This window comes from Lysinibacillus sp. NPDC095746, from assembly GCF_044763535.1.
In the GTDB taxonomy this organism is placed as follows: Bacteria; Bacillota; Bacilli; order Bacillales_A; family Planococcaceae; genus Lysinibacillus.
In genome coordinates this window covers 57,672-147,493 of record NZ_JBIWGL010000009.1, presented here as the reverse complement: position 1 = coordinate 147,493, position 89,822 = coordinate 57,672, and the positions used below count along the sequence as shown (strand labels likewise).

The 89,822-nt window shown below is 36.6% G+C and carries 67 protein-coding genes, 1 other RNA gene, 3 pseudogenes and 1 riboswitch (1 of these 72 only partly in view); of the genes and pseudogenes, 28 read left to right on the top strand and 43 right to left on the bottom strand.

Annotation, left to right across the window (positions count from 1 at the left end; translation table 11 throughout):
• Positions 1 to 595: 595 nt before the first annotated feature.
• The 3 genes from ACIQ7N_RS09205 to ACIQ7N_RS09195 all read right to left on the bottom strand — a co-directional run bounded on the left by ACIQ7N_RS09205 (position 596) and on the right by ACIQ7N_RS09195 (position 5,455).
• Entirely contained in the window at positions 596 to 1,465 is an 870-nt protein-coding gene (locus tag ACIQ7N_RS09205; RefSeq protein WP_402931509.1) for a GNAT family N-acetyltransferase, read from the bottom strand.
• A gap of 436 nt (positions 1,466 to 1,901) precedes the next feature.
• Complete coding sequence (locus ACIQ7N_RS09200; protein ID WP_402931508.1) at positions 1,902 to 3,734, bottom strand: ABC transporter ATP-binding protein; 1,833 nt, start codon at positions 3,732 to 3,734, stop codon at positions 1,902 to 1,904.
• A complete protein-coding gene (locus tag ACIQ7N_RS09195; protein ID WP_402931507.1) occupies positions 3,734 to 5,455 on the bottom strand; it encodes an ABC transporter ATP-binding protein in 1,722 nt (573 codons plus the stop codon). The genes ACIQ7N_RS09200 and ACIQ7N_RS09195 overlap by 1 nt, the downstream gene beginning before the upstream one ends.
• A gap of 982 nt (positions 5,456 to 6,437) precedes the next feature.
• On the opposite strand from ACIQ7N_RS09195, the gene ACIQ7N_RS09190 reads away from it, so the two are divergent.
• Positions 6,438 to 8,459, top strand: a complete 2,022-nt coding sequence (locus tag ACIQ7N_RS09190; RefSeq protein ID WP_402931505.1) for an EAL domain-containing protein — start codon at positions 6,438 to 6,440, stop codon at positions 8,457 to 8,459.
• An 89-nt stretch (positions 8,460 to 8,548) separates the two neighbouring features.
• Here ACIQ7N_RS09190 and ACIQ7N_RS09185 read toward each other — a convergent pair whose 3' ends face one another.
• Both ACIQ7N_RS09185 and ACIQ7N_RS09180 read right to left on the bottom strand, forming a co-directional pair.
• The gene (locus ACIQ7N_RS09185) at positions 8,549 to 9,016 is read right to left on the bottom strand and encodes a threonine/serine exporter family protein (RefSeq protein ID WP_248717701.1); all 468 of its coding nucleotides are present in this window, start codon (positions 9,014 to 9,016) and stop codon (positions 8,549 to 8,551) included.
• A gap of 12 nt (positions 9,017 to 9,028) precedes the next feature.
• Complete coding sequence (locus ACIQ7N_RS09180) at positions 9,029 to 9,781, bottom strand: threonine/serine exporter family protein (RefSeq protein ID WP_132364716.1); 753 nt, start codon at positions 9,779 to 9,781, stop codon at positions 9,029 to 9,031.
• A gap of 271 nt (positions 9,782 to 10,052) precedes the next feature.
• Here ACIQ7N_RS09180 and ACIQ7N_RS09175 point away from each other — a divergent pair, with 271 nt between their 5' ends.
• Complete coding sequence (locus ACIQ7N_RS09175; protein WP_402931502.1) at positions 10,053 to 11,459, top strand: polysaccharide deacetylase family protein; 1,407 nt, start codon at positions 10,053 to 10,055, stop codon at positions 11,457 to 11,459.
• Between the two features lie 51 nt (positions 11,460 to 11,510).
• On the opposite strand, the gene ACIQ7N_RS09170 is transcribed toward ACIQ7N_RS09175, so the two are convergent.
• The 5 genes from ACIQ7N_RS09170 to ACIQ7N_RS09150 all read right to left on the bottom strand — a co-directional run bounded on the left by ACIQ7N_RS09170 (position 11,511) and on the right by ACIQ7N_RS09150 (position 21,330).
• On the bottom strand, positions 11,511 to 13,607 hold the full coding sequence (locus ACIQ7N_RS09170) for a beta-propeller domain-containing protein (RefSeq protein ID WP_402931501.1): 2,097 nt from the start codon (positions 13,605 to 13,607) through the stop codon (positions 11,511 to 11,513).
• Between the two features lie 253 nt (positions 13,608 to 13,860).
• Positions 13,861 to 17,094, bottom strand: coding sequence for a collagenase (locus tag ACIQ7N_RS09165; protein ID WP_402931499.1), 3,234 nt, complete (start codon positions 17,092 to 17,094; stop codon positions 13,861 to 13,863).
• 354 nt (positions 17,095 to 17,448) lie between these two features.
• Positions 17,449 to 18,642 carry an acyl-CoA dehydrogenase family protein gene (locus ACIQ7N_RS09160; protein ID WP_402931498.1) on the bottom strand — a complete coding sequence of 398 codons (1,194 nt, stop codon included), beginning with the start codon at positions 18,640 to 18,642 and terminating at the stop codon, positions 17,449 to 17,451.
• Positions 18,643 to 18,652: 10 nt separating this feature from the next.
• Positions 18,653 to 19,825: a saccharopine dehydrogenase family protein gene (locus tag ACIQ7N_RS09155; RefSeq protein ID WP_402931496.1), complete on the bottom strand. Its 1,173-nt coding sequence runs from the start codon at positions 19,823 to 19,825 to the stop codon at positions 18,653 to 18,655.
• A gap of 26 nt (positions 19,826 to 19,851) precedes the next feature.
• Positions 19,852 to 21,330, bottom strand: a complete 1,479-nt coding sequence (locus ACIQ7N_RS09150; protein ID WP_402931495.1) for an aldehyde dehydrogenase family protein — start codon at positions 21,328 to 21,330, stop codon at positions 19,852 to 19,854.
• 495 nt (positions 21,331 to 21,825) lie between these two features.
• On the opposite strand from ACIQ7N_RS09150, the gene ACIQ7N_RS09145 reads away from it, so the two are divergent.
• Positions 21,826 to 22,626, top strand: coding sequence for a TIGR00266 family protein (locus tag ACIQ7N_RS09145; RefSeq protein WP_402931494.1), 801 nt, complete (start codon positions 21,826 to 21,828; stop codon positions 22,624 to 22,626).
• Between the two features lie 116 nt (positions 22,627 to 22,742).
• On the opposite strand, the pseudogene ACIQ7N_RS09140 reads toward ACIQ7N_RS09145, so the two are convergent.
• The 3 genes and pseudogenes from ACIQ7N_RS09140 to ACIQ7N_RS09130 form a co-directional block, all read right to left on the bottom strand.
• Positions 22,743 to 24,313: pseudogene (locus tag ACIQ7N_RS09140) on the bottom strand (IS1182 family transposase).
• A gap of 326 nt (positions 24,314 to 24,639) precedes the next feature.
• Positions 24,640 to 25,371 (bottom strand): ABC transporter ATP-binding protein, encoded by a 732-nt coding sequence (locus ACIQ7N_RS09135; RefSeq protein WP_402931493.1) that lies wholly within the window; start codon positions 25,369 to 25,371, stop codon positions 24,640 to 24,642.
• 11 nt (positions 25,372 to 25,382) lie between these two features.
• Positions 25,383 to 26,828 carry an ABC transporter permease gene (locus tag ACIQ7N_RS09130; RefSeq protein ID WP_402931492.1) on the bottom strand — a complete coding sequence of 482 codons (1,446 nt, stop codon included), beginning with the start codon at positions 26,826 to 26,828 and terminating at the stop codon, positions 25,383 to 25,385.
• Positions 26,829 to 27,220: 392 nt separating this feature from the next.
• Here ACIQ7N_RS09130 and ACIQ7N_RS09125 point away from each other — a divergent pair, with 392 nt between their 5' ends.
• The 3 genes and pseudogenes from ACIQ7N_RS09125 to ACIQ7N_RS09115 form a co-directional block, all read left to right on the top strand.
• Complete coding sequence (locus tag ACIQ7N_RS09125) at positions 27,221 to 27,883, top strand: response regulator transcription factor (RefSeq protein WP_402931491.1); 663 nt, start codon at positions 27,221 to 27,223, stop codon at positions 27,881 to 27,883.
• Positions 27,884 to 27,896: 13 nt separating this feature from the next.
• Entirely contained in the window at positions 27,897 to 29,369 is a 1,473-nt protein-coding gene (locus tag ACIQ7N_RS09120) for a sensor histidine kinase (protein WP_402931513.1), read from the top strand.
• 370 nt (positions 29,370 to 29,739) lie between these two features.
• Positions 29,740 to 29,952 (top strand): annotated as a pseudogene (locus ACIQ7N_RS09115) (transposase domain-containing protein); the annotation flags it as partial.
• A 415-nt stretch (positions 29,953 to 30,367) separates the two neighbouring features.
• Here ACIQ7N_RS09115 and ACIQ7N_RS09110 read toward each other — a convergent pair.
• The 4 genes from ACIQ7N_RS09110 to ACIQ7N_RS09095 form a co-directional block, all read right to left on the bottom strand.
• Complete coding sequence (locus ACIQ7N_RS09110) at positions 30,368 to 31,330, bottom strand: 2-hydroxyacid dehydrogenase (RefSeq protein ID WP_402931487.1); 963 nt, start codon at positions 31,328 to 31,330, stop codon at positions 30,368 to 30,370.
• A 577-nt stretch (positions 31,331 to 31,907) separates the two neighbouring features.
• Positions 31,908 to 33,209 carry a protoglobin domain-containing protein gene (locus tag ACIQ7N_RS09105; RefSeq protein WP_402931486.1) on the bottom strand — a complete coding sequence of 434 codons (1,302 nt, stop codon included), beginning with the start codon at positions 33,207 to 33,209 and terminating at the stop codon, positions 31,908 to 31,910.
• Positions 33,210 to 33,625: 416 nt separating this feature from the next.
• Positions 33,626 to 34,459 (bottom strand): undecaprenyl-diphosphate phosphatase, encoded by an 834-nt coding sequence (locus tag ACIQ7N_RS09100; RefSeq protein ID WP_132364696.1) that lies wholly within the window; start codon positions 34,457 to 34,459, stop codon positions 33,626 to 33,628.
• A 280-nt stretch (positions 34,460 to 34,739) separates the two neighbouring features.
• Positions 34,740 to 35,819, bottom strand: a complete 1,080-nt coding sequence (locus ACIQ7N_RS09095; protein WP_402931484.1) for a metallophosphoesterase — start codon at positions 35,817 to 35,819, stop codon at positions 34,740 to 34,742.
• A gap of 326 nt (positions 35,820 to 36,145) precedes the next feature.
• Between ACIQ7N_RS09095 and ACIQ7N_RS09090 the strand changes: the two genes are divergently transcribed.
• On the top strand, positions 36,146 to 37,294 hold the full coding sequence (locus ACIQ7N_RS09090; RefSeq protein WP_402931483.1) for an acyl-CoA dehydrogenase family protein: 1,149 nt from the start codon (positions 36,146 to 36,148) through the stop codon (positions 37,292 to 37,294).
• Between the two features lie 206 nt (positions 37,295 to 37,500).
• On the opposite strand, the gene ACIQ7N_RS09085 is transcribed toward ACIQ7N_RS09090, so the two are convergent.
• From ACIQ7N_RS09085 to ACIQ7N_RS09075, 3 genes are read right to left on the bottom strand one after another with little or no spacing between them, the layout of a single operon-like run.
• Positions 37,501 to 39,687, bottom strand: coding sequence for a histidine kinase dimerization/phospho-acceptor domain-containing protein (locus ACIQ7N_RS09085; protein WP_402931482.1), 2,187 nt, complete (start codon positions 39,685 to 39,687; stop codon positions 37,501 to 37,503).
• A gap of 15 nt (positions 39,688 to 39,702) precedes the next feature.
• Positions 39,703 to 39,858: a hypothetical protein gene (locus ACIQ7N_RS09080; protein ID WP_274068280.1), complete on the bottom strand. Its 156-nt coding sequence runs from the start codon at positions 39,856 to 39,858 to the stop codon at positions 39,703 to 39,705.
• On the bottom strand, positions 39,836 to 40,528 hold the full coding sequence (locus tag ACIQ7N_RS09075) for a response regulator transcription factor (RefSeq protein ID WP_132363670.1): 693 nt from the start codon (positions 40,526 to 40,528) through the stop codon (positions 39,836 to 39,838). Before ACIQ7N_RS09075 ends, ACIQ7N_RS09080 begins: the two co-directional genes overlap by 23 nt.
• Positions 40,529 to 41,172: 644 nt before the next feature.
• Here ACIQ7N_RS09075 and ACIQ7N_RS09070 point away from each other — a divergent pair.
• Entirely contained in the window at positions 41,173 to 41,403 is a 231-nt protein-coding gene (locus ACIQ7N_RS09070) for a MerR family transcriptional regulator (protein WP_053594071.1), read from the top strand.
• Between the two features lie 51 nt (positions 41,404 to 41,454).
• Here ACIQ7N_RS09070 and ACIQ7N_RS09065 read toward each other — a convergent pair whose 3' ends face one another.
• From ACIQ7N_RS09065 to ACIQ7N_RS09055, 3 genes are all read right to left on the bottom strand, one after another.
• Positions 41,455 to 42,441 (bottom strand): homoserine dehydrogenase, encoded by a 987-nt coding sequence (locus ACIQ7N_RS09065; protein ID WP_132363672.1) that lies wholly within the window; start codon positions 42,439 to 42,441, stop codon positions 41,455 to 41,457.
• An 886-nt stretch (positions 42,442 to 43,327) separates the two neighbouring features.
• Complete coding sequence (locus ACIQ7N_RS09060; RefSeq protein WP_402931481.1) at positions 43,328 to 43,714, bottom strand: hypothetical protein; 387 nt, start codon at positions 43,712 to 43,714, stop codon at positions 43,328 to 43,330.
• A gap of 346 nt (positions 43,715 to 44,060) precedes the next feature.
• Positions 44,061 to 45,362 (bottom strand): O-acetylhomoserine aminocarboxypropyltransferase/cysteine synthase family protein, encoded by a 1,302-nt coding sequence (locus tag ACIQ7N_RS09055; RefSeq protein WP_402931480.1) that lies wholly within the window; start codon positions 45,360 to 45,362, stop codon positions 44,061 to 44,063.
• 116 nt (positions 45,363 to 45,478) lie between these two features.
• Positions 45,479 to 45,591: riboswitch (SAM riboswitch) on the bottom strand.
• Positions 45,592 to 45,886: 295 nt separating this feature from the next.
• On the opposite strand from ACIQ7N_RS09055, the gene ACIQ7N_RS09050 reads away from it, so the two are divergent.
• Both ACIQ7N_RS09050 and ACIQ7N_RS09045 read left to right on the top strand, forming a co-directional pair.
• The gene (locus tag ACIQ7N_RS09050) at positions 45,887 to 46,519 is read left to right on the top strand and encodes a glycerol-3-phosphate acyltransferase (RefSeq protein ID WP_248718719.1); all 633 of its coding nucleotides are present in this window, start codon (positions 45,887 to 45,889) and stop codon (positions 46,517 to 46,519) included.
• A 187-nt stretch (positions 46,520 to 46,706) separates the two neighbouring features.
• Positions 46,707 to 48,188 carry a DASS family sodium-coupled anion symporter gene (locus ACIQ7N_RS09045; protein ID WP_402931478.1) on the top strand — a complete coding sequence of 494 codons (1,482 nt, stop codon included), beginning with the start codon at positions 46,707 to 46,709 and terminating at the stop codon, positions 48,186 to 48,188.
• A gap of 134 nt (positions 48,189 to 48,322) precedes the next feature.
• On the opposite strand, the gene scpC is transcribed toward ACIQ7N_RS09045, so the two are convergent.
• Positions 48,323 to 49,843, bottom strand: a complete 1,521-nt coding sequence (gene scpC, locus ACIQ7N_RS09040) for a succinyl-CoA:acetate CoA-transferase ScpC (RefSeq protein WP_402931476.1) — start codon at positions 49,841 to 49,843, stop codon at positions 48,323 to 48,325.
• Between the two features lie 354 nt (positions 49,844 to 50,197).
• Between scpC and chrR the strand changes: the two genes are divergently transcribed.
• Positions 50,198 to 50,929, top strand: a complete 732-nt coding sequence (chrR, locus tag ACIQ7N_RS09035; RefSeq protein WP_248718717.1) for a class II chromate reductase ChrR — start codon at positions 50,198 to 50,200, stop codon at positions 50,927 to 50,929.
• Positions 50,930 to 51,233: 304 nt separating this feature from the next.
• On the top strand, positions 51,234 to 51,659 hold the full coding sequence (locus ACIQ7N_RS09030; RefSeq protein WP_402931475.1) for a hypothetical protein: 426 nt from the start codon (positions 51,234 to 51,236) through the stop codon (positions 51,657 to 51,659).
• Between the two features lie 65 nt (positions 51,660 to 51,724).
• Here the strand turns inward: ACIQ7N_RS09030 and ACIQ7N_RS09025 are convergent, their stop codons facing one another.
• Positions 51,725 to 53,404 (bottom strand): hypothetical protein, encoded by a 1,680-nt coding sequence (locus ACIQ7N_RS09025; RefSeq protein ID WP_402931473.1) that lies wholly within the window; start codon positions 53,402 to 53,404, stop codon positions 51,725 to 51,727.
• A gap of 164 nt (positions 53,405 to 53,568) precedes the next feature.
• Here ACIQ7N_RS09025 and ACIQ7N_RS09020 point away from each other — a divergent pair, with 164 nt between their 5' ends.
• The 3 genes from ACIQ7N_RS09020 (at position 53,569) to ACIQ7N_RS09010 (ending at position 56,716) form a co-directional block, all read left to right on the top strand.
• Positions 53,569 to 54,219 (top strand): lysoplasmalogenase, encoded by a 651-nt coding sequence (locus ACIQ7N_RS09020; RefSeq protein ID WP_402931472.1) that lies wholly within the window; start codon positions 53,569 to 53,571, stop codon positions 54,217 to 54,219.
• Positions 54,220 to 54,430: 211 nt separating this feature from the next.
• On the top strand, positions 54,431 to 55,660 hold the full coding sequence (gene pepT / locus ACIQ7N_RS09015) for a peptidase T (RefSeq protein WP_402931471.1): 1,230 nt from the start codon (positions 54,431 to 54,433) through the stop codon (positions 55,658 to 55,660).
• A 90-nt stretch (positions 55,661 to 55,750) separates the two neighbouring features.
• Entirely contained in the window at positions 55,751 to 56,716 is a 966-nt protein-coding gene (locus ACIQ7N_RS09010) for a DMT family transporter (protein ID WP_402931470.1), read from the top strand.
• A gap of 62 nt (positions 56,717 to 56,778) precedes the next feature.
• Here ACIQ7N_RS09010 and ACIQ7N_RS09005 read toward each other — a convergent pair whose 3' ends face one another.
• The 3 genes and pseudogenes from ACIQ7N_RS09005 to ACIQ7N_RS08995 all read right to left on the bottom strand — a co-directional run.
• Positions 56,779 to 57,096: a GNAT family N-acetyltransferase gene (locus ACIQ7N_RS09005; RefSeq protein ID WP_402931469.1), complete on the bottom strand. Its 318-nt coding sequence runs from the start codon at positions 57,094 to 57,096 to the stop codon at positions 56,779 to 56,781.
• A 693-nt stretch (positions 57,097 to 57,789) separates the two neighbouring features.
• Positions 57,790 to 57,987 (bottom strand): DUF4395 family protein, encoded by a 198-nt coding sequence (locus ACIQ7N_RS09000; RefSeq protein WP_402931468.1) that lies wholly within the window; start codon positions 57,985 to 57,987, stop codon positions 57,790 to 57,792.
• A 186-nt stretch (positions 57,988 to 58,173) separates the two neighbouring features.
• Positions 58,174 to 58,410, bottom strand: a pseudogene (locus ACIQ7N_RS08995) (DUF4395 family protein); the annotation flags it as partial.
• 119 nt (positions 58,411 to 58,529) lie between these two features.
• On the opposite strand from ACIQ7N_RS08995, the gene ACIQ7N_RS08990 reads away from it, so the two are divergent.
• Positions 58,530 to 59,237, top strand: a complete 708-nt coding sequence (locus ACIQ7N_RS08990) for a Fe-S oxidoreductase (protein WP_402931512.1) — start codon at positions 58,530 to 58,532, stop codon at positions 59,235 to 59,237.
• A 61-nt stretch (positions 59,238 to 59,298) separates the two neighbouring features.
• Here ACIQ7N_RS08990 and ACIQ7N_RS08985 read toward each other — a convergent pair whose 3' ends face one another.
• Together ACIQ7N_RS08985 and ACIQ7N_RS08980 are read right to left on the bottom strand one after the other, a co-directional pair.
• Entirely contained in the window at positions 59,299 to 59,979 is a 681-nt protein-coding gene (locus tag ACIQ7N_RS08985) for a GNAT family N-acetyltransferase (protein ID WP_402931467.1), read from the bottom strand.
• A gap of 12 nt (positions 59,980 to 59,991) precedes the next feature.
• On the bottom strand, positions 59,992 to 61,104 hold the full coding sequence (locus tag ACIQ7N_RS08980) for a mandelate racemase/muconate lactonizing enzyme family protein (RefSeq protein ID WP_402931466.1): 1,113 nt from the start codon (positions 61,102 to 61,104) through the stop codon (positions 59,992 to 59,994).
• Positions 61,105 to 61,319: 215 nt separating this feature from the next.
• Between ACIQ7N_RS08980 and ACIQ7N_RS08975 the strand changes: the two genes are divergently transcribed.
• A complete protein-coding gene (locus ACIQ7N_RS08975) occupies positions 61,320 to 62,561 on the top strand; it encodes a hypothetical protein (protein WP_402931464.1) in 1,242 nt (413 codons plus the stop codon).
• A gap of 106 nt (positions 62,562 to 62,667) precedes the next feature.
• Here the strand turns inward: ACIQ7N_RS08975 and nhaC are convergent, their stop codons facing one another.
• From nhaC to ACIQ7N_RS08935, 8 genes are all read right to left on the bottom strand, one after another.
• Positions 62,668 to 64,113 (bottom strand): Na+/H+ antiporter NhaC, encoded by a 1,446-nt coding sequence (gene nhaC / locus ACIQ7N_RS08970; protein WP_402931463.1) that lies wholly within the window; start codon positions 64,111 to 64,113, stop codon positions 62,668 to 62,670.
• 275 nt (positions 64,114 to 64,388) lie between these two features.
• Positions 64,389 to 65,504: an amidohydrolase gene (locus tag ACIQ7N_RS08965; protein ID WP_402931461.1), complete on the bottom strand. Its 1,116-nt coding sequence runs from the start codon at positions 65,502 to 65,504 to the stop codon at positions 64,389 to 64,391.
• A gap of 339 nt (positions 65,505 to 65,843) precedes the next feature.
• Positions 65,844 to 65,987, bottom strand: a complete 144-nt coding sequence (locus ACIQ7N_RS08960) for a hypothetical protein (RefSeq protein WP_185903508.1) — start codon at positions 65,985 to 65,987, stop codon at positions 65,844 to 65,846.
• A gap of 294 nt (positions 65,988 to 66,281) precedes the next feature.
• Positions 66,282 to 68,321 carry a TRAP transporter permease gene (locus ACIQ7N_RS08955; RefSeq protein WP_402931460.1) on the bottom strand — a complete coding sequence of 680 codons (2,040 nt, stop codon included), beginning with the start codon at positions 68,319 to 68,321 and terminating at the stop codon, positions 66,282 to 66,284.
• Positions 68,318 to 68,833, bottom strand: coding sequence for a DUF1850 domain-containing protein (locus tag ACIQ7N_RS08950; protein ID WP_402931459.1), 516 nt, complete (start codon positions 68,831 to 68,833; stop codon positions 68,318 to 68,320). The genes ACIQ7N_RS08955 and ACIQ7N_RS08950 overlap by 4 nt, the downstream gene beginning before the upstream one ends.
• A gap of 408 nt (positions 68,834 to 69,241) precedes the next feature.
• Entirely contained in the window at positions 69,242 to 70,234 is a 993-nt protein-coding gene (locus tag ACIQ7N_RS08945; RefSeq protein ID WP_402931458.1) for a TAXI family TRAP transporter solute-binding subunit, read from the bottom strand.
• A gap of 427 nt (positions 70,235 to 70,661) precedes the next feature.
• Complete coding sequence (locus tag ACIQ7N_RS08940; RefSeq protein ID WP_132363714.1) at positions 70,662 to 71,213, bottom strand: superoxide dismutase family protein; 552 nt, start codon at positions 71,211 to 71,213, stop codon at positions 70,662 to 70,664.
• A gap of 185 nt (positions 71,214 to 71,398) precedes the next feature.
• A complete protein-coding gene (locus tag ACIQ7N_RS08935) occupies positions 71,399 to 72,181 on the bottom strand; it encodes a 3D domain-containing protein (protein WP_402931457.1) in 783 nt (260 codons plus the stop codon).
• A gap of 550 nt (positions 72,182 to 72,731) precedes the next feature.
• Here ACIQ7N_RS08935 and ACIQ7N_RS08930 point away from each other — a divergent pair.
• The gene (locus ACIQ7N_RS08930; protein ID WP_402931511.1) at positions 72,732 to 73,856 is read left to right on the top strand and encodes a response regulator; all 1,125 of its coding nucleotides are present in this window, start codon (positions 72,732 to 72,734) and stop codon (positions 73,854 to 73,856) included.
• 246 nt (positions 73,857 to 74,102) lie between these two features.
• Here ACIQ7N_RS08930 and ACIQ7N_RS08925 read toward each other — a convergent pair whose 3' ends face one another.
• Positions 74,103 to 75,125, bottom strand: coding sequence for a GGDEF domain-containing protein (locus ACIQ7N_RS08925; RefSeq protein ID WP_132363720.1), 1,023 nt, complete (start codon positions 75,123 to 75,125; stop codon positions 74,103 to 74,105).
• Between the two features lie 908 nt (positions 75,126 to 76,033).
• Here ACIQ7N_RS08925 and ACIQ7N_RS08920 point away from each other — a divergent pair.
• From ACIQ7N_RS08920 to ACIQ7N_RS08905, 4 genes are all read left to right on the top strand, one after another.
• On the top strand, positions 76,034 to 76,723 hold the full coding sequence (locus ACIQ7N_RS08920) for a response regulator transcription factor (protein WP_402931455.1): 690 nt from the start codon (positions 76,034 to 76,036) through the stop codon (positions 76,721 to 76,723).
• Entirely contained in the window at positions 76,720 to 77,700 is a 981-nt protein-coding gene (locus ACIQ7N_RS08915; protein WP_402931454.1) for a sensor histidine kinase, read from the top strand. The genes ACIQ7N_RS08920 and ACIQ7N_RS08915 overlap by 4 nt, the downstream gene beginning before the upstream one ends.
• A 116-nt stretch (positions 77,701 to 77,816) precedes the next feature.
• The gene (locus ACIQ7N_RS08910) at positions 77,817 to 78,578 is read left to right on the top strand and encodes an ABC transporter ATP-binding protein (protein WP_402931453.1); all 762 of its coding nucleotides are present in this window, start codon (positions 77,817 to 77,819) and stop codon (positions 78,576 to 78,578) included.
• On the top strand, positions 78,568 to 80,403 hold the full coding sequence (locus tag ACIQ7N_RS08905) for an FtsX-like permease family protein (RefSeq protein ID WP_402931451.1): 1,836 nt from the start codon (positions 78,568 to 78,570) through the stop codon (positions 80,401 to 80,403). Before ACIQ7N_RS08910 ends, ACIQ7N_RS08905 begins: the two co-directional genes overlap by 11 nt.
• Positions 80,404 to 80,628: 225 nt before the next feature.
• Here the strand turns inward: ACIQ7N_RS08905 and ACIQ7N_RS08900 are convergent, their stop codons facing one another.
• Entirely contained in the window at positions 80,629 to 81,069 is a 441-nt protein-coding gene (locus ACIQ7N_RS08900; protein ID WP_402931450.1) for a DUF2269 family protein, read from the bottom strand.
• Positions 81,070 to 81,384: 315 nt separating this feature from the next.
• On the opposite strand from ACIQ7N_RS08900, the gene ACIQ7N_RS08895 reads away from it, so the two are divergent.
• Positions 81,385 to 82,023 carry a YfbR-like 5'-deoxynucleotidase gene (locus ACIQ7N_RS08895; RefSeq protein WP_132363732.1) on the top strand — a complete coding sequence of 213 codons (639 nt, stop codon included), beginning with the start codon at positions 81,385 to 81,387 and terminating at the stop codon, positions 82,021 to 82,023.
• Positions 82,024 to 82,125: 102 nt separating this feature from the next.
• A complete protein-coding gene (locus ACIQ7N_RS08890; protein WP_402931448.1) occupies positions 82,126 to 82,638 on the top strand; it encodes a zf-HC2 domain-containing protein in 513 nt (170 codons plus the stop codon).
• A gap of 285 nt (positions 82,639 to 82,923) precedes the next feature.
• Here the strand turns inward: ACIQ7N_RS08890 and ACIQ7N_RS08885 are convergent, their stop codons facing one another.
• A complete protein-coding gene (locus ACIQ7N_RS08885; protein WP_132363736.1) occupies positions 82,924 to 83,262 on the bottom strand; it encodes a zinc ribbon domain-containing protein YjdM in 339 nt (112 codons plus the stop codon).
• Between the two features lie 246 nt (positions 83,263 to 83,508).
• Between ACIQ7N_RS08885 and ssrS the strand changes: the two genes are divergently transcribed.
• A non-coding RNA gene (gene ssrS, locus ACIQ7N_RS08880) (6S RNA) lies at positions 83,509 to 83,701 on the top strand.
• A 237-nt stretch (positions 83,702 to 83,938) separates the two neighbouring features.
• On the opposite strand, the gene ACIQ7N_RS08875 is transcribed toward ssrS, so the two are convergent.
• Complete coding sequence (locus ACIQ7N_RS08875; RefSeq protein ID WP_402931446.1) at positions 83,939 to 84,190, bottom strand: hypothetical protein; 252 nt, start codon at positions 84,188 to 84,190, stop codon at positions 83,939 to 83,941.
• A 435-nt stretch (positions 84,191 to 84,625) separates the two neighbouring features.
• Positions 84,626 to 86,188, bottom strand: a complete 1,563-nt coding sequence (locus ACIQ7N_RS08870; protein WP_402931445.1) for a glycoside hydrolase family 10-like protein — start codon at positions 86,186 to 86,188, stop codon at positions 84,626 to 84,628.
• A 654-nt stretch (positions 86,189 to 86,842) separates the two neighbouring features.
• On the opposite strand from ACIQ7N_RS08870, the gene ACIQ7N_RS08865 reads away from it, so the two are divergent.
• The 3 genes from ACIQ7N_RS08865 to ACIQ7N_RS08855 form a co-directional block, all read left to right on the top strand.
• Complete coding sequence (locus tag ACIQ7N_RS08865) at positions 86,843 to 87,031, top strand: DUF4177 domain-containing protein (RefSeq protein WP_132363740.1); 189 nt, start codon at positions 86,843 to 86,845, stop codon at positions 87,029 to 87,031.
• A gap of 310 nt (positions 87,032 to 87,341) precedes the next feature.
• Entirely contained in the window at positions 87,342 to 88,463 is a 1,122-nt protein-coding gene (locus tag ACIQ7N_RS08860) for a tyrosine-type recombinase/integrase (RefSeq protein ID WP_402931443.1), read from the top strand.
• Positions 88,464 to 88,477: 14 nt separating this feature from the next.
• Positions 88,478 to 89,822: the 5' portion of a tyrosine-type recombinase/integrase gene (locus ACIQ7N_RS08855; protein WP_402931442.1), read on the top strand. The gene runs 767 nt beyond the window's last position; only the first 1,345 of its 2,112 coding nucleotides appear in the window; its start codon is at positions 88,478 to 88,480; its stop codon lies beyond the right edge, outside the window.

Genomic DNA, 89,822 nt, shown 5'->3' with positions numbered 1-89,822 from the left:
TCAAACTCTCCATAAAAAGAAATTTGATTAGCTCAAATTGTTTTGCTGGCATCATGTTTGATGTCCAAAATTTTGTTTCGTTCACTAACTCAAGGTTAGCTACTAAAAACTTTATTGATTACGTTTTGCTTGTTCAGTTTTCAAGGTTCATTTCGTTGCTGTTTTCTCAACAGCGACTTTCATATAATATCATGTCGTAAACTCTATGTCAACAACTAATTTAGCTGTTTTTCAGTAGCTGTCTTGACGACTTGTATAATATTACACGCCTAATTTAAAAACGTCAATACTTTTCCCTAAAAAAGTTTATAGTTTTTTACTTCGTCGAGAAATTTCCTATTAAAATGATTTTAAAAATAATATAATATTAAACTCATAATATGACATTAGTTTAATGTTTTACAGTTATCTAAATTAAGATATCATTATAAAATCTATTACGGATTCGAATGATGTTCCTCGGAAAAAAAGCAAGGTCTTCCACATCCATTTACGTAGTTCGTTTATCTCTACCTGAAAATTCACTTCCTTTTTTCCGGTGTCCGGACTTTATTGCTGAACACAAAAAGTGAGGAGCACACTCCTCACCCTTCACTTATTGTTTTACATAATAGTCTATTTGTTGAGCTTTCATAAAGCCTGCCTTCTCATAAACAGAAAGCGCCTTTCTATTGTCAATTTCTACATCGAGCATGACGAATTTAGCTTCCGTTTTGCTCGCATAATCTTTGGAAAATGACAGCATTGCAGTACCAATTCCTTGCCCCTCAAAGTTTGGATGCACTGCCAATGCCGTTACCCATTGTATTTCATTTTCCTGGGCTGTCGTCACTGTTCCAACAATTTCTCCATCTTTACGGGCTACCCATAGCTTTCTTCCAGTAGTTGATGTATTAAAAGCGATTAGCTCTTTAGACTCTTCAGGTAGATCTCCAAACGCCGCACTATAGATGGTAATCAACTCTGCCTGCTCATCTGTATAAGGAATAATTTCGATATTATTCTTTAATTCTACTGACTCTGCTCTTGTTTCTAAAGTGGCCTCTGAAAAGCTATATGCGAAGCCTTTCTTTTCTATAAAAGTGTGTCCAAAAGGCGATCCATCAATCACTACCGCCAATTGACCTTCTGCCCCACGCTCTTCGAGGCCGGCCTGTAAAGCCTCCACTAAAGCAGTTCCAATTCCCTTTTGACGGTACGTAGGTGTTACAACTAAAGACCATTCATATGTATGCAGTCCCATTAAATCTATTGCACTAGCTGCACCCACTAATACATCTTTGTCATCTTCATATGCAAGTACCATAAATCCCTTCGTTTCAAAGGAACCCGCCATAGGCAAACCCATAGCAGTCTCATATACACGATAATCATGTGTGGTCGCTTCTTCACACAATAATTTTAATTCATTTAATGTTTCTCCATCTATCGGGAAAGACACTGTCATCACTGAAATATTCATCATTTACTCCGTTCTTGTATCAGACTATTGCCCTATTGTAGCAAGAAAGAAAATAAGCTGGCAACAAAATATACTAACCACTTCTAATCATTTCTATTTATTAACAATTTTACTCCAAATATAGTGAAATTAAAAGGTTTTATATGATTTTCAACGGTTATAAACTGAAAATTACTAGAATAAGGCATGCATTTTTATACACCCCATTCATTTGCTGGCCCTATTTCCGCTGCCAGGGAGCATCTAGTTGCTCCCTCACCTAAAAGAACTAATCCCTCTTAGCTATCTATACTTAATTATACTATTTATCCCAATAAATTACATTTAAATTATAGAATAAAAATCATACTTCAACTAAAAAAGAGCAATTCCAAAAGTTGGAAATCACTCTTTTTTATACTGGATGAATGAGATTGATATTTACATCGTTATTTTCACACTACTCTTCGAGATGATGAGATGAAGATTGTAACATCTGCGCATAAATGCCACCCGATTCCATTAATTTTTGTTGAGGGCCCGCTTCAACTAACTCACCTTTGCGCATAACAAGCACAATATCGGCATTGTGTACTGTATTTAAACGGTGAGCAATAACAAAGCTTGTGCGTCCCTGCATTAACACATCAAGAGCCTCTTGAATCGCAAGCTCGGTAACAGTATCAATACTACTTGTCGCCTCATCCAACAACAAAATTTTCGGATCAGCAATCAAAGCTCGTGCTATTGATAATAACTGCTTTTGGCCTTGCGAAATTCCACTGCCATCTGCAGCAAGTACAGTGTCATAGCCATCCTTTAGCAACATGATAAAGTCATGTGCATTTGCACGCTTCGCCGCTTCCTCTATCTCTTCGTCGCTAGCATCTAATCGACCATAACGAATATTTTCACGTACAGACGCTTCGAACAGAAACGGATCCTGTAACACAAAGGCCATTTGCGAGCGCAATGCTTGTCGTTCTATTTGCTGAACGTTTACACCATCAAATAAAACCTCACCCTTTGATACTTCATAAAATCTTGCAATAAGCTGCAGGATCGTTGTTTTTCCTGCACCGGTTGCCCCAACCAGAGCAACCGTTTGTCCGGGCTCCACGTTAAAATTAATGTCCTTCAAAGTGTAAGCTTCCGCTGCTTGCTCATATTTAAAGTACACATGTCGAAAGCTCACTTGCCCTAATAGCTTATGCTCCCGTGCTGAAGCAGCTTCCTCCTCGGGCTGTTCATCCAGTAACGCAAATACACGCTCAGCACCAGCAATCGCTGACAGCACGGTATTAAATTGATTGGCCAAATCATTTAAAGGTCGTGTAAATTGTCTCGCGTATTCTGTAAAAATAACAATTACTCCAATTGATACATGCCCATAAAAAGCAAGTACTCCGCCAATACCAGCTACAATTGTAAAACTCATATTGTTTAAAAAGTTCATAACCTTTGGTATATACCCGGAATATGTTTGCGCCCAAAAGCCAGTACTTTTTAAGCGTAAACTTTTTTCGCGAAACTCAGCTTTCATGCGTTCCTCTTGTGAGAAAGCTTTGACAATTCGTTGGCCCGAAATCGTTTCTTCAATCATGCCATTCAAAGCTCCTATGGCCGCTTGCTGCTCCTTAAATAATGGTGCGGTTCTTCGTGTGATCCAACGCATCGCCCAAAACATAATCGGTATAATGGTCATCGTTAATACCGTCAGTAAGGGGCTTAAACTTAGCATGATAATCACTGTTCCTGTAAGCGTTACTACACTAGAAAACACTTGAATAAAGGAGCTATTTAATGTTGAGCTAACGGCTTCAATATCGTTCGTCATCCGACTCATTAATTCTCCATGCTGACGACGATCAAAAAAGGTAATCGGCAGTCTTTGGAAATGAGCAAAGACACTCGTTCGTAATCTATATATGGTTTGTTGGGCAACACCAATCATCCAATAGTTTTGCAAAAATAATGATATTGCTAATAGAGCATAAATGCCGATTAACAGCATAATCCCTTTTTCAAGTCCTGTGAGCTCTCCATGCGTTACGTACATGTCAATCATTTTACCAATTAAATACGGTCCAAGAAGAGACAAGATGGAACTCGCCAAGACAAGTAACAGCACAATAATTAGTAGTACACGTTGTTCATCGACTATTTTCCATAAACGTAGTAGTGTGCTTTTCCAATCTGTTGCACGAGGTCCCTTCTTTTTCTTAACAACTTGCCTCACATCATCTTTCGTCAAAATCGGCTCATAGCCAAAAGGCTTTTGGAAAAATCTCATTATTCCTCCACCTCCTGTTGAGAGATTGCGATTTTTTTATAAAGCACTGACGTTTGTAAAAGCTCTTCATGCGTCCCATATGCAACCACTTTTCCTGCATCAATGAGTAAGATGCGACTTGCACCTTTAGCTGTCCGAATTTTTTGAGTGACTACTAGCATTGTTGCTTGTTCTTCACTCAAAGCTTCCCATAATGCCTGCTCCGTTTTAACATCAAGTGCACTTGTACTATCATCAAGCATTAAAATATGCCCTTTTCTTAATAACGCTCTTGCAATCGATAATCTTTGTTTTTGACCGCCTGAAAGATTAACACCCTTCTGACCGACTTTTGTCTCGTAACCATTCGGGAAATCCTCCACAGAAGCATGAATTTGTGCTTGCATTGCAGCCTGCAGCACTGCATCCATTTCAGCCTCTGCATCGCCCCAACGAACATTATCCGCAATGCTTCCTGTAAATAATAACGATTGTTGGGGAACATAGCCGATGATTTCACGCAGCTCTTGTAAATCCCATTGCTGTACATCTTTCCCCTCTACTACTATTTTACCTTCAGTCACTTCGTAAAAACGTGGAATAAGCTGCAACAACGTAGATTTCCCTGCACCCGTTGCCCCCATAATGGCAAGCTTTTCACCAGATTTCACTTGGAAGCTTACATCAGATAATACAGGTGAGTCTTCCCCAGGATAAGTAAAACTAACATGTTCAAAAGCTAACTCTCCAAAATTCAAGCCTTTAGACGTTTTCTCTGAAGATGATGGTAGCTCTATCTCATTCTTAGTTGAAAGAACTTCTGCCATACGCTCTGCGGAGGCTTTTGCACGCGCATAAAAAATAATAATAAAAGCAAACATCGAAAACGAGCCTGTCATACGCATTGCATAATTGACAATAGCAACTACATCTCCGAGCGGTGTTGTACCTGAAGCTATTTGTTTTGTCCCAAACCACAGTACTGCAAGCAGACTCATATTCATGATGAATAACAGCACAGGCATAATATACTCCATTGTGCGTAAAGCCTTTACAGTATCTATTTTTAAGCGTGAGGCAACTTCATCAAAACGAGAGGCCTCATACGCACCACGTAAATAAGCCTTCACTAATCGTATAGCCTGTAAATTTTCCTGTAGTACACGATTCAAACGATCTATTCTTTTTTGCACAAGTCCAAAATAAGACACACCTTTTGTCACCATAAAAATAAGAAAAATCAAAATAATCGGTGCGCCAATAACTAAAAACAACGCTAATTTAGCATTTACTACAAAGGCCATAACGATACTGCCAACAACGGCAAGTGGTGCACGAAGCATAATACGCAAACTCATAAACAGCACCGTCTGAACTTGCGTTACATCATTCGTTAACCTTGTAATAAGAGAAGCTGTTGAGAATTTTTGATAAGTGGTTAATGTAAAGGATTGTATTTTTTCAAACAATGCATTTCGTAAATCATAGGAGAAACTCTGAGCTGTATGCGATGAAAAATACGAATTAACGACACCGGCTATAAAGGCTACGAATGATAAGCCAAGTAAAACAATTCCCCATTGCCAAATCATCCCTTGATTTTGAGCTCGTACTCCATCATCTATGATTTTAGCCATGATAAGTGGCTGAGCGAGCTCCACAAACAATTCCAACAACATTAAGCATAACGCGATAAATGCAGACCATTTATAAGGCTTCACATAGGAAAAAATTTCTTTCATATTCTTCCCCCTTATTATTAGAAAGAAGTTCCACAAATTTCAAATATAGTGAATAACTCCTATATAGATAGTATTTTTACGCTTTTTCTCCACCTACAGAAAGCCATGTTAAATAAACAAGCATAATAAAGACATCCACTAATTGCCCAAACCTAGCGATGTATCAAACACGATACTGAATAACCATTGCTGTAGCGGTTTAATACTAGAAATCATCTTGTTTCTACTTAAAATAGCACAAAAACAATAGATTTGACTCCAAATGCAACAATTAATCTCTCATACAAATCCTCCTATAAGCATTCCCCGTACAGCAACAAGTAGTACACTTCATTCTTTTATCAAACTTGCAGGGTACAATGTGTAGACGGCAAACGTAAGACCAATCGCTACTCCCCACAATAAGGCTTTACTACTAACTAATAAATCATCCAATGAAGCGTTCATTAGTAGGAGAGAAAGACCTAAAAGTGTACCAATAATCCCTATCACTTGATATTTCGATGGCCATTTCCTTAAACTAAGAGAGACATAGGCAACAACAAATATCGGTGCTAGAATTGAAAATACATAGAGAAGCCCAGTTTAAGATAGCCACGTCCCGTAGCAATCTATCAGTAGGTGTTAGGACACCCACTGAATGAAGATAAATATGTAGGTAATGAAATACCTGCACCCAATAACGAATTGTTAGATATGGAATGGTGTATTGTGAGTAACAACTCCATTTAAGGTCCGGGTTCTCCCCGTATTATCGCACAGGAGACGATTAAAACTATTTTTTTAATCTTTCCACATAATTCTAGATCCCTATATTCATACTAAAAAATGTTATTTTTCTTCAATATTTTCCTTATTCCCAACTAAAAAAGTCCCGAAATTTTTTATTATCAAATATTTACAATCATATTCATAATGACTAATTCCCGATAATTAACTATAATAATAGTATATATAGATTACTCAAGGAGATCGAATAATCATGAGTCATATGCATAAATCATTTACGATCGATGAACATTATTTAAATTCACTTCCTTTTCCTGCTATTGTCTTGAATCAAGATGGACAAGTTATAAATTTGGGAAAGCTTGCTGAACAGCTATTTGATTTTTCAGATACTACTATTAAAGAACATACCACTTTATTCATTCATGAAAATTTACTACGTCAGCTTTCATTAGAAACCTTTCAAGCTATTATGCAAAATAATGACAGCACGTATATCAATCAAATTCAATTAAAAACGTATACAAATGAAGAAATTACAACAGCGCTACTAGCTAAACCATTTACTGAACAAGGAAAGCATTTCGTTCTTATGATGTTCATGCTCCCAGAGTTAATGATTAATTCTGTCTCAAGTAGCAGCACTCTCGTAGACTTAAAAAAGGGATTAGACTCGACATTTATGACAGTTACTCTTGATCATGATGGATTTATTTTAGAATGTAATAATGAATTTCTAAAAACGAGTCAATGGACACCAAAACGCGTGATTGGTAAAACGTTTTGGCAATTGTTCCCTGAAAATAAAGAAAGCGAAAAGATCACAAATACCATCTGGCGGAATTTAAACATTGGCCAAACGTGGCAAGGTGAAGTCGAAAAAGTTACAAAAGCAGGTCAATCTTATTGGGTACTACTAACAGCTATCCCTACATTTAATATCGAAACAAATGAGCAACAATTTTTATTAATTGAAAAGGATATCACCAAGTCCAAGTCAATTCAACATCAGCTGGAAAAAATCGCTTATATTGATACAGAAACTGGTCTGATGAATGCACATCGACTTGAAAAAGTGATTTCCAATATGATTGAGGATGAAAGAAACTTTTCTTTTGTCTATTTAAGTATTGATAAATTTTATACATTAAAAGAGTTACATGATCAGCAAATCGGTCAAAGTCTTATTGTAGAGTTTACAAATCGTATAAAAATGTACTTCCAAGATAGCACAATGGCACGTATTAACGAAAATGATTTTGTCGTGATTACACCATTAAGTGAATGGTTTATTCAAGGCTTCTTGTCTTACTTACAACAACATCCAATTTATAACAGTAATGTTGCTGTCCCTATTTCTATTAGTGGCGGAATTACACGTTATCCAGAGGATCAAACTACATTCTCCCAACTAATGAAGGCATCCATTGCTACTATCACAACTGTCCGTGAAGCAGGTGGCGATAAAATCGTCTCACTATCCAAAGCAACACATAAAGCATTAAATCGTAAAGCTTTAATTGAAAAACGTTTACTTCAAGCTCTTGACCAAAAAAATCTAAAAGTCCTCTATCAGCCACAAATTGATGTTTATACAGGAAAAATTACAGCTGTAGAAGCACTAGTCCGTTGGGAAGATGAAGTAATTGGCGTTGTTTCACCAGATGAGCTTATTCCAATCGCTGAGGAAACTGGTCTTATTAATAATATCGGTTCCTTTATGCTGGAAAAAGCATGTGAACAGGCGCTAATCTGGCAAAAAGCTGGTCTTAATTTAAAAGTATCCATTAACTCTTCTGTACGCGAATTCCGTGATAAAAACATGGCAAAGTCAATCCTTGGAACTTTGGCAAAAACCGGCTGTCCTGCAAGCCTTATTCAAATCGAAATCACTGAGAAATTTGCGCTAGAAGCAGAAGCTGCTACCTTTATCACACAGCAAATGCGTAAGCTTGAAAATGAAGGTATTGCCTTTATACTAGATGATTTCGGTACCGGGTATGGTTCATTTAGATATATGCAAATTCTACCAATAGATACATTGAAAATCGATAAAACATTTACAAGTTCTTTATTAAAGTCCGAAAAAACGCAAAAGCTAATGCACGGTATGGTGCAACTCGGAAAATCTATGGAACTTAAAGTTGTAGCAGAAGGTGTTGAAACTGCTGAACAAGCAGATCTTTTGATTTCTTATGGCTGTGATGCTATTCAAGGTTACTATATTAGTAAACCAATTCACGCAGAGGAAATTGAAGCATTACTAGTTAAATAGTAATTTGAAAAAGGAGGTTACGTTTATAAGACGCAACCTCCTTTTTTATATTTGTTTTATCCGCTGTGCTCATTCATTTGATGAGTGTCTTATTTCTTGTAGACCTTTTGGAATGTCGCTTTACCAGTACGTACAGAACGGAAAATAAGCTGTATTAGTACCTCTGCAAACACAAGTCCTATAACGATGGCACCTGTAATTAAAAAGGCCTTTAATCCATACTGTAGCCCTTGTATATAGTCATCCTCTACAATATTTCTCATTGCGTTATAAGCCATACCTCCCGGAACTAACGGGATAATACCGCCGACAATAAAAATAATCATTGGCATTTTGAAGCGCCGAGCATACAAATGGGAAACGATAGCAATTATAAAAGAACTAAAGAATGAGGCATATACTATATCCATGCCATGTTCTGTTAGAATGAAGTAAATCATCCAGCCTACTACCCCAACAAAACCACAATAAATTAGATTTCTTCTAGGTACATTAAAAATAATTGCGATACCTATCGTCGCAAAAAAACTAAGAATCAACTGTACGATATAGTCCATGTCGTCTGCCTCCTAAAACGATAGAGTGACAGCAATAGCTGCACCGATTGCAAAAGCTGTTAAAAAGGCCTCTACACCCTTCGCCATCCCCGACATAAAATGACCTGCTATTAAATCCCGAACGGCATTCGTGATCAAAATACCTGGTACTAGTGGCATAACGGAGCTAATAACAATTTTATCTATTTCTGTACCATGGCCATATTTCACTGAAAAGACAGCTATAGACCCTACTACTAAAGAAGCTGTAAATTCTGCGAAAAATTTCACTTTCGTTAAATCATTTATCAATAAAAGCACTAGGAAACCTAATCCCCCTGCTAAACATGCAAAAAGGAAATCAGACCATCCTCCCTTAAACATTATAAGGAAACAACCACTCGCAAGAGCCGCTGATATGACTTGAATATAAATTGGTAAAAAATAATTTGTTTTTTGTATCGACTTTAGCTCGTCATAAGCTTCTTCTAATGTTATCATGTGAGATGTGAGTCTCCGAGATACTGAATTTACCAAGGCTATTTTTTGCAAATCTGTTACCCTATTGGAAATTGATGTAATTCTCGTCGGCTGTGTCTTGCCTAACGAAAAAATGATCCCTGTAGGTGTAGCATAACATTGCGCATCTAGCATATTTTGAGAATGTGCCATGCGTAGCATTGTATCCTCCACACGGTATGTTTCTGCACCACTTTCAATCATAATTCGACCTGCAAGCAATAAGCAGTCAATCGTAAATTCATTGTCCACTTCATGTAAAACCATTACAGTTATCTGCCTCCTTTAAAGGGTTCCTTGCCAATAGTATCGAACTGCAAATAAAAACTCAACAAAAAATTTTTTAAACTTTTAACCAAAGTACTTTGGCTTTCATATACTAAAAATGGTAGCTACTGAGTAATTTTTTCATGGAGATGGGTTTCCCATAAATTGATAGCAAAACTTCATAGATTCGTATAACTTTTTCAATGACTAACACGTCTGATTTTATAAGCAGTCTAAAAAACTAAATAAGGAAAGGAGCGTATCCACAAAAATGCCGGAACGCAGAAAAAAACGCGGCCCAATGATTGATTTCCTATTAATTGGCCTCATCATTACATTAACAACTATTATTTTAGTCATCATCCTATCAAAGGATGACTTTAAGTTTCAAAAAATTAGTGCCTCTAAAGAGACAACTTCAGATTCAATAAAGAGTAAACTATCCACAGATAGCTCTGCGTTTCCAGGTATACGTATTGTAACAGATGTCTCTAATGATAAGCGAACACCTTTTGCTATTCACTATCCAGAAACAGATAATAAAGCTTTTAACGATGCTGTATTACAGTACATAACGGATTCAAAAGAAAACTATCTGTCATCTATGAAAGAAAATAAAGATAAAGAGGTAATGGGTGAGCTTAATATTAGTTTGGAAACTTTCCCATATCAAAAGAAATACTATTCCTTTGTGCTAACAAAAATGTTGTATACAGGCGGCGCCAACCCCGAGGTTTCAACAAAAACATTCTTCATCAATCAGGAAACAGGTGAACTAATTTCCATTAAAACATTGTTGAACAACGATAAAAACAATTTATCAGTGTTAGCTACTCATGTACGTAACGACTTACAACAAAACCTTAAGTTAAAGGATGAGCTTTTCAAGGAAGATTTAATAAAGTCAACTGAACCGAAGTGGTCTAACTTTAATCGCTTTGCTATCGTTGATGATTCGATACAATTCTATTTTGATGAGTATGAGATTGCTAGCGGAGCAGCAGGTCCACCAATTGTGAAGCTCCCACTATCACTTATCAATCCGTTGTTAGCCTCTGATTTCCAGATTGCTATGGAAAAGCCGGTAAAGCCAACTAATACAGGTGATCCAAACAAAAAGCGTATTGCCTTAACTTTTGATGATGGTCCACACCCAAAGGTTACAGAACAGATATTAGATACTCTTGATAAATATCACGCAAAAGCTACCTTCTTTATGCTTGGTAGTCGTGTACAATATTATCCTGATATCGCAAGAGATGTTCTTGCACGAGGACATGAAATAGGTAATCATTCATGGAACCATCCTGTATTAACAAAACTGTCACTAGAGTCGGCAGTAAATCAATACACATCTACAGTTGCGGAGATAGAAAAGGCCCTTAACCAAAAGCCAACTGTATTTAGACCTCCGTATGGAGCAACAAATGATACTATCAACAGTCAAATTTCAGTTCCTGTTGTTTTATGGTCGATCGATACATTAGATTGGAAGTATCGCAATGCGCAACAGTTACTGCCTAATGTCAAAAATAATTTACACAATAACGCCATTGTCTTAATGCATGATATTCATCAATCGACTGCCGATGGTCTTGATTCCGTGCTTGCTTATTTACAAGGGCAAGGCTATGAATTCGTGACAGTATCGGAAATTCTTCCATATCGTCAAAAATAACCACAAGAAAAGTCCAATAACCTCAAGATCGAGGTTATTGGACTTTCCTTTTTATTTTACAGTTAATGTATCAAGTGGTTTGAAGTCTTTTAGCTGATAGCTCTTCACTTCATTGTTCGCTACTGTGTAAAGAGCGTCACCTATATAGACTACTCGCTGTACACGCTGCTCCCAATTTTCATACTGATCGCCAGTGCTTTTATTAACAATATTTCCTTTTAGGACGATTCCTTTATCTGCAGTGATTTCATAGATTTGCGCGCCTTGACCTTTGTAGACGATTTCATCACCCTTCCCTGCATCATACAGGACAACCGGGAAACCGAAGTAATTGTATTCCTTGTTGCGGAATAGTGCTTTCGGATTGTATTGAACTTCAGAGTACGAGCCTTCTCCGCCTATTTTTACTGTCGATTGTTCCGTTGGATTTTTGAAATCTGAAACATCAAACAATGACATTTTCATATTAGTTGTGACCGTAAAATTCCGCTTCGAATATGCATCATAACGTTGCTCGGTATCATAGCCAATACCGATTAAATGTGTATCGTCTAATGGATGCAAATAGTTACTAAAGCCTGGAATCTTTAGCTCACCAAGCACGGTTGGCTTTTTCGGATTTGCGACATCAATAACAAACAATGGATCCACTTCCTTAAATGTTACTACATATGCTTTTTCGCCCATAAAGCGTGCAGAATACACTTTTTCACCTGGAGCTAAATCTTTTACTGCACCGAGCTCTTGTAAATTTTCATTTAAAATAAATAGGTGGTTTCGAGATATTTTTTGTTCATCCCACGCATTTCCTTCGGTTGTAACGATGCGGAAATTGCCTTTATACTCATCCATTGAATATTGATTTAACACGGTTCCTTTTACTTCCGTAGTACCTACAAAATTCATGGCAGTTCCATCAATATTCCATTTAAAAACTTGTGTATTAGTTGTTCTCGGTATCCAGATCATATCCATCATGCGACCTGAAGCAGGCACCCGATTTCCATCATAAACTGGTGTTGTTAAATAAAGTGCATTGTCCGACATATAAAGTCCACTACTACCACCTAAGTACCCCTTAGTGTTCGCAGTTGTCTTTGCACCATTTTTTAAATCCACTGCTGTAATTAAGCTATATGTTCCATCCATTGTATTCGGTAAAATAGAAATTTTCTCTAGAGGTAAACTTTTGTACTCATTTCCTTCTACACTATCAAATGTTTTCGGTTTTAAATCCGGCGTTTTTTGCTCTCTAAGCATCCAATAATTCGGAAACATATTCCCGATTAAATATAATGTATCATCTGTAATTCGAATATCGTTTAAATACCCCTCTTGCCCCACTTCACGTATAAGCTTCGGATTGTTAGGGTTTGAAATATCATACAAAGAGGCTGTCGACATGCTTGTGCCTGCTTTTTCTAAATATTCATCCCCAATCACTATTAATAAATTATCATATAAGGCTAGCTTCGAAATATATCGTGACTCCTTCAGCTTGATTGTAGTTGCTAACTGTAATTTTTTCGGATCTTTAGCATTTACTACAGTAATGCCTTGATCTTTTACAGCATAAATAAAGCCATCTTTGACAACTACAATATCCCCTTCTTCCACTCCTTCGACCTGATTATTCGTTGTAGAGGATTTGTCTGCACTCGCTTTGTCTTCACTCTTTGCCAGTTCTACGGTTGCCTCATTCAGTTCTTTTTGTGAGTTAGCTAAAAGTGTTTCGAAATATTGTTGTAGTTCTTTTTCTGATTTTACAGTTTCAAGCTTTTCAATGATGGTAAATGCTATTACTTGCGATGTTGTTTTAGGTCCATCTAGTACAAACGCTTCTTTCTTCACATGTAATTTATAGCTTCCAGGTGCTAAATCACTTACGATCATTGTCTGTTTATCTTCCCCGAATGTTACTGTTGCTGTTACCTTTTTATTTTTGCTATTTGTTACGTAAACATTGTTCTCCGCTACTGCGCTTTCTTTTAGTGCCTCAGTAAAGGATACTTGCCAGCTATAGGTAGTCGTAGTCGTACTCGTACTCTTAGTTTGCGCCTCGACTTTTGGGGTCGAGTCCAGCATAATAATCCCTGGCAAAATAGCTAGTACTGCGATGAGTAAAATTACTAACCAATTCTTTTGCATTATTATTCCTCCATTTCATAAACTTGTTTATTAATTAGACTACCAAAGAATAGGAAAGTTACATTATTCCGAATTTTTTATCATTAAAAAAACGAGAGGAAGTGAATCCCTCTCGTCTTAATTACGAGCAACAGCTAATGTATTCTACGTTAGCTGCTGTTCTTTTTTAAGTAGACACTTGATATATGGATACATTATAGAGATCAGATCAGCCTCTACTATTGAAACTAAAACTTATTTCTTAAACATATAATTATTGTACATTTACTGTATATGCCCCGTTTTCATTATCAAATTTATAAATGTATAAATAATATTTGCCTGGTTTCGCATTATATTTACCTTTTATAGTATTGCCATCTTCCTGTCCATATGCTACGTAATTTCGCATATCAGACTCATGACAAAGCACCCATGTCATGCCAATTTGATTTTCATTCAGGACAGAAATATCGATTTCTTTTGGAGACGTAACATCGAATGTGTATACATCCGTATGATCATCATCCATCAAGCTACCTTTTAAAGACTTATTAAATGGAATCATATTCGCTTCTTCTGGACGATTATTTGGTTCTAGCTCTGTTTTTTGTCCACTATTTTGTACATTTACTGTATATGTCCCGTTTTCATTATCAACTTTATAAATATATAGATGATACTTTCCTGGTTCCGCATGAAGTTTACCTTTTATACTATTTCCATCTTCCTGCCCATACGCTACATAATTTTGCTTATCAGACTCATGATAAAGCACCCATGTCATGCTAATTTTATTTTCATTTAAGACAGAAATATCGATATCTTCTGCAGCTGTAACATCGAATGTGTATACATCCGTATCGTCATCACCAACCAAATCACCTTTTAGAGGCGTATTAAATGGAATGATCTTCGCTTCTTCTGGATGAGGTTTCTCTGTTTGTACGCCTTTTCGTACAGATACAATTGTACGATCTTTACTTTCTATTCCCTTATCATTTTTCACCGTTAATGTCACATTATATGTGCCTTCTTTTTCGTATACATGAGTAGGGTTTGCCTCTTCACTTGTTTTTCCATCACCAAAATCCCAAAGATAAGAAACGATTTCTCCATCGTTATCTTTTGAACCATCACTCTTGAACTGGATTTTTTCATTTTCGACTCCAGCATATGGACCATTTATCTTTACAATAGGCGCTTGATGATCTCCTTCATCCGTCGCAATGCCGTGGAAAACAATATCATATTCAAATTGGTTTGCTGCATTCACACGGTAGTTTACAAAATACGCTGTCACTGTTTTATAGCCGCTCCACTCTTTTTGCGACAGTTGATCTAGTACTTGGTTCACTTGTTCACTCATCGTTTTCCAGTCTTTAGATTCACCCTTTGTTGCACTACCCACATACGTACCTTCGACTGTAAATGTATTAAAAAATTCAGACTTATGTTTTGTAATTTTCGCATCTTTTACGTTAGCAACATCTGCAATTTCTTGTGCTACTTCATTTAACGCTTTTGGGTCATGTTTCATTAAATAATCTTCTGATACTTGTGGCACCGCGTACTTTTCCTGATTATCAATCAATTGCTGCATATACGCTTGGTATTCCGCATTCAGTTGTGGATCTTTACTTAATACGTCACGATACTTATCATAATTTTTCACATCATTCGCACGAATTAAATCTTGAATCTTAACGAATGTGTCAAATTGATGATTATACATATAAGACTGCAGTGCAAATGAATAATTATAAAAATCCCATGATCCATATTTTGCAAACATTGTTTGTTCAGCAGTGTAGCGTTGTGATGGTTCATATGATAAGCCACTAATAATACTATTACGTGGAACTATATCATTTGTACGTGTTGATCCTGCAAAGAATTCCGCATTTCCTTCCTGGAACCATGTTAGTCGTTCATTTTGATACATATCTCCTGTTCCGAATAAACCAGGAACCTCGTATCTTCCTTGTAAATAGTGTGTGAATTCATGGCGGAACAACTCTTCTAAACTATAAATACTTTGCTCCGGCGTACGTTCATATGTAAAGAACGTTCCCTTCTCTTCAATATAAATACCACCATTATTTGTTTCATAGCCATACAATTGACGATTTAATCGATATTGATCTGGAGAGTCATAAATGACAACTGTTAATACATCGTCAGCATTACCTGGCTCTAATGCTTTATCATTGCCAATTACACGGTGATATTGTGCTTTTACTTCTTTTGCAGCCCAGTATAATCTTTGAATTTTGTCTTCTGTTACGTTAGCTCCCGTTTTAAAGACAATCGAGCCATTATCAAATGTATATGTTTTCGGTAAATACTGCTTCTTGCCCTCTTCACGCATTTTCTCTAAATCTACTGCATTACCACTATAGTCTTTTCCATCATAATTTGTAGTAAGTTGTTCTACTGCTACAAAATAAGCTTCACTTAAATATGGATACATTTGCATTGCTTGTGTAACAACTTCTAAACCTATATTTGGATTACTATGGAATCCTCCTAAACGCCCTGCATAATAAATGCCATTATTGATTAACCAACTATTGTTATTTGTTACATTATGTATAAGAGCAATGTTATTCACTTCGTTGATGAAACTATCAATCTTTCCATACCACATCGTCGTATTCGCTTCTTTACCTGTCTGTTGCAAGTACGACTGCAAGTCATAATCAATGCCATGTATTAAATCATAGATCGCTTGCCCATTTAAAGAATCGCTTTCGTATGTAGAGAGATTTTCGTTATACTGTTTTAAAATCTTTGCAGCATACTGAACTGTTTCTGCATCACTTGAAGCATTGCCGATTAATTTCCCATAGGCAGATACCACTTTATCTTGCTCATCTGTACCGAGTTTAAAGTTCGGATTTTTAGCCATTTCCTTTAATGCTGGTAAACATAGATCTTGGAAACTTCTCTCGTTTAAATAACCTAGTTCCTTATTATAAAATCCTAAATAGAAAGCAGAACGCAATAGCTCAACAAATGTTTCAATACCCTTTGAATCATCTTTCGTAAAAGAACTTCCTCTTTTCCCTAATTCATCAATAATAACTTGCATACGTTCTTTATTTTGATAAAAAGCTTTTGTTTCATTATTGAATTGGAATAGGTCTGTAATTTGATACCAACGAATATTTCCTAGCGTATCAATTAGCTCACTATCGCTCATTCTATTAAGCTCTTCCATCGAATACTTATCCTGCAATTGCTTCGTTTCAGCAAGCTTTATAGTTGGAGCTGGTTGTTCCGAAAAATCTCCCATTTCCAAACGTTTTTCAAATGATAATGTTTCATCAGCCGTTGTAGAATGTGCGATTTCATCTTTCGCCGTATATATGCCCACAGGCTTCATTTGTAATACATTATAAGGCATTTTTTCTGCTGCCGATGCTTCTGCTTGTAATGCTCCGAACGACAGTGCCATTGTACTTACTCCAATTAACACTTGATTGAGTTTTAATTTCTTCTTCATAACAAATCCTCCTATAGTACTACATTCAAAAATTGATAATACGTTGATTATTTGGAACTATATTACCCATCTAAAAATAACATATTATGTGAATAAGGCAATATAAAATGTTATTTTTAGTAATATTTTCTTGTATAATTTGAACACTAAGACACAATTAGACCATAAATCCATTTTTTAACAAAAATAGAATCCGAAATTCGGATCCCTAACTAATCATTTTCTCTTTACGATCACTAAAAAAAGCCGATTATCCCTTAGGAAATCGGCTTTTTCTTTATGAAATTTCACTTAGAATATTCTAAGAAATCTAATTAACTTTAGTTCAATCCATAAAAAGTCATCATAAAACGACTATTCTTCAAATGGCCATTTTGGTAGTATTTTTGCCAATGACTTATCTTGACGTTTTCCTAATACATAGTCAGCCTGCATAATCGTATGAATCTCCCGCGTACCTTCATAAATAACTGGTGCTTTCGAGTTACGTAAATAACGAGCGACTGGATATTCATCCGAATAACCATATGCTCCATGAATTTGGACGGCATCATCTGCAGCTTTATTCGCAAAATCACAAGCCTGCCATTTTGCTAATGATGTCTCCCGCGTATTACGTAAACCTTTGTTTTTCAACTCTCCAACACGATATACAAGTAAGCGGCTCATTTGATAGCCCGCTTCCATTTTGGCAATCATTTGCCCTACTAGCTGGTGCTCGCCAATAGGCTTGCCAAATGTTTCGCGTTCATGACAGTATTTTACACTGGCCTCAAGACACGCTTGAATAAGACCGACAGCACCTGCAGCTACTGTAAAACGACCATTATCTAGCGCAGACATGGCAATTTTAAAGCCTTCTCCCTCTTCTCCAAGGCGATTCTTTACAGGGATACGTAGATTTTCAAAAAAGAGCTCGCCCGTATTACCAGCACGAATACCGTATTTACCTTTAATGGCCTTCGATGTAAAGCCCGCCATCGAACGCTCTACGATAAATGCGCTAATGCCATGATGCTTTTTCGATTTATCAGTGTAGGCAAAAACGATAAAATGGTCAGCTAGATCACATAAGGAAATCCATGTTTTCTGTCCATTTAACACGTAAAAATCTCCATCCCTTACTGCGGTGGTAGACATTGCAGCTACATCTGACCCTGCTCCAGGCTCTGTTAAACCAAATGCCCCAATCCGAACTCCCTTTGCCTGCGGAACAAGATATTGTTGTTTTTGAGCCTCTGTTCCCCATTGCATTAACGTCATGCTATTTAAACCTGTATGAACTGAAACAGCTGTACGAAACGCTGTATCGCCACGTTCAAGCTCTTCACAAACGATGGCGAGTGCATTGTAATCCATCCCACTACCACCGTATTGTTCTGGTACACAAACACCCATTAAACCTAGCTCAGCAAGTCTTGACCAAATTTTCGGATCGAAGCCACCCTCAGCATCCCACTGCGCAATATGTGGCATAATCTCAGCATCCACAAACTGCCGCACTGTTTTACGTAGCATTTTTTGCTCAGTGGTAAATTCGAAATTCATGACCAAGCACCTACCATTTCACAATCATTGCTGATATATGAGACGTCTCCTTAATGACGACACCACGTTTTGCCATCTCTTTAATATAAATGTCGCCCGGTACAATTGATTCAGGTGCAAATACACCGCGCTCTGTAATTTTATTTTCCCCAATCATTTGAGCAACGACAGAAATTGTATTTGCTGTTGCACGAGCCATAGCCGTTTCATTAATGGTCATATCTTTACGCACAACCATTTCGAACTCATAAGTCACTTGTTGTTGCGCTTTTTCACCTGCTACAATTACGCGTAGTAGCACTGCATCAGGTTTTGTACCAAGTTCGAGTTTCTTTTTAAGTGCCTCACGAACAACTGGACGCACAGAAACCTCTTGATCTTCTACCTCTACCTTATTACTAGCATCGAGGAATCCTAAATCTGCTAATAACTTAAACTTCTCTGCATGTCCTTTATAACGAATTGTTTTGTATTCTAGTGTTTGGACATTCGGGAATGTCTTATACAATGTCGATATACCGCCAGATGTATAAAAAGCCTCAAGCACACCAAAATCTTTGAAATAAATAGGCTCAACACCTGATAACGATGGAACTTCTTGAAGTTTACCTTTTTGAATCATTTTTGACGGCTCTGTGTAATGATCAAAGACACCATCTAGAGAAAATACTCGCGTATAGTGAAGAGGTGGCTTCGGCTCTGTTGGAATACCGCCTACAAATAGTTTAATAGATTCTACCTCATCTAATTTCGAAGCACCGTAGCCGGCTAAAATGTTGACCATACCTGGGGCAACACCTAAGTCCGGAATAATGGTTACACCTTTTGCTTTTGCCTCTTCGTCTAGACCTAATATTTTTTCTGTTACACCGCCAATATGACCACCTAAATCCACGGAATGGACACCAGCCGCAATTGCCGCTCTTGCTACACGCTCATTAAAGGAATAGAATAATGCATTAACAACTACATTGCCTTTTGAGATAACCTCCATTAACGAGTCGTCGCGTTCAGCATGAAGCTCTACAACCTCAATCTTATCTGTATTTAGCGAGTCCACAAAATTCTGCGCTAATTTCACGTCAATATCCCCTAAAAATACACGCTCCACATTGCTATTTTTTATTAAATCACGAGCTACCTCTTTCCCCATTAAACCCGCACCTAATACAACAACTTTCATCAAGAACATCCCCTTTCATTGATCTGTTATTCTGTATCGATTTGTGCTCTTTGTAATTTACCGCTATAGTCTACATAAATACTTTTCCATTCTGTATAGACATCTAAGGCAGCTACACCCGAGTCGCGGTGACCGTTCCCCGTGCCTTTTGTGCCGCCAAATGGTAAATGGATTTCAGCACCTGTTGTGCCAGCATTCACATAAACAATACCTGTATCTAAATCTCGTTGTGCGCGGAAAATCGTATTTACATCTTGTGAGAAAATTGAACTGGATAAGCCAAATTTCACGCCATTGTTTACTTCAATTGCTTCATCCAAACTTGCTACTTCAATTAAAGAAACGACCGGACCAAAGATTTCTTCCTGTGCAATAATCATGTCAGGCTTTACGTTGGTAAATAGTGTAGGCTCATAATAAACCCCTTTATCATAAGGAGGCTCAGATAAAATTCTACCCCCAGCTAACAACGTAGCCCCTTCTTGTTTGCCGATTTGCACATAGTGATTAATCTTTTCTAATGCGGATTTGTTAATCACAGGTCCGATTTTCACACTTTCATCCAGGCCGTCCCCAATTGTTAGCTTTTGCATTTCGTCTAATAGACGTTTTTCTAGTTCTTCTCTTACATCTTTATGCACGATTACGCGACTACATGCTGTACATCTTTGTCCAGCAGTGCCAAATGCACTCCATAAAATGCCTTCAGTGGCTAACTGTAAATCGGCATCATCCATAACTATGACTGCATTTTTCCCGCCCATCTCTAATGAAATCTTCTTCAGGTGTTTACCACCTAGCTCTGCTACCTTACTGCCTGTTGTTGTAGAGCCGGTAAATGAAATGACCTTGACGTCTGGGTGTTCAATCAATGCTGTTCCAACTGTTGGCCCTGAACCAAAGACGATATTTGCTACCCCACCTGGTAAGCCAACCTCTTCAAAAATTTTGCCCATTTCATAAGCCATCATTGGTGTCTCATTAGACGGCTTCCAAATGAACGTATTGCCAGCAACTATTGCAGGGAATGACTTCCAAGTAGCAATAGCTACCGGGAAATTCCACGGAGTTATTAAACCTACAACGCCAATTGGTGCCCGTACACTCATGGCAAATTTATTAGCTAGCTCTGACGGTGTTGTCTCCCCAAATAACCGTCGCCCTTCACCGGCCATATAATAGGCCATGTCTATCCCTTCTTGTACTTCACCTCTAGCTTCTTCAATAACCTTCCCCATCTCTTTTGTTAAAACGGTCGCCAAATGTTCCTTCTTCTCTTTCATTTTTTGACCGATGGCATATAAATAGTCAGCACGTTTAGGTGCAGGTACTAATGCCCAGCTTTTTTGTGCATTTTTTGCAACCGCTACCGCTTCATCTACCTCACTTGCAGTAGATAGCGGTATTGTAGCTAGCTGCTCCCCATTAGCAGGGTTGTTCACTACTATACTTTGTAAATGCGAATGTGTTACCCATTCACCGCCGATATAGTTTTTGATTTCCACTACATACACCCCCTGAACTATCTATTGTGCCTCTGACTCAATGTTACCAATTGCATTGCTTTCAAACAGATACCATCTATCACTCTATAGTATATAAAATCAAGTATGTCAAAATTCCGAATTTTTAATATATAGAGGTTTAAAGAGCGTGCTTTTACATCAATAACATCGGTGACAATCATCAGAGGCTTTATTTTCGTTAGCTGAACCATTGATGTTAGTTACAGATGAAAGTCTTTTGTGAGCAATTATGCCTCGGCATAATTGCGTACGGAGGTTTTAACTTCTTTCAGCGGGATGTTTGCCATTCGCTGAAAGAAGTTAAAACAATCACAAATTCCAGCTAAACAAAAATAGAAAATACTCATTCTAGTGTTTTATATTCGACATTTACTAGCTTATTCCCTTTTTTTCTAAAATATTTAATTATACGATGAAACTAATACAACTTATAATCGTATATAATAACAAAATTATTTTTTGGAGGAATCCTTTATGAATAATCACGAAATTGACTACAAATTATATGGCGACGATATGCAATACGTGCAAGTTGAGCTTGACCCTCAAGAAACAGTGGTAGCTGAAGCTGGAGCTTTAATGATGATGGATGATTCCATCCATATGGAAACGATCTTTGGCGATGGTTCAACAGGAAGCCAAGAAAGTGGACTTATGGGTAAATTATTTGGAGCTGGAAAACGTCTAATTACAGGTGAAAGTTTATTCATGACGACATTTACGAACGTTGGTTCAGGTAAACGCCATGTGTATTTTGCTTCTCCATACCCTGGTAAGATTATTCCAATGGATTTAAGCCAATTGAACGGCAAGATTATTTGTCAAAAAGATGCCTTTTTAGCTGCTGCAAAAGGAGTTTCAATCGGCGTTGAATTCCAGAAAAAAATCGGTGTTGGCTTCTTTGGTGGTGAAGGCTTCATTATGCAAAAGCTTGAAGGTGACGGCATGGCTTTTGTACATGCAGGTGGCACTATTCACGAAAAGACTCTAGCACCTGGTGAAGTATTACGTGTTGATACAGGCTGTTTAGTTGCTATGACATCTGATGTAGATTACGATATCGAGATGGTCAAGGGCGTAAAAACTGCATTATTTGGCGGTGAAGGTATCTTCTTCGCTACTTTAAAGGGTCCGGGTAAAGTATGGATTCAATCATTACCATTTAGCCGATTAGCAAGCCGCGTCTTCGCTGCAGCACCAATTTCTCAAGGCGGTGGCGGTCAATCTAAAGGTGAAGGTGGCATTGGCGGTTTATTTGATATGTTTAATAAATAATGGACGCTATTTATTTAAGAGGCTGGGACATAACTAGCTTCAATTAGTGAGAAATCCGAATTTGAATTCATTCAAATTCGGATTTCTCTATTTTTTATGTTGTTTCCATATACCTCTTAGCTAATGGCTGCGAATTTTCTTAAATTCACGGCCATTAATGCGAGGCCCATCTCGTTTTCAACCTTCGATTTTCCTCGTACAGAAAATCGAGTGAAACGCAAATTAGCCTTCAAGAATCCAAAAACTGGTTCCACGTCAATTTTGCGTGGACGATAAATGGTACTCGTTTTTTCTTCTGAAAGCTTTGCTCTCACATATTCTTTTTGTTGTTCCCACTTCTCATTTTCACCATTAATTTACGATTATTTCCTTCTTTTGCTTTTGTACATAATGAACGGAGAGGACATCCGGAACAGTCTTCACATTCGTATACTTTAAACTCACGCGTGAAATCATACTTATCCTTTTTCGTAGTACGATATTTAAATACTAGCTGTTGTTGGTTTGGGCAAGTGTAACGATCATGTTCTTCATCATAATCCCAGTTCGCCGTATTGAATTCGTTTTGCTTATACTTTTTCTTCTGTTCTTTTATATACATGTTGTAGGTGATTATGGCTTCTCGCTTACGATTCGAAAGGATATCATCATAATTTTGTTCACTACCATATCCGGCATCTGCAACGATGTGTTTTGGTAACTTAAAATAATGTTGTTCGATTTCATCTAAAAATGGGATTAATGTACGTGTATCCGTCGGGTTCGGAAAAATGCTGTAGGCAAGCGCATACTGACCTTCTGTTGCCACTTGTATGTTATAACCTGCCTTCAATTGACCATTTTTCATATAGTCATCTTTCATACGCATAAATGTCGCATCCGGGTCTGTTTTCGAATAACTATTTCGTTCGTCAAAGATTTCGAAGTCTCTTTGATATTTTAGTTTTCGTTCAATATAGTCGATTAATTGTTTGCGAGCCTGCTTAGGGAATTTCCGTTCCGTTCTTAAAGCCTTTCGCTCTGCTACATCCGATGAATCCTCAATTTTTCGATCATATTCAGAAATCACTTCATCTACTTTTTCGACCATTTGAGCGAGGTCTTCCAATGCTAATTCCTTTTCACTTTCCCGTTCAATTTCTGGCATGATTTCTTTTTCAAGCAGCTCATCGTATAGCTTGTTAGACTTTTCAATTAGTCCGTTATGATATTTCTCAATCGACTTTTTCCACACGAATGTAAATTTGTTCGCATTCACTTCAATTTTTGTTCCATCAATAAAAATAGCTTCCTGATCAATTAATGCTTCCTGTACCAGCTGGCAGCGGAATTGAACGAAGCATTGACGAATCAACTCTTTCACCTCTGGGTGGACACGGAATCGGTTGATTGTACGGTAGGTTGGTTCATATCCTTGAGCTAGCCACATCATCCGAAGACTATCTTTTAAAAGCGCTTCAATTTTGCGTCCTGAGAAGACAGATTGCGTGTAAGCACATAAGATAATTTTAAGCATCATGCGTGGATGGTAGGCAGGACAGCCCTCATTTCGAAGGAATAATTCAAACGCTTCGGGCGGGATACTTTCGACTAAATGGTGGACATGGAAGGCAATATCATTTTTTTGTAACCTCACTTCTAAATCTAAAGGCAAAACTAATTGATTCATGTTATAATCTTTAAACATAAGGATCCTTCTTTCTGTATAATTTTGTTGTGGTGACTTAATTTTATCAGAAGTGGTCCTTATTTTTGATGAAAAAAATTTAAAGCCGGTGAAATTTTACTGATCGTAAAATTTCACCGGCTTTTCAGTTTAGAGATGGGTTTTGTCCCAGCCTGTTTATTATGACTTTTACAATTTAGGTCTTATAAATATGAAACAGTACATCTTTTTTCTAAACGGTACGACTTTATTTCCTTCTACTGGAAGAGTCCGTGTAATACCGGGCTCATCTTGAGTAAACTTCATATTAAATAACCATTTCTAACTTTTCCAGGTCACTTTAAATGTTATTTTATAATAGGGTTGCAGTTTATATTTTTCGATTTTTCTTTAGTGGGATTATTCATATCTTTTATTTCTAACTTCTTTTTGCTTAAGTAAACTGCTCGATCCGATTTTTTTGCAACTTCTTGTGAATGCGTAACAACAATTACACATTTACTCTCTTGATGGGCGAGCTCCTGAAACAACTCAATAATCTCTTTTGCTGTTTCTCCATCAAGGTTTCCTGTTGGTTCATCAGCAATAAGTAAATCCACATTACAAGATAGCGCTCGAGCAATTGCTACACGTTGTTGTTGCCCGCCACTTAGTTGCAAAACGTTGCGTTTCGCTTCTACTTCTGTGAGTCCTACCTTCTCTAGTAATTCTAATGCTCTTGCTTTTTTATTTTCTACCTTCACACCTGTAATTTCCATTGCCGTTAGTACATTCTGAAGAGCAGTCATATAGGTAATCAAATTATAGGATTGGAAAATTACGGATACATTTTGATTACGGTATCGATCCAAACCAATTTTTCGAATATCCTTGCCATTATATAGTACATAACCATTCTTAGGTATATCCAGCCCACAACCTAAGCTAAGAGTTGTAGTTTTACCAGATCCAGATGGCCCTAAAATCGTATAGAAAAGCCCTTTTTGAAAAGAAAAATTAACATTCTCTAGTATCGTTACTTTTTTTCCGTTACTTTCATAATAATAATCTAAGTTTTTAAATTGTAAAATCGTCTCCATATCGAGCCTCCTTATTCATCTTTTAAAAGGATTTGTTTTGGATTTAAGCGCAGAATAGATAATGCTGGAAGAAGAGTGGCTAATAGAGCAATAGCTAGTCCAATTCCCCCCATTTTTCCTAAATCCGCTCCTGTTATACTTACATCAATTTCATCAATTGGATCTTCTGTTTCATTTTGTAGAGTACCACCAGGTCCAGATACCATAACTGCACCACTATTTTGCGGATTTTCTTCTTCTTCGCTTGCTGTAGCAATTTCGCTCGAAAGTAAGCTATCCCCTATAAATTGAGAAACTTTAGCTCCTGTTGCTAGAGATAATGCAAATGCTAAAATAGCAATACATACTACTTCCACCATGAACTGCGCCATCAGTTTCCATTTTTTTTCTCCAATGGACAATAGAATTCCCATTTCCTTACGACGCGCTTTAATCGATAACATAATGATTAATCCTAAGATAATAGCACCTGCAATAGATACAATATAGATAATCATTTGAGAAGTAGAAGAGATATTTTCGATAGGACCAATCATTTGTTTGTACAATGAATCATGTGCATCTAACTTAAAATACTTAAAATCAATATCAGATTGTTTTGCTTCTTTTTTAAATGCATCAATGTCTAGTGGATCGTTCAAGAAGTACACAACTTGAATGCTACTCATATTACCTTCATCTGCTTCTAATTTTTTAAAAGTAGAGTAAGGCATATATAGCTTATTAGCTGGATCCATCATAGGAGGAGGGTTTTGAATCATTCCTTGTTCTTCCGTTTCATAAATACCAATAATTTCAACTTCAAGAGTTTTCTTCTTATCCCCTGATTGAATTTTAACTTTATCTCCTACTTTTATTTTGTTTTGTTCCGCTAATCTTTTTTCCATTAAAGCTACATTCTGATCTTCCATCTTTTCTGTAATTGGTTTTCCATCAATGATTTTACTTTTTCCATTTTTAAAACTTTCTTGTAATAAAGTCTTCCGAACTCCTTCTATCATAAAAGAGGAATTCATATCTATTTCTATAGCTGAACCTGCTGATCCTCCTGCTACACCCGCTATTCCCGCTCTGCCTGCTCCTGCGTCGTCTTCTCCTTCTTCTGGAGCTCCTACTAATTTAAGCCCCTCCGAAGTTCCCATAGTACCGGTTATATAATTATAGTCTTTTACATACTGGGACTTCGCTAACTGCTCTGCTTCTTTTATGTTGAGATCTGGCACAATAGGCATTTCGCCAGTTTCCCTTGCTTGTTTTCCTAATTTATCAAAATCAAGACCTAAAGTAACGTCTGCGCCCAGTTTTTTTCTTGCTGAATCAGCAGCTTTTTGTGATGCATTTTGGATTGCGAATCCTCCCAACACCAAATTTGTAACAATCAGGAAGACCGCCATCAAAATTAATGATGTTCCTATTCTTTTTTTCATACTGAGAATTGCACGTTTTATAAAATTCATTTTTTCCAACCTCCTTGATAGTTGTTATTCTAAATATGCTATCTGGAGTTCGTATGGAGTTAATCAGGAGTTTGTATGGAGTTTACCTAGAGATGTAAAAAAACCTTGTTTGTTTATAAAAGCAAGTCATTTAAGGTAAATCGCAATTCTTTTTGATATGCATATAGAATATCTTTTTAATTCATTACATTTACTACCTTACTCTTTTTAATGTTTGTTATCTCCTTCTGTCTTGTGTTTTTATGTATAAAACATGTCTCTTGAATCTGGAGCTAGTATGAAATAAATATAGTTTTCCTGTAAATTTTTTATAGTATTTCATTGTATTCTAATACATCTCCACATCAACTCCAGATTAGAAGGATATAATAGCTACGAGAGGTGATATAAAGATGAACTATCATATTCTAGTGGTAGAAGATGATCAAGAAATTCAAGAATTAATTAAACAATTCTTAATGACACAACAGTATATAGTTGAAGTCGCATCAGATGGATTAGAGGGAATGAAACATTTTAATAAACAATCCTTTGATTTAATTCTTTTAGATGTAATGATGCCAAACCTGAATGGATTTGAAGTCGCCAAAATGATTCGACGTCATTCAACTATACCCATTATTATGCTAACTGCATTAGAAGATGAACAGGACCAAGTGAAAGGCTTTGATTTTGGAATCGATGATTATATTATGAAACCTTTTTCTTTTCATGTTTTGATAAGACGAATCGAAGCAGTACTGAGAAGAAGCTATGATCAATGTATAAATAATCATTTAGTTTTTAAAGAGATACATGTTGATTGCGATGCATATAAAGTATTTGTAAATGAGGTGGAAACTCCCTTAACGACAAAAGAATTCGAAATTCTACAACTACTACTTCGAAATAAGAAAAAGGTACTCACAAGAGAAAGCATCGTAGAAAAGGTTTGGGGATACGAATATCACGGAGAAACGCGAATGATTGATACACATATTAAAAACATACGAAAAAAATTAGATACAACCTATATTAAAACAGTAAAGGGCATTGGTTATAAAATCGATGAATAGACTCTTAAAAATCATGAAGATGAAGCGAATTACCTACAAACTCTTTATGACTACATCACTCATTTTATTAGCTTTTGCAACCATGATTTATGTAACTTTATACTTCTTTCTCCCTAAATTTCATGAGCAATACAAAACCGATCAGCTTCAAACAGGAATCGAAGAAATAATTAATAAATCTAAAGATCTTTCGTTTCAAAATGCAATACCACTTTTTGATGAATACGCAGAAAAGAATAACGCAATGATCTTCCTTCAAAATAATGAAGGAACAATTATTTATTCTCCTTCTTTTACTTTTCTTCAAAGTTCTATTCAAGGAAGTGTTATTCAAGGAAGTGTTATTCAAGGAAATACTCAAGCAAAAAATTTTGTTAAAGCAATACCTTCAAGGAGGTTAGATAATCCTAGTAATTCATTTGAAGTTACCTTGCCAATACAATTTCAAGATATTAACTTAACGCTTGTAGTGTTCGCAACATTTCAACCGATCAATGAAGCTTCAAAGGTCTTGGTACGTTTTCTTCCTTATATTAGTATCATTGTACTGATTATTGGTGTAGGAAGTGCTTATTTCTATTCAAGGTTTATTACAAAACCACTTATTTATATTAATGAAGGTGCACAAAAGATGGCAAACTTGGATTTCTCCGAAAAAATTGAGATTTCTTCTATGGATGAATTAGGGGAATTGTCCAATAGTTTGAACGACATGTCTATAAATTTACAACAAGCATTTCTTGACTTACAAAAAGCGAATCAGCAATTGAAAAGTGATATTGAAAAAGAAAGAGAAGTAGAAACAAAGCGAAGGGAATTCTTTGCTATTGTAGCACATGAATTAAAAACGCCTCTTACTGTAATGAAAGGTTACGTAGAAGGGATGTTATATAATATCGGCCCTTATCAAAATCGTGACCAATATTTAATGAAAAATCATCAAATAATTGAAAATATAGAACAACTGATTCGTGAAATTTTAAGCATGTCAAAACTAGAACAACATACCTTTAAACCACAAGTAGAAGAAGTAAATCTTTCGAAGTTAATAGATAAAATCACAAAAGACCTCGAATTTTTTGCTTCCCAAAAAGGCATTCAAATAATAAAAGAAGTTGATTCTGGCATTTTTGTTTATACGGATTATGTTCTATTAGAAAAAGCTTGTAAAAACATCATTCATAATGCGATTATGTATTCACCTCTTAACGAAAAGGTCTATATAAAATTAAGCCAAGGATCTAAGCAAAATCATATCGAAATGCAAGTCATTAATACAGGTGTTGAAATTAATGAAGAGAACATACATCACGTATTTGAACCCTTTTATCGAATCGAAAAGTCAAGAAATCGAAATACTGGGGGGAGTGGCTTAGGATTATATATTGTAAAACAAATTTTTGAATCCCTTTTTATCACTTATTCTATGAATAATACCAAACAAGGTGTACTATTTTTTATTTCCATTCCAATATCCATCAAATAAAAAAAGAGTCTCCATCTTATTTCATTCTATAGAAATGAGATGGAGATTTTCCAATACACTTTCCAAAATTTATCAAGATAATATTAAAAAAAACAATTCATAATTCCTTAATGATAGAAGGTGTTTTTCACACCTTTAATAATTTCTTCCCAAAATACAATATTGAACCGGAGCCCACGTTAAAATTCAAAAGAAGTATACCCTGAAAGAGGAGGGATAATCATGATTATTGATTATTCTAGCACTGTATTTACTGATTCAATAGCACATCTCGTTCAGAAGAATCTGGTACTAATACTCTTATCCCCTTTGACTCTAATTTGTACAATAACAATAAATTCTGCCCCCCCTTTTTTGAAGTGCTCCCTGTAAAAACTGGCTTTTCTCTGTTAGTGAAGCAGGCAAAGCAAATGCGATCTGTTTAAGTTTGGCTGAAACGGCGAAAGCAAACGGCATCGATTTCTATCAGTACCTAGTGACGTTAATGACAGAATTGCCAAATTTACCAATTCATCCGCAGCCAGTGATTTTAAATAATTACATGCCTTGGTCGAAAAAAATCCAAGCAACATGTGCAAAATAGCCATCTATCCAAAAAAAATTAGGATAGATGGCGATTCGTCGTGCGTACCAAGAAGGTGCGCTTATTTCGGGCTTACAGTTGAAGTAGTATAACGGCATCTGAATCTAATTAAATATAGAAAAACCTCGAATAGAGTAACCTGCTCCGTTCGTATTATAAGGTCAGCCAGATATTTCTGGTTGACCATTTTTTATATGGTTTTATTATAGCAGTAGCCAGGGTAGAACGTATCTGCTCGTGGGCTTGCGCAAAAGCGTAGTGCTAACGTAGCAACAGGTATAGCTGAAATTAGTTAAAGGAGCACATCTAATCACGATGTGCTCCTTTTCTTATAATTACAGTTAATTTACACCATTTATTCACCAAAAATTAAATCTTTACCGCTTTACTACGAAAGGACCCTACCTTCAGTGTATCAATCTATTCGATTCGTTACAGCCTTACCCTGCCCATATGCAGTAAGCTCTTTAACGTTCAGCATCAGCATAGCCGTTCTAGTTTGCAGCGAGGCACTCCCGATATGCGGGAGTGCTACAACGTTTGGAAGCGTCAATAAGGGATGATTCAAAGCAATAGGCTCTTGTTCAAAGACATCTAGTCCTGCTGCCCATAGCTTACCGTTTTTTAACGTATCATACAGTGCATTCTCATCGATAATGCCACCACGTGATGCGTTAATTAATACTGCGTCATCCTTCATCAAAGCAAGTTCCTCTGCTCCTATAAGTCCTACTGTATCATTATTAAAAGGTGTCATAATAACAACAAAATCCGATTGTTTTAAAAGATCCTCCAACGATACATATTGAAAGCCATACATTTCTTCTACCTCATGGCGGCGTCGACGATTGTTGTATAAAATTTTCATATCAAAACCTTTTGCTCGTCTTGCAACAGCTTGGCCAATACGTCCCATACCAATAATTCCTATAGTGGATCCTGAAACATCTTTACCTACTAATTGCATCGGATACCAGCTTTTCCATTTACCCTCACGCAAATATCGTTCACTTTCTGGAATTCTTCGAGCAGTCGCAAGCAATAATCCCCATACTAAATCTGCAGTCGTATTTGTTAAAACTCCTGGAGTATTAGTTGCCATTATTCCGCGCTTACGCAAAGCTTTGACATCAATGTTATTGTATCCAACAGCTAAATTAGTCACGAGTTTTAGTTTGGGTGCGTGTAATAATAACTCTTCATCGACTTGGTCAGCAAGCGTTACCCACAATACTTCACAATCTGCAACAGCTGCCAATAGCTTTTCCCGTGGTATAACAATTTCCTCCTCCTCCCATTGTTCGATATCATAATACTCTCGCAACTGTTCAACTATATGCGCTGGGAACTTTCGTGTAATAAATAATTTCTTTTTCATATTCCGAACACCCCTCAATTCAATTCGCCTATAGCGTAACACTTAGAACGCTCATTTTCTAGGGATTTCTTATCTTTACGTGGCACTCTTCAAACTTCAGAAAGGCGATTTTGTCTTATTTATAAAAAATAATAATAAATTGGCATAACGTGTGATTGATTTCCATTCCGACTGGGCGACAGAATAAAGTAAAAAGATTCACATAAATTTGTGTGTGAATCTTTTTTATGCTTTAAAAGGTGTATGTCGATAAAATTTAAAAGTTGGGTGATAAAACCCGAAAATTTATTGATAAATTTCAAAAGTTGGTCGATAAAACATAAAAGTGTTTCGATAAATTTCAAGAGATGACATTTTGTTAAAGCGTATGCCATGCAAATAAGTGGAGTGAAGCGGCTCATCGGACGCCCCCAGGAAGCTTTAGCGTAGTGCTAACGTAGCAGCAGCAACAAATGTTTTTTTCTGTAGCGAAAGCAAAGCGTCAGCTACAAAGCGCCCATCCGGAACGGAGAACACCCAGAACACCCCTCACTATGATAATAAATAAAAAACTATGCACGGGCTTTATGCATAGTCGTTAGAAATCTCTAATTGTTGTATCTAATCGATTGGCAACTTGTTTTAATTCCTCGGAAGATTCTCCAATCGTTTCTATAATTTCCGCCAGTTCCGTTATTTTTAGTCCGACGTTTTGGAAGTTTGAGATAGAACCGTTTACTGAGCTAGATATTGCGTCGAATGCTTTTAAAGATTCCTCATTTTGCTCAATACTATTGTTCACCATCTCTTGAATCTCATGAATTGCTTGAACAACTTGTTGTGTAATCCCATTAGACATAGTTATGAGATCCGCAATTTGTTCAACCGACGTTTTGGTCTGATCTGCAAGCTTACGAACTTCGCTCGCTACGACAGCAAAGCCTTTTCCGTGCTCTCCTGCACGTGCAGCCTCAATAGCCGAATTTAACGCAAGTAAATTTGTTTGACCAGAAATATTTTTTACTATTTCAATAACAGCATTAATTTTGGAGGAAGAATCATCTAATTGCTCCACCATACCCGACATTTCAACTGTCTTATGATGAATTTTCCCTGTCTGCTCATTAATTAATATTATTTTAGAATAACCTTCAGACGATACCTCTTGCATTGTTTTTGCCTCATCGATACTTTCCTTCAAGTATTCATTCACTTCCTTGGTGTTATAAACGAGTTCTGTCACTGTTTCATTGGTACTATGAGATTGGGTCTCTAGCTGCGTAGATATCCCACCTATAATTTCCTTAACATGTTCTCGAACACTATGCTGTTGCTTCTCAATTAATGTATTAGCATAATTATCATATTCCTCTAGAACAATCTGTTGTTCAAAATTACACATTTTACTAACGGCCTCACAAAACTTTTCTTCTTCATCCCTCGTTAATTGAAGCTTATAAACAATCTGTCTTAAAAATTTTTCAAGGTTTTGAAAGGCTGCTAAATACCACTTAGGATACAAGTTAATCTTCACATGCATTTTTGCTACTTGCCTTCTCTTCTTCAAAAATGCATCGTCTATACGCCCTTCGAACATTTCTATAATATGATGGCTTAATGTTTGGCGTAACTTCTCACTAGAGCTATACTTTTCAATCACCTCACGTAATGTTGGCACACTCTCAATCGCATGATAAAATGCTGCCACTACCTCTTCAACATTTCGTTCAATATACGGTTTTAAACTTCTAATTAACTGTAAATCCTCTCTAGTTAAATTTACTAGATTTAACTGTAGTAAACGTTCCTGATCTTGAATAATAACCCCTATACTTGATTCATCAGTAATCTCAATTGTATTCTTCTTAGACTTATTTCCAATTTGAAACAATTTCCCCACCCCGTTGTATGTCTATTCTACTAAATATAATCAGAAAACAAAAAACTCTCTGAATTCAATTATAAGTTCTTTACAACTGTAATGACAATATATAGGGAAAAAATATCTGTTTTACAATACGCGATAATCTATCATACTACTCTCGAACAATACTTATTAACCATGCATTTCTTCTTAATTTAATTATTTATGCCTCGGCCTAATTGCCGCTGTCGCTTCGCTTTCGCGCAGTCCGGAATCTGCTTAGTACTTAGAGGGTCAACACAATGTCGGTCATTCGTTTATCCACAGAACGTGGCGTTCGTAGGCTTAGCTCCTCTTTTTGTGCCGAAAACGTAACAACAGGTAAAATTTGTAACCCGCTGAAAGAAATTAAAAAAAGCCACTCATTCTTAATAGAAGAGTGACTTTATTATTTACATAAAGATAATAACAGCTAGTACAGCAGCTAGTACTATACGATAAATAGCAAATGGCATTAATTTCACTTTTGAAATAAGTGCTAAGAAGAATTTAATTGATAGTAATGCGAAGATAAATGAGCTAATGAAGCCTACTACATAGAATCCAAAATAATCCATAGATAGGGTATCCCAGTTTTTCAGTACAGATACTAAACTAGCACCCGCCATAATTGGTACTGCCATAATGAAAGTAAAATCTGCCGCCACACGGTGACTCATGCCAAATAGTACACCACCAGATATTGTTGCCCCTGAACGAGAGAATCCTGGCCAAAGTGATAAACATTGTACTAACCCTACTTTAAAAGCTAAACCATAAGAAATTTTATCTAAAGAATCGACTCTTGGTCTTTTCGGAGCTAATTTATCGGCAGCAATCATTAAAAGTGCTCCAGCTACTAAAGCATAAATAACATGCTCTACTTTAAATAAATGATCATCGATAAAATCTTTGAACGCAAAACCTAATATAACTGCTGGCAACATACCCACAATCACATGTAGTAAGTTGAAGTGACCTTTTACAGATTTCGATTGGCCATCAATTTTATAAAGTCCCACTAAATTTAACATTCGCTTCCACATAACAACGACTACGGCTAAAATGGAGCCAAGCTGTACAACTATTTTAAACGTATTGGCGGGATACATCCCTAAAAACTCCTCTGTCTTTAGCCACATATCGTCTACAATAATCATATGTCCTGTCGACGACACTGGCGCAAACTCTGTCATTCCCTCGACAAAGCCCAAAATAAGCGCCTTTAATAATTCAATGATATCCACGTTTTCACCTTACCTTTTATAAATTAAATACCAACATATTATAAAATACACTTTTTCATATACTATGACTATAACATTCAGTTATGAGTAGACTGCCTTATCACCATAACGTGGGATTGATTTCCGTTCCGGCTGGGCGCTTTCGCACAGAAAACCATCTGTGAAGCTAGTCCCCAAGGAGTCCCTAGCCTCCAATCTACTTATTCACATGTCATTTATTTCAAAATGTCTTCAGATGACGGACCAAAATCATCATAATACAGAGATTGCAATTTACCAACTAACGGAAATTTATATCTACAACCCATAACTCGGAACGGCTGCCTATTCGCATTGGCGGACCCCAAAAGCCAAAGCCTGATGAAACAAGTGTATGCATTTTTTCTTTTATCTTATAACCATAATCAAGTTCAAATACACGAGCCGTTATATACTGATTAGGCCATAGTTGACCTTTATGTGTATGCCCTGACATATGGAAGTCTACGCCCATTTTTGCAGGTGTAATTAAATCATTTGGGGTATGATTCATAACAAACCAAGGCAAATCATCTACTGTCTTCAATGCATCTAGTTGCTTTCTATCCTTATTTGTAATATCCTCTTGCCCCGTTAATACTATCACATTATCGATTCTAATAGTTTCATCACACAAAACTTTTACATTAGCATTTTCCATCTCTTTAATAAATTCAGGGATTTTCTTGCCATAGTATTCGTGATTGCCTAGTACACCGTACACTCCATATGTCGATGTTAATTGCTTCATCACATCTGCCATTCCATCTTTAGCAAACCATTTAGGATCGTCATCCACAATATCCCCAGCTAAAAAGACGATGTCCGGTTGTGCTTCATTCGATAAAGTAACAAAACGTTGTAAATGTCTTTTATTTGAGAGAACCCCTAAATGAAAATCTGAAGCAACTACAACTCTCATCGAATCTAGCTCACTACTCTTTTTATCCATCGTTATTTCTAAATGACGGACAACAGGTGAATATGCTAAATAAGTGCCTACAATACTTAGTACAAAAAATATAGCAATAGCTATACTTCCAATGATCTGTACACTTTTAAAGGGGCTTAACCAAATAATCAAGTGGGCTAACAAGCAAAGCATTAATCCGTATTCAAAAATAAACATCCAGTAATTATGGATTATTGAAAAGACTCGTAAGGACTCATGCAATCTACTAATAACAATACTAAACGCAATGATATACAGTACTACCCAATATAAAATTGGGAAGCGGAACCATCCCATTGCCACAAGCCACTGTCTCAATCCCCATCCTAAGTAAAAAGTTAACGCACTATATATACTTATTAATAGAATTCCACCGATTACTTTAGGCATTTCAGTTCCCTACTTTCATATAGTCTTAGTAGATTATAGCATTATACTTAATTTTTAAATTTGCATTAAGTATTTCTTATTGAAAGTATGTAAGGGCAACCAATGTGCTCATTATATTGTACATTTTTCTTGTCATTTAATTGTATGATTTACATGACAATTTAATTAGAAAGGTGACAATATCGTAATCTAGGCTCTCTTCTGGTTTACAATGAGACCTAAGAAAGCACCTATGAATAATACACTTTAATTTTTCTGAATTTTTAAGTAACATTGTAATTGCAAGAAAAAATTTGCATATACGGGAGAAAAAAGGGGTGTTGTTCATGGCAAAATATAAATTTGAATCAACAGAGCATGTGTTATTTCGTAAAACCTTACGTAAGTTTTTAGCAGAAGAAGCTGAACCATATTATTCACAATGGGAGAAAGATCATCTTATTCCACTTGAGTTTTGGCGTAAGCTTGGAGAAATGGGCTATCTATGCCCTCAAGTAGAAGAACAATACGGCGGTCTCGGACTAGATTTTAGTTTTGGCGTTATTATACAAGAAGAGCTTGAGCGTGTAGGTTCGAGCCTTATTGGCGTTGGTCTGCATAACGATATTGTCGTTCCTTATATTGAAGCATACGGCTCAAATGAGCAAAAATCACGCTGGCTACCAAAATGCGTTACAGGCGAAAATATTACTGCCATTGCTATGACAGAGCCAGGTACAGGTTCGGATTTGGCAAACATTCAAACAACTGCTATTCGTGATGGCGATCACTATATCGTCAACGGGCAAAAAACATTTATTACAAATGGTATTCATACAAATTTAGTAGTCGTTGCTGTAAAAACAAATCCTCAGGCCGAAAAAAAACATCGCGGTATTAGCCTCCTTGTCATCGAGGACGGGACGCCGGGCTTCACGAAAGGTCGCAAACTCGAAAAAGTTGGCATGCACGCGCAGGACACAGCAGAGCTCTTTTTTGAGGATTGTCGCGTACCTGTTGAAAATCTCCTTGGCGAAGAAGGTAAAGGCTTTATCTATATGATGGAAAAGCTACAACAAGAGCGTCTAGCAGTAGCCATCGCTGCGCAAACGGCTGCTGAGGACATGCTGGCCTTAACAATTAATTATGTAAAATCACGCAAAGCTTTCGGGAAACCAATTAGTGACTTCCAAAATACACAATTTAAAATAGCTGAAATGGCAACAAAAATTGAACTAGGCAAATCATTTTTAGAATCTTTAATAGAGGAACATATCGCAGGAAATGATGTTATGACAAAAGTTTCGATGGCAAAATACTGGATAACGGAAAATGCACGCGAGCTTGCTATCCAGTGCATGCAGTTACATGGTGGCTACGGTTATATGGAAGAATACAAGATTGCTAGAAGATATCGAGATATTCCTGTCATGTCCATTTATGCAGGTACTAACGAAGTCATGAAAGTGATTATTGCCAAGAATTTAGGACTATAACTAGGTATTAAACAAAGTAAGGTTCTTCGGCGAAACGAGGTGTTGAAGTGACGGATGAAAGTGCCGTATCGACGGATGTTATAGCCTAAACGACGGATTGAACCGGCAAAGTCGTGGATAGAAACGCCATAACCGTGGATAGATCGGCCAAATCTGTTTTTCAAAATAAAAGAACAGCGGCAAAATGTTTGCCGCTGCTTTTTTGTCTATGCTGTTGGGATTCGAACAATTACTTTAAATAAATCTCCATCTACCTCTATACTCATACGAGCACCATGCAAATCTACAATGGATTGTGCTATGGCTAAGCCTAGCCCTGAGCCCTCTGTATGGCGTGATGCATCGGCTCTCTTAAAGCGTTCAAATAACTCATCAGCATTCTCGCTAATTTCATATTTTGCAACATTCTTCACAGTGAATTCAGCATCACCTTCTGCCGTCCGTTTCAATGTTACATAAACACGTGTGCCTTCTAATGCATATTTCAACACATTAACGATTAAATTATCGATTAATCTCCACCATTTTTGTCCATCCACATATGCGTAGATTGGCTCATGTGGTTTTGTCATGCGTAAATCTAAATGCGCCTGTGCTAAATCTTCCTCATGCTCCCCTACCGCCTGCTGTATAAGCTGGGTTAAATCAACTCGAGTGCGATGAAGCTCCATATTCCCACTCGCCATTTTAGACACTTCAAAAAGATCTTCAATCAGTAATTTTAGACGTTCTGATTTTTTATCAAGGATATGAATGTATTGCTTACGCTCTTCCTCTGTAACATCAGGATTTTTCAATAAATCTGTATACGTAATAATAGATGTTAACGGCGTGCGTAAGTCGTGACTAACATTCGTAATAAGCTCTGTTTTTAAACGCTCACTTTTTGCCTGTTCATGCATAGACGTGCGTACGCCTTCCCTTAAATGATTAAGATTTTCTGCATGCCCAGCGAGTGGTGATTTGCCCATTACCTTGACATCGCGATTTAAACGTCCTTCTGCCATATCTTTCGTGTCCTTCAAAATTCGGTTTAAATAGCCCATTCTAGAAAGGAAGAGAATCATGGCTGGTATACCGATCATTGCGCAGATAACCAACATTAAAAAGGGGAATCCGCCACCTGTTGCCATTGTAGCAACAAGGCTGCCACCACCGAAAAACGCTGCCCCAATCATTACAATGGAATGTAATGCTATGGAACGATTTATAAATAAATCTGTGATTGATCCGCCAAGTGACCATAAATAGCTAGCTTTTAAGTCTTCTTTTAATTTCTGTGTTGTATTCACTCGATCATACAACCAAATAAGCTGTACAAAGAACAGCATTGCAATAATGATTAAGGCACCTATTTTAAACAACAAACTAATTAAGTAATGTACATAGTTAGATTGATACGGAACAAACTCAATCGACTCAAAAGCAATTTCAGATGCTATAAAATATATGAATGCACTTATTATTAATAATCCAATTGGATAATCAATTTTCATCTTTGCAAGAGCTTCTTTTTCCTTTAAACCTTGTACCATCTGCAGTACTTCTTTACGCCCTTTCCATGCAAAAATAGCTGCCACAATACTCGTTAGCCATATAAAGTAGAACATGTATTGATTGCGTGTAAAATCGTCATATCCTCCCAAGATATCGGCTTCTTGGGCTGATTTTTTTGAAATGGTTACGATACCAGTGTAATCAGAACTTTCCCTCAAATCCTCTATATCCACGTAACTATCAGCCCGGTAGCTTAAATTATCACTTATATTCCAAGCAGTTAATGGGTGTTGTCCGTTATACTTAATTTTAAACGCACTACTATCCGAAACATCACCGGAACGATATGTTTTGCCTGTTTCAATGTTCGTTAATTCATAAGACCAATAATTATAATTTTTCGCAAAACTCTTTGCTTCTTCATTTGCTGCCTTTATATATTGATCAACAAGCTCTTCCTTTTGAGCTAGAATTTTTTCACGGACATGCTCATCATCCTCGAAATTACCCGTAATATCTTTAATTATTGCATCACGCTCTTTCTCAAGCTTGGCTTTTAATTCTGTTGCATTTACATTAGCAGCTTCTTGAATACGTCCTTCATATTGAGTTTTAATACTATCTATCTGTTCTCCTAATGTTCCATAGCGATTACGATGTTCCTCTATTTCACTTTGTGTAACCACAATTTTACTTTTCAAATCCTCAGCTATTGGCATGTTCAACACTAATGGTCCTAATTCTGACTGAAAATTATCAAGTTCATGCTGGAAATTTTCAGATTGAAAATACGACTTTCCAATATATTGGTACCCGATCTTAGAGAACGTAAATATACCGAAAATTACCCAGATTAAACATAAAAGAACGAGAAGAGGTTTCCAATTTTTTAACATACTTTTAACTCCTCTCTAAAAAATTCTCTCCAGTAATTGTAACATCCCCGAAGAGCGTGAAGTTACTATTTGGTAGGCATACACACCGAAATAAATTAGTCCAATAACCCCTGCTACAAACCCTGCAATTGTAACATACTGCTCTATTTTATTTTTCCATTTTATAGCCAACGCCCCACACCACCTTTAAATAGCGTGGATTTTTCGGATCTGCTTCGATTTTTTCACGTATTTTTCGAATGTGTACAGCCACAATATTTTCTGCATTGTAAGCCTCCTCATTCCACACACGCTCATAAATCTCTCTTATCGAAAATACCCGCCCTACATTTTTCATTAATAATTCCGTAATCTTATATTCGATCGGTGTTAATCGAACAGGCTCACCTTCTAAAATGACTTCCTTTGCATCTTCATCTAATACAAGTCCGTCGATTTCCACCTTTGCTGCTCCCTCATTGTACGTCCCAAGTTGTACATAACGTCGCAGCTGAGATTTTACTCGAGCCAACAACTCTAGCGGATGAAAAGGCTTTGTGACGTAATCATCAGCGCCTACAGACAAGCCATGAATTTTGTCGCCATCCTCCGCCTTTGCACTAAGCATAATAATTGGAATATTGCGCTCTTCTCTAATTTTAAACGTCGCTGTAATTCCATCCATATTTGGCATCATAATATCTAAAATAATTAAATGTACTTCATTGTTTTCTAATTTTTCGAGTGCCTCTAAGCCGTCAGCAGCTTTAATGACATTGTAGCCTTCATTCTTTAAATAAATTTCAATACCATCACGAATATCTTGATCATCGTCTGTTACAAGAACTGTTAGTTTCGTCATGATATACACCTCGCTCTCACTTAATAGTGTACCTTTTAAATCTTAAAAACCAGTTAGTATAAAAATGAAGAATTTCTTAAGGTTTTAACTTTGGTGGGTGTCACGGAATCGAAAAGGAATTCACAAAAGGATGCTCGCCGTTATCGCAGGACGTGATCGTTTTAGCCTTCGTTCCCATCCCCAAGGAGTCGGCTAGACGCCACTCCAATACAGGGCAATATATATGTCAAAGAAAAGACCTGCAGAAAAGGCTAGTCTAGCCCCTTCCCCATTGTTTACATAGTTGGTGTTCCCCGCAAGATTTCCAAAGTTCCCTTTCTAAAGCATCACAAAAGACAGGAGAGAGCTACTAAACGATAAAATGGTTCCAATAGCTACACCTGTAAGACGAATCGATGAGAAAAAAAGACCTTGAATAAATGTCCATTTCCTTGAACATTTCAGACAGCTTATTTTACATTGCAAAATGGTAATAGCTAATCATCATTATTGCCCCCGTAACCGTCACAACTCATTAACATTAATAATACAGATTTATCCAAAATCAAACAATTACCATTTTCCTTTTTCTTTCATTTATTAACCCATAGTAGGCTTTCTATTAAAGGGAGGTTATAATAAAAACAATAAAAGGAGCGAAATTTATGTATAAAACAATTGAAGAAACAGCCATCGAACTTAGTATGCCAGAGGATCAAGTTCTTCGCCTAGTTTACGAGGGCCGTATTCGTTCAGTATACGACGGTGACCAAATACTAATTAATAGCGGGCAATTTAGCACTTATTTTGAGCAGTTAGATCGCATTAAAGAGGAAATAGAAATTTGGCGGAATACACCTATTCCAGAGGATATCGATGTTAAAGATGAGGATTAAAAAATGCCTATCATTCAAACAAGTAGAACATTGTTGAATGATAGGCATCTATTATATTGTTACGACAAATCCAGCTCGCTTACCGATAATTTCCGCATAATCCTCAACCATTACACTAGCTGTTGGATACATACCTGCCCCAGGTCCAACTAGCGTCAATGTGCCAATATAATTAGTATCTAATGCCACAGCATTATTGACATCATCAACTGGATAAAGTGGATGTTCTTTATCAACTAATTGCGGGCCAACCTTTGCGACCACTTTACCATCTGCTAGTTTCTCAACCTCAGCAACGTGGCGGTAACGCAAGCCTTTTTCACATGCTTCTTTTACTTGCTCCGCCGAAATACTATCAATACCTACTACTTCGACGTCAGCCCAGTCTGGTTGTTCTCCAAATGCCAAAGCACTTAAAATCATTAATTTTTTAAAGGCATCCTGTCCTGAAATATCATTATATGGATCTGCCTCTGCATAGCCTAAATTTTGCGCTTCTTTTAATGCAGTTTCGAACGACCAGCCTTGTGAACGCATTTTCGTTAAAATATAGTTGGATGTCCCATTTAAAACACCCTGAATACGACTAACATCATTGACAAGCAAAATGTTTTTCATCGTTTTAATAACTGGTACACCGCCAGCAGTCGTTGCCTCAAAGCCTACAAAAACACCGTTTGCTTTTGCAAGATCCTGTAGCTCCAAGCCTCGTTTTGCAAACATTACTTTATTAGCGGTGATGACATGACATTTATGTTCAACAGCGCGCTTTAAATAAGTAAATGCTGGCTCCTCATTGACAATCGCCTCAAAAACAACCTGCATACCTGGTTCAGCTAATACTTCATCCATACTAGTTGTCATTAAATGCGCTGTGCCTGGTACACGTTCACGGCTAGTATCAGTAACTAAAATTTTTGCTACTTCTAGCTCAATTCCTAATTTATTTTTAAGCTCTTCACGCTTGTCGTTTAATATATGGTAAATTCCTTGACCTACCGTTCCAAATCCTAATATAGCTGCCTTTATAGTTGCCATTGTTGTATTCCCTCCAACTTACATTCCGCAGTTTCATTAAATTTATTTCGTCTCAGCTTAATTCGTACATATTTTGAATTGTGCGCCGACTTTATAAAGCAGGTCAATTTGCCGTGTTTCTAACACTTCGTTTTCAAACAGATATTTAGGTTAAGTCATCTAACCTTCGCTACTCTGAACGAAAATAAAAAACCTTTGAAACACACACAAATTCAAATAATTCAAAATTCAACTTAAAGAAAATTGTAACGTAAATACTTACATTGCACAAGAAAAATCTTTCTAGGATGGACATTTGTTTTCTGTAGACGTGCAAAAGAAATCGTTTTCATCCCTTTTATTATATGATTTTTCACTTGAACTATAATGATGGAACAATTATTGACTGTTCTTTATCAATTATGCCTCGGCAATTGCGTCCGGAACCGGCTTTATGCTGGTACAAAGCCGATTCCATGACATCCGCCAGAGGCTTTAGACCAATATGATGTTCACTCAGTCGTTGTTGTTGTTGCTGTCGCTTTCGCATAGATAAATTGCCACAGGACATGGCGTCCTTTAGTTCAGCAAATGTCTTTTGTACCAAAAGCGTAGCGACAGGTTCAGATGTTTGCAAACCTACTGAAAAGAAACTTAACTACGCATTAATCTCACCAACTATAAATGTGAGAGACTTTTGTAACAGCGCTTCCGTTACAAATATATTTGTTGAAAGAAGTTAAAAAAACAAATGCCTTTCTTCTATTATATATGTATGTAAAGACATTCATAAAAATTGTTCTTTTGAATATATTAATAAAAATTTTTTCTGTATATTTTCATAAGTCTAATTTAAAAAGCTCATTCCCTGTAGCAGCAGAGAATGAGCTAAAAATATGAGGGATAATTAACTAGCGTTGGCTAGCAATTTATAACGATATTGTGTTAAAGCTTGTTGAACTAATCCTATTTCCTCCCGCGTAAAATTTGGTATTGCATACGTACGTTCAACTAATTGGAATGTACCGTATTTTAAATAATACTCTGTCGCAGGAAGAGGAATATGATTTGCTCCATAGCTTTCATAAGCTTCGAAAACTTCTTTTACTGTATAGCCTTCCTCTTTGACATAAACCATTTCATTAAAAGCAGAATGTCCAAAGTTCTCTTGCCATTTACGTTCAACTGACGCAAGTATGTTTTGAATGGACATGTTGTTCACAAACACATGACCTTCATTTAATTCATAAATAAGATAAGATGCAATGTTTTGCGCACTATACACATTTCCCATTTAAAACACTCCTTTATCATCAGTTTTGTAGCAATAGTAGCTACTGGCTGAGTAACTACTCCTCTTCATCTATTCAAAAGTGGGGGAGCACTTATGAAACTAAATTAGTTTAAGCATTAATTGAAAACATTGGTTCTAGGTTGGTAGCCCTTCGAACACTTTTCTTATTTCCTAGTATAAAACAAGGATTTAAGAAAGTCAATAATACTTATCAAGTTACTAGGTATTAAATTTCCAGCTTCTTCACCAAATGAGGCGAGCGGATGATGTAGCAACCTTTGACGCATGACCAAATGAGGCCTATCGAATGAGAAAATACGTCAACACTACAACAAAGTCCTTTTTATTAAGCTTCTACTTTTTGTTGTGAGGCTGTTACTTGTTCAATAGCTTGTTCTAAATCTTCAATGATGTCCTCTACTGCCTCTAAACCGATGGATAAGCGAATGAGCGACTCGGTTACGCCAGTTTGGATTAGCTCTTCAGCAGATAGTTGCTGATGTGTAGTAGATGCTGGATGAATAATTAATGATTTTGCATCCCCTACATTTGCTACGTGCGAGAATAATTTCACACTATCTATTAATTTACGCCCTGCTTCACGTCCACCTTTAATACCAAATGTAAGCACTGAACCGAAGCCATTTTTTAAATATTTTTTAGCTAAATCATGGGTAGGGAAATCTTCTAAGCCATTGTAATTTACATATTCCACAGATGGGTGGTTTCGTAAATATTCAGCTACCGCTAATGCATTTTCGTTGTGTTTAGGAATACGCAAATGAAGCGTTTCTAAACCTTGTAATAAATTAAATGCTGCATCTGCACTTAATGTTGGACCAAAGTCGCGTAGTAATTGCACACGCAATTTTGTGGCGAATGCTGCCTCTGCTGTGTCAATACCATAACGTAAACCATGATAAGAAGCATCTGGCTCAGTAAAACCTGGGAAACGGCCACGAGTCCAGTCAAACTTCCCTGCATCTACTACAACACCACCTAAAGTTGTTCCGTGGCCACCAATCCATTTTGTTGCGGAATGAACAACAATATCCGCACCGTAGTCAATTGGTGTAGAGCCATATGGTGAAGCAAATGTGCTATCAATAATTAATGGCAAGCCGTTTTCATGTGCTATATTTGCTACTGCTTCAATATCTAGTACCTTTAAACTTGGGTTACCGTAAATTTCAGCGAACACGGCCTTTGTTTTATCAGTAATAGCTGCTCGGAAATTTTCTGGATTTGTTTCGTCTACAAAAATCGTTTTAATACCGTAGTTTGGTAGTGTGTTGGCGAATAAATTATAAGTACCTCCGTATAAAGAGCTACCTGCAACGATTTCATCGCCTGCCCCTGCAAGATTTAAAATGGAAAATGCGATAGCTGCTGCACCAGATGAAAGTGCTACTGCTGCTGTACCGCCTTCTAATAAAGCGACGCGTTTTTCAAAAACATCTACAGTTGGGTTTGTAATTCGTGTGTAAATATTGCCCGCTTCCTCTAAGGCAAAAAGACGTTGCGCATGAGCAGTGTCTTTAAAAACGAAAGCCGTTGAGCGATATATCGGTACTGTTCGTGATCCTGTTACCGGGTCTGGCTCTTGGCCACCGTGTAACAGCAATGTTTCTGGTTTAAATTTTGTCATTGTATACCTCCAAATGGTTATTTTTTTACGATGGTACCGGAGATGAGGAGGATTTTTTAGTAGAAAACAAAAACCCTCTTCAGCTAAGAAGAGGGTTGCGGTTGCAAGTTTTCCTCCCCTTATCTGCCAGATCCAATAAGAATCTGTAGGAATTAGCACCTTAGCAAGTTCATCACTTACTGGTTGCCGGGCATCATAGGGCCTATCCCTCCGCCGCTCTTGATAAGAGTATGAGATTCAATTTCCATCGTTGTTACACAGTATAAACATAGACTTTTTCACTGTCAATACTAAAATTTTATTTTTTCTGAAACTTCCGTCTGCTTTTTTACGTAATACGAACGCATACACTATTTTGATATTTATAGTTTTTATCACAAAATGTGGGGTTGATTACAGTTCCGACTATGTGCTCTCCTAGGGGCGCCCAGTCTCACTCCAATCAACTTTAGGGCATTTGTTATACCAAACGTCATTCCTAACTTTTAGTGACGAGCCTATTTTATTTTGAAAGGAGAATTTTTATGATAAAAGCCGTTATTATTTTTCTTCTTGTTGGTTATTTGATTGGCTGTATTCACGGCTCTAAAGTTGCTCAGTTTTTATCTGGGGTAGATTTAAAAAAGACTGGTCATGGCAATGCAGGTGCCTCTAACGCAACACTTTCCCTCGGCTGGAAATACGGCATATTAGTTGCACTGATCGATATCGGCAAAGGCGTTGCGGCTATAATCTGTGCACATGCCTATTTAGCAGATATAACACAATTAACAGAAATACAAGTTTGGCTCTTTACTTATATTGCAGCTGCTGGTGTCATTCTAGGTCATAATTTCCCATTTTATATGGGCTTCAATGGCGGTAAAGGAACTGCTTCAATCATTGGGATATTACTTGCAATTGATTGGACAATTGGCTTATTTGCACTCATTTTATTTGTTATGTTATCTTTCGTAACGAACTATTTAATTGTCGGTGTACTTGAGTTTTATCTCGTTTTCTGTATAGCCACATATTTATGGATTCCTGGAACAGTCCCAACGATTATAGCCCTATTACTTTTTGGTATAGCCATCATTTTGCATATCGAAAATATTAAGCGCTTGCTGCTAGGAACTGAGCCTAAAGTGACTTCAGCATTCAAAAAGAAAAAATAATATCTTTTGGATATTTTTGTCTTTTCTATGACCATTAATTTTCTCGCAACTTCCCATTATCGCTATATATAGAGGGTATTTCACATACTAGTTTTTTTACAATAAATAGACAAATTAACTTTCTTCATAAAGCATTTTACTAGCCGATGTGAAAATTATAGTCATGTTTAAGAAAGGATGAAAAAGTATGTCTACTTCTGAACAAGCAAAACCAAAACGTAATTTGAAACCACTCTGGATTGGATTAGCCTTCGCTTCATTAATCATCATCACTTTTTTACCTAACAACGGCGATTTACCTATAGCCGGACAACGCGCTTTGGCTATTTTAGCTTTTGCGGTCATCCTTTGGGTTACAGAAGCAGTATCCTATCCCGTTAGCTCTGCTATGATTATTGCTCTCGTTACAATCTTATTAGGGTTAGCTCCATCAATGGAAGATTCAACGAGAGAGCTAGGCACTTCGGATGCATTAAAATTAGCATTAAGTGGATTTAGTAATTCAGCAGTAGCACTAGTAGCCGCAGCACTTTTCCTAGCGGCAGCCATGCAGATTACCAATTTACATAAAAGACTTGCGCTTTGGATCCTTTCACTCGTAGGGACAAAAACGAAAGCCATTGTATTCGGTGCTATTTTAGTATCTATTGCACTCGCATTCTTTGTCCCTTCTGCTACTGCACGTGCAGGCGCAGTTGTGCCAATACTACTTGGGATGGTAGCAGCATTTGGTTTACCACGTGATAGTCGACTTGCTGCTCTACTTGTCATTACCTCTGTGCAAGCTGTCTCTATTTGGAATATTGGTATAAAGACGGCAGCAGCTCAAAATATGGTCGCTTTAAACTTCATCAAAGAACAATTTGGTGTGGATATTTCTTGGGGTGCTTGGTTACTTTATGCAGCTCCCTTCTCAATCATCATGTCAGTCGCTCTATTTTTCATTATGATTACACTAATTAAGCCTGAAACAAGTAATATTGCCGGTGGTAGAGAAGTAATAAAAAAACAGCTTGCAGAACTTGGTCCGTTAAAGGCTCCTGAAATTCGATTAATCATAACATCAGTAGTTTTACTATTTCTCTGGGCTGCTGAGGGCAAACTTCACCCATTCGATACGACAACTGTCACAATCGTTGCAATCGCCATTTTATTAATGCCCAAAATCGGAGTCTATTCATGGAAGCAAGTTGAACCACATATTCCTTGGGGGACAATTATCGTCTTCGCTGTAGGAATTATGCTAGGCACTGTCTTGCTTAATACAAAAGGTGCATCGTGGTTATCTGATAAAGTATTCGGTTCACTTGGTTTAGATTCTATGCCAATTCTTGCAACAATCGCGCTTGTTACTTTATTTAATATTCTTATTCATTTAGGCTTTGCGAGTGCAACAAGCCTAGCATCTGCGCTTGTACCGGTATTCATCGTTTTAGCCTCAACATTAACAACTAATGTCGATCAGGTTGGTTTCGTTATCGTACAACAATTCGTTATTAGCTTCGGCTTCCTCTTACCTATTAGTGCACCGCAAAATATGCTTGCGTATGGGACAGGAGCCTTTACAACAAAAGATTTCTTAAAATCCGGGATTCCATTAACGATTATTGGATACATTCTAGTTCTTTTATTTTCTGCAACCTATTGGAAATGGATTGGTTTACTGTGAGAAGCCAGGGGTTTTTTTAAACAACTGAGGGGATTACCTAATCACTTCTCGAGGATGCTTTTGGATTATATTTTTCTCAAATTTAAAGCCTTGAAGGAACAAGTCAACTGTCCTTCAAGGCTTTTATTACTTTATTATTTCGATAAAGCGGGATTCTTCATCGTACCATTTTTTGCGTAATTCACATGCCATGACAGCGCATTTTCTAGATTGTGTGGCGTATGGTGTCCACCTGTTGCTTCATTGGCATCATTAAAATACTTCCATAATTGCTCACGATATTCCGGATGTGCACAGTGATCGATAATGAGGCCAACCCGTTCTTTTGGAGCAAGTCCACGTAGGTCTGCTACTCCCTGCTCTGTGACGATTACATCTACATCATGCTCTGTATGGTCTACATGTGAGACCATTGGAACGATACTAGAAATATTTCCGCCTTTCGCGTATGATTTCGTGACGAAAATACCTAATCTCGCATTACGTGCAAAGTCCCCGGAGCCGCCAATTCCATTCATCATTTTTGTGCCAGAAACATGCGTAGAATTCACATTCCCATAAATATCTACCTCTAGCGCTGTATTAACAGAAATTAACCCGAGTCGGCGAATAATTTCTGGTTGGTTAGAAATTTCTTGCGGACGTAATACTAGTTTATCTGCATATTTTTCAAAATTACCATAAACTCGGTTTCCAACTTCCTCAGAAAGGGTAATAGAAGTAGCAGATGCAAAGTTTACCTTCCCTGCATCAATTAATTCGAATACGGCATCTTGCAGTACTTCTGAATATACTTCTAAGTTCTCAAACTCAGAATCTTTAAAGCCTAATAAAACAGCATTAGCTACTGAGCCTACACCTGATTGAATGGGTCTTAAGCTTGTTGTTAAACGACCTATTTTAATTTCTTCACGTAGGAAGTTTAATAAATGATTGGCCATAATACCTGTTTCTTCATCTGCAGGAACAATCGTTGATGGTGCATCTAAAATATCTGAAATCACAATGCCTTTTACTTTATCTAAATCTAGTCGTATACCAATTGTGCCAAGCCGATCGGATACGTGTTGTAACGGAATCGGATCACGTTTCCCCTGTTGTCCCGGTACAAAAATATCATGGACACCTTCTAATGCATCAAGCTGAGCTATGTTCAACTCAATGATGATTTGGTCTGCTTCTTGCACAAAAATAGGAGAATTGCCAACTGAAGTAGTAGGAATTAGCAAGCCGTCTTCTGTAATAGCAGCCGCTTCAATAATCGCAAAATCAATAGGACCAATAATACCTTGGCGCACTAGCTCCGCATTATGTGATAAATGCGCATCAACAAATGTAATTTCGCCACTGTTGATTTTATTACGAATACCGGCATCTGCTTGGAAAGGTCCACGTTTACGAATAACGCCAGCTTCTGCTAAGTATTGGTCAACTTCCGGGCCAAGCGATGCACCTGTATATACATCTACCTTGAAGCTCTCTTTTTTCGCTTTCTCCACAAGTGCAAGGGGCACCACTTTAACATCACCAGCACGTGTAAACCCGCTCATCCCAAGTACCATACCATCCTTAATCCAAGATGCTGCTTCTTCTGCTGTTACAACCTTGCTCCTTAGCTGTTCATTACGAAGCTTTTTCGCCAACTTTTCTGCCATCCCTCTTCCTCCATCCCGCTTTATTTTGTTTAACTACATTACTCGGTTTAATCCTTATGGTATAGTCATCCAATTATTAGAAATCCAACCAAATAAACCGTCCATATATAATTTTAAACTATTTAGAATTTTTAATCTATAACTAACAAAATATTTTATATTACGAGAAATTTTATGCATTCTCAAATTATTTAAAAATAATTTTCAACACCTTCTATAAATTTTGCCTTGGTGTAATTGTAGCTGTCGCTGTGCATTCACTACAAAAATATTTCCTGAAGGGAGATAAATTCGATTTTGAAGAAAAAGCGTGATATGCTCTTGATATATAAAGGGGAAAAGGAGATTTTATAAATGGTTAAAGAATTATTACGGAACCACTCCTCGGTTCGTATTTATGATGGAAATCCAATTTCAAAAGAAATTATAGAAGAATTAATTTCTACTGCACAAATGGCTGCTACGTCCCATTTCGTACAAGCTTATAGTGTAATTTGGGTAACAGATGCAGAGAAAAAAGAAAAATTAGGGTTACTCTCTGGTAATCCTCGTCAATACGAAACTTCTGGCGGTGCCTTTGTCTTCTGTGTAGATTTCAAGCGTCTGCAAACGGCAGGTAAATTAGAAGGTGTCGATATTGTGGCTGATTCAGCAGAAAACGTACTTGTTGGAGTAGCTGATGTATCATTATTCGCTCAAAACTTTGTCGTTGCTGCGGAATCTATGGGATATGGGATTTGTTACATTGGAGGCGTACGTAATAAGCCTGAAGAAATAAGCGAATTATTCAATCTACCTGACTATGTTTTCCCACTTTTCGGCTTAACAATTGGGGTTCCTGCACGTCGTAATGAAGTGAAACCTCGTTTACCGGTTGCAGCAGTATTACATGAAAATGAATACAATGCAGACAAATACGAGGAGCTTTTACCAGCTTATAACGACACAATGGAAACATACTATAATAATCGCTCATCTAATCGAAAAATTGATAACTGGACAAAGCAAATGGCTGATTTTTTAATTGAACAGCGCCGTCCTCACATTAATGAATTTTTAGCGAAAAAAGGGTTCAATTGGAAATAATTTCATCAGCAAACTATGTGGAGTTACTATCAAATGATAGTAACTCCCCTTTTTTCATCTTCTACATTGTCCGCCCGTTAGCCGTTACCGCCATGGATGCTATGTTTTTTAAGCTAACACCCTTTATTAACTCCTCCGATTTCCATGACACCCGCCAGAGGCTTTAACTTCTTTCAGCGGATGTTTTTTAATCCGCTGAAAGAAGTTAAATTTAGGTATAAATTGAACAAAAAGACTCTTTCCTTTTCAAACAATTCCATTAATACTAATAGATGACCGCTATGTGAAAAGGAGTTATGTATAAATGTCCTATATCAATAAACACCTTGCTCGTACATTAGAACAACAACATAAGCGAAGTGTAAGAGGTCTATTTTTAAAAATTCAAGACTTAAATAATGAATGTACTTTATTAAGAAAACGACTTGAACCACATATCGACTTAGTCGTTTATAAAGATGCTATTAATTATGTGAATCAATTCGTTTCCCACACTACTATCCTCAACTTGAAGTTTATTACAAATACACAAAATCTAGAGGTCGTGGTGTTACATGCACTTTTATTAGCATATATATTAGAAAACGAAGATTCTCATCCTTTTGAATATGAACATCATATACTGCAAGGGTACATACATGAAATATTTGCGTTAAACGATCATGCAAAAGCACTTTTTACTAACCACCAGGAAAAGATGCTTCACTATATGGAATCTCAGCCAACATAAAAAGAGACGATCTTCGTAGCATAGTACTACTAGATCGTCTTTTTTCCTTCATTCAAATTGATTATCTATTTTAATCCTTTAATAATCAGTGATCGAACCGGTAAGAACTGTTCTCCTGTATCACCGTAAGTGAGAATGACCTCATCACCTTCTTGCAAATAAATGGCAAGCGGTTCTGTTTCGGAGCTTACTAAATAGTTTTCACCGTTATTTAGTAAAAATGATACAACTGTATAGTCACCGAGACGTTCCTTGTAAACGCGAAACACCTTTCCACTTACATTTTTCTCTTCCGCATGTGAACTTCCTTCGACTGTAGTTCCACCGCGACTTAAGGCTGTTTTATATAATTTTAATGCCTCTTTAGGAGTTGTCGCATATACGGAAATTTCAGGATTTGCCGCAGATACGATGAAATAATTTTGTAAGAAACCATTTGAATCAAGTACCGCTGTTAGCCAGCTAGCTTCACCATAAAAGTTATACAATACCGGCATTTCTCCAGACCATTTTTTCTCTATAAATTTCTTCTCGATAATTTGCAAGTTACCTTGTGAATCCATGTAAGAAGCGTCTTGATTTCCAGTATAATAGGTTGCTTGACCTGTTCGTGCATTTGTTAAGGAATAGCCAAGCATTGAATCGACACCCTCTTTAGGGCTCGTAAAGTCTGTGAAATAATACATTTCGCCCTTCTCGTTAAAAATTGGGCTAACGTTTTCCTCTGTTCCCTCATCAGAAGGCAGCTTTACATCTTTCTTACCAAACTTACTGTTCCAAAATCCATGTACATAATTACCGAAATAACTATTTTGTAAGCTTACCGTCTCTGGAGAAACCGCTCCATCAATAAATTCTGGGACATCCTCCAGCTTAATCACTTCTGATTTTCCTGTTAGCGCATCTACAAGTACAATCCCTTTTACATCGAAGCCATTACGCGCAGAAATAAATTCACCATATGAACGAATGTAGTATGGTTTACCATCATCATCAATTTCAAGTTGGACATCTCCGCAAAAAACAAGGAACGGATGTTGTAAACGTATATGACGTTCTAAATTTGAATTTAAATAAGCAGACGGAACATACTTCATTTCCTGCTTAACAAATTTAGGATTGTCCGCTGAATCCGTTGCACTCATCATAAAGTAACCAGGAGTCGAACCACCGTTCATCCATTTAAAGAAACCAGAAAACTCAACTGGGGCAATATAAACATACTCACCATTCACTTTTTGAATTTGTAAGCGTCCTAGCTCATAATAACTTGTATTCGGTACTTGTCCGAACGCTTTTTTCATCTTATTGCGTGCAAATTTAGGAGGAACACTAGCTGGTGTTTGTGTTTCATCGAATGGTTTTATTTCAACCTCTTCCTTCATTTCAGCTGATTTAAATTTTTCATTAGCATTCCATAAAGGAGCTGATAATACATACACTGCAACACCTAAACTAGCTAAAAATAAAACACCCTTTATTTTTCTTTCTATACCACCTGCAAGAAGCGCGCCGCCTAATGTTAATAAAATAATAACGGGCCAAAAAGCAAGCCAGTTTACATCCATTGTTGTTACATATACTGTTACACCAGTAGCTAAAAACCCTAGTACAAATACACTGATAAAGAAGTAACCAATGACCTTTTTAGATCCGCCATCTTCTCGTTTTTTTGTTATAAGCGGTGTTAATAAAACACTCGCGATTAGACCAATGACTGCTGAAGCTATTAATAGCTTAGTCATTTTGTTCACCCTCTCTAACCTTACTGTCTACCTTATTTACGGCTACATACCAAAAAAGTTTCATACATAAGATGAATGAGTACCCTCTCGTATATTTCCTTCACAAAAGAATAAAGGAAATTGTTACATAGATAAAGAATTTCAAAGAAAAGGAGATGAGAAATTTGTCTAAAAAATTTTTAATAGCATTTATAATTTTGTTTGGTCTTTATTATGTTTTTTTCCTGTCCCATATTACAGAAAGCTTGATACTTATCTTTAAAGTTATTCCAATGCTGTTAATCATTATCTTAGCCGCTACATCAAAAAATTTAGGCATTAAAAAGTATCAACTACTGATTGTCATCGGACTTGTGTTTTGTATGGTCGGCGATTATACGCTACAGTGGTTTCTAATTGGGCTAACAAGCTTCTTAATCGGGCATATTTTTTATATCCTGGCCTTTTCTTCTACTAATGAACGACAAGTACCGACTTGGGCGAAGATTGTCTTACTCGTTTACGGAGCAAGTATGGCTGTGTGGATTTCAGGTACTGTATTTTCATCAGGAGAAGTCGTGCTTGGTATCGCTGTAATTGCCTATATTTCCGTCATATTAACGATGGGTTGGACTGCCATTCGAACAGGCTCTACATTTGCAACGATTGGCGCTCTGCTCTTTATTTCATCAGATTCCTATTTAGCTATTAATAAATTTGTTATGCCTTTACCATGTTCACATGAGATTATTATGCTGACATATTACAGTGCCCAAATACTAATTGCCTTAAGCATTTCTCAATATTCCGAAATCCGAAGTAAAGTGTTACAATAATAACAATTATGACTTGGATAATTATGTCCGGAGGTTTTAGGCCAACACGATGTTGGTCACTCAGTTGTGTGTTGTTGGTGTTGTAGTTGCTTTGCTTTCGCACAGATAATTGCCACAGGACGTGGCGGTCTTAGACTGAGTTCCTCTATTTCAGTGGATGTTTGCGCGCCCGCTGAAAGAAGTTAAACATACACATTAGGAGGCCATACTTATGAAAGAACAAGTAATCGAGCGTTTAATTCGTTATGCAAAAATTGATACACAATCTGATTTCACAAGCGAAACAACTCCTTCAACACAAAAACAATTTGACTTATTGCATGTACTAAAAGATGAACTTGCTGCAATAGGCTTAACTGACATTACATTAGATGAAAATGGTTATTTATTTGCAACACTCGAAGCAAATACAGATAAAACAGTGCCTACTATTGGCTTTTTAGCACATGTGGACACTACAACAGATTTTACTGGCACAAACGTTAAACCACAGCGCATTGACAACTATGACGGTGGAACGATCCAGCTCAATGAAAATCTAGCGATGTCGCCAACAGATTTCCCTGAGCTTAAAAATTATGTAGGTCAAACGTTAATTACAACGGATGGTACTACATTATTAGGTGCTGACGATAAAGCTGGTATCGCAGAAATTATGACGGCTATGGAATACCTAGTAAATAATCCTTCCATTAAACATGGTAAATTGCGTGTAGCGTTTACACCTGACGAAGAAATTGGCCGTGGTCCTCATAAATTCGATGTGGCTGCATTTGGAGCCGACTATGCTTATACAATGGATGGCGGACCACTTGGCGAGCTACAATACGAAAGCTTTAATGCTGCAGGCGTAAAGGTTGTGACAAAAGGTACGAGTGTACACCCTGGGTCTGCGAAAAATAAAATGGTCAATGCCATCACCATGGCGATCGCTTTCCAAAATGAAATGCCTACTGATGAAGTACCGGAAAAAACGGATGGTTATGAAGGCTTTATTCACTTAATGGGCTTTAACGGTGCGATCGAGCATACTGAGCTCTCATATATCGTCCGTGACCATGACCGTCAAAAGTTCGAAGCGAAAAAACAATTAATGCTTGATGCGGCGGCAAAAATTAAAGCACAATATGGCGAGGATGCTTTAAGCATTACAATGGAAGATCAATACTATAATATGGGCGAAAAAATTGAGCCTGTAAAAGAAATCGTTGACATTGCACGCGCAGCGATGGAAAAGTTAGATATTACGCCAATTACATTACCAATCCGTGGCGGTACTGATGGTTCACAGCTTTCTTACATGGGCTTACCAACACCAAACATTTTTGCGGGTGGCGAAAATATGCACGGTAAATTCGAATATGTATCTGGTGAAACGATAGAGAAAGCTACACAAGTTATTATCGAAATCGTACAGCTCTTTGAACAACAAGTAAAATAATTATGAAGAAGGGTCTACCCCTTCTTCATAATTTTTTAAAAATCAATAACTGAAATTTCAAATTACATCAAGGGCTTTGAGGTGATTTTAATGAAAGAAATTGCATTAGGCATTTTAGCCTCACTTTTTTTTGCTGTTACATTTATATTAAATCATGCAATGGAAATGCAAGGTGGTAGCTGGCTTTGGAGTGCATCTTTGCGGTATTTCTTCATGCTTCCGTTTTTACTTGTGATCGTCTTCTATCGAAAAGGTTTTTCCAAACTATCAGGTGAAATGAAGGCACAGCCTGTCGCTTGGCTACTTTGGAGCTTTATTGGATTCGTATTATTCTATGCACCACTGACATTTGCAGCAGCGTTCGGTCCAGGTTGGCTCGTTTCTGGAACATGGCAATTGACAATTGTCGCTGGCGTATTACTAGCTCCCCTATTTGTTTCAATAGTAGCTGAGAAAACAGTACGTCAAAAAATACCGCTTATTTCATTACTTATTTCATGTGTCATTTTAGTTGGTATTTTACTTATCCAACTACCACAAGCACAATCTGTTCCGTTTAAAAGTTTAATGCTTGGTATTTTACCTGTTGTCATCGCTGCATTTGCCTACCCTCTTGGTAATCGCAAAATGATGGAAATCTGTGGCGGACGCATCGATACATATCAACGAGTTCTCGGCATGACTATCGCCTCGATGCCTGCATGGATTATGCTAGCTATCTATGCATTAGCAACGGTTGGGCTACCTTCCATCAACCAAGTGATGCAATCGTTGCTTGTTGGTATAAGCTCTGGTGTCATCGCCACAACATTATTTTTCATTGCAACGGACCGTGTACGCGATCACCAAGGCAAGCTTGCAGCAGTCGAAGCAACACAATCTACAGAAATACTCTTTGTCATTATTGGTGAAGTATTATTGCTCGGCATTGCATTCCCAAATCCAATTGCACTCGCAGGCTTAGGTGTCATCATTGTTGGCATGCTGCTACATAGCTACTATACGATGATACTAGGGAAAAAAAGCGCTGTTCATAGCAGCAGCCCTACTCAGTAATATGAAAAATGTACATTACTTAATTTACTTTTAGTATTGTACATTTTTTATTCTAGAGAGCACTATAATTTGTAAATCATTGTTTTAGATGTCCCTACTACTTCATAATCTTTAAAACCTATTTTTTGATACATATTAATGGCCGTGTCATTTTCGAGGTCTACACTTAGTGAAATGGTATTGTATCCTGCATCCTTTGCTTGTTGAATTATTTTATGCATCAGTAAAGTCCCCGCCCCTCTTCCTCTTACTTCTTTTGAAACAGCCATTCCTATTTCAGGCGTGTTGCCATCAATATAACCGTAGCCTTTATTATTGTCGCCAAACAATCTGTACCAGACTGCCCCAACAGTTTGATTTTCTGTATCAAAGGCAATCAACGCTTTATCTCCCTTTCTCCCCCAACCTTCATGATATGTTCTTATGCCAGGCGAGTTTAGTAAAACTTCTTTTGATGGTTTATTCTCAGGAATATGAATAGATTCATATAAAACATATCTAGAAAGAACTCAAACTCTTTTTCATTACCACCTTCGAGATTTCTAATAAAGAACATAAAATAAACACCCTCCTCATTAAGGTATATTATATATTAAATAGAAATTTTTGGTATAATGATCTAAGGTTACATATTTTGTAGGATTAGCGTGAGGTTGAGCGACTCATTGCACAGATGAGACCTTGGAGCGAGCGAAAGCGAAGCGGAGCCTAGCCGGAACAGAAATCAACCACACGTATGATAAGGATTTCATTTTTATCGGAAAGCTTTGAAGATTTATCGGAACATATTATCATTTTATCGGAATATTATGTCGTTTAATCGGAACAATTGCGGTTTCAATCAAAAAAAGACGACTCAATCACAATGGAGTGAGTCGTCTAGAGATTTTACGTTCCCAAAAAATGAGGGGGGTTTTAGGAGCGTTATCATGAACTAGCAAACTTCTGGAGAAAAGTAGCTAAAGTTCATCCTCTCTACACTGTATTGTAGAGGAGGAATAATCTTTATACGATAATGATAATCATTATCAATTACAAAGTCAACATTAATCTGAAAATTTTTTAAGTTTTTTTTACGCCTTCTTCAGCGAGCGACGATATTGCCATTGCTTTAGCTGAAAATGAAAGAAACAACCTATACAAAAGCCTACAATTGCTATCGATGAAGCTATAGCGACCATTCCCGTAAAGAGATAGCCAACCACCTGCCATTTAAGCCAGTAACCTAAAATCCCTCCTGCTAAACAAAAGCTAGCAATACTGGAAATCAATTATGCCTCGGCATAATTGCGTCCGGAATCGGCTTTGTGCTTGCACAAAGCACTCCTTTCCGATTTCCATGACATCCGCCGGAGGCTTTAATTTCTTTCAGCGGATGTTTGGATACCCGTTGCAAAGTAACTTAAACCCGCATTCATCTCGCTACCTACAGAGGGAGGTGACTTCTGCTGAAAGAAGTTAAATTTTTGCTGTTGCGCACCTTCTGGTATATATGTAGATAGCGCATTTTTTAGAAACAGCTTCCCTACCCGAATAATAGGATTGTAATTGCATAAAACACCAAGTAAATTTGCTACTAAAGGAATTGCTAAAATCCAAGCGACCCCCGTGACCCACGTTAGAATGACACTTAACAAAATCGTCCATTGATTGAGTCGAACGAGGGGCCTTGGAATTGCATGAGGTTGTGACATTTCAAAACCCACTTTTCAGATATGTTTAATGCATTTTACTATATTGCATACCATTTGTGAAGCAAAAATGATTAATTTATAATTGAAGTAGCAGAAGATTGAAAGAAAAGGTGATGACAATGCCAGCATTAACAATGGATCAAGTTCGACAATTGAATTCCTATAGCATTTATACAACAGAACCAAAGCGGACATTATTTACATTAGCTGATATACATAAGGACTTTTACCATCCTGACTTTTTAAACCTTATGATGGGAATAACGGAGGCAGCAACAGAAACAGCCGCTATTTCGCACTTTGCACGCCGCTACGGTATGTTTTTCGCTATGCAACTTTACATGCTTGCTGCCTATGACGAGGTATGGAATGGAAAACCTATCGAGCTTCGCTTTGATGCAGCAAAAGAGTTCGACAGTTTTACAGTCGCAATGTTTGTTAACCCTAACGATTGGCGCTATGTCGAGGAGGAAGAACGTCAAACTGTTATTGAGAACATTCTATATGATGGGCATGTTATCGTTCAACAGCTCCGTAAAGTAACATCTATTTCCCCTCTTACTATTTGGGAGAATTTCTTTGGATATCTACTTTGGCACTATCATGTATTGCTTTCTAATCCTGGACTTGCTGATCAAGCGATGGAGGATATTGAAGCTTTAGAGGACCCTAAAACATGGGCTCGCTTCTCCAACAAATCTTGGTGGGCACAATATACAGGAGGTCAAAGCCCCACTAATTTAATGAACGTTCCCGTACGAAAATCATGCTGTTTTTCTAAAGACATCCCTGGTTTAATGGCTTGTGGCTTTTGCCCGATGAAATAAAAATCTCCTAAAAAAAGCCTTACCTCTTACAATAAGTAAAAGGTAAGGCTTTTTCTGTTATTTATTTTTCATAAACGACAAACCAATCATTTTGCTCCTCAAACATAGAAGTACCTGTATACCCCTGCTTCAAAAGCTGTTGCTGACTAACTGTATCTCCCATCGATATCGACTTCTTTTCTGTAAAAGTCGGTAGCTCTTGACGCAAATCTTTATAAAAAATATAACGTAGCTTATCTACATACTTAATCTTTAATCCCTTTACGACTAATCCTTGAGAAAATTTATCTTTCAAGCTAGGGATATTATATGGCTTTACTGTTGAGCATACATAATCATATTTTTCTAAATCGATATGACCCATGACAATTTGGGCTAATGTTTTTTGTAATCCATAGCCACGATATGTTGGTGAGACATTCGATATTTCTTGATATAACACTTTATGAAATTCATCCTCGGCAATTCCACAATCATAGCCAAGGTGTTCGGCATCAACAGGTGGATTCAATAATGCACGAAAGGCAATTAACTCATCTCCTACGTAAGCACCTATCATCATGCCATTGCCGCTTAAAATATAGTTAAACTCCTCAGTGCTTAGTGGTTGTAAAACACTTTGGTCCGCTAATGATTGATAAACTACAAGCTGTAAGTTTTCAATCTCTTGCAAATGCTGAAGATTTAATGTTGTCACAAAAAACGGCGTTTCCCCAAGCATGCCTTCGTAAATTTTTTCCATTCCGCCGCCTCCTTAAGCTGTTACAATTGTTGAGAACTTACATAATTCTTTAAGGATTTCTTCATCTACGTCTACACCTAATCCTGGTTTTTCATTTAAACAAATGAATGGCACATCATAGTGTAAGTTTCCAACATCCTTAGAGAATTTTAATGGACCTGTTAATTCTACACTTGTCATTATTTTTTTAGAGAATGCTACATGGAAACCTGCTGCTGAACCAACCGATGATTCTACCATTGAACCGATTTGACATTCAATGCCTGCCATTTCAGCCATCACTGCTAGTTTCATAGCAGGATAAATTCCACCGCACTTCATTAATTTAATATTGACTTTATCTGCAGCACGCTTTGCAATAATTTCACGCATTTCACGTACACCGCGAAGCCCTTCATCAATCATTAATGGTACATCTGTTTTCGACTTCACTTCTACCATACCATCAATATCTTCACTATCTACTGGCTGCTCTAACCAATCGATATTTAGATCCTTTAATGCACGTAAACCTTGTAAAGTAGTTGACGCATTGCCCCATCCTTGGTTTACATCTACTCGAATGGCGATATCTTCACCAATACGTTCACGCACCGCTTTAATTCGAGCAACATCACGGCCTACCTCTGTTCCTACCTTCATTTTAAAAGATCGATAGCCCATCTCTACACGGTTAAACGCCTCTTCTGCCATCGCCTCAGGTGTTCCAATGCTCAGTACATGTGTAATCGGGAATTTCTCATGATAACGCCCACCTAGTAGTTGATACACTGGAACTTGTAACGCTTTCCCTGCAATATCGAAACAAGCAATGTCAATCGCTGCTTTCGCTGCTGGTACATCCTTCACGACTTTATTCAATTTATCGTGAAGTTTTTCAAAGGCCATTGGGTCTTCTCCGATGATTGCAGGGGCAAGCTGGTTCTTTAATACAGCATATGTGCTCTCCCACGTCTCCCCTGTTACGTGCTCATCTGGTACTGCTTCACCGTAGCCCACAATTCCTGTGTCTGTCGTCACCTTCAAAATAATAGAAGGCATTGTATCATATGTAGCATAGCTGATAATAAATGGATCAATAAGTGGTAAATGAATTGCAAAAATTTCTACTTGTTGGATTTTCATTTTGATCAATCTCCTGTATAATTTAGTTGTCGCTAATACGTCGCTAATTATTAATCAATTATGCCTCGGCATAATTTTTTCTGGAATCGGCTTTGTGCTTGCACAAAGAACTCCTTTCCGATTCCGTGACTTCCACCAGAGGCTTTAACTTATTTCAGCAGGTGTTTGGACACCTGCTGAAATAAGTTAAAAAATATAGAAAAGGAACTTTGCCTATGTCTACTAAAATAGCGATTATCTGCTCTAAAGCATTTATGAAGCGTATAAACAGTATCGCACAAAACATAGAGAATATTCAAATAGATTTTTACCTTTACAAGCAACCTACAGAAGCACCCGTTTTGTTAAAGGAAATGAAGCCATGTGATGCCCTTTTATTCGGGGGGACACTCCCCTATTTACATGCCCGACCTGCACTGTCAGAACTGCCAATACCTTGGAATTATATTAAACAAGATGAGACGGCAATTTCTACAACTTTATTATCGCTTATAGCCAATCATGCAGTACCTTTAAATAGAATTTCCATTGATGTTATGAATCCCGCTATTGTAGAAAATGTTCTAACAGAAATAGAGTATCGTGGTTCAAAACCATATATCCAACCTATTTCAATCACGAAACCCACCCACTCTATATTGCAGCATCATATAGCTTTATGGGAGGCTAACAGCATTGATTTTGTCATAACAAGTATCCATAGTGTGTTCGATGAATTACAAGCTCTTCAAATACCTGCAATGCGCATGTTAGATGCAACTAACTCCATTGTACAATGCTTAGAGGAAACGAAATCCCAATCACTTCTTCTAAAATCCGAATCTGTCAAAGCTGTAGTTGGACTTTTAGAAGCTCTTGAAAATAAACCTATAGAACATGATATGTTAACGCACATCGCCGCTACTACACATGCAACTTATAAAGAAATTTCACCTTACTCTTTTGAGCTATATACGACAGCTGGGCATTTGCAAAAGGCACTCGAAAAAGAGACCTTACAGAACTTGTACCATCAAACTAATCAGCCATTTAAACTAGCTTTTGGGTATGGTCATTCAATATTTGAAGCTAACCAAAATGCTAAAAATGCTTTAACATTTGCTAAACCATGTGAAATTTATATACTAGATGAACATAAAAATTTGCTTGGTCCATTTCCAAAATCGGAAGTAAAACTAGCTTTAAAAACAGATGATCCTTACATTTTACAAATGGCAAAGCAAACAAGCTTAAGTCCATTAAATATATCCAAGATCATTCATTTTAGCCGAGAGCGACAATCAGCGCAATTTACATCCCATAATCTTTCTGAATACTTACAGGTTACTCGTCGCACAACAGAGCGCATAATTAAAAAATTAGTGGATAACGGTTATGCAAAAGTTGTTGGTGAAGAAATGACACATCAACAAGGTCGCCCACGCACAATATATGAATTGAACTTTGCAACCTATTAAGAGTAATGATGCCGAGGCATATTGCTTCCCGCTGAAAGGAATTTAACTGAAAAGCTCTCGCAGATGCCTTTGCATCCGCGAGACTTTAATTCCTATCAGAAGAGATTTAGTCAGCCATGACCATATCAGTATTATTTAGTTCTTCCTCTTTTTTGCGCTTCTCTGCTGCTTCCATTTCTTCCGGTGTCATCTTAACAATTGCAAATCCGATATATGCATAAAAAATAGAAATGATAGGTACAAGGAAATTAATAATTGCATATGGTGCATATTCCATGGCACCTACCCCTAACGTTGCTAAAATAAAGACTCCACAAGTATTCCATGGGAAAAATACAGAAGTTAGTGTGCCCCCATCTTCTAACGCACGAGATAAATTTTTCGAATGCAAGCCACGCTCTCTATACACATTCGCAAACATACGTGACGGAACAACAATTGAAATATACTGCTCAGAACATGTAGCATTTGTTGTAATACATGCAGCAATCGTTGAAGCAACTAAGCTTCCTGTTGATTTAGCAAATTTCATAATGACATTCATAAGAGCTTTTAACATGCCGGAATATTCTAACACCCCACCGAATGTCATAGCCACAATTGTCATTGAAACCGTATTCATCATCGAATCTAAGCCACCACGGTTAAATAGATTGTCCACCATGTTATTGCCAGTTGAAATCACAAATCCTTCTTGTAAGGCATGTACAGCCATTGTAGGTGTACCGCCTTGTACGAAGATTTGTAGTAAGAATCCTGAGATTATTCCGATAATTAAAGCTGGAATTGCAGGGACTTTTTTCGCTACCAATACAATTACACCAACTGGTACAAGCAATAACCAAGGAGAAATAACAAAGCTTTCCTCCATTACTTTTAATGTTGTTAAAATACTTTCGGATTTCATTGAGATATCTGCGAAGCTTCTTCCCATGATACCAAATACAACAATGGCAATGACTAAAGCAGGAATTGTTGTATAAAGCATGTGCTTAATATGATCAAATAAGTCGGTACCTGTTAAACCTGCTGCGAGGTTAGTAGTATCCGACAACGGTGACATCTTATCACCAAAGTACGCGCCTGAAATAACAGCTCCAGCAATCATTGCTGCAGGGATTCCCATACTTAAACCGATACCCATACCAGCAACACCGATTGTCGCCATCGTTGACCATGAGCTACCAATCGCCAGTGAAACAATGGCACATAACAGCATGATTGTTACTAAAAACCAAGCTGGAGAAATTAATTTTAAACCAAAATAAATCATTGTTGCGACAACACCGCCGCCAATCCATGCGCCAATTGTCAAACCTACTAAAATAATAATAACAATGGCTGGTAAAGCTAGACGTATCCCCTTATACATCATTTCCTCAATTTCTATCCACTTAAATCCATGCATTTTAGCGACAATGGCTGCTACAGTTGTTCCAATAATAAGTGGTACGTGAGGACTTTGCTTTAACACAACTACTGTAACTAGCATAGCTATAATCATTATTGCAAAAGTCAGAAGTGCCCAACCCGCATTAATCTCTTTTTTCATGAATCCATCCCCTTTTTTTGCACTAATTGTTAATCTCGATTGTCAAAGACGCAAATAATTTTTACGCTTTTTTAGCGTAATATTCAAAAAATTAAAAGTCAACGCAAAAATTTTATGCTTCTCTAGCAATTTCGACTATTTTTGCGCATTAAAACGCTTTCAAATAGCCATTTGAGACAATACAAAATATTCATACATTTCTACAAAAAAAGAAAAGAAAAAGGAACTATATCAAAAGAATTTTGCACTTTTGATATAGCTCCCTCTCGCTATCGTTATTCATATTCAGGTTTTTTTTCTAGCACACAAGCAAGTACCTTTGCAGCATCAATTAGTGCATTGCGTTCAAAAGTCATTTTTGGATGATGTAATCCTGGAGTTAAGTCGGCACCAATCCCAATCATCGTTGCTTTTAATTCAGGTTTTTTAACTGTGTAAAAATGGAAATCATCACTTCCAGGTGTTGTTATTTCCCCAGCTAGATGCGTTTCTCCAAGCGTTTCAATAATCGCGTCTTTAGCCATACGTGCAGCAACTGAAGAAACCTCTGCGCCAGGTGTGAAATCTAACCATTCCCACCCCATATCAATCTCAAACTGCTGCTTGATTGATGTTAAGCCAAACTCAATACGACTACGAAGCAATTCTAGTTGGTTATTACATTGCGCGCGAATATCCATAGAGAAGCTAGCAGTACCTGGAATAATATTCGTACTACCACCATCTGCAACAATTTTCGTTAACTTTGCCGAATGAGGCTCGAAAGGTGATAAATGTATGCTATTGAGCATTTGTTGTACGGCCATAATAACATCGATTGCATTTTTACCTTGATGAGGTCTAGCACCATGAGCATCAGTACCTCGTATTGTTCCTTCTAAAAAATATGCCGCACCATGATGGATAGCGGGTGACACCTTGCCAAGTGGTAGCTCTTCAATTGGTCTTAAATGAACACCAAATAAATGCGATACACCCTCAACAGCTCCGCGTTCAAAGGCTGCACAAGCTCCATTCCCAAGTTCTTCAGCAGGCTGGAAAATAAAACGAACGCGATGTTGCAATGGTCGATCTTTTAGCTGTAATAAAGCACCAAGTACCATCGTGATATTTGCATCATGCCCACATGAATGGTTAGCTTGCCATTTCCCATCCACTTCTTGCCACAAAGCATCTATATCTGCACGTACAGCAACAATTTCATCACCTGTACCAATTTCTGCAATAAGCCCTGGAACATCCCCTAACAACCGATAGGATACGTTTAACTCATCTAAAATCGACGCTATCTTTTTAGTAGTTTCAAATTCCTTCCAACTCACTTCAGGGTATTTATGAAAATGATCAAACCATTGATAAATTTTCTCTTCTAACATTACAGCATTTGACATAACTACACCTCTATACGCATTTTTGTTTCCCATTATACAGGAAACTATTTCGTAAAAAAAAGAGGACAATGAACATAACGCGTAGGTTGATTTACGTTTCGACTGGGTGCTTCGCTGCACGTCTTGGGCAAACACGATGTTGACCAAGTCGTTATCACAGGACGGGATGGTTTTAGCCTTCGTTCCTCTAATGCTGATCTCCAAGGAGTCGCCCAGTTAGAACGAAGGTCAACTTTTATATGGATACATTTTAAAAAATATCACTTTCAATTTTTCTAAAAAAATGAAGGACCGTGTTAAAAGTTATTTCTACCTTTAGCACAGTCCTACAAATATTTATTATAAACTTGTAAAAAAACCTTCTGGATATTCATCATAATGCACCATCGATAGTTGCTCCTCATTTTTTTCCTCTTCCATATTAAGCTCCAGTTCCTGATCCATTAAATATGTTTCAAATTTTGAGTTAAACAAATTTTTCATTTAATCATCTCTCCTTTTTATTTGATTGAATTTTCTGATAAAAGAATTATACAATGACCTTTGTAAAAAAACAATAAACGATGCTCCTTATGCATAAAAAGTATAAAAACCATCTACTTTTTAGATTAAAATTCGGCGTTAATGAGAAAAAGAGATGTATCATTACGATACATCTCCCTTCATGGTAAAACTTATGAAACAAGCGTTCTATATACTTTGCACGCTTCCATTCCCCCGTAAACATGCAAAGCATTTACTAACCTAGAAAATGAGTAAGCCCTTTTTACCTATTCCTTAAGCTATAGCGCTCGTTTTACTTTTTTGATCGCCATCACCGTTATCTTTTTGTTGCGTTACATATTGAATAACAAACATAACAATAAAGATTGCTAAACCAGCCCAATCAGAGAATTTTTCTGGATAGATCAGTAATAAACCAGCTGCAATCGCAATAATACGTTCAAACCAATGCAATTTGCGATACCAGAAACCGATTACTCCCGCACCTATCGCTACCATCCCTGTAATGGCCGTGATTACTACCCATATAATTTCAGGTATAGTTGTATCAATCATTAGTAATGCCGGTGAAAATACAATCATATACGGAATAATAAATGCTGCAATCGCAAGCTTCGCTGAGTTTACACCTGTTTTAATTGGATCTCCACCAGAGATTCCCGAAGCCGCAAAAGCTGCAAGTGCAACAGGCGGGGTTATATCGGCAATAATACCAAAGTAGAATACAAAGAAGTGTGCCGATAATAACACAACTACTGGTACTAATTCCTGTGGTGTATTCGGTGATAATAATGCTACGATCGCAGGAGCAGCAATTGTTGATGTGATTACATAGTTCGCTGTTGTCGGCGCTCCCATCCCAAGAATTAAGGAAGCAATCATCACAAAAATTAGCGTTAAAATAATACTACCACCAGCTAATTCTACTAAACTATTAGCTAAACTTAAGCCTAGACCTGTTTTCACAACAACACCTACGATAATACCCGCACAAGCTGTTGCCGCTACAACACCAAGTGCTGTACGAGCCCCTTCAACTAATGCATCAATAATATCCATTGGTTTTAAACGTGTTTCCTTATTAAACATAGCAACGCCAATAGAAATAAGAATACCGTAAAGCGCTGCATGCATGACTGGTGTACCTGTTAACATTAAAATAATGATAGAGATTATCGGTAATAGAAGGTAAATTTTCTTAAATACCTCTCGACGATTTGGCATTTGATCATCACGTAAACCTTTTAAACCTACACGTTTCGCTTCGAAGTGAGTCATAATCCAAATGCCTGTAAAATAAAGCAATGCAGGTATCGCCGCAGCCTTCGCAATATCCCAATACGTTATTCCACGACCGATAAATTCGACCATTAAAAACGCTGCCGCACCCATAATCGGAGGCATTAACTGCCCACCCGTAGATGCCGCTGCCTCAACCGCACCTGCGAACTCCTTACGGTACCCAAGCTTTTTCATCATTGGAATCGTATATGATCCAGATGTTACAACATTCGCTACAGAGCTTCCTGAAATCGTACCTTGAAGTGCACTAGAAAAAACCGCCACTTTTGCAGGACCACCAATTAATTTACCTGCAAGAGATACTGCTAAATCATTAAAGTATTGGCCAACACCTGTTTTGACAAGGAATGCTCCAAAAAGCAAAAACACAAAAATAAATGTGGCTGAAACACTAATTGGTGTTCCAAATATCCCATCTGTCGTAAAATACATGAGATTAACAATACTCTCAATATCTTGACCTCTATGTGCCATGAAATCTGGGAAATACGGTCCGAAATAGGCATATATTAAGAAACATATAGCAATAATAGTAATCGGTATACCTACTGCTCGACGGGCTGCTTCAAGCACTAACACGACAGCTATAAGACCTACAATAAAATCTGTTTGCGAAATAGTACCGTTACTATTAACAAGCTCTGTATAATTCATTGTCCAATATGAACCTACAACAATGGATAATACCGCTAAAATATAATCGAACCATGCTATTTTATTCTTTGCTGCTTTTTTTCGAGCAGGGAATAGCAAGAAAATTAAGGTCAAACCGAAACCTAAATGTATCGTGCGCTGAATTTGCGCTGGAAATTGGCCTTTAATTGCCGTGTAAAGCTGGAACAATGAAAACGCTAGTAATCCAAAGAAAATGACATGCTTCATAATACCCGATATCGTTCGGACATTGGATTCAATATCATATTTCTCAAGTATCGCTTGTTGCTCTTCAGCTGATATTTGTTCGAATTCTTCTTTTTTTACTTCGTCGTTTGATGTATGCTGTGTCGTCATTTCATCCTTACTCCCTTCCATTGTTCATAAAGCGATAAACGCTTCACCTCAAATAAATAGGATTTTCCCCTTTGTAAGTCTTTTTTTAAATCGTATTCATAATTCTCGTAATCTAATACAAGGTCTAAATCCAAATCGGCAATATAAATTGTAAAATTTTCAATGACTTCATTGTCAAACTGCAAAAAATATTTACCATTGCGTTCTGTTAATGTTTGATTTTTTTCTGCATAGCTTGGCATGCCGATTGCTAAACTTTCATACTCCATCCCTAACATTTGAATACGTGTTCCGTCTATGCATTTATAATGTTCGAGTACATCCGTTTTATGGATAGAGTGAGTATATCTAATTTCAAATGTATCCTCAGTTGTCAGTGGTATATAATGCATTATCGGATCATTTATACGTGTTTCCGTAAATGCGAATACCTTTTGAAGAGGAAGAAAAATGACTAGACTAAAGCAAATACATAAAAAAGCTAAAACAATTATGATTGTTCTCTTTCTCACTGCATCTGTTCCCCCACATCAATTATGCCCTGGCATAATTCAGTGATTGTCCGCCGGAGGCTTTAGACCAACAAATGTTTTTTGCGCGAAAGCGTAGTGCTAACGCAGCGTCAGCAGCATTTATTGTTGGTCACTCAGTCACAGTAGCTGTCGCTTCGCTTTCGCACAGATAAATTGCCACAGGACGTGGCGTTCTTAGACAAAGTTCCTTTATTTTAGCGAATGTCTTTTGTACCGAAAGCGTAGGCGACAGATACAGGTGTTTGAATTCGCTATTACTCACGGCTTATACTTAACGGAAGAAAAGAGACTCGAAGCTTTACGCAATCCGAGCCTCTTCGTATTAAGAAAATAACTTTTCACTTGCTATAAGCTAGAGTTTGATAAAATTCAAACCCGAATGTTCCGTTATTTCCTTTCATCAAAGTATTTTTGAGCACCTGGATGAACATCAATACTAATACCATCTAAACCTGTCTTCGCTTTGATAAACTCCCCTTTCGCGTGGGAAATCTTACCTGCATTATCATAAATAGCTTTCGTCATCGAATAAACAACATCTTCCGGAAGATCTTTTTTCACTGCTAGCATAGCAAGAAGCGAAACTGTTTCTGTGTCATTCGCAATCCCATACGTACCAGCTTTTACTGTATCTTTTGCATAATAAGGGTATTTAGCAATTAACTCATCTGCTTTACCAGCATCCATACCGATAATATTCACTTTAGTTGTCGCATTTAATGCCTCTACTGCAGCAGTTGGCGTACCTGCAGTAATAAACGCTGCATCAATTTGGCCTGATTGAAGACCGTCAGTAGACTCACCGAAATCAAGATTTTGCGCTTTGATATCATCCATTGTTAAACCATGAATTTCAAGTAATTGTTCAGCATTTGCGTAAGTACCAGAACCTGGCGCACCTACAGAAACCTTTTTCCCTTTTAAATCAGCGTATGATTTAATGCCTGATGCTTCGGTCGTTACTAATTGTACTGTTTCTGGATAAAGTGCACCTAAAGCAGCAATTGAATCGATTTTTTTGCCTTCAAACATAAATTTTCCTTCAGTAGCGTAGTAAGCAATATCTGATTGTACAAATGCAATTTCACCTTTACCATCTTGCAAAGCCGTCATGTTGGCAGCAGATGCTTGAGATACTTCAGCAGTTGTTTTAATGCCTGTTTCTTTAGAAATGAAATCAGCAAACGTCCCACCTAGTGCATAGTAAGTACCTTGTGTTCCACCTGTTAATAAGTTTAAAAATTTCGGCTTTTCAGATGATGCCGATTCGCCCTTATTCGAGTCCTTTGAACCCGTTCCGCTATCAGACCCACACGCAGCCAAAATCAATAGCGCAAAGGCACTTAATAGCATTAATAGCCTAAATTGTTTTTTCTTCACTGTAACCTTCCCCCTTGGTTAAAAGTAATAATCTACTTAAAATTATCAAACATAGTATAATAATGTCAATCTATTTATAGTAAATTCAGTCTTTTATAATTATACTATTTTTCTTAAATACCTATTATTCACGGAGTTCATCAATAACTACCTCACACTTTTTTTATCTACATTAAACTATTAAATTCTTTTTCCGAGAAAACTTTTCCAGTTCCTCTATGTATAAAAAATGTATGTTTCTGATCAAAATGACCGTTTAATTCTTCTTTTATAAGAGGAATTCTTATCATCATGTGGGGTGATTTCCGTTCCGGCTTATATACTTAACATTCTTTTTTAATGAACCAAAATATTGTCGATTTTTACCCCCAAAACAAAAATACTGTATCTAAAGTATTTTGCTTCAGATACAGTCGATTCATTTTCCTTATTGAATAATGCCACAAGCAATTCTAGCACCAGAATTACCGGAAGGATCTGTTTTATAATCATCCTCAGATTCATGAATGATTAATGTAGTACCTCCATCACGTAACAATGAGTTAGCCGCATTTTTTTCTAATGTTTGTCCTTCAGCTAAGAAAGTCATATCTACTTTACCATCTTCTCCAACTTCTAAATTCGGAAGATCCCCTAAATGGTATCCCTTAGGATTAAGCTTCCCATGCTCTTTATGCGTCGGATTAAAATGCGGACCTGCTGATTCAAATGTTGGTGGTTCACACTTCCCAACTGCATGGATATGAATGCCGTGAGTTCCGGGTGGCAATCCTGATAGCGCGAGTGTCACCTTAACCCCATTATCCTCTTCCTCAAAATATGCATTGCCATAGCTTTCATTATTTTTACCAATTACTTTCGCAGTTGCAGTTGGTCCTGAACTTGCGTTAACTGCCACTTTTTGCTCCTTCTTTTCAAAGAAGCTACAACCACCGACAAATACTAATAAAGAAATAATTATTAAGCTCATTTTTTTCATAAAAATACCTCCTCTATTTCAGATGGTTGCCAACATTCCTTCCACTTATGCAATTTCGCTGAGAATTTTGTGAATTGTTGGTTACAAAGTAAACTTTGTACACTTAGCTTTTTATCAATGTTGATTCTTAAAACAATGCAAAATAAAAGGATATCTCCAATCTTAGAGATACCCTACAACTAACATTAATTTAAAATTTTTACAGTTACATTTTTGACGCCCCACTGACGAGCTTGTCCCTCGGTAGGAATAAATACATCAATTTTATTACCTTTTATCGCTCCGCCCGTATCTGCTGCGATTGCTTCTCCGTAACCTTCAACCCAAACTCTTGTACCAAGAGGAATTACACGCGGATCTACAGCAATTACCTTTAAGTTCGGATTCGCTCTGATATCTGTTCCATTCGCTGTCACCCCTGAACACCCTTCACAATACGCTGTATAGGCAGTTGCTCGCATTGTTAACGTTTTGCCCGTATTCGTTGGAGCACTCACTGTGTTTGTGCTTGATGTCGTTACTTTCTTTTTACTTGGTGTCGTTGCTACCTTTTTAGTTTTGCTTTCGGCAGTTTTAGGTTTTGCCGCGGATGCTTTAATAGCTAATGTTTCACCTACATAAATTAAATCAGATGGGAGATTATTCCATTCCTTTAATTCTTGCACTGACACTCCGTTTATACGAGCAATTGTAAATAATGTATCCCCAGCCTCGACGAAATGTTGATCTTTCAACGATTTATCAATTTTTGGCTCAACTACATTTAAATTTTGCTCTGGATAAAACCATGTCGAGTCTGTCTCATCCAGTGGCTCATAATCTCCTAAAGTTAAATTGTAAATTTTTGAGACTCCCCATAACATATCGAATGGCCTAAAAGAAATTGTGTCCTTAGCAAAGGATGGGCTGGCACATACACCTAATCCCAAGATGAATGTTACAGCTAAAGCTAAAGCTTGTTTTTTCATATTTAAAAACCTCCGTATTTTAATATGTTGCAATCTGCTGCTAGCACACTAGAGTTAGGCTCTTTTATGCAAACATGCTAGAGAATGCAATTAATAACTCAGGACTAATGAACCTGATATTACGAATTATTACTATAAAGGAGGAAAAATATACAATATTGAATATATTTTTGGTAAAACAAACAATTTTACGAAGAAAATCGCAACACTATTTGCAATTTTTACATATTGGAAAATTAGTGTTTTTATTCGATAATATGGTAAAGGGGAATGTTGGATGGAAGTTAATAAAATGAAAACTTTACAAATGAGTGTTATGCAATATCCACTCAATCTAAATACTGCAGCTGCTACCGAATTATTAAAAGATCAACCATAGCAGCAAGTAGCTATACATCCACATATGGGGTCAGTCATTGATATTTCAATTTAACCTACTTCACTACTTATCAATTATGCCTTGTCATAATTGTAGCTTTCGCTACAGAAAACATTTGCTCCAAAGAAGTTAAAATTAATATTCGAAAGTTGGTGCCCTTTTTTGATTAGAGTGATAGTAATGGATGATGAGCCATTAGCTCTTTTAAACTTGGAGAAAAAGTTAAAGGAATTTAATTCAATAGAGATCATTAAATCTTTTACAACGACAAAAGATTTGCTGGCAGAGGGACCGAGCTTGGATTTTCAAGTAGCATTTTTAGATGTTGAAATGCCTAACTTGAACGGTTTAGAGATTGCGCGTCTAATAAAAGAATGGAACAAGAATATTTTTATTGTATTTGTCACTGCGTATCGGGACTATGCTGTCCAGGCATTTGAAATATACTCCATTGACTATTTACTAAAACCTATTTCAAAGGCTCGTCTAGAAACAACTATTAACAGAATCCAAGAGCTCCTTCACCTGGAAAATAAATCAACTCCTATACAAATACGAAATAAACCCGCGCTTACAATACAATGCTTTGGAGGATTCGTTGTTTTACACAATAACAAAGCCGTCCATTGGAGAACGCTTAAAACAAAAGAATTATTTGCCTATCTTTTTTCTAACCTAAATAGCCAAGTACCTCGCGATTCAATCATCGATGCTTTATGGGCAGATACAGAATTTAAAAAGGCAAGGGTACAGCTTCATACAACAGTTTCCTATCTACGCACTACTCTTTCAGCATTGGGCTATTCAGAAGTCATACAGTATACAAATGGCTGCTATATTTTGCAACTAGAGGCGTTTCAATGTGATGTCCATGACTTAGAGCATATTTTAAATGCTAAAGCAGAGACTGGAAAGATTAATGTAGAGATGGCTGAGTCATTAATTCAAAGCTACCAAGGTGAATATATGGCCTCATTAGATTATCCCTGGATTACTAGTAAAGCAAATTTTATGAACAACAAATTTACTCTTTTACTTCATGATTTAGTAGAGCATTATACAGCAATACATGATGTTAAAAAACGAGAGCAAATTTTACTTTTAACGATAGAACATAATCCATATTCCGATAAAACTATACAACAGCTAATAAAGCACTATTTAGAAGTCGATAATCGAGCAAGTGCAATAAAGGTTTACAATACTTTTAAGAATACCTTGTTAGCGGATCTCAATATTTTACCAGAACAAGAAACGACTGAGCTATTTAACACTATATCTGTCGAAAATCTATAAAAGGCATCGAGAAGATTACTCTCGATGCCTTTTAGCTATGTATTCATTTCACCAGTAATGAAGATCGACCGTCTTACTACTATAGCATGGGGTTGATTTCAGTTTTTTGTAGCTGCCGCTTCGCTTTCGCACAGAAAACATTTGTAGCTGCCGCTTCGCTGGCATTGCTCGCTCTAGGGTCTCAGACCAACACAAAGTTGGTTCACAGGACGTGATAGTTTTAGCCTTCGTTCCTCTATTGGAGATTTATTTGATAGTTTTTTCAGACAATTCTTCAACGACACAGATACAATTCCTCCCTGACTGCTTCGCCTTATATAGTGCCTGATCAGCAATTGTAATGATTTGATTAGCCGTTTTAATATTAGCTGTAAATGATGTAATGCCAGCAGACATCGTTACAGGTCTTCCACATGCAGTATCTAACATGGCCTGCTTAATGCGTAAATTCTCCGCTATTTCTAAAGCTACATCTATTGTCGTGGATGGTAATATCACCAAAAACTCTTCTCCACCATATCGAAAGCACATTCCTTGTCTCTCTATGTTCTCCTGCATATGACCCGCGAAAGCTTTTAAAACTTCATCCCCTACAGTATGACCATAAGTATCATTTATACTTTTAAAGTCATCTAAATCTATTAAAACTATTGAGTGCGGCACTTTATTAATAATTAACTCATTTAAAATTTGATCCATTCTTCTACGGTTGGGGATTCCTGTTAATGCGTCTAAGTTCAGTTGGTTAGTTAAATCAAATATTCTGTTTCTCGAACTAATAACCATGTTTTGCACTACTTTTTTTAATGAATGTGCTTCGTAATACCAGCCATTAATTTCTTCAAGTTTCTGTACTTCTTCTCTCTCTACACTAATAAAAAGTTGTTTTAAAGGTCGTGCAATTTTGAAAGCAAGCCATACAGCTAATACAAGTACTGCGACTAACCATAATAGTAAAGGCATGAGTATACTTTTTATGAATGCGCTAAAAGAAACTACTCTTTCATCAAGTAACTTATCAACCACTTGCACCATATAAGGTTCGATTGATTGATCTCGATTTGGTTCCCTCAGTTTCTCTTGTACGTAGCTCTCCGTGATTCTCGAAACTTCCTTCACGTAATTTTCCTGCATGACAATATTATTTTGCATAAGGATGTCGTTAAAATTTTGATAACCACTCCAAATACTAACACTAGAAGTCGCCAGTACTATCATTACCGTCATACTAACAATAACAAACGATAACTTAAACTTGAATTTACCCACAATAGATCATTTCTCCCATTGAGATTTTATTCCTTCATCATACGTCACGCCTCTTAAAAAAAACTTAAAAAGAACTTAGTATTTGCAAAAATATGTATTAAAATGTGCATTCCACTCTAGAAAGGAAATAGGACACTCGCCTCCTCAAATGCCGCCATACCAACACTCCCTACTCACTCAGTCATATTTTTATGAAAATATTGCTTTATAATTAATCGATAAAAAGTTTTTGTTGATATGTTGGTTGTAGCGGAGAAAACGGCTCTCACTTGCCACAAGCAGCCTATAGCGGAAAACAACTTCCCTAATACTTTCTGACCAGTTCGAAAGTACCACTTATCCATTATGCTTTGGCACAAAGTTATGGCGTTGGGATTAATCTAGGTGTACGTAATACAGATTTACGCCTTGACCCCACAGAGGTGACAAATCAACATATTAAACGAAGGAACAACTGTCACCTTCCAAATTCAAGAAAAATAGTTACTTACTATTAACAGAGCCACCACCTTCCCAATTGAGTTTGTAGTGGCTCTTCTCTATAATTTCAAGTTACAATTATTATATTGATGTAGATATTTTAAGGTATTTCCAAAAATATACACTATGTAGATAAGTTGATTAGAGTGAAGACTGGGCGCCCTCTCGAGAATGAGCTTCACAGATGAGACCCTGGAGCGAGCGCAGAGAGAGTGTGAAGCGGCTCATCGGACGCCCCCAGGAAGCTTTGCTCTGTGCGAAAGCGAAGCGGCAGCTACAAATGTTTTTTCTGTGCGAAAGCAAAGCGGCAGCAACAAAGCGTCCAGTCGGAACGGGAATCACCCCTACGTTATGGTGACGGGCTATATTTATGGTTTTTTAAAAATTAGGGTACATTAATAGTATGTTATTAAAGAAAGGTCGATACTATGTACAAAATATACATAATAGAAGATGATCCCAATATTTTAAAGATTATTGTGGAGCATTTATCAAAATATCAATTTGAATGTTATACCGTTCAACAATTTAATCATATAGTAGAGGAATTTCAAGCTATTCAACCTCATCTCGTTGTAATGGACATTAATCTCCCAACCTATGATGGGTACTTTTGGTCGCGCAAAATCCGTCAGCTATCCAAATGCCCGATTATCATTGTATCTGCTCGTGTGAATGATATCGATCAAGTGCATGGGATTGAAAATGGTGCGGATGATTTTATCACTAAACCCTTTTCACTAGATGTGCTTATGGCAAAAGTGAATGGGCTTATTCGTCGTACATACGGAGAATATGCTTCCTCCAAGTCTAATTCAATATCCATTACTAATACAACGTTAAATTCAAATACCGTTCGACTTTACACTGAGAAACACGAGAGCTTGTTAACGTTAAAAGAGATGCAGCTTAGCAAATTACTATTTGAAGCTTATCCTAATGTTGTTCCTCGTCAAAAATTGTTAAGTGCCATTTGGGATGATGAATCCTTCGTTGAAGAAAACACTTTATCTGTTAATATTGGCCGATTACGTAAAAAATTCGAGGCTATCCAATCTAGACTAGAAATTAAAACAATTCGTGGGCTTGGTTATCAATTAGTGGAGGCAGAAGAATGAAGCTGTTCTTTCGAGATCATGTAAGTGTCATCATTCTTTATTGTGTAAGCTTTCTATTATTACCTTGGATCATTCAGTCATTAGATGATTTATCTTCACACTATTTTTATTTTATCTTTCTCGTTAGCTTCCTATTTACTATTTGGCTGATTGGACGTTATTATCGCAGAAAAAAACTATATGCTCATTTACAGAACAACACTTTAACAAGCAATGACCTCCATCTGTATGAACCACAGGCTATGATTGAGCAAGCCTACAGTGAAAAACTACGACAAATGCAATATTTATACTTAACACAGCAGCAACATTTAGAGAGGCAAGGAAAAGAAAAACAGCTTGTTCTTTCACATTTTGCCCATCAAATGAAAACGCCATTGTCAGTTATTCAACTGATTATCCAATCTAACGCAAATAGCCCATCCGAGCATTTGCAAACAATTAATCTAGAGTGCGATAAGCTGACGTTTACTCTTAATCAGCTACTAACCTATGAACGTACGTCCAATCTTGTGGCTGATTTAAAAATAGAACCACTCTCATTAAAAGAACTTATTAAGGAAGTTGTGAACGATTTAAAGGATTATTTCATTGCCAAAGAAGTTTTTCCAAAAGTGATGCTTGTTGAAAACACTATTATTTATTCAGATCGAAAATGGTTAAAAATTGTGCTTTATCAAATTATCAATAACGCCATTAAATACGGAGATTCTGAAAGCTCTATTCAAATTATTTATGACGAAGTTACTTTACGAATTCAAAATTATGGAGATACGATTCCGGAGAGTGAAATTTCACGTGTCTTTGATTTATTTTATACAGGTGTGAAAGGAAGAACGAACGGTGAGGCAACAGGTATAGGCTTGTATTTAGTAAAAAAGATTTTAACCGAATTAGAACACCCTTTTACTTTACAGTCTCATGAGTGCGTCACTACCTTCTCCATAGATTTTTCAAATAGCGTGAAAAAATCATGATTGTAAGTTCGTAATATGACAACTTTGTCATATTGACGTCATTTATCCAAATAGGTAAAATGCTGCTCCTTCTTTATACTTAAGCTATTCAATCGAAGTAAGGGAGTTGTTCAAAGATGGGAAAATCAATCCTACAAGTGACCAATTTGCAAAAAGAATATATCGGAGAAATCACATATAAGGCATTGAATGGCATAGATTTCCAACTTAGTGAGAACGAATTCGTAGCCGTTATGGGGCCTTCAGGAAGTGGGAAAACTACATTTTTAAATAGCATATCAACAATCGATCGCCCTACTGTTGGTGAAATTCTTATAAATGGTAGAAATCCATATTCATTAGATGATGAAGAGCTTGCAAAGTTTCGCCGTTCAGAATTAGGTTTTGTATTTCAAGATTTTAATCTTGTACACACATTAACGGTAAAAGAAAATATTTTATTACCGTTAACTTTAGATAGTTTACCTGCCGATAAAATGCAGCATCAACTTAAACATATATCTCAATTTCTCGGAATTGAAGAGCTTCTGTCAAAACGAATTTACGAAATTTCTGGTGGGCAAAAACAACGTGTAGCTATTGCTCGTGCGGTTATTCACGAACCGAGTTTATTGTTGGCAGATGAGCCTACAGGAAATCTCGATTCAAAAGCAGTAAATGATGTTATGAACTTATTTAGTTCTATTCATACAGAACTGAAAACTTCCATTTTAATGGTGACACATGATCCTTATGTAGCAAGTTTCGCAAATCGTATTATTTTCATTAAGGATGGTAAATTATATAACGAAATTCATCGTGGTCATAATCGTAAACAATTTTACCAGGAAATCATGGACACACTTGCTTTTTTAGGTGGTGGACAGCATGAGCTTTAATCATATCGTTATTCAAAATATTTTACGTGATAAATGGACTTACGTTTCGTATTTCCTTAGCAGTATGTTCTCTATCATTATTTTCTTTCTATTTTCAGTTATTGTATTTCATCCAAGTCTTACAAATTTAGATCCCGACTCAACACTCGGCCTTGCATTAATGTTAGCAAGTTTGCTCGTCTATTTGTTTTCGTTTATTTATATTGCCTATTCCATCATGGCCTTTTTAAAGAAGAAAACAAAAACACTAGGTATTTTTATGATTACTGGTGCATCCATGAAACAAATTCGTACGCTCGTTTTTCGTGAAAATATTCTTATCGGTGTATTGGCGATTATTACAGCAGTCATTCTTGGGCTTGTCATTTCGCCTCTCTTTTTAATGGGTGCCAAAGTTGTTTTAAATGCAGAAACTTTCAGTATGTATGTCCCTATTAAAGCAATCATGTTAACTATTGGTTTATTCCTTGTATTATTCATTGTTATTTCAAAAGTAATGACAAGATTTATTAATAAAGAAGCTTCCATTCAACTATTAAAAAGTGATGTTGTCATCGAGAAATCGATAAAACCACATTATCTTTTATTATTCATAAGTATTATGATTTCCATTGGTTTAGGTTGTTTTTTAAATACAGAATATGATATTGGCGGTAGTCTTTTCTATGTAGCTTTTTTCGCAAGTGTTCTTTGTACAATATATTTAATCATCTCACAAGGGATGCGCTTCCTGCTAAAGGCTTTTGAGAGATCGTCAGCCTATATGAAACAAACAAATATGCTACTTGCTTCTAATCTGAATGCAAAAATGAAATCACATGCAAATATGCTATTTTTAATCACTATTTTATTAAGCGGTGTATTTTTATGTACAAGCATTTTATTTAGTTCTTACTACAATGTTGAAAAGGATAGCGAGGCAAATTATCCATACAGTTTTCAGTATATTGCCGCTCCTAAGGCTAGTCCAAGTAAAGTAGAAGCTGATATTGAAAATATTGAAAAACAATTATCCACAGTGGATTCACAAAATTATTTTATTGAGTTCAAATCGAATGAAGAACGTAGAATTGGCTATATGTCAATTTCCGATTATAACTTGTTACAAAATGAAAAGGTTAGCTTACGTGCAAATGAATTTATAGCAGTTGCAGGCAATCGTAAAACATTACCAATTACTAATGTAAGTGATGACAAATATCTAAAGCAATTTAAGCTTGCATCTGTAAATGAAAAAAATCTATTAACAACAGGTTTCCAACAAACGTATTTTATTGTGCCCGATGAAGTTTATAACAACATCAAATACCCTGTCTACAAAACCTATTTATTTGAGTTAGACAATTGGACGGCACATACAGCTTTAGCAAAAAAAATTATAGAGGATTTCCCACATATATATGAGGAACGTTATGTAACTTCAAAAATCGAATTGTATAACGCAGAGATGTTCATAAAAAGTGTTATGTTCTTTATCGGCTCTATGTTGAGCTTGATTTTCTTAAGTGCAGCTATGAGCATACTCTACTTCTATTTACAAACGACACTTCTTCAGGAAAAAGAAAAGTATGCAGGTATACGAAAACTTGGGCTATCTAAACAAGAGTTATTCACTGTTGTTTCTAAAGAGTTGGCAATCCTTATATTTGTACCATTCACGATAGCTATTACGATGTTATGCGCTACATTATTTGCCATGCGAACAATGGTTTCAGCAGCATTTTTACAAGTTTCAATGATGAGCTCTTTATGCTTCTTTGCCCTGTTCTTCGTTAGTTTTATATTTATTCGCAAAAGTTATTTCAAACGCTTGCTTAGCAATTGATAAAAAAGTCCGCACTCCTCTTTAGGGTGCGGATTTTCATAGTGTTGAAAAACAAAATTAAAGATGATCTTTGAGAATGTTGTGGCGCATTGAGTGAGGGTGGGTTCCTTTCCGGATAAGAGCCACAGATGAGAACCTGCAGCGACAATGTTACTGTAGCGAAAGCGAAGCGGCAGCTACAAAGGCCCAGTCGGAACGGACACGTTATGGTAATGAGCCAGCTTCTTACCAAAGTACAGGCTTTGCTACCATTAGCCATAACATAACTAGCAATAATAAAATGTACATCCATGCTTTGCGATGTAACAATGAAGCAAATTTTTGCTGGTCATAGGCGGGTGTATTAAATGTCTGTAAAGTCGGTTTGAACGCTCTTGCTAAAAAAACAATGGAGGCCAACATCACAAGAAATGTTAGAACAATCCACGAGGTACTCCAATAATAACCCGCATGCCACATTAATAAAATACCAGATGCAACAAGAACATGCCCCGAGTGCTTGACGATCGTAATTGCTCCTTTAAAAGCCTCAATATATGGTGACATTTCATTATGAGATGCTGTACGCATTTTCTTAACAATTGTTAAAACAACGAACAAAGGCCCAATCGAAAGAATGGCACTTAAAATATGTATGTAAAGAAGAAGTGTATAAATCGAAATCATGGTGCAAACTCCTTTTTATCTTTTTTCAGCAATTATTTTATGTAGCGAAAGCGAAGCGGCAGATACAAATGTTTAAAACGGCAACGGCAAATGTCTCCCACCTATATATATGGTGAGATAAATGTGAGTATCAGTTACTTACATTATGCCGAGGCATTATTTATTTAGTTCCCCTCATTATAGCACCAACATAGGCGTGCTTTAGCGTCAATTGTGAATCCTTTGTAAACGCAAAATGAATCATTGTTAAATTGTTTGAAATTTGCACAAAGAGGGTATGGATTATAGTAACATGCACATATAAACCAAAAAGGAGTGATTTTTATAGGAATTCATCAATTTTTTACAAGCCTTAACGATTTAGAGCGTATTATTCGTTGCCCTGGTCGCTTCAAATTTGAAGAGCACAATGTGGCGGCTCACTCTTGGAAGGTATCGCAGTATGCGATGTTCTTCGCCACACTTGAAGAAATGAACGGAGCTACAATCAATTGGAAATCATTATATGAAAAAACCATTAACCACGACTTTGCTGAAGTATTTATCGGCGATATTAAAACACCGGTAAAGCATGCTAGCCCAGAGCTTAAACAAATGCTTGCACACGTGGAAGAAAAAATGATGGAGAAATTTATTATTGATGAGATTCCACAAGAGTTTCAGGCCGTCTTCTTTGAGCGTATGAAAGAAGGTAAGGATAAAACTATAGAGGGTCGCCTACTTGAATTTGCTGATAAGCTTGACCAATTTTACGAAGCCTTTGCTGAGTTAAAACGTGGAAACACAGATAAAGAATTCGTGCATATGTATCAATCAGCCCTTTCCAAGATTTTAACTATTCCTCTTGAAGCGTCAGTTCACTATTTCCGTACTGAAATTCTAAAGGATGCTGTGAAGGAAAAAACACATATCGATATTCAAGCTTTGACTAATGAAGTATTAACATCAAATTAATAGTGTGCATGTAAGTTTTCCGAACGAATTAACTCACGGAAGGCTTTTTTTATTTTCTCAAAAAAGTCGTATAATGGAAGGAGATCGATTGGAGGGAAGCTTTTGTCACAGAATTGTTCAATTGTAGAGGATTTATTACCTTTGTATAAAAAACAAGTGCTCCAAGCAACTACTGTAGAATTTGTCGAACAACATTTAACTACTTGTGAGCATTGTCAGCAGCTCGCTACTTCAAAGCAATCTCTTGGCTATCATTTATTAATGAAAAGAACGATAACGCTTTTCCATCTTGTTTTTATCGTACTATCCTTTATGTTTGCTATTAACTCTTCCTTACTTGGCAATCAAACAAGCTTTGCTATATCTTACGCGATTTTCGGCTGTCTTACTTATTTCTTTTACAAAAATATTTGGATTGTTTTTGCCATCAGCTCGGTACCTGTTTTCGTATGGGCTATTATTAACAATATCCATAATTCACTCTATGTCACCCACTACTCCTTAACGGAAATTGGTACGCTGTTAATTGGCGCTAGCTTCATAGCCATTCTACATACTATTTTTGCACTATTCGGTGCTGCTTTTGCAATTCTATTTCGTAGGTTTACAAAATAATGTTACACCAGTAGAAAGAAGTTGTCTCAATGCAACTGAGACAACTTCTTTTATCACCAATTATACCCATTCATAAGTTCAACATCCCCTAGTATTTCATTAGATATACCTTCTAGCTTGAAGCATCCATAGTTGCTTTGCCGGCCATGTCATACATCCACCTGAAGCTTTATTTTTATTCAGTCGGTGATTAGACACCAACTAAATAAAAATAAAAAAGAGTCGATTTTAAATAGCTTCCAAACCTAGTTGGAGTACCTCATTTCACGACTCTTTTTTCAGTAATTATGCCTTTTTTACGAACTCTGACTTCAATTTCATGGCACCAAAGCCATCGATTTTACAATCAATATTGTGATCGCCTTCAACGAGACGAATGCTTTTCACCTTTGTCCCAATTTTTAGCGTCGAAGAACTTCCTTTAACCTTTAAATCCTTAATAATTGTAACAGAATCACCGTCTGCAAGTAGATTGCCATGAGCATCCTTTACGATTAACGTATCTGTCTCCTGTTCCGTGACATCAGTGCTCCACTCATGCGCACATTCTGGACATACAAAGTTTGTTCCGTCCTCATATGTGTATTCAGAATTACATTTTGGACAATTTGGATAAGCTGCCATTTCTGCTTCCTCCTTAGACTTTATTGCTAGGTAAACCCTATATATTCTCCTATCTTTACATACTTAGCCCTATTAAGTAAAGAATGTTCGTATTTTTCGTTCGTATTTGTGAAAAATATTTGAATCTGTTAAATGCTTTTGGAGATATTTCATTCTGGATATTCATGAATTGGGACACTCACCCATTGACTTTTTTGTACAAACCATCTTACTTGCAAGTTTGTTTAACATGCCTTATTATATCCTTAAAGGCTGCATTGTTCGTATAATATTAAGTTTTAACCTTTAAGCTGTAAAAGGGAGTTTTATTATTGGAGTTGGAATGACGGGCCTCACACTAAGGTGCATGAGGATAAGCAGGAAAGCTTCTGCGAACACCCACTTTGAGGAGTGGTGGTTTAAAACTTTCTATAATAACTACGGCATACGCGGCTTTTTAATTTAATCATACAGCCACACGGCTTTGAAGCATTTCTCTCATAGTGAAAACTATGGGAGATTTTTTGTTTGGGCAACTTTGGGAGAAAGTTGGGAGAGATAAGTTTTCATTCTATGGTTTATATTTATCACGGTACCACAAAAGCTAGAACATCAACCAAAGGTAAAATAATAAACATCATATCCTCCTGGAATTCCTGTCAAGAAAAACAATATTTATTACTGCTATTCGTTAATATTAAGTATCTTGTAATAAGCAAAAATGATGGTGGGATCCAATTCCAAAAAGGATACTTCCAGCAGCTAAGAAATTATTTGTATAACCTTCAATGACAATTAGGTATTGAGAAGTGTCCATCCCACCTTGTGTAACTATCCGATATTCAGCAAGTGATAATCCCATATCAACACTGAGAAATAACAATATAAAACCAATTGCAGTTATTACAGAACCTAAAGAAATTAAACCTTTTAATTTATTTTTTGTCATTACTCTTCCTCCTATCTATTCTTTCACTAAACTGCCCCGTTGGTACAAGAAGAAAAAAGATGCTCCGCTGCAACATCTTGTTTAACTTTTACACTCCGTTAGCCATCCATGTAGCGCAAAAACCAGCGCTACACCACAGAAAATGAAAGATGATTAAGTTCTTTCATGGGAGTTGAAGAAGAAAAGTGAAGGTTATTCAACAATCACGCCCGATTGTGTTGCTTTAAAATAAGGATTGATCAAAAATTCTTCACAAGCCAGCATTTTACGATAAATAAAAAGAATCCATTTTGAAAAAAGATTGATCAAAATGGATTCTTATCCCTCAAATTTAAGGTTGATTTTTATAAAAAAAGATCGATTATTTTCTACCAATAGGCTTTGGATCTACAGGTTTTTCTGGTTACTCTGGCCCTTCAGGTGTTGTCTCTATTGCTACTGGTGAGGATTTCCGTCTCTTAGAACAAAAGCAGTTTTACTTTCCACACCTGTAGCAGATATAGACTTTATACCATATGTGTATACTTTACTATTATTTGCAATAGTGTCTACATAAACAGTATTACCTTGTGTGTTATAAACCACGTCTACTATATTTTTAACGTCTTCATATGATCCTTCTTTTGTTCCATCAAATCGGTATATTACATATTTCCTTGGTTGAGTACTATTTTCATCTGTAATAGTAAGCTTCATGCCGAAAGACTCTTTACTCAATTTAACATCAGTTGGACATAAAGGTATTGCAGAGCCTTTCCAATAAATTGTAGGTGTTAAAGCTTTATAATTGTATAGTTGCTGATTTAGATAAGAAGCATATCCAAGAGCGTTATTGTTAATACTTCTTAGAGAAAAATGCATTTGTCCTTGAGCATTTTTATTTGCTCTGTTGGCGATTACTTGGCTGATAAGTTCTGTCTTATTATTCCATGCAGTATCAGAATCATTTCCAACTTTATGATTGGCCATGCCAATATATAAATTAACAGGATGGACTTTTGCGTACGTTTGAACTTCTTTTCCCCACCAATCTAATAAAACAGAGTAATTTGCTGCTTTATAATTTCTGGACCAATAAATTTGAGGCGCAATATAATCGATACTTCCATCTTTAATCCACTGTCTTGTATCAGCATAAAGATCATCATAGTTACTCATTCCATTCGTGTTACTACCAGTAGAATCTTGCCCTTTGTTTCGCCAAATTCCAAACGGAGATATTCCATATTGAACATGGGGTTTAATTGCCTTAATGCTTGCATAAACCTTTTTTACTAATTGATTAACATTATTTCTGCGCCAGTCTTCAATATTCTTGAATGAGCCACCATACTTTTTAAAAGTTTGTTGATCTTGAAAAGTCTCTCCTTTTATTTTATAAGGGTAGAAGTAATCATCCATATGTACAGCGTCGATATCATAGTTGCTTACTAATTCTTCTATAGTTGATAATAAGTAATTTTGAACTTCCGGCAAACCAGGATTTAAATAGTATTGTTTACCATATTTCACTACCCAATTAGAATTTTTACGGGCTACATTATCGGCAGCAAGATTATTCAAAGATTGCGAAGGCATAGTGACCCTATATGGGTTTACCCAAGCATGAAGTTCTAATCCACGCTTATGTGCTTCGTCCAGCATTATTTGCAATGGATCAAAACCCGGATTGGTCCCTTGTTTATTGCCTGTTATATACGATGACCATGGAGCAAGCTTAGACGGGTACAGTGCATCATTTAATGGCTTAACTTGAAAAATAACTGCATTAAAGTTATCAGCTTTTAATTTGTCTAAGGTACTTTGAACCCATTGAGTATATTGGGTTTTACTCATACCTGCCTTCATATCAATATTAGATACTGTTGCAATCCAGGCTGCACGCATTTCATTTTGAGGTAGTGAATTTGCTGTAGCCTTTTGATTTGTAAAACCAGGGATAAGTAAAAGTAAAACAAAAAAAGTTACTAAGCACTTTCCAAAAAAATTTTTAAACATAAATAATGAAATCTCTCCTTTTAATTGTCAGCTATTAAAACCTAGCTGTTACTATAATCTAAGTAAATACCATTTCAGCCTATTCTATAAAAGTAGGAACTGATTTATCCTTCCAAAAAGTGTCTTACAGTAATTAGGTCTGTAGCATTTTGTCGGCAGGACCCTCTAGTGGTAATTTCAATTGTTTGCGAAGCTCGTTGGAAAATTTTATTCTATTTTCTTCGCTCACTATATAATACCACAAATCTCCAATCATTCTCCCTTCACCGGTAATTTCCATTTATTTAAATTCTTGAAGCCAATTTTATGATAGCGTTGCAATTATTTGGTCAATTGTTAAGTTCGTTTGATAAAGTGGACCATACGGTGGAAGGATTGGAAGAAATTCTTCATAAGATAAACATCAGTTTTAACATAAATGTCCAATAAAAAAATCATCTCAAAGGATAACTAAAGAGATGATTTTTATCAAACTTTATTACAAATTATCAATCTTTATTATAAACGTTCAATCTTTTTTACAAAGCTACAGATTGTTGAATAAACAACTGCATAATGTCTACGTATTGTTCAATAAACTACATAACAATTATGAAACTATCTTCTACTTTCCTCGTATATTAACTAAGTCAACTAATTCTCGAGGTGATAATAATGTACGAATACAATTTCGTTAAAGTGGAACTAAATGCTTGGGGTAGTAAACCAAAAGAAGATTATCAAAATATAATTCACCAATACGCATCTGACGGATGGAGATTTGTTCAAATTTTTGCTCCTTCAACTAAAGGATATGGTTCCGCAGCCTATTTTGAATTAATTTTCGAGAGACCCCTTAATTAGATTTGAGGGGTATTTCTATTTTTGGGAACATAATGTAGAATTCTGTTTACTTAAACTCATCAGCTTTTTATCACTGAACAGTTTTGTTCTTAAATAGACTAAACTAATAAGAGGATAATATGTTCAATATATGAGCATATATCCTCTTTTTCAATACATATTAGATTTATTAACTCGGTTTAAAAATATTAGTCTAATATGTATATAATATAAGTGAACGTACATTTGTTTTTGTGGTGATTATATTCCATATCGAAATATAATCTGTTAGAAAATGAGCGTTACTATTACTTTTTAGGGGGGAAGTGCTATGAGAGTTCAGGAGGTTATTTTAGAAAATAACATTAAGCGATATATATTACTCGACCAAGAAGGAATTCCCGTACTAGTAGCCATGAAATACATAAAGTATTTAGATAAGACGGGGAAAAGCTCTAATACGCAGAAATCGTATTGTTATTCCTTAAAGCATTTTTTTACCTATTTGAAAGAAGTGAACAAAGATTATAAACATATTCGATTAGAGGATTTGGTGGACTTTGTTGGGTGGTTAAGAAGTCCTTACGGAAATTCCAAAGTCGCTCCGATTAAACAAGAAATAGCAATACGAGCAGAAACAACTGTTAACCATACCATCACAGTTATAGCAAACTTTTATGACTATTTATTTCGAAATGAAGAAGTACAAAATGATATGATGGAAAAGTTAATGAAACAAGTGTTCACTGGAGGTAACACACGTTACAAAAGCTTCTTACACCATATTACTAAAGATAAGCCCTCCGCAAGAAACGTACTTAAATTAAATGAACCACGTAAAAAAGTAAATACACTAACGAAGGAACAAGTACAACAAGTATTGCAAGCAACTACGAATATCCGAGATAAGTTCCTGATTCAATTGTTATATGAAACGGGATTTCGTATTGGAGAAGCTCTCGCTCTTTTCATGGAGGATTTCATTTTTGATTATGGCAAGGGACATCGAATTCGTTTAGTGGATCGAGGGGAATTAGAAAATGGTGCGATGTTAAAGACTGGTGAACGAGAAATTTATGTTTCACAGTCCTTAATGGATTTATATGACGATTATTTGTATGAAGTCCTTGATGAATTAGAATTGGATACAAACTTTGTTTTTGTAAAAATGCGAGGAAAAGATGTGGGAAAACCGATGGAATATTGGAACGTAGAATCCCTATTTAAGCGTTTAAAAAAGAAAACAGGGATAAATCTACACCCTCACCTATTTCGGCATACACACGCTACAATTTACTATCAGCAAACAAAGGATATCAAACAAGTGCAAGAACGATTAGGACACGCTCATATCCAAACAACAATGAACTTATATTTACATCCTTCTGACGAAGATATTCGAGAAGATTGGAATAAGGCACAACCTGCATTTAACCTAAAGAAAAATGACTAAAAGGAGTGACTTGGATGAAGCAAATGAAGATTATTGGATCAGAAGAAATAGGATTTCATGAAGGCTTAGAAAATGAACTTTCAACTTATTTTGATAAAGTAATACACGAGGATGGCTCGGTTTTAGTTGAACAAATAAGTAATCCCTATTTCCTCGTCAATGACAAATGGAAAATCAATGATATAGGTAAAATTAAACAATTTAAAGAAGAGGTAGAGAACTATAAGCATTCAAACCAAAATGTTCATTTTCGATTCAATAATCCTTTGGTTAACTTAGAAGTGAAATATGTCTATTACCAACATTTATTTAACGATTTTTGGTCAATCACGTATGCCTTTGTAAATCAACCGCCATTAAGACGAGTGACGGAGTTCATAAACGAAAAGTACCCCAAACTATCATCAATGTTGGAATTGGATATTGAAAAAGCAGAACGAGAGTATATATTTTGGTTGAATGAAAAAGGAATCCAAACTCAACAAATAAGAAGAAGGAAGCTCCAGAAAGACGATATAGGTAAATCTCCCGTTGCACGTTTTCTAAGAACTATTTATACAGCCCTTTCGCAATACACAGATAAACGAGAAGAGTGGGAAAAGGATAGATGGGATGTTCGTCATTTACATGATAGATACGGTATTAATTATAATAAAAGCAAATACCAATATTATATTGATTTCTCAAAGATTCCCACTACCATTCGTGAGCAAGTCAAAAAGTATTTTAAGCAACGATTACTTAGTAAAAATAAATTCGCATGGGGTACAGCATTAAATTATATACTGTTTTTACCATCTTTTTTTACATTTGTATTTACACTAGAACCAAAATGGAAAGATTTAAAAGCTTTAAAGCGAAATCACATAGAAAAATACATCGAATATCTACATGAATATACTCAAATTCATCTGAAACAAAAGAATGCACACCCTGAAGCATATATATCAATAGCATTAAGCACTATACAAAAATTTCTTGAAGATATTCAACGATATGAGTATGAAATAGCTCCTGAAAAACATGTAAGATTACTGATTTTTCCTGAAGATAAGCCTAAACTACGAGAAAAATCCGCTGACCAAATCGGTTACATTCCGGATTTTGTCTTAGAGCAGCTTTTTTCTCATCTAGATGAATTACATAAAGATATTGTTCCGATTGTTTGGGTGGCATTTAAAACTGGGCTTAGAATATCCGATGCATTAGAACTAACCTTTGACTGCTTAGTTCAACTAAACGGGCAATACTCTATATTAACAGATATAAGAAAAACCTATGTGAAAGAACATCGTATTCCAATTGATGAAGAGTTAGCAGGAATCCTTGCCGTTCTAATCGATAAATCAAAAAAATTTA

Bases quoted from the DNA above. Each gene is read 5' to 3' on its own strand.
- ACIQ7N_RS09205 (WP_402931509.1), bottom strand. From the start codon at position 1,465: ATGATGAATATTTCAGTGATGACAGTGTCTTTCCCGATAGATGGAGAA.
- ACIQ7N_RS09200 (WP_402931508.1), bottom strand. From the start codon at position 3,734: ATGAGATTTTTCCAAAAGCCTTTTGGCTATGAGCCGATTTTGACGAAA.
- ACIQ7N_RS09195 (WP_402931507.1), bottom strand. From the start codon at position 5,455: ATGAAAGAAATTTTTTCCTATGTGAAGCCTTATAAATGGTCTGCATTT.
- ACIQ7N_RS09190 (WP_402931505.1), top strand. From the start codon at position 6,438: ATGAGTCATATGCATAAATCATTTACGATCGATGAACATTATTTAAAT.
- ACIQ7N_RS09185 (WP_248717701.1), bottom strand. From the start codon at position 9,016: ATGGACTATATCGTACAGTTGATTCTTAGTTTTTTTGCGACGATAGGT.
- ACIQ7N_RS09180 (WP_132364716.1), bottom strand. From the start codon at position 9,781: ATGGTTTTACATGAAGTGGACAATGAATTTACGATTGACTGCTTATTG.
- ACIQ7N_RS09175 (WP_402931502.1), top strand. From the start codon at position 10,053: ATGCCGGAACGCAGAAAAAAACGCGGCCCAATGATTGATTTCCTATTA.
- ACIQ7N_RS09170 (WP_402931501.1), bottom strand. From the start codon at position 13,607: ATGCAAAAGAATTGGTTAGTAATTTTACTCATCGCAGTACTAGCTATT.
- ACIQ7N_RS09165 (WP_402931499.1), bottom strand. From the start codon at position 17,094: ATGAAGAAGAAATTAAAACTCAATCAAGTGTTAATTGGAGTAAGTACA.
- ACIQ7N_RS09160 (WP_402931498.1), bottom strand. From the start codon at position 18,642: ATGAATTTCGAATTTACCACTGAGCAAAAAATGCTACGTAAAACAGTG.
- ACIQ7N_RS09155 (WP_402931496.1), bottom strand. From the start codon at position 19,825: ATGAAAGTTGTTGTATTAGGTGCGGGTTTAATGGGGAAAGAGGTAGCT.
- ACIQ7N_RS09145 (WP_402931494.1), top strand. From the start codon at position 21,826: ATGAATAATCACGAAATTGACTACAAATTATATGGCGACGATATGCAA.
- ACIQ7N_RS09135 (WP_402931493.1), bottom strand. From the start codon at position 25,371: ATGGAGACGATTTTACAATTTAAAAACTTAGATTATTATTATGAAAGT.
- ACIQ7N_RS09130 (WP_402931492.1), bottom strand. From the start codon at position 26,828: ATGAATTTTATAAAACGTGCAATTCTCAGTATGAAAAAAAGAATAGGA.
- ACIQ7N_RS09125 (WP_402931491.1), top strand. From the start codon at position 27,221: ATGAACTATCATATTCTAGTGGTAGAAGATGATCAAGAAATTCAAGAA.
- ACIQ7N_RS09120 (WP_402931513.1), top strand. From the start codon at position 27,897: ATGAAGATGAAGCGAATTACCTACAAACTCTTTATGACTACATCACTC.
- ACIQ7N_RS09110 (WP_402931487.1), bottom strand. From the start codon at position 31,330: ATGAAAAAGAAATTATTTATTACACGAAAGTTCCCAGCGCATATAGTT.
- ACIQ7N_RS09095 (WP_402931484.1), bottom strand. From the start codon at position 35,819: ATGCCTAAAGTAATCGGTGGAATTCTATTAATAAGTATATATAGTGCG.
- ACIQ7N_RS09090 (WP_402931483.1), top strand. From the start codon at position 36,146: ATGGCAAAATATAAATTTGAATCAACAGAGCATGTGTTATTTCGTAAA.
- ACIQ7N_RS09085 (WP_402931482.1), bottom strand. From the start codon at position 39,687: ATGTTAAAAAATTGGAAACCTCTTCTCGTTCTTTTATGTTTAATCTGG.
- ACIQ7N_RS09075 (WP_132363670.1), bottom strand. From the start codon at position 40,528: ATGACGAAACTAACAGTTCTTGTAACAGACGATGATCAAGATATTCGT.
- ACIQ7N_RS09070 (WP_053594071.1), top strand. From the start codon at position 41,173: ATGTATAAAACAATTGAAGAAACAGCCATCGAACTTAGTATGCCAGAG.
- ACIQ7N_RS09065 (WP_132363672.1), bottom strand. From the start codon at position 42,441: ATGGCAACTATAAAGGCAGCTATATTAGGATTTGGAACGGTAGGTCAA.
- ACIQ7N_RS09060 (WP_402931481.1), bottom strand. From the start codon at position 43,714: ATGGGAAATGTGTATAGTGCGCAAAACATTGCATCTTATCTTATTTAT.
- ACIQ7N_RS09055 (WP_402931480.1), bottom strand. From the start codon at position 45,362: ATGACAAAATTTAAACCAGAAACATTGCTGTTACACGGTGGCCAAGAG.
- ACIQ7N_RS09050 (WP_248718719.1), top strand. From the start codon at position 45,887: ATGATAAAAGCCGTTATTATTTTTCTTCTTGTTGGTTATTTGATTGGC.
- ACIQ7N_RS09045 (WP_402931478.1), top strand. From the start codon at position 46,707: ATGTCTACTTCTGAACAAGCAAAACCAAAACGTAATTTGAAACCACTC.
- scpC (WP_402931476.1), bottom strand. From the start codon at position 49,843: ATGGCAGAAAAGTTGGCGAAAAAGCTTCGTAATGAACAGCTAAGGAGC.
- chrR (WP_248718717.1), top strand. From the start codon at position 50,198: ATGGTTAAAGAATTATTACGGAACCACTCCTCGGTTCGTATTTATGAT.
- ACIQ7N_RS09030 (WP_402931475.1), top strand. From the start codon at position 51,234: ATGTCCTATATCAATAAACACCTTGCTCGTACATTAGAACAACAACAT.
- ACIQ7N_RS09025 (WP_402931473.1), bottom strand. From the start codon at position 53,404: ATGACTAAGCTATTAATAGCTTCAGCAGTCATTGGTCTAATCGCGAGT.
- pepT (WP_402931471.1), top strand. From the start codon at position 54,431: ATGAAAGAACAAGTAATCGAGCGTTTAATTCGTTATGCAAAAATTGAT.
- ACIQ7N_RS09010 (WP_402931470.1), top strand. From the start codon at position 55,751: ATGAAAGAAATTGCATTAGGCATTTTAGCCTCACTTTTTTTTGCTGTT.
- ACIQ7N_RS08990 (WP_402931512.1), top strand. From the start codon at position 58,530: ATGCCAGCATTAACAATGGATCAAGTTCGACAATTGAATTCCTATAGC.
- ACIQ7N_RS08985 (WP_402931467.1), bottom strand. From the start codon at position 59,979: ATGGAAAAAATTTACGAAGGCATGCTTGGGGAAACGCCGTTTTTTGTG.
- ACIQ7N_RS08980 (WP_402931466.1), bottom strand. From the start codon at position 61,104: ATGAAAATCCAACAAGTAGAAATTTTTGCAATTCATTTACCACTTATT.
- ACIQ7N_RS08975 (WP_402931464.1), top strand. From the start codon at position 61,320: ATGTCTACTAAAATAGCGATTATCTGCTCTAAAGCATTTATGAAGCGT.
- nhaC (WP_402931463.1), bottom strand. From the start codon at position 64,113: ATGAAAAAAGAGATTAATGCGGGTTGGGCACTTCTGACTTTTGCAATA.
- ACIQ7N_RS08965 (WP_402931461.1), bottom strand. From the start codon at position 65,504: ATGTCAAATGCTGTAATGTTAGAAGAGAAAATTTATCAATGGTTTGAT.
- ACIQ7N_RS08960 (WP_185903508.1), bottom strand. From the start codon at position 65,987: ATGAAAAATTTGTTTAACTCAAAATTTGAAACATATTTAATGGATCAG.
- ACIQ7N_RS08955 (WP_402931460.1), bottom strand. From the start codon at position 68,321: ATGACGACACAGCATACATCAAACGACGAAGTAAAAAAAGAAGAATTC.
- ACIQ7N_RS08940 (WP_132363714.1), bottom strand. From the start codon at position 71,213: ATGAAAAAAATGAGCTTAATAATTATTTCTTTATTAGTATTTGTCGGT.
- ACIQ7N_RS08935 (WP_402931457.1), bottom strand. From the start codon at position 72,181: ATGAAAAAACAAGCTTTAGCTTTAGCTGTAACATTCATCTTGGGATTA.
- ACIQ7N_RS08920 (WP_402931455.1), top strand. From the start codon at position 76,034: ATGTACAAAATATACATAATAGAAGATGATCCCAATATTTTAAAGATT.
- ACIQ7N_RS08915 (WP_402931454.1), top strand. From the start codon at position 76,720: ATGAAGCTGTTCTTTCGAGATCATGTAAGTGTCATCATTCTTTATTGT.
- ACIQ7N_RS08910 (WP_402931453.1), top strand. From the start codon at position 77,817: ATGGGAAAATCAATCCTACAAGTGACCAATTTGCAAAAAGAATATATC.
- ACIQ7N_RS08905 (WP_402931451.1), top strand. From the start codon at position 78,568: ATGAGCTTTAATCATATCGTTATTCAAAATATTTTACGTGATAAATGG.
- ACIQ7N_RS08900 (WP_402931450.1), bottom strand. From the start codon at position 81,069: ATGATTTCGATTTATACACTTCTTCTTTACATACATATTTTAAGTGCC.
- ACIQ7N_RS08885 (WP_132363736.1), bottom strand. From the start codon at position 83,262: ATGGCAGCTTATCCAAATTGTCCAAAATGTAATTCTGAATACACATAT.
- ACIQ7N_RS08875 (WP_402931446.1), bottom strand. From the start codon at position 84,190: ATGACAAAAAATAAATTAAAAGGTTTAATTTCTTTAGGTTCTGTAATA.
- ACIQ7N_RS08870 (WP_402931445.1), bottom strand. From the start codon at position 86,188: ATGTTTAAAAATTTTTTTGGAAAGTGCTTAGTAACTTTTTTTGTTTTA.
- ACIQ7N_RS08865 (WP_132363740.1), top strand. From the start codon at position 86,843: ATGTACGAATACAATTTCGTTAAAGTGGAACTAAATGCTTGGGGTAGT.
- ACIQ7N_RS08860 (WP_402931443.1), top strand. From the start codon at position 87,342: ATGAGAGTTCAGGAGGTTATTTTAGAAAATAACATTAAGCGATATATA.